This is a genomic window from Rhizobium brockwellii (assembly GCF_000769405.2).
Classification (GTDB): Bacteria; Pseudomonadota; Alphaproteobacteria; order Rhizobiales; family Rhizobiaceae; genus Rhizobium; species Rhizobium brockwellii.
Map to the genome: position 1 here is coordinate 1 of NZ_CP053444.1, position 114,692 is coordinate 114,692.

101 protein-coding genes and 23 pseudogenes (1 of these 124 running past the window's edge) are annotated in these 114,692 nt (G+C 58.1%); 70 read left to right on the top strand and 54 right to left on the bottom strand.

Features of this window, described 5'->3' with window-relative positions:
- From repA to repC, 3 genes are all read left to right on the top strand, one after another.
- Positions 1-1,212, top strand: a complete 1,212-nt coding sequence (gene repA, locus RLCC275e_RS32790) for a plasmid partitioning protein RepA (protein WP_033182428.1) — start codon at positions 1-3, stop codon at positions 1,210-1,212.
- Positions 1,209-2,252 (top strand): plasmid partitioning protein RepB, encoded by a 1,044-nt coding sequence (gene repB, locus RLCC275e_RS32795; protein ID WP_033182427.1) that lies wholly within the window; start codon positions 1,209-1,211, stop codon positions 2,250-2,252. Before repA ends, repB begins: the two co-directional genes overlap by 4 nt.
- 154 nt (positions 2,253-2,406) lie before the next feature.
- Positions 2,407-3,621, top strand: a complete 1,215-nt coding sequence (gene repC, locus RLCC275e_RS32800) for a plasmid replication protein RepC (protein WP_033182426.1) — start codon at positions 2,407-2,409, stop codon at positions 3,619-3,621.
- 683 nt (positions 3,622-4,304) lie between these two features.
- Here repC and RLCC275e_RS32805 read toward each other — a convergent pair.
- On the bottom strand, positions 4,305-4,877 hold the full coding sequence (locus tag RLCC275e_RS32805) for a hypothetical protein (RefSeq protein ID WP_130671784.1): 573 nt from the start codon (positions 4,875-4,877) through the stop codon (positions 4,305-4,307).
- Between the two features lie 439 nt (positions 4,878-5,316).
- Positions 5,317-5,813, bottom strand: a pseudogene (locus RLCC275e_RS32810) (ProQ/FINO family protein).
- A 145-nt stretch (positions 5,814-5,958) separates the two neighbouring features.
- Between RLCC275e_RS32810 and RLCC275e_RS32815 the strand changes: the two are divergent.
- The 13 genes and pseudogenes from RLCC275e_RS32815 to RLCC275e_RS32875 all read left to right on the top strand — a co-directional run bounded on the left by RLCC275e_RS32815 (position 5,959) and on the right by RLCC275e_RS32875 (position 20,679).
- On the top strand, positions 5,959-6,324 hold the full coding sequence (locus tag RLCC275e_RS32815) for a hypothetical protein (protein ID WP_245304490.1): 366 nt from the start codon (positions 5,959-5,961) through the stop codon (positions 6,322-6,324).
- A complete protein-coding gene (locus tag RLCC275e_RS32820; protein ID WP_033182425.1) occupies positions 6,325-6,786 on the top strand; it encodes a hypothetical protein in 462 nt (153 codons plus the stop codon).
- A gap of 528 nt (positions 6,787-7,314) precedes the next feature.
- The gene (locus RLCC275e_RS32825) at positions 7,315-9,441 is read left to right on the top strand and encodes a ParB/RepB/Spo0J family partition protein (RefSeq protein WP_033182424.1); all 2,127 of its coding nucleotides are present in this window, start codon (positions 7,315-7,317) and stop codon (positions 9,439-9,441) included.
- Between the two features lie 96 nt (positions 9,442-9,537).
- Positions 9,538-10,194: pseudogene (locus RLCC275e_RS32830) on the top strand (hypothetical protein).
- Positions 10,195-10,266: 72 nt separating this feature from the next.
- On the top strand, positions 10,267-11,457 hold the full coding sequence (locus RLCC275e_RS32835; RefSeq protein WP_033182423.1) for a hypothetical protein: 1,191 nt from the start codon (positions 10,267-10,269) through the stop codon (positions 11,455-11,457).
- Between the two features lie 105 nt (positions 11,458-11,562).
- A complete protein-coding gene (locus RLCC275e_RS32840) occupies positions 11,563-11,817 on the top strand; it encodes a DUF6117 family protein (RefSeq protein ID WP_033182422.1) in 255 nt (84 codons plus the stop codon).
- Between the two features lie 127 nt (positions 11,818-11,944).
- Positions 11,945-16,375, top strand: a complete 4,431-nt coding sequence (locus RLCC275e_RS32845; protein ID WP_033182421.1) for a strawberry notch family protein — start codon at positions 11,945-11,947, stop codon at positions 16,373-16,375.
- 12 nt (positions 16,376-16,387) lie between these two features.
- Positions 16,388-17,437, top strand: coding sequence for a DUF7146 domain-containing protein (locus RLCC275e_RS32850; protein ID WP_033182420.1), 1,050 nt, complete (start codon positions 16,388-16,390; stop codon positions 17,435-17,437).
- A gap of 379 nt (positions 17,438-17,816) precedes the next feature.
- Positions 17,817-18,758 (top strand): DUF2493 domain-containing protein, encoded by a 942-nt coding sequence (locus RLCC275e_RS32855; RefSeq protein WP_033182419.1) that lies wholly within the window; start codon positions 17,817-17,819, stop codon positions 18,756-18,758.
- Positions 18,759-18,831: 73 nt separating this feature from the next.
- Positions 18,832-19,092 carry a type II toxin-antitoxin system prevent-host-death family antitoxin gene (locus RLCC275e_RS32860; protein WP_033182464.1) on the top strand — a complete coding sequence of 87 codons (261 nt, stop codon included), beginning with the start codon at positions 18,832-18,834 and terminating at the stop codon, positions 19,090-19,092.
- Entirely contained in the window at positions 19,082-19,501 is a 420-nt protein-coding gene (locus tag RLCC275e_RS32865) for a hypothetical protein (protein ID WP_033182418.1), read from the top strand. The genes RLCC275e_RS32860 and RLCC275e_RS32865 overlap by 11 nt, the downstream gene beginning before the upstream one ends.
- A gap of 464 nt (positions 19,502-19,965) precedes the next feature.
- Positions 19,966-20,289: a DUF736 domain-containing protein gene (locus tag RLCC275e_RS32870; protein WP_033182417.1), complete on the top strand. Its 324-nt coding sequence runs from the start codon at positions 19,966-19,968 to the stop codon at positions 20,287-20,289.
- A gap of 57 nt (positions 20,290-20,346) precedes the next feature.
- Positions 20,347-20,679: a hypothetical protein gene (locus RLCC275e_RS32875; RefSeq protein WP_033182416.1), complete on the top strand. Its 333-nt coding sequence runs from the start codon at positions 20,347-20,349 to the stop codon at positions 20,677-20,679.
- A gap of 63 nt (positions 20,680-20,742) precedes the next feature.
- Here RLCC275e_RS32875 and RLCC275e_RS32880 read toward each other — a convergent pair whose 3' ends face one another.
- On the bottom strand, positions 20,743-21,021 hold the full coding sequence (locus tag RLCC275e_RS32880) for an HU family DNA-binding protein (RefSeq protein WP_011654510.1): 279 nt from the start codon (positions 21,019-21,021) through the stop codon (positions 20,743-20,745).
- Between the two features lie 415 nt (positions 21,022-21,436).
- Here RLCC275e_RS32880 and RLCC275e_RS32885 point away from each other — a divergent pair, with 415 nt between their 5' ends.
- On the top strand, positions 21,437-21,604 hold the full coding sequence (locus tag RLCC275e_RS32885; RefSeq protein ID WP_165402123.1) for a hypothetical protein: 168 nt from the start codon (positions 21,437-21,439) through the stop codon (positions 21,602-21,604).
- Between the two features lie 198 nt (positions 21,605-21,802).
- Here RLCC275e_RS32885 and RLCC275e_RS32890 read toward each other — a convergent pair whose 3' ends face one another.
- Entirely contained in the window at positions 21,803-22,078 is a 276-nt protein-coding gene (locus RLCC275e_RS32890; protein ID WP_033182415.1) for a WGR domain-containing protein, read from the bottom strand.
- 506 nt (positions 22,079-22,584) lie between these two features.
- On the opposite strand from RLCC275e_RS32890, the gene RLCC275e_RS32895 reads away from it, so the two are divergent.
- Complete coding sequence (locus tag RLCC275e_RS32895) at positions 22,585-23,070, top strand: hypothetical protein (RefSeq protein ID WP_033182414.1); 486 nt, start codon at positions 22,585-22,587, stop codon at positions 23,068-23,070.
- 1,069 nt (positions 23,071-24,139) lie between these two features.
- On the opposite strand, the pseudogene RLCC275e_RS34495 reads toward RLCC275e_RS32895, so the two are convergent.
- A pseudogene (locus RLCC275e_RS34495) lies at positions 24,140-24,253 on the bottom strand (LysR family transcriptional regulator); the annotation flags it as partial.
- Between the two features lie 949 nt (positions 24,254-25,202).
- Here RLCC275e_RS34495 and RLCC275e_RS34505 point away from each other — a divergent pair.
- The 15 genes from RLCC275e_RS34505 (at position 25,203) to RLCC275e_RS32970 (ending at position 40,982) form a co-directional block, all read left to right on the top strand.
- Positions 25,203-25,697 (top strand): hypothetical protein, encoded by a 495-nt coding sequence (locus RLCC275e_RS34505; RefSeq protein ID WP_245304491.1) that lies wholly within the window; start codon positions 25,203-25,205, stop codon positions 25,695-25,697.
- Between the two features lie 679 nt (positions 25,698-26,376).
- The gene (locus RLCC275e_RS32905) at positions 26,377-27,453 is read left to right on the top strand and encodes a lytic transglycosylase domain-containing protein (protein WP_033182411.1); all 1,077 of its coding nucleotides are present in this window, start codon (positions 26,377-26,379) and stop codon (positions 27,451-27,453) included.
- The gene (locus RLCC275e_RS32910) at positions 27,453-27,812 is read left to right on the top strand and encodes a TrbC/VirB2 family protein (protein ID WP_033182410.1); all 360 of its coding nucleotides are present in this window, start codon (positions 27,453-27,455) and stop codon (positions 27,810-27,812) included. The genes RLCC275e_RS32905 and RLCC275e_RS32910 overlap by 1 nt, the downstream gene beginning before the upstream one ends.
- A gap of 2 nt (positions 27,813-27,814) precedes the next feature.
- The gene (locus RLCC275e_RS32915) at positions 27,815-28,141 is read left to right on the top strand and encodes a VirB3 family type IV secretion system protein (protein ID WP_026154667.1); all 327 of its coding nucleotides are present in this window, start codon (positions 27,815-27,817) and stop codon (positions 28,139-28,141) included.
- Positions 28,142-28,144: 3 nt separating this feature from the next.
- Complete coding sequence (locus tag RLCC275e_RS32920; RefSeq protein WP_033182409.1) at positions 28,145-30,664, top strand: VirB4 family type IV secretion/conjugal transfer ATPase; 2,520 nt, start codon at positions 28,145-28,147, stop codon at positions 30,662-30,664.
- Complete coding sequence (locus RLCC275e_RS32925) at positions 30,642-31,817, top strand: lytic transglycosylase domain-containing protein (protein ID WP_033182408.1); 1,176 nt, start codon at positions 30,642-30,644, stop codon at positions 31,815-31,817. Before RLCC275e_RS32920 ends, RLCC275e_RS32925 begins: the two co-directional genes overlap by 23 nt.
- A gap of 22 nt (positions 31,818-31,839) precedes the next feature.
- Positions 31,840-32,631, top strand: a complete 792-nt coding sequence (locus RLCC275e_RS32930; RefSeq protein WP_033182407.1) for a hypothetical protein — start codon at positions 31,840-31,842, stop codon at positions 32,629-32,631.
- Positions 32,628-32,831 (top strand): hypothetical protein, encoded by a 204-nt coding sequence (locus RLCC275e_RS32935; protein WP_029875116.1) that lies wholly within the window; start codon positions 32,628-32,630, stop codon positions 32,829-32,831. Before RLCC275e_RS32930 ends, RLCC275e_RS32935 begins: the two co-directional genes overlap by 4 nt.
- 8 nt (positions 32,832-32,839) lie before the next feature.
- Complete coding sequence (locus RLCC275e_RS32940; protein WP_033182406.1) at positions 32,840-33,913, top strand: TrbL/VirB6 family protein; 1,074 nt, start codon at positions 32,840-32,842, stop codon at positions 33,911-33,913.
- 28 nt (positions 33,914-33,941) lie between these two features.
- Positions 33,942-34,676 (top strand): VirB8 family type IV secretion system protein, encoded by a 735-nt coding sequence (locus tag RLCC275e_RS32945; RefSeq protein WP_029875118.1) that lies wholly within the window; start codon positions 33,942-33,944, stop codon positions 34,674-34,676.
- 8 nt (positions 34,677-34,684) lie between these two features.
- Complete coding sequence (locus RLCC275e_RS32950; protein ID WP_245304492.1) at positions 34,685-35,503, top strand: TrbG/VirB9 family P-type conjugative transfer protein; 819 nt, start codon at positions 34,685-34,687, stop codon at positions 35,501-35,503.
- 11 nt (positions 35,504-35,514) lie between these two features.
- Positions 35,515-36,852, top strand: coding sequence for a type IV secretion system protein VirB10 (gene virB10, locus RLCC275e_RS32955; protein WP_029875120.1), 1,338 nt, complete (start codon positions 35,515-35,517; stop codon positions 36,850-36,852).
- Positions 36,849-37,898 carry a P-type DNA transfer ATPase VirB11 gene (gene virB11 / locus RLCC275e_RS32960; protein ID WP_029875121.1) on the top strand — a complete coding sequence of 350 codons (1,050 nt, stop codon included), beginning with the start codon at positions 36,849-36,851 and terminating at the stop codon, positions 37,896-37,898. Before virB10 ends, virB11 begins: the two co-directional genes overlap by 4 nt.
- A complete protein-coding gene (locus tag RLCC275e_RS32965; RefSeq protein WP_033182405.1) occupies positions 37,867-40,590 on the top strand; it encodes a type IV secretory system conjugative DNA transfer family protein in 2,724 nt (907 codons plus the stop codon). The genes virB11 and RLCC275e_RS32965 overlap by 32 nt, the downstream gene beginning before the upstream one ends.
- A 59-nt stretch (positions 40,591-40,649) precedes the next feature.
- Positions 40,650-40,982 carry a hypothetical protein gene (locus tag RLCC275e_RS32970; protein WP_029875123.1) on the top strand — a complete coding sequence of 111 codons (333 nt, stop codon included), beginning with the start codon at positions 40,650-40,652 and terminating at the stop codon, positions 40,980-40,982.
- A gap of 44 nt (positions 40,983-41,026) precedes the next feature.
- On the opposite strand, the gene RLCC275e_RS32975 is transcribed toward RLCC275e_RS32970, so the two are convergent.
- Together RLCC275e_RS32975 and RLCC275e_RS32980 are read right to left on the bottom strand one after the other, a co-directional pair.
- Positions 41,027-42,415: a DUF8535 domain-containing protein gene (locus tag RLCC275e_RS32975; RefSeq protein WP_033182404.1), complete on the bottom strand. Its 1,389-nt coding sequence runs from the start codon at positions 42,413-42,415 to the stop codon at positions 41,027-41,029.
- A gap of 9 nt (positions 42,416-42,424) precedes the next feature.
- Positions 42,425-42,718: a hypothetical protein gene (locus RLCC275e_RS32980; protein WP_029875125.1), complete on the bottom strand. Its 294-nt coding sequence runs from the start codon at positions 42,716-42,718 to the stop codon at positions 42,425-42,427.
- Between the two features lie 414 nt (positions 42,719-43,132).
- Between RLCC275e_RS32980 and RLCC275e_RS32985 the strand changes: the two genes are divergently transcribed.
- The gene (locus RLCC275e_RS32985; protein WP_017969115.1) at positions 43,133-43,474 is read left to right on the top strand and encodes a helix-turn-helix domain-containing protein; all 342 of its coding nucleotides are present in this window, start codon (positions 43,133-43,135) and stop codon (positions 43,472-43,474) included.
- A gap of 32 nt (positions 43,475-43,506) precedes the next feature.
- Here RLCC275e_RS32985 and RLCC275e_RS32990 read toward each other — a convergent pair whose 3' ends face one another.
- The 6 genes from RLCC275e_RS32990 to RLCC275e_RS33015 form a co-directional block, all read right to left on the bottom strand.
- Positions 43,507-44,052 (bottom strand): hypothetical protein, encoded by a 546-nt coding sequence (locus RLCC275e_RS32990; protein WP_033182403.1) that lies wholly within the window; start codon positions 44,050-44,052, stop codon positions 43,507-43,509.
- A gap of 19 nt (positions 44,053-44,071) precedes the next feature.
- Positions 44,072-44,443 carry a hypothetical protein gene (locus tag RLCC275e_RS32995; RefSeq protein WP_033182402.1) on the bottom strand — a complete coding sequence of 124 codons (372 nt, stop codon included), beginning with the start codon at positions 44,441-44,443 and terminating at the stop codon, positions 44,072-44,074.
- An 8-nt stretch (positions 44,444-44,451) separates the two neighbouring features.
- Positions 44,452-44,766 carry a hypothetical protein gene (locus tag RLCC275e_RS33000; protein ID WP_029875128.1) on the bottom strand — a complete coding sequence of 105 codons (315 nt, stop codon included), beginning with the start codon at positions 44,764-44,766 and terminating at the stop codon, positions 44,452-44,454.
- Between the two features lie 25 nt (positions 44,767-44,791).
- Positions 44,792-45,352: a thermonuclease family protein gene (locus RLCC275e_RS33005; RefSeq protein ID WP_115156657.1), complete on the bottom strand. Its 561-nt coding sequence runs from the start codon at positions 45,350-45,352 to the stop codon at positions 44,792-44,794.
- Between the two features lie 32 nt (positions 45,353-45,384).
- Positions 45,385-45,960 (bottom strand): thermonuclease family protein, encoded by a 576-nt coding sequence (locus RLCC275e_RS33010; protein WP_245304493.1) that lies wholly within the window; start codon positions 45,958-45,960, stop codon positions 45,385-45,387.
- Positions 45,961-46,034: 74 nt separating this feature from the next.
- Positions 46,035-46,706 (bottom strand): thermonuclease family protein, encoded by a 672-nt coding sequence (locus RLCC275e_RS33015; RefSeq protein ID WP_029875131.1) that lies wholly within the window; start codon positions 46,704-46,706, stop codon positions 46,035-46,037.
- A gap of 128 nt (positions 46,707-46,834) precedes the next feature.
- Here RLCC275e_RS33015 and RLCC275e_RS33020 point away from each other — a divergent pair, with 128 nt between their 5' ends.
- The 5 genes from RLCC275e_RS33020 to RLCC275e_RS33040 all read left to right on the top strand — a co-directional run bounded on the left by RLCC275e_RS33020 (position 46,835) and on the right by RLCC275e_RS33040 (position 50,911).
- Entirely contained in the window at positions 46,835-47,233 is a 399-nt protein-coding gene (locus RLCC275e_RS33020; RefSeq protein WP_017969122.1) for a hypothetical protein, read from the top strand.
- Between the two features lie 139 nt (positions 47,234-47,372).
- On the top strand, positions 47,373-48,122 hold the full coding sequence (locus RLCC275e_RS33025) for a ParA family protein (protein WP_025398135.1): 750 nt from the start codon (positions 47,373-47,375) through the stop codon (positions 48,120-48,122).
- 4 nt (positions 48,123-48,126) lie between these two features.
- Positions 48,127-48,528: a hypothetical protein gene (locus RLCC275e_RS33030; RefSeq protein WP_017969124.1), complete on the top strand. Its 402-nt coding sequence runs from the start codon at positions 48,127-48,129 to the stop codon at positions 48,526-48,528.
- A 3-nt stretch (positions 48,529-48,531) separates the two neighbouring features.
- Entirely contained in the window at positions 48,532-48,924 is a 393-nt protein-coding gene (locus tag RLCC275e_RS33035) for a hypothetical protein (protein WP_033182399.1), read from the top strand.
- On the top strand, positions 48,890-50,911 hold the full coding sequence (locus RLCC275e_RS33040; protein ID WP_033182398.1) for a relaxase/mobilization nuclease domain-containing protein: 2,022 nt from the start codon (positions 48,890-48,892) through the stop codon (positions 50,909-50,911). The genes RLCC275e_RS33035 and RLCC275e_RS33040 overlap by 35 nt, the downstream gene beginning before the upstream one ends.
- Here RLCC275e_RS33040 and RLCC275e_RS33045 read toward each other — a convergent pair.
- Positions 50,908-51,585: a hypothetical protein gene (locus RLCC275e_RS33045; protein WP_033182397.1), complete on the bottom strand. Its 678-nt coding sequence runs from the start codon at positions 51,583-51,585 to the stop codon at positions 50,908-50,910. The two genes, RLCC275e_RS33040 and RLCC275e_RS33045, sit on opposite strands and share 4 nt — an antisense overlap.
- 334 nt (positions 51,586-51,919) lie before the next feature.
- Between RLCC275e_RS33045 and RLCC275e_RS33050 the strand changes: the two genes are divergently transcribed.
- Together RLCC275e_RS33050 and RLCC275e_RS33055 are read left to right on the top strand one after the other, a co-directional pair.
- Positions 51,920-53,530, top strand: a complete 1,611-nt coding sequence (locus tag RLCC275e_RS33050; RefSeq protein WP_033182396.1) for an RcgA family putative transporter — start codon at positions 51,920-51,922, stop codon at positions 53,528-53,530.
- Positions 53,520-54,557, top strand: a complete 1,038-nt coding sequence (locus tag RLCC275e_RS33055; RefSeq protein WP_033182395.1) for an RcgR family putative quorum lactone hydrolase — start codon at positions 53,520-53,522, stop codon at positions 54,555-54,557. The genes RLCC275e_RS33050 and RLCC275e_RS33055 overlap by 11 nt, the downstream gene beginning before the upstream one ends.
- A 241-nt stretch (positions 54,558-54,798) precedes the next feature.
- Here RLCC275e_RS33055 and RLCC275e_RS34835 read toward each other — a convergent pair.
- Positions 54,799-55,394: pseudogene (locus tag RLCC275e_RS34835) on the bottom strand (ISAzo13-like element transposase-related protein); the annotation flags it as partial.
- A gap of 475 nt (positions 55,395-55,869) precedes the next feature.
- On the opposite strand from RLCC275e_RS34835, the gene RLCC275e_RS33065 reads away from it, so the two are divergent.
- Complete coding sequence (locus tag RLCC275e_RS33065; protein WP_033182378.1) at positions 55,870-56,592, top strand: Crp/Fnr family transcriptional regulator; 723 nt, start codon at positions 55,870-55,872, stop codon at positions 56,590-56,592.
- Between the two features lie 35 nt (positions 56,593-56,627).
- On the opposite strand, the pseudogene RLCC275e_RS34510 reads toward RLCC275e_RS33065, so the two are convergent.
- A pseudogene (locus tag RLCC275e_RS34510) lies at positions 56,628-56,758 on the bottom strand (L,D-transpeptidase); the annotation flags it as partial.
- 65 nt (positions 56,759-56,823) lie between these two features.
- On the opposite strand from RLCC275e_RS34510, the gene RLCC275e_RS33070 reads away from it, so the two are divergent.
- Positions 56,824-58,035: an NADP-dependent isocitrate dehydrogenase gene (locus RLCC275e_RS33070; protein WP_064649227.1), complete on the top strand. Its 1,212-nt coding sequence runs from the start codon at positions 56,824-56,826 to the stop codon at positions 58,033-58,035.
- Positions 58,036-58,212: 177 nt separating this feature from the next.
- Here RLCC275e_RS33070 and RLCC275e_RS33075 read toward each other — a convergent pair.
- A pseudogene (locus tag RLCC275e_RS33075) lies at positions 58,213-58,653 on the bottom strand (transposase); the annotation flags it as partial.
- 227 nt (positions 58,654-58,880) lie between these two features.
- Between RLCC275e_RS33075 and RLCC275e_RS33080 the strand changes: the two are divergent.
- Complete coding sequence (locus RLCC275e_RS33080; RefSeq protein WP_033181974.1) at positions 58,881-59,861, top strand: LysR family transcriptional regulator; 981 nt, start codon at positions 58,881-58,883, stop codon at positions 59,859-59,861.
- Between the two features lie 113 nt (positions 59,862-59,974).
- Here the strand turns inward: RLCC275e_RS33080 and RLCC275e_RS34515 are convergent.
- Positions 59,975-60,216, bottom strand: a pseudogene (locus RLCC275e_RS34515) (DDE-type integrase/transposase/recombinase); the annotation flags it as partial.
- Positions 60,217-60,491: 275 nt separating this feature from the next.
- Here RLCC275e_RS34515 and RLCC275e_RS33085 point away from each other — a divergent pair.
- Both RLCC275e_RS33085 and RLCC275e_RS34520 read left to right on the top strand, forming a co-directional pair.
- Complete coding sequence (locus tag RLCC275e_RS33085) at positions 60,492-60,929, top strand: RT0821/Lpp0805 family surface protein (RefSeq protein ID WP_245304494.1); 438 nt, start codon at positions 60,492-60,494, stop codon at positions 60,927-60,929.
- Between the two features lie 158 nt (positions 60,930-61,087).
- Positions 61,088-61,215: pseudogene (locus tag RLCC275e_RS34520) on the top strand (SOS response-associated peptidase); the annotation flags it as partial.
- A 438-nt stretch (positions 61,216-61,653) separates the two neighbouring features.
- Here RLCC275e_RS34520 and RLCC275e_RS33090 read toward each other — a convergent pair.
- The 3 pseudogenes from RLCC275e_RS33090 to RLCC275e_RS33100 all read right to left on the bottom strand — a co-directional run.
- A pseudogene (locus RLCC275e_RS33090) lies at positions 61,654-62,337 on the bottom strand (IS6 family transposase).
- A gap of 47 nt (positions 62,338-62,384) precedes the next feature.
- Positions 62,385-62,986: pseudogene (locus tag RLCC275e_RS33095) on the bottom strand (IS6 family transposase).
- A pseudogene (locus tag RLCC275e_RS33100) lies at positions 62,979-63,564 on the bottom strand (integrase core domain-containing protein); the annotation flags it as partial. The pseudogenes RLCC275e_RS33095 and RLCC275e_RS33100, both read right to left, overlap by 8 nt.
- A 48-nt stretch (positions 63,565-63,612) precedes the next feature.
- Between RLCC275e_RS33100 and RLCC275e_RS34840 the strand changes: the two are divergent.
- The 7 genes and pseudogenes from RLCC275e_RS34840 to RLCC275e_RS34535 all read left to right on the top strand — a co-directional run.
- Entirely contained in the window at positions 63,613-63,825 is a 213-nt protein-coding gene (locus RLCC275e_RS34840) for a reverse transcriptase domain-containing protein (RefSeq protein ID WP_281032337.1), read from the top strand.
- Positions 63,825-64,109: pseudogene (locus tag RLCC275e_RS34630) on the top strand (reverse transcriptase domain-containing protein); the annotation flags it as partial. The gene RLCC275e_RS34840 and the pseudogene RLCC275e_RS34630, both read left to right, overlap by 1 nt.
- Before the next feature lie 176 nt (positions 64,110-64,285).
- Positions 64,286-64,573 (top strand): group II intron maturase-specific domain-containing protein, encoded by a 288-nt coding sequence (locus RLCC275e_RS34530; RefSeq protein WP_245304499.1) that lies wholly within the window; start codon positions 64,286-64,288, stop codon positions 64,571-64,573.
- Positions 64,574-64,667: 94 nt separating this feature from the next.
- Positions 64,668-64,913, top strand: a pseudogene (locus RLCC275e_RS33110) (DDE-type integrase/transposase/recombinase); the annotation flags it as partial.
- 304 nt (positions 64,914-65,217) lie between these two features.
- Entirely contained in the window at positions 65,218-65,535 is a 318-nt protein-coding gene (locus RLCC275e_RS33115) for a BON domain-containing protein (protein ID WP_082229787.1), read from the top strand.
- 44 nt (positions 65,536-65,579) lie between these two features.
- Positions 65,580-65,878, top strand: a pseudogene (locus tag RLCC275e_RS33120) (transposase domain-containing protein); the annotation flags it as partial.
- 550 nt (positions 65,879-66,428) lie between these two features.
- Positions 66,429-66,650: pseudogene (locus tag RLCC275e_RS34535) on the top strand (hypothetical protein); the annotation flags it as partial.
- Between the two features lie 6 nt (positions 66,651-66,656).
- Here the strand turns inward: RLCC275e_RS34535 and RLCC275e_RS33130 are convergent.
- The 6 genes and pseudogenes from RLCC275e_RS33130 to RLCC275e_RS33155 form a co-directional block, all read right to left on the bottom strand.
- On the bottom strand, positions 66,657-68,231 hold the full coding sequence (locus RLCC275e_RS33130) for a glycerophosphodiester phosphodiesterase family protein (protein WP_082229786.1): 1,575 nt from the start codon (positions 68,229-68,231) through the stop codon (positions 66,657-66,659).
- A gap of 208 nt (positions 68,232-68,439) precedes the next feature.
- Positions 68,440-68,694 carry a hypothetical protein gene (locus RLCC275e_RS33135; RefSeq protein WP_156667821.1) on the bottom strand — a complete coding sequence of 85 codons (255 nt, stop codon included), beginning with the start codon at positions 68,692-68,694 and terminating at the stop codon, positions 68,440-68,442.
- A gap of 1,276 nt (positions 68,695-69,970) precedes the next feature.
- Positions 69,971-70,495: a transposase gene (locus RLCC275e_RS33140; protein WP_162804549.1), complete on the bottom strand. Its 525-nt coding sequence runs from the start codon at positions 70,493-70,495 to the stop codon at positions 69,971-69,973.
- Between the two features lie 65 nt (positions 70,496-70,560).
- On the bottom strand, positions 70,561-71,679 hold the full coding sequence (locus RLCC275e_RS33145) for a ferritin-like domain-containing protein (protein ID WP_033181969.1): 1,119 nt from the start codon (positions 71,677-71,679) through the stop codon (positions 70,561-70,563).
- 99 nt (positions 71,680-71,778) lie between these two features.
- Positions 71,779-72,132, bottom strand: a pseudogene (locus RLCC275e_RS33150) (GMC oxidoreductase); the annotation flags it as partial.
- A gap of 185 nt (positions 72,133-72,317) precedes the next feature.
- The gene (locus RLCC275e_RS33155) at positions 72,318-72,686 is read right to left on the bottom strand and encodes a hypothetical protein (protein ID WP_130671807.1); all 369 of its coding nucleotides are present in this window, start codon (positions 72,684-72,686) and stop codon (positions 72,318-72,320) included.
- A 207-nt stretch (positions 72,687-72,893) separates the two neighbouring features.
- Between RLCC275e_RS33155 and RLCC275e_RS34540 the strand changes: the two are divergent.
- A pseudogene (locus RLCC275e_RS34540) lies at positions 72,894-73,204 on the top strand (DDE-type integrase/transposase/recombinase); the annotation flags it as partial.
- A gap of 302 nt (positions 73,205-73,506) precedes the next feature.
- A protein-coding gene (locus tag RLCC275e_RS33160) for an IS3 family transposase (RefSeq protein ID WP_115156625.1) occupies positions 73,507-74,609 on the top strand; the annotation gives its coding sequence in 2 pieces (ribosomal slippage) (positions 73,507-73,768 and positions 73,768-74,609; 1,104 coding nt in all).
- A 153-nt stretch (positions 74,610-74,762) separates the two neighbouring features.
- Here RLCC275e_RS33160 and RLCC275e_RS33165 read toward each other — a convergent pair.
- Positions 74,763-75,041: a hypothetical protein gene (locus RLCC275e_RS33165; protein WP_082229783.1), complete on the bottom strand. Its 279-nt coding sequence runs from the start codon at positions 75,039-75,041 to the stop codon at positions 74,763-74,765.
- Between the two features lie 628 nt (positions 75,042-75,669).
- On the opposite strand from RLCC275e_RS33165, the pseudogene RLCC275e_RS34545 reads away from it, so the two are divergent.
- Positions 75,670-75,876 (top strand): annotated as a pseudogene (locus RLCC275e_RS34545) (IS630 family transposase); the annotation flags it as partial.
- A gap of 106 nt (positions 75,877-75,982) precedes the next feature.
- Here RLCC275e_RS34545 and RLCC275e_RS34140 read toward each other — a convergent pair.
- A pseudogene (locus RLCC275e_RS34140) lies at positions 75,983-76,165 on the bottom strand (nodulation protein NodX); the annotation flags it as partial.
- A gap of 128 nt (positions 76,166-76,293) precedes the next feature.
- Between RLCC275e_RS34140 and RLCC275e_RS33175 the strand changes: the two are divergent.
- Together RLCC275e_RS33175 and RLCC275e_RS33180 are read left to right on the top strand one after the other, a co-directional pair.
- Positions 76,294-76,488, top strand: a pseudogene (locus tag RLCC275e_RS33175) (IS5/IS1182 family transposase); the annotation flags it as partial.
- A gap of 911 nt (positions 76,489-77,399) precedes the next feature.
- Positions 77,400-78,329, top strand: a complete 930-nt coding sequence (locus RLCC275e_RS33180) for a sugar ABC transporter substrate-binding protein (protein WP_064649233.1) — start codon at positions 77,400-77,402, stop codon at positions 78,327-78,329.
- A 458-nt stretch (positions 78,330-78,787) separates the two neighbouring features.
- Here RLCC275e_RS33180 and RLCC275e_RS33185 read toward each other — a convergent pair.
- A pseudogene (locus RLCC275e_RS33185) lies at positions 78,788-79,976 on the bottom strand (IS3 family transposase).
- Between the two features lie 515 nt (positions 79,977-80,491).
- On the opposite strand from RLCC275e_RS33185, the gene fdxB reads away from it, so the two are divergent.
- The 4 genes and pseudogenes from fdxB (at position 80,492) to RLCC275e_RS33205 (ending at position 84,299) form a co-directional block, all read left to right on the top strand.
- Positions 80,492-80,785, top strand: a complete 294-nt coding sequence (gene fdxB, locus RLCC275e_RS33190; RefSeq protein ID WP_082229782.1) for a ferredoxin III, nif-specific — start codon at positions 80,492-80,494, stop codon at positions 80,783-80,785.
- Between the two features lie 20 nt (positions 80,786-80,805).
- Positions 80,806-81,132: pseudogene (locus RLCC275e_RS33195) on the top strand (RNA polymerase factor sigma-54); the annotation flags it as partial.
- 409 nt (positions 81,133-81,541) lie between these two features.
- Positions 81,542-83,098, top strand: a complete 1,557-nt coding sequence (gene rpoN / locus RLCC275e_RS33200) for an RNA polymerase factor sigma-54 (protein ID WP_064649235.1) — start codon at positions 81,542-81,544, stop codon at positions 83,096-83,098.
- Positions 83,099-83,714: 616 nt separating this feature from the next.
- Positions 83,715-84,299, top strand: coding sequence for a P-loop NTPase family protein (locus RLCC275e_RS33205; RefSeq protein WP_245304496.1), 585 nt, complete (start codon positions 83,715-83,717; stop codon positions 84,297-84,299).
- 203 nt (positions 84,300-84,502) lie between these two features.
- Here RLCC275e_RS33205 and RLCC275e_RS33210 read toward each other — a convergent pair whose 3' ends face one another.
- The 10 genes from RLCC275e_RS33210 to RLCC275e_RS33255 form a co-directional block, all read right to left on the bottom strand.
- Positions 84,503-85,063, bottom strand: coding sequence for a hypothetical protein (locus RLCC275e_RS33210; protein ID WP_033181202.1), 561 nt, complete (start codon positions 85,061-85,063; stop codon positions 84,503-84,505).
- A 131-nt stretch (positions 85,064-85,194) separates the two neighbouring features.
- A complete protein-coding gene (locus RLCC275e_RS33215) occupies positions 85,195-85,857 on the bottom strand; it encodes a transcriptional regulator (protein WP_115156627.1) in 663 nt (220 codons plus the stop codon).
- Positions 85,858-85,976: 119 nt separating this feature from the next.
- Complete coding sequence (locus RLCC275e_RS33220) at positions 85,977-86,366, bottom strand: transposase (protein WP_348632235.1); 390 nt, start codon at positions 86,364-86,366, stop codon at positions 85,977-85,979.
- Complete coding sequence (gene nodX, locus RLCC275e_RS33225; protein WP_033181204.1) at positions 86,359-87,462, bottom strand: nodulation protein NodX; 1,104 nt, start codon at positions 87,460-87,462, stop codon at positions 86,359-86,361. The genes RLCC275e_RS33220 and nodX overlap by 8 nt, the downstream gene beginning before the upstream one ends.
- Positions 87,463-87,748: 286 nt before the next feature.
- Positions 87,749-88,240: a MaoC family dehydratase gene (locus tag RLCC275e_RS33230; protein WP_064649239.1), complete on the bottom strand. Its 492-nt coding sequence runs from the start codon at positions 88,238-88,240 to the stop codon at positions 87,749-87,751.
- A gap of 80 nt (positions 88,241-88,320) precedes the next feature.
- Positions 88,321-90,147 carry a glutamine--fructose-6-phosphate transaminase (isomerizing) gene (gene glmS / locus RLCC275e_RS33235; protein ID WP_033181206.1) on the bottom strand — a complete coding sequence of 609 codons (1,827 nt, stop codon included), beginning with the start codon at positions 90,145-90,147 and terminating at the stop codon, positions 88,321-88,323.
- 432 nt (positions 90,148-90,579) lie between these two features.
- A complete protein-coding gene (locus RLCC275e_RS33240; RefSeq protein ID WP_017968972.1) occupies positions 90,580-91,131 on the bottom strand; it encodes a sugar O-acetyltransferase in 552 nt (183 codons plus the stop codon).
- Between the two features lie 478 nt (positions 91,132-91,609).
- Positions 91,610-92,818 carry a beta-ketoacyl-[acyl-carrier-protein] synthase family protein gene (locus RLCC275e_RS33245; RefSeq protein WP_033181208.1) on the bottom strand — a complete coding sequence of 403 codons (1,209 nt, stop codon included), beginning with the start codon at positions 92,816-92,818 and terminating at the stop codon, positions 91,610-91,612.
- Positions 92,818-93,096, bottom strand: a complete 279-nt coding sequence (locus tag RLCC275e_RS33250) for a phosphopantetheine-binding protein (protein ID WP_033181209.1) — start codon at positions 93,094-93,096, stop codon at positions 92,818-92,820. Before RLCC275e_RS33250 ends, RLCC275e_RS33245 begins: the two co-directional genes overlap by 1 nt.
- A gap of 474 nt (positions 93,097-93,570) precedes the next feature.
- Positions 93,571-94,518 (bottom strand): LysR family transcriptional regulator, encoded by a 948-nt coding sequence (locus tag RLCC275e_RS33255; protein ID WP_033181210.1) that lies wholly within the window; start codon positions 94,516-94,518, stop codon positions 93,571-93,573.
- Between the two features lie 230 nt (positions 94,519-94,748).
- On the opposite strand from RLCC275e_RS33255, the gene RLCC275e_RS33260 reads away from it, so the two are divergent.
- From RLCC275e_RS33260 to RLCC275e_RS33280, 5 genes are read left to right on the top strand one after another with little or no spacing between them, the layout of a single operon-like run.
- Positions 94,749-95,339: a NodA family N-acyltransferase gene (locus RLCC275e_RS33260; RefSeq protein ID WP_082229751.1), complete on the top strand. Its 591-nt coding sequence runs from the start codon at positions 94,749-94,751 to the stop codon at positions 95,337-95,339.
- The gene (nodB, locus tag RLCC275e_RS33265) at positions 95,336-95,986 is read left to right on the top strand and encodes a chitooligosaccharide deacetylase NodB (RefSeq protein WP_082229752.1); all 651 of its coding nucleotides are present in this window, start codon (positions 95,336-95,338) and stop codon (positions 95,984-95,986) included. The genes RLCC275e_RS33260 and nodB overlap by 4 nt, the downstream gene beginning before the upstream one ends.
- A 20-nt stretch (positions 95,987-96,006) precedes the next feature.
- Positions 96,007-97,287 (top strand): chitooligosaccharide synthase NodC, encoded by a 1,281-nt coding sequence (gene nodC / locus RLCC275e_RS33270; RefSeq protein ID WP_033181212.1) that lies wholly within the window; start codon positions 96,007-96,009, stop codon positions 97,285-97,287.
- A 38-nt stretch (positions 97,288-97,325) separates the two neighbouring features.
- A complete protein-coding gene (gene nodI, locus RLCC275e_RS33275; RefSeq protein WP_082229773.1) occupies positions 97,326-98,354 on the top strand; it encodes a nodulation factor ABC transporter ATP-binding protein NodI in 1,029 nt (342 codons plus the stop codon).
- On the top strand, positions 98,351-99,139 hold the full coding sequence (locus RLCC275e_RS33280; RefSeq protein WP_033181213.1) for an ABC transporter permease: 789 nt from the start codon (positions 98,351-98,353) through the stop codon (positions 99,137-99,139). The genes nodI and RLCC275e_RS33280 overlap by 4 nt, the downstream gene beginning before the upstream one ends.
- 255 nt (positions 99,140-99,394) lie before the next feature.
- On the opposite strand, the pseudogene RLCC275e_RS33285 reads toward RLCC275e_RS33280, so the two are convergent.
- The 14 genes and pseudogenes from RLCC275e_RS33285 to RLCC275e_RS33350 all read right to left on the bottom strand — a co-directional run.
- Positions 99,395-99,573: pseudogene (locus RLCC275e_RS33285) on the bottom strand (transposase domain-containing protein); the annotation flags it as partial.
- Positions 99,574-99,665: 92 nt separating this feature from the next.
- Positions 99,666-100,019 (bottom strand): hypothetical protein, encoded by a 354-nt coding sequence (locus RLCC275e_RS33290; RefSeq protein WP_017965518.1) that lies wholly within the window; start codon positions 100,017-100,019, stop codon positions 99,666-99,668.
- Between the two features lie 127 nt (positions 100,020-100,146).
- Positions 100,147-101,736, bottom strand: coding sequence for an IS66 family transposase (gene tnpC, locus RLCC275e_RS33295; RefSeq protein ID WP_033181214.1), 1,590 nt, complete (start codon positions 101,734-101,736; stop codon positions 100,147-100,149).
- A 52-nt stretch (positions 101,737-101,788) separates the two neighbouring features.
- The gene (gene tnpB / locus RLCC275e_RS33300) at positions 101,789-102,142 is read right to left on the bottom strand and encodes an IS66 family insertion sequence element accessory protein TnpB (RefSeq protein WP_033181215.1); all 354 of its coding nucleotides are present in this window, start codon (positions 102,140-102,142) and stop codon (positions 101,789-101,791) included.
- On the bottom strand, positions 102,135-102,569 hold the full coding sequence (gene tnpA / locus RLCC275e_RS33305; RefSeq protein WP_082229754.1) for an IS66-like element accessory protein TnpA: 435 nt from the start codon (positions 102,567-102,569) through the stop codon (positions 102,135-102,137). The genes tnpB and tnpA overlap by 8 nt, the downstream gene beginning before the upstream one ends.
- Positions 102,570-102,655: 86 nt before the next feature.
- Positions 102,656-103,189: an Ntn hydrolase family protein gene (locus RLCC275e_RS33310; protein WP_033181216.1), complete on the bottom strand. Its 534-nt coding sequence runs from the start codon at positions 103,187-103,189 to the stop codon at positions 102,656-102,658.
- Positions 103,190-103,508: 319 nt separating this feature from the next.
- Positions 103,509-103,709 carry a putative nitrogen fixation protein NifT gene (gene nifT, locus RLCC275e_RS33315; protein WP_027688422.1) on the bottom strand — a complete coding sequence of 67 codons (201 nt, stop codon included), beginning with the start codon at positions 103,707-103,709 and terminating at the stop codon, positions 103,509-103,511.
- Positions 103,710-103,876: 167 nt separating this feature from the next.
- Positions 103,877-104,071, bottom strand: coding sequence for a 4Fe-4S binding protein (locus RLCC275e_RS33320; RefSeq protein ID WP_003563211.1), 195 nt, complete (start codon positions 104,069-104,071; stop codon positions 103,877-103,879).
- A 33-nt stretch (positions 104,072-104,104) separates the two neighbouring features.
- On the bottom strand, positions 104,105-105,577 hold the full coding sequence (gene nifB, locus RLCC275e_RS33325; RefSeq protein ID WP_082229774.1) for a nitrogenase cofactor biosynthesis protein NifB: 1,473 nt from the start codon (positions 105,575-105,577) through the stop codon (positions 104,105-104,107).
- 242 nt (positions 105,578-105,819) lie between these two features.
- Positions 105,820-106,905, bottom strand: coding sequence for a nif-specific transcriptional activator NifA (gene nifA, locus RLCC275e_RS33330; protein ID WP_033181220.1), 1,086 nt, complete (start codon positions 106,903-106,905; stop codon positions 105,820-105,822).
- Positions 106,906-107,104: 199 nt separating this feature from the next.
- On the bottom strand, positions 107,105-107,401 hold the full coding sequence (locus RLCC275e_RS33335) for a ferredoxin family protein (protein WP_033181221.1): 297 nt from the start codon (positions 107,399-107,401) through the stop codon (positions 107,105-107,107).
- Positions 107,402-107,413: 12 nt separating this feature from the next.
- Positions 107,414-108,721: an NAD(P)-binding protein gene (locus tag RLCC275e_RS33340; RefSeq protein ID WP_033181222.1), complete on the bottom strand. Its 1,308-nt coding sequence runs from the start codon at positions 108,719-108,721 to the stop codon at positions 107,414-107,416.
- A gap of 15 nt (positions 108,722-108,736) precedes the next feature.
- On the bottom strand, positions 108,737-109,843 hold the full coding sequence (locus RLCC275e_RS33345; RefSeq protein WP_033181223.1) for an electron transfer flavoprotein subunit alpha/FixB family protein: 1,107 nt from the start codon (positions 109,841-109,843) through the stop codon (positions 108,737-108,739).
- A gap of 16 nt (positions 109,844-109,859) precedes the next feature.
- Complete coding sequence (locus RLCC275e_RS33350; protein WP_033181224.1) at positions 109,860-110,708, bottom strand: electron transfer flavoprotein subunit beta/FixA family protein; 849 nt, start codon at positions 110,706-110,708, stop codon at positions 109,860-109,862.
- Positions 110,709-111,274: 566 nt separating this feature from the next.
- Between RLCC275e_RS33350 and nifH the strand changes: the two genes are divergently transcribed.
- The 3 genes from nifH to nifK form a co-directional block, all read left to right on the top strand.
- Positions 111,275-112,162 carry a nitrogenase iron protein gene (nifH, locus tag RLCC275e_RS33355; protein ID WP_033181225.1) on the top strand — a complete coding sequence of 296 codons (888 nt, stop codon included), beginning with the start codon at positions 111,275-111,277 and terminating at the stop codon, positions 112,160-112,162.
- 91 nt (positions 112,163-112,253) lie between these two features.
- On the top strand, positions 112,254-113,774 hold the full coding sequence (gene nifD / locus RLCC275e_RS33360; RefSeq protein ID WP_033181226.1) for a nitrogenase molybdenum-iron protein alpha chain: 1,521 nt from the start codon (positions 112,254-112,256) through the stop codon (positions 113,772-113,774).
- Positions 113,775-113,851: 77 nt separating this feature from the next.
- On the top strand, positions 113,852-114,692 hold the 5' portion of the coding sequence (gene nifK / locus RLCC275e_RS33365; RefSeq protein WP_033181227.1) for a nitrogenase molybdenum-iron protein subunit beta. Its footprint extends 692 nt past the window's final position; only the first 841 of its 1,533 coding nucleotides appear in the window; the start codon lies at positions 113,852-113,854; its stop codon lies beyond the right edge, outside the window.

Below are 114,692 nucleotides of genomic sequence, written 5' to 3' on the forward strand. Positions count from 1 at the left end.
ATGCCAAAAATCGCTGCAAAATTACCGCCAAAAGATGAAGACTTGATGGGGTTGATTGAGCGCCATTCTCGTTCCTTGTCGGCGCAACTGCAAGAGCATCAGCTCGCGACTTTTCCCCCTACGGCGGAAAAGGGCATCCGCACGTTTCAGCCAGCCGAGGCGGCCAAACTGGTCGGCGTGAAAGAGGTATATCTTCGTCAACTCGCAAACGAGCTGGAAGGTCTCCAGGTCAGCACCAGTCCGACCGGCCGCCGGTCATATTCTGTCGAGGACATGCACAAGATACGCAAGCATCTCGATCAGGTGGGCCGTGGCAATCGCCGCTATCTTCCACACCGCCGCGACGATGAAGCGTTGCAGGTTATCTCGGTCATGAATTTCAAGGGCGGGTCCGGCAAAACCACGACCGCTGCTCATCTGGCCCAATATCTCGCGCTTCGCGGCTACCGGGTGCTTGCCATCGATCTTGACCCGCAGGCGAGCCTGTCCACACTCTTTGGCAACCAGCCAGAAACCGACGTCGGCGCAAACGAGACGCTTTATGGTGCCATTCGATACGACGACGCCCGCCCAATGGCCGAAATTGTTCGGGCGACCTACATTCCCGATCTTCATCTGATCCCAGGCAATCTCGAACTTATGGAGTTCGAACATGATACGCCCCGGGCGCTGATGAAGCGGAAGATCGGCGATACCATGTTCTTCCACCGGATCAGCGAAGTGCTTGACCAGGTGGCCCCCAATTACGACGTTGTGGTAATCGACTGCCCGCCACAGCTCGGCTACCTGACCCTATCTGCGCTGACCGCAGCAACGTCTGTTTTGATCACCGTGCATCCGCAGATGCTCGACGTCATGTCGATGAACCAGTTTTTGTCGATGACATCGGACCTGCTTCGGGAGATCTCCTCCCACGGCGCGCGCTTCGACTATAACTGGATGCGCTATCTCGTCACTCGTTTCGAGCCGAGTGACGGGCCACAGAACCAGATGGTCGGATATCTCAGGGCGATTTTCGGAGAAAATGTTCTGAACTTCCCAATGCTGAAGACAACGGCCGTTTCCGATGCCGGTCTCACGAACCAGACCCTTTTCGAGGTGGAGAGAGGCCAATTCACGCGGGCCACCTACGATCGCGCGTTGGAGGCGATGAACAACGTCAACAATGAGATCGAGTCACTGATCAAGAAAGCATGGGGAAGAAAATCATGAGCAGAAAGGACATCCTCCGCACCCCCCAGCCGACTGGTGCCGTCGCGGTGGCGGCTGATAGACCGGTCAAGAGCCGAAGTATCCTTCCGCTCCTGGGCTCCCCGCCAGCGGAAGGGGCGACAGCGGCATCTTCGCGTCTCACCAGCCAGGTTGGCGGCGCTTTTGCAGAGGGCAAGGCTAGGTTCGAGCGCGCCGAAGAGATCGAAAAGCGCCTGGCAGAAGGCCAGACCATCATTGAGCTCGATTCGGGTACGATCGATCCATCTTTCGTTCAGGACCGCATGCCCGGTGAAATTGACGGTCTTGTCGAAGCGATCCGCGAACAAGGCCAGCAGATCCCTATTCTGGTGCGCCCTCACCCCGAGGCACCGGGGCGCTATCAAGTCGCATTTGGGCACCGTCGTTTGCGCGCAGTCGCGAAACTTAACCGGCCCGTCAAGGCGGTTGTCAGGGAACTGACCGACGAGCAGCTGGTAATTGCGCAAGGTCAGGAGAACAATGAAAGAAAGGACCTGACATTCATCGAAAAGGCGCGATTTGCCTCCCGGCTGACCGAACAGTTTTCACGAGATGTGGTGATGGCAGCGTTGTCAGTCTACAAAAGCGATCTCTCGAACATGCTGTCGGTGGTGACGCGCATCCCGACCGAAATTGTCGACGCAATCGGCTCGGCGCCCGGAATTGGCTTGAAAAGTTGGGTGGCTCTTGCCGAGCTTCTCACGCGCGACAGCGACCTTGAGCAGGCTTCAACTTTCCTGCGATCGCCCGAGGCGAAAGCCCTGCCCTCGCCCGACCGGTTCAAATCGCTCGTCGCCAGCCTCAAACCTGCACCCACCAAGCGCGGACTACCGGATCTCCTGACAACGGCAACGGGGCTCCGTCTGGCCCAGGTGACCAAAAGCAAAACCAAGTTGGACCTGTCAATCGATCGGCGCGAGATGCCAGAATTCGCAGCCTTCGTCTTGGAGCGCTTGCCAGCGCTCTTCGAGGAGCATCGCTCCAGAAACAGCGCTCAAGACCATTTGAACAACGGAGATTAGCGGAAAAAGAAAAAGGCCCCCAAAACGTCGCCGTCGTGGAAACCTCTTTCAGATCTAAGCAACCTGAGAATCGCACTTCCACGGATATTCGTCAAGAGTCTTTGGCACCGACTTGGTGAGCCGATTTCTTTTGCCTTTTGAAAGGTGAAAGACGATGCAAACAGGAAGTGTGACGACGCCCTTCGGGCGGCGATCGATGACGCTTGCCCTCGTGAAGCGCCAAGTCGCTACAAGAGAGATCAAGGCGGGAAAATCTGTCGAAAAATGGAAGGTCTTTCGGGACGCTTCTGAGGCCAGGGAAGCGCTCGGCCTGCAGTCGAGCAGCCTTGCTGTGCTCGACGCGCTGCTGAGTTTCTACCCGGAGAACGAATTGCGCCAGGAAGCACAGTTGGTGGTGTTTCCGTCGAACGCACAATTGATCCTGCGTGCCCATGGCATGGCTGGAGCAACACTTCGCCGTCACATTGCATTGCTGGTGGAATCCGGGTTGATCGTTCGGAAGGACAGCGCGAACGGCAAACGCTTCGCGCGTAAGAATAATGCTGGAGAAATCGAGAATGCCTTCGGTTTTGATCTCTCGCCAATGCTCGCCCGATCCGAAGAACTGGCTCTCATCGCTCAGAATGTCGTTGCCGCGCGGTCCGCTTTCAGGAAAGCCAAGGAGAACCTGACGATCTGCCGCCGTGACGTTCGCAAGCTAATTTTGGCAGCAATGGAGGAGGGAGCCGAAGGCGATTGGGCAGCCATTGAAGCAATATATGTCGAACTCGTTGCCCGCATCCCCCGTTCCCCGGCCATGATCGACGTAGCGGGGATTCTGGATGAAATGGAGCTTCTTCGCGACGAGATCATCAATCAGTTGGACAACCAGCAGAATTCACAATTTAATAGCACCAATGACGCTCAATTTGAGCAGCACATACAGAATTCAAATCCCGAATCTACCTATGAACTTGAACCAAGCTCTGAAAAAGAGCAGGGCGCAAAGCCGCGCAAACCCGACAAGCGAATGGTCGAGCCGCTGAAGGCTTTCCCTCTTGGTGTGGTGCTGAAGGCCTGCCGGCAGATTGCTGACTATGGGCCGGGCGGGGCGGTTGGAAGCTGGCGCGACCTCATGTCGGCCGCAGTGGTGGTGAGATCGATGCTGGGGATCAGTCCGTCTGCTTTCCAAGATGCGTGCGAGACTATGGGGCCGGAAAATGCCGCAGTGGCGGTCGGTTGCATCCTTGAGCGCGCAAATCTGATCAATTCGCCAGGCGGATATCTGCGGGATCTGACGCGGCGCGCCGAGCGGGGTGAGTTTTCTCTCGGTCCGGTAATCATGGCTCTGCTCCGCAACAGTGTTGGCAGGCTGCCTCAAGCAGTGTAGATCGCGGTTAGTTGCGACTAACCGCGCTAAAGGACTGAAATAGCAGGTATTTCTGGATTGCGTTTCCCTCGGTAGAACGAACTTTGCTGCCCGACCGCGAAATTCGCAGGGTTAGACGCGCAATACACGCATCGCGATATTGGATGCCCGGACGGGGGAAGTTTAGTGCTGGCTGTAGAGTTGCTGGTGTGAATCTTTGGTAATTTCTTTACCTACCATGGTCTGAAACACTCGAACGGGTCTGGCTTTCAGTTCTCAGACAATCGGGTGGAAGAGAGGCGCCTGCGTTCGCTGGAATAGTTCAACAGGCGTTGCTGACGGGAGCGCATTGGCCGGTTAGTCGTGACTAACCGCCTCAAGCGACTGAAATCACATCGGATTCACAGATGTTGACCAACGGTCTTCGTCGCCGCCAGGTTCTTCGAGTTGAGCGGCGCGCCGGCAATGAGCGCGCGGGCTTTTGAAAAGTCGACCCCGCGGTGCTTAAGCGTCCATCGTCGATAACTCGTGCATGAATACCCGCCTGTTCAATCGCGCCGAGCGTCTCTCTCAGGCGAGACACGGGGTTTCGAGCCTCGACAGTCGTGGCAAGCGCGAACCGCAATGCTCGGAACCCAAGGATTTCCGGATGGAAATTATTGGCGGAACCATGATGTGGCAACGTCATGACCGCAATTCGGTCATCAAAGCCTTCGAAAAACGTCCGCCATTGGCTGGCGCCATTTATCATGCCGAAGCGCGGCGTCGCCCGTGCCCAGCCAGCCGATGCCATCATGTGACCAGAAGAAGCGACCGTAGGGCGGTCCTTCGAGCGAGGAGCGCCATTGCCGGGATGGCTCGGTGTGGCTTGAGCTTGCGACGGCGCGTTGAGATAACGGCCCAGAGTAAAGTGACATCGAAATCGCATTGTGTCCTCCGGCAAAATGCCGGGTGTAGATTTCGACCAGCCGCTTGGCACTTTCCATAGAGCGTATGTGCTTAAGCAGCGATTTGGCGAGCTTTGCCTCGTCATTTCCCCGGAAATCAAGCACCTTTTTAATGTCCCTTAGAAACCGCCTTCGGGCGGGATCATTGACCGGATGGACATAGGGCAGGAGAACCCAATCGCCCCTGCGCCACGCGTCACCTGTAAAGGATTGCCACTCAAGCTGGAGATACGAGCCGGATGCAGCCACATAGGCGCCGTTTTGCGTCTCTCGCGCTGTCGGATCCGCAGGAGTGAGCTTTTCAGCGATCGGCCGGTGTGGGGCACGCAAGTAAGACGCCAGTCTGTTTGCCGACGAGCCTTTGGACGGAGCGTCATCAAATTGTATCCGGCGTCCAGCGGACGGGCCGTCGATCGGACCGTCCGGTTCCGCGCCAGAAGATGTGAAACAAAAAGCACGTCCGTCTTTCCGTCGCATGCTGCCGGGTAGAGCGACATTTCACTGTTGAAAGCGTCGCTTCGTTCCGAGCCGCAGTCATAGACATAGGAAAAGCTTGTGACGGGGCGCTCATTGGCAGAGCGCACGCCGTCGGGCGACCCCTCGACAGTCGAGATCAATCCGGAGTGAAAGCCGCCATGGCCGACCGGGTGCTGGGTACGTGTAATTTTTGCGTGTTGCATCTATGTCCGGATTTTTAGGGGTGAAGATCCTCGTTGGCAGTCGAGGGTCTATCGTTTGAGAAGCGATTGGGGTGGTGGTCGACGTCGGCTCAAGAGGAGATGGACGAGGTGTGCTGCATTTTTCTGCGGCCGAGAAGGCTCGCATGTATCTGCTCTGATTTTGTCGCGCCTGGCGTCGAGGAAGGGGAGGATGAAGACGCTCTGTTCGCTCACCGCCGGTTGCCTTTTTGCTTCAAACCTAGAAACGGTTCTGCGCCGTCATGCAATCATCCTCGCTCAGGGCTTCCAGCGGCCTACCGTCCAGACCATGGCGAACGGAATTGGGCCGGGCGCTCGCGAAATAATATCGCTTGGAGTGGACAAAGGCAGCAAGCGCGCGGCGCAACGTCGTGATGCCAACACCGGGTTTCAAAAGCGGGCGAATTTCCTCAAAGAGCCCGATAGCAAAGGGTCGGATAGGATCGCCTTGCCTTCCCGGTAGGATCCCGACCTGGCATACCAGCAAGGCGTTTATGGCGTCTGCTTTCCGGATGTCGATCTGCGAAGCTACGATCGGGCCGCGGCTGACTATCCAAGGTTTTGTCATAGGTTCCAACCCAATCTTTTCTTCCCCTGCGAGGCTGGGATCTACATCGTCTAAGCTGTTCTTGTTGCAGAATTGCATATTGCGGCAGCCGATCTCAAGGCACGACTGCGCTTCATCCGTCTGTTTGGTACAGACCAGTCTGCGCATGAGCTATGAAATGCTCGCCCTCGTCTCTGCGGGAGTGGCGGTCCTTGGCAGAATCCTCTATATTGCAAACATGAGCGACGAACAGACCATATCGAAATCCACCAAGTCGGCCGTTGAGAAAGTCCTCCGTGATCGCCTCGGCCAGGCAGGGTTTTCTGGCGCCGACATTCGGGCCGATCGAGACAGCGATGGCGATCCCATCCTGCTCGTTGACGTGAATTATGCCTATTCGGACAAGCCGATCAGTTCGAAACTCACTTACGGTCTTTCGACTGAGGTGCGAAAGGCTTTGAGCGCCCTTGGAGAGACGCGGTTTCCGCATATTCGGCATCATTTCGACGAACAGCAGAAGATCGCAAGCTAAGTGTCGAATGATTTAATCGCCACCGCTCGGCGGCTTGCCAAGGCCAGCCCCAAGCGTCCACGCCAGTCCGACCTCAAACGTGGTGTCAGTACAGCTTACTATGCGCTGTTTCATGCGCTGGCTCGCGATTGTGCCGATCTACTGGTGGGGACAGGCGATACGCGCAGTGAACCGGCATGGGCGCAAGTCTATCGGACTCTCGAGCACGGTGTCGCGAAAAATTCCTGCAAAGCAGCGGCAGCCCGCGGCTTTCCGGGCAGTATTGTCTCATTCGCCGATACGTTTGTCATCCTGCAGGAAGAACGTCATCGCGCCGATTACGACCCGCTTGCGCGTTATGTGCGGGCAGAAGTCCTCGTTCTAATCGACAACTGTGAGCAGGCAATCAGAGATCTTGCATCGGCGCCACGATCGGATCGCAAGGCATTCGCAGTATGGGTTCTGCTCCAGAGAAAAAGATAGCGCCGTTTTCCTGGAGCTGGTCAGGACGACGAACAGAACAAGAACATCGATGGATTGCGGACATAGGTCCTGTCTGGAAACGGTAACCTGAGTAGGTCTGGGGACGATGTCGCGCGCCCACCCTCGGGTGATAGGGAAGTGGCGAGAGCGGATTTCGCACACTGAGAGGCAGCCCGGGCCGCAAGGCCGTGGTGCTGCCGTTCGGCGTTGCTCCAATGGATGTCACAGACTGCCTAGCGGAGGTCTCGCATTCAGTGCGCTGCATGAGGGGTCAGGTGGAGGCGCGGGCACGGTTGACGGTGCGGCAGTGTTGGCAAAGCTGAAGCCAGGATGCGCCAGTCTTTATCCGAGGGGCTTCGATCCCCGACGCAGCATTACCGGGTCTTGACCGCAAGGGAAGCTTCGCTTGTCGAAGAGACGGTGGGACATGGTGGGGAGGCGATAGAGGGAGAGGAGGGAAGGGGAAAGCTGTGACGGATTGAGAGGGTTGGAGAGAGGCTCCGCCCGGTCCGTCATGGAGAAACCGACATGGCCCAGGCCATTCAGAAAATCACCCTCAGTGCAGCCCGGGATATTCCCTTCAACAAGCTGGTGCTCAGCCAGCAGAACGTCCGCAAGATCAAGGCAGGCGTCTCGATCGAGGACCTGGCGGAGGACATCGCCCATCGCGGGCTGCTCACCAGCCTCAACGTCCGCCCCGAACTCGACGACGATGGCAACGAGACGGGAAGTTATCGGATTCCGGCCGGCGGACGCCGTTATCGCGCCCTCGAGCGCCTTGTCGCGCAGAAGCGATTGGCCAAAACCGCCGGCGTTCCCTGCATCGTCAGCCAAGGCGAAACCCTCGAAGTCGAGGACTCGCTCGCCGAAAACGTCCAACGCGTCAGCCTTCATCCGCTCGATCAGTTCCGCGCCTTCCAGACCTTGCGCGAGCAGGGGCTTGGCGAAGAGGAGATCGCCGCGCGCTTCTTCGTTTCGGTCGCGACGGTCAGGCAGCGGCTTCGGTTGGCATCCGTCTCACCGCGGCTTCTCGATCTTTATGCCGAGGATGAGATGACGCTCGAACAGATCATGGCGTTCTCAATCACCAACGACCACGTTCGCCAGGAGCAAGTCTGGGACACGATCTCGCGTTCGCATAGCCGCGAGCCCTATTACGTCCGTCGGCTGCTGACCGAAACCGCAATCCGTGCCAGCGACCGCCGCGCCGTCTATGTCGGCATCGATGCCTACGAGGCCGCAGGCGGTGTGACCATGCGCGATCTGTTCGAGCAGGACCAGGGCGGCTGGCTGCAGGATCCGGCGCTGCTGGAGCAGCTTGTGATGGAAAAGCTCAAGGCTGACGCCGAGGCAATTCGGATAAGCGGGGGCTGGAAATGGGTCGAAGCCGCCTTCGACTTCCCTTACGGCCACACGTCCGGCCTGCGCCGCGTCTATGGCGAGCAGGCCGAAATGACTGAAGATGAACTGGCCCGCTATGACGCGACCCGCGCCGAATACGACAAGCTCGATGCAGAGTATGCGGAGGCAAACGAATACTCGGAAGCGACCGAACAGGAGCTCGAGGAACTCGGCAGCGAACTCGACCGGCTCAACGACCGGCCATTCGTCTTCGATCCTCAGGATATTGCTCGCGGCGGCGTCTTCGTGTCGCTCGGCGCCAGTGGCGAGATCAAGATCGAACGAGGCTTCGTGCGTCCCGAGGACGAGCCGCAGGCTGAGGTCGATCCGTCGACTGATGGCGGCGACGGTCGTGCCGATCATGGCAGTGCTCTTGCGGTAACCGGCGCGGCCGGCGGCGAGGACACCCAACCGGACGACGAGGACGAAGCGATCAAGCCGCTTCCGGACCGTCTGGTTCTCGATCTGACGGCGGCGCGCACCGTCGCGCTACGCAATGCGTTGGCAAACAATCCTGTCATCGCCTTTATCGGCGTGCTGCATGCCCTCGTCCTGAAGACCTTCTACGTCTATGGTTCCGATTCGTGCCTGGAGGTGACGCTGCAAAGCGCTCGCTTCAGCCAGACGCCCGGCCTCGGCGATACAGTCTGGGCGAAGGAGATCGATCAGCGGCACGATGGCTGGGGCCAGGATCTTCCCAAAGATCCAAACGATCTCTGGGATTTCCTGATCAAGCTCGACGAGGTCAGCCGCCAGGCATTGTTCGCGCATTGCACCTCCTTGTCGGTCAACGCGGTGATCGAACCCTGGAACAAGCGGGCTCGGGCGATTGCCCACGCTGAGCAGCTGGCCCGCTCGATCGGTTTCGACATGGTGGAAGCCGGTTGGACGTCGACCGCCGACAACTATCTCGGCCGCGTCACCAAGGCCCGCATCCTGCAGGCAGTTCGAGAAGCCAAGGGTGACCAGGCGGCGGAGCTGATTGGCCATCTCAAGAAGACCGACATGGCCCGCGAGGCCGAACGGCTGATGACAGGCAGCAGTTGGTTGCCTGAACCCCTTCGCATGATGGTCGAGGGAGGCACCATCGAACACAACGCTGTCGGAGACACCATCGGGTCCGACGAGGGCGAGACAATCTTCGAAGCTCAGGACCTACCGGTCTTCCTGCTCGATGAGCCGGAAACGTCGGACGACGACACCGGCGATACGGAGAGGGAGATCGGCGGCGAGCATCTCGCCGCCGCCGAATAGTGACCCGACTCAGCCTGACCCGATCGTCATTGCGGTCGGGTCCTTTTCCCAATAGCCCGGCCATCGCGCCGGGCTTTTCCGTTTCAGGAGGCACCTATGCCTGACTTCACCATCGAGACCACCTATCACCTGCCGGTCTTCCGGCATCGCACCCATTCCGCTGACACGCTGGACGCGGCCTGCCGTGCCGCTATCGAGGACGACACTTGGGATATCGCCGAGACGGACTTCGATTCCTCGGGCGCAATTCATGTCACCGGCATCTGGGACGGTGCACATGCGGCCTATGCGGGTCCGCCGATCCAGATCCCCCAGCAATTCAACGAACCTGTTCAGCGCCGGGCGCGTCACTTCGAGATCCTGCTCGGATTGCTGAAGATCCTGTTCGATGATGTCGGTGCTGCCCGGCCACGTCGCTCGATTGGCTCGCTCGATCTGCCTGGGCGATTACACGAGGAGAAGCCATTCTCGCCGGAGACCCGGATCCTGAAGAAGCCGGTCAATCCGCCAAAGCCTTCCCACGTCCTGGTCAGGCTGCAGGAGGGTGGTGTGCGCGACGCAATCACCGCGGTGCTCGAAGTCGACCCGAGCTTTAAGGGTTTAACATCCGAGGCGGTGACCGACGACGAGATCCATGCTGCATGCCTCTCTGTCGCCACCACGATGGATTTTTCCGACATGGTCGGGAACGCCGAATTCCAGGCGGCGCTCTTGGCAATCCGGTCGGCGCACCGCCGGCTGGCTTCCGATTGATTCCTCTTCCCAGCATCCTTCTCAACCTCGCCCGGCCATCGCGCCGGGTTTCTGCTTATAAGGAGACAGCTTATGACCACTCTCACCTCCAACAACCTGTCCGCCCGATCCGCCTTCAAGGTCGATATCTCCCGCGGCGAACGGATCGGCCGCGTTTCGTCCGAATGGTTTTCCCGTCCTGACGATGAACGCTTCCTGTCGCTGAGCGATCTCTACGACACCGTCCGGTCCCGCGCCGAACGCGCCCATGCCCGAACGATCGAAAGCGCTGCGATCCGCGTCGAAGCAACGCGCGACAATGCCGAGCGGCTTGAGCTTCTCGTTCCAGGTCAGCGCCAAACGATCGCACCGACCCACTGGAGCTACGGCCAGCTTTGCAGCCTCGTGGGTGCTCCCGCCACCTATATGCGGCAACTGCCGGCGCCGCTTGCGGCGATCAACCTGCAGCATGGCCTGCTCAATCACCGCGCCGAGCTCGTCAAGACGCTTGAGATGGATGACGGCCGGCTGGAACTGCGCGCGGTGACCGGACCGGAATACGGTCGCATCTGGGACCACGAACTGGTCTCAGCGGTGATGAAGATCGCCGGTAACGGGACCGGCGATACGATGTGGAAAGTACCGGGCGTTCTCGACTGGGCGACGATGTCCCACAATCCTTTCGTCGACATCACCAAGGACACGACGACGCTTTATGGCAGCGACCGCGACGTCTTCCTGTTTCTGGTTGACGACACCCATCCGATCGAAGCCGGACGCCTGCCGAACGGCGAGCCCGACCTCTATTTCCGCGGCTTCTACGCCTGGAACTCGGAAGTTGGATCGAAGACGCTCGGCATCGCCTCCTTCTATTTGCGAGCGGTCTGCGCCAACCGCAATCTCTGGGGCACGGAGAATTTCGAGGAAATCACCATCCGGCATTCGAAATTTGCTGCTCAGCGGTTCGCGCATGAAGCAGCACCCGCGCTGACCACCTTCGCCAATTCGTCGCCTGCGCCCTTCATCGCCGGCATCAGGGCGGCGCGCGAGCGGATCGTCGCGCGCGAGGACGACGACCGCGAAAACTTCCTGCGCCGGCGCGGATTTTCGAAAGGCGAGACCGGCAAGGTGATCGAGATGGTGCTGTCGGAGGAGGGACGGCCACCGGAGTCAGTCTTCGATTTCGTGCAGGGCATCACCGCGCTGGCGCGCACCAAGACCAATCAGGACACGCGTCTCGAACTCGAAGGCAAAGCGAAGAAGCTGCTCGAGAGCGCTGCCTGACATGTTCATGCGCCCCTGGCTCAGGCCCGGCCGCGTCTGCAAATCCCATCGTCGTCATCCCAGAGCCCGGTCAAGCGCCGGGCCTCATTTTGTCTGGAGCACCCAATGGCTATCCCCGATCATGCCCGCACAAACTTCGACACGCTGCTGCGCGCCGCAGCCGATGGCAATCTCGCTCTGTTGGAATGCCTCGATGCCGCTACACGCGAGCCGCGTTACGTGCTCTGCGCTGTCGGCCGCACCAATGGCGAATACGTCTTTACGCCATTCGGCCATCTCGCCGACGGCAATCCTTACGACGCCTATCTGCCACCTAATCCTGACGATTCGACGGGCTTCATCGTAAGCGCGACGACCTAATCCTGACGATCGCCAGCAGTTCAAGCTGGCGATCCCAATCCCTCCCTGGCTGCCCGATTTCGTTCCTCCGACCTTCGGCAGGACGCTGGGCTCCGCTGTTCTTTCCTCACTCTTGGAGCATCCTTCGATGAATATCATCTCGCATCCTCAGAACATTTCCACCACTCCACGATCTCACGTCGCAAGCAGCGCTGAAGGCCTCATGGACGCTGCTGCCCAAGTCATGTTTCTTTTGGAACGGGGCAAAACTGTCGCCACCACAGACTTGCGGCAAATCATGAACAAGATTTTCGGCGGCAGCGACGCCGAGGGCGCCTGGCTCTGGAAGGAGGCCTATGAGGCGACTGAAATCGCCCAGGTGCTGTTCCTCCGCAAATTCCGCGCGATCGTATCCGGAACCCAGTCGCCCCAAGCGACGCTAGCAATGCTGACGAAAGTGGCAAACCTCATGCCGACCCATACACGCCGATCCGAGGAGAGCCAGGCACGACAGCAATTCTCGACCCCGATCCCGCTTGCCTACGTCGTATCTCGTGCTGCCGGCGTCATAGCCGCTGACGTGGTGCTCGAGCCGTCGGCTGGGACCGGCATGATGGCGATCTTTGCGGAGCTTGCAGGCGCACGCTTGGCGCTCAACGAATATGCGGTGGTCCGGTACTCGCTGCTACAGCGGCTTTTCCCTGGCGTTCCGGTATCGCAGCACGATGCCGCGCATATCGACGATTACCTCGATCGTTCCATTCGACCGACCGTGGTGCTGATGAACCCGCCTTTCTCAGCCGGCGTTCACGTCGAAGGTCGCGTGGCAGATGCCGCCTGGCGGCATCTGGCCTCCGCATTCGCGCGCCTTGCTCCCGGTGGCCGACTTGTCGCGATCACCGGCGCGAGCCTCTCTCCCGACAATCCCGCATGGCGGGACGTTTTCGTGCGGCTGCAGGAGAAGGGTACGGTCCTGTTCACCGCAGCGATCGACGGGAGCATCTATGCCCGGCATGGAACGACGAAGGAAACGCGCCTGATCGTGATCGACAAGATCCAGGCGGGCGATCCTTCGAAGCTGGTGACGTCGAAGGGTACCGCGCACGATCTCGAAACACTGCTCACCTGGATCACCGGCCTTCCGCCCCGCGCGCCCGCGGCGGCGTCGAACTCCATCGGTGCGCTCTCCAACGGTAGCCTGCGCGCGGACACGATGCGTCCAGCAGCGGTTGCCGCCCCGGCGTATCGCCCCGCGGTCGGAGGACAGGCGCAGCCTGCAGCAACGGTCCGTCCGATACCCGTCGATGACGAGATCATCGAACTCTCCTACGAACTGCGGGACGCTCGGCCGAAGGATGAGGCAAACGCTGCTGACGGTATCTACGAGACCTACCGGCTGCAGTCGATCCACGTTCCCGACGCAAAACCTCATCCTGACACGCTGGTCGAATCGGTTGCGATGGCCTCGGTCGCACCGCCGAAGCCGAGCTATCGCCCGCACCTGCCGAAGCGCATCGTCACCAACGGTGATCTCTCCGACGCCCAGCTCGAAAGCGTCATCTATGCCGGCGAAGCCCATTCCCGTTACCTCGCTGGCCATTGGAGCGCCGATGCCTCCTTCGACAATCTCAAGGCTGTGGCGCCCGACGTTGAGGATGCCGTTCGTTTTCGCCGTGGGTGGTTTCTCGGCGACGGAACCGGGGCCGGCAAGGGCCGCCAGGCTGCCGGCATCATTCTCGACAACTGGCTGAAGGGCCGCCGTCGCCACGTCTGGATTTCCAAGTCAGACAAGCTGATCGAGGACGCGCAGCGCGACTGGAGCGCGTTGGGCCAAGAAAAGCTGCTGGTCACACCTCTGTCCCGTTTCCGGCAGGGCAAGCCGATCAAGCTGGAGGAAGGCATCCTCTTCACCACCTTTGCGACGCTGCGCAGCGATGAGCGCGAGGGCAAGCGATCACGGGTTCAGCAGATCGTCGACTGGTTAGGTCAAGAGGCGGGGAGCGGCAAAGACGGGACTGGAAATGCAAAGAGCTTCGATGGTGTTGTCGTCTTTGACGAAGGCCACGCCATGGCCAATGCCGCCGGCGGCAAGACTGAGCGCGGCGACAAGGCGGCATCGCAACAGGGCAGGGCGGGACTTCGCCTGCAACGTGCCGTTCCGGACGCCCGCGTCGTCTACGTCTCGGCAACCGGCGCAACAGACGTTGAATCCCTTGCTTATGCCGAACGACTCGGTCTCTGGGGCAGCAGCGACTTTCCCTTCCCGAGCCGCTCCGAGTTCATCGCGGCTATCGAGGATGGCGGTGTTGCGGCGATGGAAGTGCTGGCCCGAGACTTGAAGGCAATGGGTCTCTACGCATCGCGGTCGCTCTCCTTCGAGGGCGTCGAATATGAGATCCTCGAGCACGAGCTCACCGAGGAACAGATCCGCATCTACGACGCCTATGCCGAGGTGTTCCAGGTCATCCACAACCATCTCGATGCTGCCATGGAGGCGTCCGGCATAATCGGCAAAACCGGGACGTTGAACAGACAAGCCAAGGCGGCCGCACGTTCGGCCTTCGAGAGCTCGAAGCAGCGCTTCTTCAATCATCTCCTCACCAGCATGAAGACGCCGGCATTGCTCGCGGTGACCGCCGGGGATTTGGAGGACGGCCATGCCGCCATCATCCAGATCGTCTCGACGGGCGCGGCTTTGACCGAGCGCCGGCTGGCACAGATCCCGACCGAGGAATGGGGCGATCTGCAGGTCGACGTGACGCCGCGGGAATATGTCATCGACTACCTCATGCACTCCTTTCCCGTGCAGCTCTTCGAGGAATTCTCCGACGCTGAGGGCAATCTCAGCTCCCGGCCTGTTCATGACGCAAACGGCAACCCAGTGATCTGCCGGGAGGCCGAACGCCGCCGCGACGAACTGGTCGAAACCTTGGGCAGCCTGGCGGCGATCCCGACGGCTCTCGACCAGATCGTCCAGCACTTCGGCACCAGCCAGGTCGCCGAGATCACCGGCCGCTCGCGCCGCATCGTTCGCCGCGAAGACGGCAGCACGATCGCCCGCTATGCCGTGCAGAACCGGCCGGGCAGCGCCAATCTCGACGAGGCCCGCGCCTTCATGGACGACGAGAAAGGCATTCTCGTCTTCAGCGACGCCGGCGGGACCGGCAGATCCTATCACGCCGATCTCACGGCAAAAAATCAGCGCCTGCGTCTCCACAACCTTCTGGAAGCCGGGTGGCGCGCCGACGTGGCGATCCAAGGCCTCGGGCGCAGCCATCGCACCAACCAGAAACAGCCGCCGCGCTTCCGGATGATTGCTACCAACGTCAAGGCGGAGAGGCGGTTCTTGTCGACCATCGCCCGGCGTCTCGACACGCTTGGCGCCATCACCCGTGGCCAGCGTCAGACCGGCGGGCAGGGCATGTTTCGCAGCGAAGACAATCTTGAATCCCAATATGCCCGCGACGCGCTGCGGCAATTCTACGGACTGCTGCATGCTGGCAGGATCGAAGGCTGCTCGCTGGAAACGTTCGAAAGCATCACCGGCCTGTCGCTGACATCAGAGGAGGGCGGATTGAAGGATGAGCTGCCACCCATCCAGACCTTCCTCAATCGCATGCTGGCGCTGACCATCACCATGCAGAACGTGCTGTTCGAGGCCTTCGAGCAGCTGCTCGCCGCCCGCATCGAGGGGGCGATTGCTGCCGGCATTTACGACAAGGGCCTGGAGACGATCACCGCAGACAGCATGACGGTCACCGACCGCCGGCTGATCTACACGCATCCGGTCACCGGCGCGCGGTCGCATCTCTTGACCATCGAGCGCAGGGATCGCAATGCGCCGATGCAGCTCGAGGACGTTCAGACCCTTGTGAGCCAGGATCCGCGCGCGAAGCTGATGATCAACGGCAAGTCGGGCCGGGCAGCCGTGACGGTCCCGACCCGCTCCATCATGCTGGAAGACGGCTCCATTCAGCCGCGCGTCTCGCTAATCCGGCCGACGGATGAGCTCCGCTTCGAAGTCCGGCAGCTCGAAGAGACCAGCTGGCAGGAAATAGACGAGCAGGCTTTCGCAAATGCCTGGGATGCCGAGGTTGCCGCCGTGCCCGAATTCTCGACGTCCACGGTGCACATCGTCAGCGGATTGCTGCTGCCGATCTGGAAACTGCTGCCACAGGATTTCTGCCGGGTGCGGCGTCTGCAGACCGATGACGGCGAGCGGATCGTCGGCCGCGTCATTGCTCCGGATCGGCTCGCTGGCCTTTGCCGCAACTTCGGGATCGATCAGACGCAAGTGCTGAGCGGCGACCAAGCGTGGGCGGCGCTGGTCGACGGATCCTCGATTGTCGGTCTTGCCGGTGACATGACGCTCCGCCGCGTGCGTGTGATGAACGAGTACCGCGTCGAACTGACCGGCTTTACCGACGGCATGCGCGACTGGCTGCGGTCTATCGGCCTGTTCTCCGAGATGATCAATTGGAAGCTGCGCTTCTTCGTGCCGCTGACAGATGAGGGTGCGGAGATACTGTCGAAGCTGATGCAGCGTCATCGCCTCATCGACATTGCGCGCCGGTCGTGACGGAGGTCTGCCATGCTTTCCGCTTCCGATCTGGCGGGCCGTCTCGCGCAAAACGCGGAGGCGGTCTGCCGCCACTATCTTTCCGCGGGCCGCCGGGCCGGTAATTACTGGCTCATCGGCGATGTCGACAACAACAAGGGCCGGTCGCTCTACGTGCATCTGGTCGGTCCGCGCGCCGGCAGGTGGACGGATGCCGCGACCGGTCAGTTCGGTGACCTGCTCGATCTCCTCCGCGAGACCTGTGGCCTCGTGGACTTCCGTGACGTTGCCGAGGAGGCGCGTCATTTTCTCAGTCTGCCCCAACCCGAACCGGTGTCAGACGTCAGGGGCGACGTCGGTGATGCCTCTCCGGTCGAGCGGCCGGCGACGGAGCAGGCACGACGGCTGTTTCGAATGACGCAGCCGTTGGCGGGTACGCTCGCCGATATCTATCTGCGCGAGCGTGGCATCTTGCGGGCGTCGACCCACGCGGCCCTGCGCTTCCACCCGTCATGCTACTATCGCAATTTCATGACTGGCCGGACGACGAGCTATCCGGCCCTGATCGCAGCCGTCACCGACGACGCCGGAGTGATCACCGGCGTGCACCGCACCTATTTGTCCCCGGGGCTCGACCCGAACGGAGTCGGCAAGGCCAAGCTGGACGATCCCCGCCGCGCGCTCGGCGGACTGCTCGGTAATGGCGTCCGTTTCCGCTTTCCGGTCAACGCGTCCGCGCCTGTCCTGGTGGCAGGTGAGGGCCTCGAAACCATGCTGTCCCTCTCACACGTGATGCCCGGCATGCCGATGGTTGCGGCCCTGACTGCTAATCATCTCGCGACTTTCAACGTCCCGCCCGAATGCCGGCGCCTCTACATCGCCGCCGACGCGGATGCGGCCGGCCGGCATGGGATCGAGGGATTGAGCCGCAGGGCGCAGGATCGAGGCATCCTGCCGTTGGTGCTGTCGCCGGAACTCGGCGACTTCAACGAGGATCTGCGCTGGCTGGGTCCGGACCAGATGACCGCAAGTCTGCGGCTTCAACTCACTCCGGAAGATGCGGTGACCTTCCTGCCCCGATGAGCCTTGCCGGAAGGCGCAGGAGAGCGGGACGCAGGCGGCGTGGGCGAGAGGACGGTCCGTGGTGCGGGCTCCTCGTGTGGATTCGCGCCCGCGGGCCTGCCGAGAGGCGACCCTTACCACGCGGGCCTCCGGGCCTTCAGCGGGTCGGTCGGGTTTCTTCCCCTGCCGGGCCATTTCCGCGCATCGGCTCCCCGAAAACCGGTTCCCACTTTTCGGCCGAATGCGATGGCCCGTCATTCCTCGCGGATCAAGAAACCCTTCCTCCGCCGCCCGGCGCTTCGCTGGGCCGCTGCGCTTCGCTCGCGGTTCCGGCCTCGGCCCGCGTGACCGGGTTCGCCGTCAGGCCGCGAGAGGCGCGGCCCACGAAACGGAGACCACTATGGACCTGATCCTTCCCCCCGACGACGGCTTCGAGCCCCATCACGCGTCCTCTCCGACCGACCGCTTCATCTACGAGATGCAGGTCTTCGGCTATCGCCCCTTCCAGGACGAGCCCGACCCACGGCCATTGCCGGAGGAACCGCAGGTCCAGTCATCGATCACCGCGATCTTCGACGCCTTCGCCGAGATGCTCGGCGACACCCGGCTGGAGCCCGATCTCGAAGACCTGTTCTGGTCGGTCCCCAATCTCTTCCATCGCGCCGGCGAGCGCATCCAGCGCGAACTCGACCGCAACGAGGAAGCGCAGCGCACCGGCCAGCGCGAGCAGGACGGCTCGGAGGTGAAAAGTGTCGAGCTCGAACGCCTGGTCGCCGAGGGCATCACGCTCTTGGAACGCAGGAATAGCTTCGAGTTCATGCGCGACTATGCCGCCGACCTGTTCGAGGCGCAGACCGGATCCTCCTGGCGACCGCGCACCGGATCCAAGGTAAATCATGCGAACATGACGGCGGCGATGATCGACAGCCGTGACTTCCTCTCGGCCAGACGCCGCGCCGAGACCGAGGTGCTAATCCCGGCCGGCACCAAGATCGCTTTCGCCGGTGGCATGGACTATAACGATCATGAGCGGATCTGGGCCAAGCTCGATCAGGCGCATGCGAAGTATCCTGACATGGTATTGCTGCACGGTGGCGCGCCGAAGGGTGCAGAACGTATCGCCGCCTGCTGGGCTGAAGCCCGCCGGGTGACGCAGATCACCTTCAAGCCCAACTGGACGAAGCATGCCAAGGCAGCACCCTTCCGCCGCAATGACGATATGCTGTCGGTCATACCCGCCGGATTGATCGTCTTTCCCGGAAACGGCATCACAGGCAATCTCGCCGACAAGACACGCCGGCTCGGTATTCCGGTCTGGCAGGCATCAGGAGACGGCGCGTGAGCGCCGGTTTCCTGAATATATGGAAAACATGGAGAAGATGGATTATATGGAAACTGAAGTGGACACGATAGCGATGAAGCAATTCACGACAGGTGACTTGAATAAACAAATCGGCGATATCACCGACGCGGCGAGCCGCGAGCCGGTGATGCTCACCCGGCACAAGAAGCCGCGTTTCGTGCTGATGAGCTACGAGCACTATGAGCGCATGCGCACCGGCGGCGATCCGCGCCGGGCCTATCATATCTCGGAGATGCCCGCCGAGCATGCAGAACTGTTCGACGAGGCGCTCGATAAGTTGGCGCGCGGCGAAGGCTACGACGATGAGCCGTGAATTCCGCCCCGGCGAGGTCATCTCCTATCCGTACCTACGGGCCTGGCAGCAGCAGCGCGGGGAAACCGAGGGCCGTAAGCAGCGCCCCGTCTGCGTCGTGATCGCCATCCGCAATGCCGCCGACGGAAACACGCACCTTGCCCTTCTCGCCATCACCACCCAACCGCCGCAGACGGGCCGGATCGCTCTGGAGATCCCGGAGATCGAGCGCAAGCGTGCGGGCTTAAGCGATCTGAAGCAGTGCTGGATCATGGTCGACGAATACAACTACGATATCGTCGAGCGCTCCTGGTACATTGAGCCCGATCAGGACATCCTCGGCCGCTTCAGCAAACCCTTCATGGTGAAGATCGCCAGACTGTTTGCCGAGGCGCGCGGCCGAACCGGCCGGGTCAACCGCCTCGACTGAGACTTCCCGCATCCCCGCCGCCCTCCGAAGCGACATCCCTTGAAATCACCTCCGTCAGGCGGTCCGGCTCCGCAGAACTGCAGTTGCGACAGGAGAGGCGGATAATTCGAGTGTCGCGCCGACCGAAGCCGCTCTGATGACGAGGATGGGATCAGAACGGTGCCAATCTCTCGCGATGTGCCCGACTGGTTGACGGCCAGGGTCCATTGATCCGAACACCACGACGCATGTCACGAGCGCGGCACTCCGCGCGGCAGCAAACGGCCGCCACGGCGAGGTCTCCTGACGACGTCGCAATCAAGGACCATTCCCGTTCTTTATGTCGCCTTTCTAAGGGACCGGCCGCGATCAGCGTCAACCCCGCAAGGGGGTTTCCCTTCGCTACGCTGCGGTGACGCCTGCGGCGCGGCCCCTTCTTCGGGCGCCATCGGGAATGGTCCCGATGCAACGAAGGAGACAATCCCATGGCTACCACGATCGCAACCCTCACCGAAAAGACCGACGGCACTCTCGAAGGCGTCTTCGCCACCATCCGGGTCAATGCCCCGATCGCCCTTATCCCGAACGCCAACAAGGCGAGCGAAGAAGCCCCGGACTACCGCATCATCCACCGCAAGACCGGCTTTGAGATCGGCGCGGCCTGGAACCGCATCTCCCGCCAGACCGGCGAGGAATACATCTCTACGAAGCTCGAAGCGCCCGAGATCGGCGTGATCTTCGGCAACGTCGCCCCGGCGCCCGGCGGCGAGCCCGGGAAGAAGGTCATCCTCTGGAACAGCCCTGCCTGAACCGGACCGCCGGCCCCGCAATCGGGGTCGGCTCCCCCCAATTGAAAGGAGGCCGCCATGAGCCGCTACACAATTACCGTCACCAGAACCGCATCCCGCCACTCGGACCCTGATGCCGTTATCGGCTACGACCGCCCGCTTCAGACGTTCTTCCTCCAGGCATTTCCGGACGCAGGTGCCGAGGATCTTGGACTCTGGCTTGGCACTGACCTCAGGGAGTTCGAAACACTGTCGCAACTGCGGTCCGCAGCAATCGCACGCGGTTTCGACTTCATACCCTTGGCATCGGGCATCCTTCACAAGCTGCTGGACGACCGTGCCCGCGAAGCGCATCACGCGGTCAGCGACACGATTATCCAGGATCTTCTCAACGGAACATCCGCTCGCTGACGCAAACGCAAAACGAAAATAGCCCGGCACGGCGCCGGGCTATTTTTTGCTTGGCTGACAAGATTACTTGTTCAGCGCATCCTTCAATGCCTTCGCCGGCGTAAAGGCCAACTTTTTGGCCGCGGCAACCTTGATCGTCGCGCCGGTCGACGGGTTGCGAGCCTCGCGCTCCGGTGTCGCCTTCACCTTGAACTTCCCGAAGCCGGGGAGGGACGTCTCGTTGCCGGCAACGGCTGCCTCGGTGATCGATGCAATCACTGCTTCGACGATCGCCTTTCCCTGGGCCTTCGTGAGGCTGTGTTCGCCGGCGATCTTGTCGGCGATTTCATTGGTCGTAGTCATTTTCCTCTCCGCATCAATGTTAATGCGAGAATCCCTGACAGGGGATCCAAGCGCTGTCATCGACGCACCGCACCAACTTCAGCGATTTGCCCGTTTTTCCACAACTACGAAGGGTCTTTGGGGCATCGCCGTAGGTCTGCATGGTGGATCCGCAAGCGGGCATCGAGCCCGCTCGCGGATCTCTGGTGCCATACGGAGAGGGAATGTCTGCTCAGTCCGGCCGAGTATGCCATGGCGGCATGAAGGCCTCAAGGACGAGCGGTTCCCCCAAATTTCAGGCCCGGTCCTGCGGCCCGAACCAGAAATTCGGCTCCCCCACTCGCCGGCTCCGCCGGTCGCTACCGCGATCCTTGACCCCTCCATCCCGCCATGACCGCGGGCGTCGTCTTTCACAAACGTCAAGGAGACGATGACAATGACAAACGAACTGGATCGGACCATCGTGGAACTGCAGGCCGAGTTGCGGAACGCGCACCCGGACGAACGTCGCCAGATCGAGGCGGAACTCGACCTGGCACTGGCCGAGCGCGAGGTTCTGGTGGCAGAACAGGAAGGGCGCCTCAGTGCCGAGCCACCCTTTTGAGGGTGGCTTTCGCCATGTCACCTGGACCGACGCGCCGGATCGACCGGCGCTTCAGGCGCGCTTCGCTCGCCGCCGGTATGTGTCAGAACCTGCGGAGGTTCTTGCGGGAAGGGCGGAAGCGGTGGGATACCCCCACTCCTGTTTCGCTCCCATGCCATCGACATCAGGATGGCATCTGCCTCCGCGGCACTCCCTTCGCTATCGATCACCCGATGCATCTTCCCGGATATGCGGTTTCGGCCTGTATCCGCGCGACCGCCTCTTTCGCAAAAGCTGAAGGAACAGCCTGACCGCCTCTTCCTCCCGCGCGAAATGATGCTCCCGCCTTTGACCTCTTGCGCCGATACGACCCCATCGACGGATGAGACAGGCCTCGCCGAACAGGTTGGGCTCGATCGACATGGCATAGTAGCGGGCCATGTTTTTCGAAGCGTCGGTGCGTTCGACATAGAGCTGGTAGCGTTGCGCAATCATGGCACGGAGAATCGAGCAAGGCGGTCTCGGCGTCCAACGACATATTTGAATCGGTCGGTATCAATTGATTCATGCTGATGATGGCTTGTCGGCGGATGATCCGGGCGAGCCGCCTGCGGCGGACGGTGCTATTCGCCGTCGCTCACGGAGCCCGCAAAACGGTCTCCGCCCATTCGGGTCACGCCCCTCTCGCGGTTGTCGCATCGGCGGCGGGAATGTTTCACGACTACGGCCGATGATAAGGCTGCATGGCCGGCTGGACGCCGGATACGGACACGGCGCCTGGCGGCGCCGTGGTCTATCTCTCTCTGACGTCCCATTGTGCACCCGCCGCTCCGGCGTCAAGCACTGCGCGGCCCCTCCAATTTTCAGTCGCCGTCCCTTCGGGCCATCACCAGAAAATCGGTTCCTCCGCTTGCCGCCGCTGGCGGTCGCGTCCGCGATCCCTGACCCCTCGCGGCTACGGTGCGGCCTCCTTTCGTCAGAGACGGAAAGGAGACACTACAATGTCCAATGACTGGTACTACGTCCATCAGCTCGCAGTGCTTGCGGGCTTCAGGCTCACCGTCCTCGCAAATCGCTTGGGTTGCGAAGATGAATTCCTATTGGAACTGCATGACAAGCTCAGCGAGGGACTGGCATGTGCAATTGCGCGGGTGCAATCCATCACGGCACTGGAGCGCCAGCTTGCCAACGAGCCGGACGAGGGAGGCCTCGCCGCTTTCCAGCTTCACGGCGAAGAGGAATGGCTTGCCCGTTTCCGGATCACGCTGCTTGATCATCTCGAAATCGACGTCGACACTCACGAGTACCGTGTGAACGGCGGCGACTGGCACTATGCGCTCGCGGCCGATTGCGACGGCATCGAGATCAGTTATCCGAGCCTTGTCGCCCTCACCGACGCCGAGTTGGGCACGCTCGCCCCGATCATGCGCGCCATCCGCAGCGAGGCGGGCATTGCTATCAGCATCGCCCGTGTCATCTACGGTTGATGCGCCGGCGAGGGGCGGCTACGGCCGTCTCTCGCCTTTTCTGCTGGCTTGACCGCTCGCGGGCGTCGAGCCTGCGCGCGGTCTTGAGGGGAGAGACTTGCCGCCTCTCCCCTCAACTCCTCTCTCCCTGTGGTGCGGGTTGAGACCCGCCCGGCCTGTCGGGCCGGTAGGCGGACGCTGCCGCGACTTCCCCAAACAAGACGGAGAGGACGAGTACCTTGCGCTGCGCCCTCCTGCTTCGGGCATCCGCTCCAGGTGCGCGTCCACTCCTGCGGTGCGCTCGCCGTCTCATCGTTCGCATGTCGTCGAGGCCGTTCCCTCCGGTCACGGTCCTCTCGACTGCTTACGACGACGGCTTGCTTCAGCATCTCTCAAGAAATCTGTCCGGCCCACTGTGCTGTTCCTCCGGCGCGGATCACAGGCAATGAGCCCGTGATCGCTGTTGCTTTGTCTGGCGACTCGCAACAGCATCGGCGCCTCGGGCACGGTGGGCCAGACAGATTTCTTGAGAGATGGCAGGATAGGCTAACGGTATACCATTAGCCGTTTTCGCCCGAGGGGGGATTGCCGAGAGGCGTGATCAGTGCCGGAATCTGTCACCGCTTATTCGCAGGCGTAGGGTCTGCCCGGACATGGACTTGGTCCTGGTAGAGTTCGTTCGGCGGCAGAAAGAGGCACCTCCTCACGGCGCCACCTTGAATCGTTAGTCGGTGAATCGGCGGGCGGGCAATTCCCCCGTTTCGCCAATCGGTAGAAGAGAGATCCGGCGTTCTCGCGTTTCGGCGGTTGGGCTGGTCGGTGGAGCAGCGAATAGGTTCGTCCGCGATTGTGCGGCTGGGATAATGGGCGATGGGGTGCTTCGCTAACTCCGCGCATCGGCGAACCGGCGATCGCGTTTATTACTCATCGACGATTTCGGCGAATAGGTGGTTGAGCAAAGCGGCGTTTTGCGGATTGCGCGTATGAGCCGGTAGGTGATTTCGCGAATCCGCGGTTCGGCGATTGCGCTGATGAGCGATCTTGCGAATGATGTCTCGGCTACTTTTAGCGGGGAGGCTCTTACCTGCCATTTGCCAACGTAAGCCGCCAGTTCATCGGGCATTTCGTTGGGAACCGTCTGCTTGAGAAATTGCAGGAAAGCTGCCAGGCGTGCGCTGAGCAGACGTCGCGACGGATAGATCGCCGACAGTGCGAACTCAGATCATCAGCAGGTGCGGGTTCAAGACGTCGTTTGTGCGTGGCTGCGGGTGAGGCAAACGACCTTACGGCGAGCCTCGGTCTTCAACACGAGTCTTTCAGATGGTATGCCGCCCGATCAGAGGAGTCCCTGTCCGAGCGATGGAGGTTGATGATCCGAGCGGCATCTTTGAGGCTTATCCCGTGCTTCTTGGCGGAGTAGTCGACGTCATATGGATCGGAAATCTTCTTGCGTGTCTCCTGCTCGATTTGTTGACGTCGCTGCATAGAATCTCCTGAAATGATTGAGGGAAGGGTTCATGCAACGATGGCTGCTTCGTCGTTGTTTGACGATAGTGAATGCTATTCAGCAATCATCTTGGAGGCAGTTCCTGGCTGGCTGTGGCAGCGAAGACTCTGCCGCGTCAGCGGGAGGGACCGCTTCATCGGGTTTTGGTGCTTCCATTGATGTGGGCGGCGCCCCTTGCTCAATATAAACCTCATGCGTCGGATGTTGCGGCAGGTCGTCTCCGCAGCATTTGAAGCCCTCAGGCGGCCTCATCTGGTTGATAAAATATTACACTGGAGTATAAGTATAGCTCGCTGCGCGAGGGGTAAGGTCGGAGATCAGAACACCACCTGCGCGCCCTCTACGCTGTTAACAACCGGGTCTGCATCTGACACACAATCGATCCCTACTGACGAAGGAATGGTACAAAGTTCCGATATCCATCGATTGCCCGGGCTGCGGCGCACAGACCCGGTCCGCCGGCATTGTCGTCGGACCATCGAGCCTCGTCAACGCTGCCGACAGCTCTGAGAACGATGTTCTGAAGCGGCCATGGACACCGCTTGATGCCTTCGCATTCGTCGAGTCGCTCGGTGGTCGAACGAAGAATGTCGAGCAGTTCATTGTCAACCGCTTTCACAACGCGTTCGAATTCAGGAACGATCACTTGCTGGCGATCTGCCAGCACTGCGGGGAGAGTCTTTCACCTGCCGCTACCCGCTCTGTCGCCATGAACGGCTTTGTCCGCCTTGGGCAGAGACGTCTGCTGGTCAACGAACGGATGCTGCTCTTCGCATCGCACGTTGTGTTGACGGAATTCCATGGCGGCACGTCAATCGAGGAAAGCGGCCTGCTGCATCCAGATTACGCGCTCATGCTGATCTGCGATGCGGAAAGTACAGGCGGCGAAACCGGTACCGTCGAACTGTGGCACAGCATCGCGCGTAATGACTACGCCATCACTGTGAAAGGTCACGAAGGTCGGGAGATTTGCCGTGACACCCTCCATGATGACCTCGCCGTCGTAGTGGCCACTGTTTCCAATCTCGGACTGGTCCTGACGCAGCTCCACCTGGCACAGCCATCATCACCCTACTGCCGGCTTGCCCGTGATCTCTTCCTCGAAACCCTTGCCCATGCCGGATATCGGCAGGAAAATTAGAAAGCAACACGATGCGGATTTCCAAAACGCGATCGGGATCTTTGGCTATATTGATCCTGTTGTCCGGATGTGGCGACCTGACACACCCAACGCGACCGCTGCCCCCAGTCCCATTTGCTTACCTCAGCCTCACCGCTTGCAGAGCCTATGCCAGCAATATCGTCGAGTGCCAGCTTGAGTATGGTACACGGTTTGGACGCCAACGCCTCGGTCCTGTCCAGCAGACGGGTCTTAATATCAGTGGCGGTGACAGCCGCTATCAGGTCGCGTCCTGCTATCCGGTCTCGAGGATCCAGAGGGAATTGCCCAATTTCGTCTGCCGAATCTATGAGCCTCGATCAGGAACGGATGTCAGTCCGGTGTTGATCAAAGGAGGCACTGCGGTGCGCTTAGCGCGTGTTCTGGGCGATCGCGAACAGATCCAATATCGCTGGATGCCAGATAAATGGTCGCGGCTAGACGACTGAATTTGCTCAGGAAAAGAGCGCCCCGCCATCGCTATCGCTGCCGATAATTATACCGGAGTGAAATTTTAAGCTTGATTTCCGTAACGGAATGCAGTTCAAAATCTTATACCGCAGTATAATTATGAACTGGTTCGGCCATGGAACGAATCCCACTTCCGCCTGTGAAAACACCGCAAAAGGCATGGTCGCGAAGCACGCTGTGGGTTGCTGGAATGTCGACAATTCTGCTCACCGGTTTCGCTTCCAACTCCGGCGACAGCGATCTGCCCTTCTATCCAGGAACGCCTGCTCACGCTGTTGGGCCTGGCGGTATCACGACTGAGAAGGTGGGGAGAGTGGCAGCCCGGTTGAACCCAATCGCCGGGTCAAGTCTGGCCGCTGCAGCCAAGCAGCCGCCACAGCCGACAATCGATTGGGTCAGCTTCAGCCAGCGCTTTGACGCGCCGAACGATGAACGTCCGATTGGTGCCAGTGCTCTCCCATTGGAAAAGGTTGAAGAGTTTGATAACCGGCGTGCGGGTTTACCAGGAGAAGCGGCTGATACTGCGAATGCACGGCGCGATCGCACCGTGCATTCGCCAATCGGCGTCTTCTCTTTCGACCAGAGGCCAGCCACACCGGTCATTGATCCGGCGGCCGAACCAAACTTGGATGCCAAACAGTCGTTGGCGCCGCCTCGAGCTGATCTGCTTTCCGGCATTCCCGAAGAATATGCAAAACTGGCAGTGACGATCGCCGCTGCGGAAGAGGTTGACCCGAACTGGGTGCTCTCGATCATGCGCGCCGAAAATGCGAGCTACGATCCACGCCTCGTCAGTCCTGCCGGTGCCGTCGGTTTGATGCAGGTGATGCCGCGGATCGGCGCAGCCTTTGGTGCGAATGATCTCACCGATCCCGAACAGAATATCCGCGCCGGCACTCGATTCCTCCGTGTTCTCATCGACAAGTATCGCAATCCTGTGCTTGTCGCCTCTGCTTATAATGCCGGTGAGCCTCGTGTCGATCTTCGCCACTCCTTGCCGCAGATCCGGGAAACCGCGGACTATGTCACGCGTGTCGTCGGGTTCTACGTTGGCGCGGTGGCGACCGCTACGGGCATGCATGGCGGCCTGTTAGTTCCGTCGGAGTCCGGCTCGAAGCGCCGGGCAGGAACTGCCGACCGCGCGAAGTCGCCGATGCTTGTTTTTTCTGTTGCAGATCCGCTCACAGCGGCGAACCGCTCCCCCCAGGAAGACGGACCGACCCACGTTGGCGGTGCGGTTAAAATCGTCAAGGAAGAGGTGCATTGATGAATGTAATCGCAATGGCAGTCCTTTATGCCGGCGTCGCCTGGCGTTCGAGGGCAAAGCGCAAGTGGCTCGGCAATGCCGCGATGGTGTTGGCGACCACCCTGATCCTGCTTGTCAGCCAGTTCGAACCAGCGGCGGCGCAGAACCTTGATGCGCTGCAAAATGCCGCTGACCGGCTGGTGCAGTTCTTTACCGGCCCCTTCGGCCGCTCGGTCGGAGCGATCGCCTTCATCGGCATGTTTCTGGCCGCAGCCTTCGGATACTGGTCCTGGGGCGCCCTGCTTCGGGTCGGGGGAAGCCTTGCCGGCATGTTTGCTGCCGCCGAACTGGTCGACTTCCTCGCTGGCAGTGGGTCGTAATCATGGCGGCATTCAGCGGCAACACCGACGGCGGGGACGACTACATCGAATGCCATCCGGTCATCCTCGCTCTGACACGGCCGCCGACGGTCATGGGGATCCCTTACACATACTTTCTGGCGGAATGCTTCATCTCGCTGATGGTGTTCATGATCTTAGGCTCGATCCTTTGGTTCCCGGTCTCCTTCGTGATCCTTCACAGCATTCTCTATGTGCTGACGGTGAAGCTCGACCTGTGGTTTTTCGAGATCGTCGGACGCCTCAGCATGTGCGGCGTCAATCCTCTGGGTCGAAGGCTCGGCGGTGGCATCAGGACCTATGGGGCGTGATCGATGGGCACCATGGCGAGATCGTTGAAAGGGAGCTTGTCGAAAGGTTGGGAGATATTCGCCGACCGCAGCATATCGACACACGTCCCGTTCTATGTGCCGATCGAAAACGGCATTATCCGACTGAAGAACGACTGCCTGGTCTCCACAGTGCAATTGACCGGCTTTTCCTTCGAGACCGCCGATATCGAGACGATCAACATGCTGCAGCGGCAGCGGAACGCCGCTTTTCGCGCGATTTCGTCGATCGGCAATTTTGCTCTCTACACCCATGTCATCAGGCGCAAGGTAGCGCCGTCGCTGCCATCGGCGTTCGCCGATCCCTTCATGCGGCGTCTCGATGACGTCTATCAGTCGAGCATCTCCAGGAACGAGATGTTCGTCAACGACACCTATGTGTCCCTTGTTGTACGGCCCTTGTTCAAGAAGGGTTCGGCGCTCTCCCGTGTCATGGGCATCGGCGGCGATGTCGTGCGCAGGGAGCAGTTTCGTGCGATGCGCGACAAGCTTGTCGAAGCAACAAGGGCACTGGAAAAATCGCTTGCCGCCTACGGTCCGAAAGTCTTGCGAGACGTGCGGCGCGCCGAGGTCGATCTTCGCGACGGAAAGACGATCTACCGGACCATCTCCGACGACACGATGCTTGAGGAAGGCACGCGAACAATCTGGTTCTCGGAGCAATGCGAGTTCTTCTACACGCTGCTGAACGGCGGCCGTGTCCGGCCGATCCGTCTCGGCAACATACCGATCGACGAGATGCTGCCGGCGCGGCGCACGTCGATCGGCAACCGGATCATCCATCTCCAAGGCGAAACATCAGGCGATGATCGCTATGCCGCGATGGTATCGCTGAAGGAATATCCGCCCGAGACCGGCGCCGGCATGCTCGACTACATCCTCAAGCTGCCCTTCGAGATGGTGCTGACCCAGTCGATGTCGTTCATCGACGACATGGCTGCGCGCAGCCGCATCGAAAGGCTCGATCGGCAGATGTCGAAGGCCGACGAGGGCGGCTCCAGCGTGCAGGCCAATCTCGACATCGCCCGCGACGAGCTTGCGCGCAAACGCGTTGCCTTCACCGAGCATCACCTCACCATCATGCCGGTCGCAAGGACGACCGCTCAACTCGACGATGCGGTGGCGCTGACCGGAAACGAGCTTGGGGCGCTTGGCGCCTCCTATGTTCGCGAAGATCTGAACGCCGAGCCGGCTTACTGGGCGCAACTGCCTGGCAACCAGGCCTATATTGCGCGGCGCGCGCTCATCTCGACGCTCAATTGCGCGGGCTTGAGTAGTTTTCACGCCTATCCCTATGGCAAGCCGGACGGAAACCACTGGGGACCGGCGATCACCATTTTTGAGACGACCTCCGGCACGCCGTTCTTTTTCAACTTCCACCAGGGAGACGTCGGGCACACGACGGTGTTCGGACCGACGGGTTCAGGCAAGACCGTTATCATGGCTTTCTTGATTCTGCAGGCCTACCGCGTCAGCCCGCGACTGAAGACGATCGTCTTCGACAAGGATCGTGGTCTCGACATCATGGTTCGTGCGGCAGGCGGGCGATACATGACACTCGAACCCGGCGAACCGGCGGGCTGGAATCCCTTGCTTCTCGACGACACCGAGGAGAACCGCGTTTTCCTGTACCGGCTTTTGAGCTTCATGCTGAAGCCATCGAAGGAAGGCGAGAGCCTGACGCCACAGGAAGAAGCGATCATCCGTAGCGCGATCAAATCCGTCCTTAAGACGAAGGACAAGTCGTATCGTCGTCTATCCTCGCTGCGGGCGCTGCTCGCTGGAAGCGAGAGGACCGAAGGCAGTCTGATCGCACGACTCGACAAATGGATCGATCGCGGCCCCTATGCCTGGCTCTTCGACAATGCCGATGACAATTTGGATATTTCGAGGCCGATGATTGGCTTCGACATGACATCGATCCTCGACGATCCGACGGTGCGTACCGCGGCCCTCCTCTACATGTTCCATCGGTTGGACGAGGTTTATGACGGGAAGGCGCCGATCATCAACCTGATGGACGAAGCCTGGAAGCTGCTCGACGACGACGAGTTCAAGCGCACCATGAAGGACTACTTCAAGACCATCCGGAAACGGAACGGTCTGGTGATATTTGGCACGCAGTCGGCCGACGACGTCGTGCAGTCCAGCGTCAGCCGCACGATCATCGAGCAAACGTCGACCAATATCTTCTTTGCCAATCCGAAGGCCGACGAGCACTCCTACATGGAGAATTTCGGACTCTCGAGGGCCGAATTCGAATGGGTCAAGAACGGCGACCCGAGCTCGCGTTTCATGCTGATCAAGCAGGCGAAGAGCAGCGTGATCGCGCGTGTCGACATGTCCCACATGCCGGAATTCATCAAGGTCTTGTCCGGCCGGGAGGAGACCGTTCGCGAGGTCGAGATGCTGCTCGACGAATACGGAGACGATCCGAAGAACTGGCTGTCGAGATTTTGCGACTGGGAGGGAGAAGCGTCCGATGACCAACGCAAGACTTCCTGAGCTGGCGACGGCCGCCGTGCTGGCGCTGGCGACAGTGGTGGCCCCCGCCGCCACCCGCGCCCAGGTTCCGGTCATCGACAATGCCCGCCAGAAGATCCAGCAGGCGACCTTGAACTGGTACCAGGGCTATCAGGCAGATACCCGGAAACTGAAAGGCGCCTCGGGCGGAACGACGGACAGCGTGGCGCCCGGCCAAGGCTCCGGCGCACCCGCCGATTGCTCGGCAGATGACATGAGTGGCGATACCGCACCGGCGGCATCATCGCAGCGGACGCCGAGTCAGCAGGAAGTCGCTCGCATGGTCGAGGACGAGGCGATCCGCCAGGGCGTCGATCCGAATTTCGCGCTCGCTATCGCCGAACAGGAATCGCGTTTCCGACAGTCCGCGCGCTCGGCGGTCGGCGCCACTGGTGTCATGCAGCTGATGCCAGGAACCGCAGCTCAGGTGGGCGTCAATCCCTACGATACGCGCGATAATATCCGCGGGGGCGTCAAATACATCAAGCAACTCCAGGGAATGTTCGGCAGTCGCTACGACCTGATCTCCGCCGGCTACAATGCCGGGCCATATCGCCAGTCGCTGCAGAATGGTCAGATCCCGGACATTCCTGAAACCCAGGATTATGTCAAAAAGGTCTCCGCCTACTACGGCCGCAACAAGGCGCAGAATGGCGACCGAACCCCACCAGCTGGCGACAACACCGAGCCCGAAAGCGCGAGCTACGGGAACGGTTGCGGTGAGCAGCTGAAAAAGGCTGTCGATCGCAACACGCAGGCGCAGGTCGAGCACGGATCGGTCTGGAATGATCTGCTTGGGAAATCGATTGAAGCGAACCAGCAATATCTGCAGCGCCTGCAGGCCGGGCTGCAATCGTCATCGGCGAACTTGCGCGGCTCCGGTGGCGGCAATTCCAAAGATTTCGACGGCTCGCTCGTCATGGCGCAAATCCAATGCCCTTCGACGATCGTCGACACCGGCAGCACCCGCTGCTTTGCCGTGCCGTCGAGTGCCACGACCGAGCAGATCCAGCGCTGGCTCGATGACCTGCAGGAACAGGCACGCGCCGATGGCACCATCGCGACCTTTTCGGCGATGCAGGATCCCGTATTGGGCCTGGTGACGGTCGTCGATGCCAGACCGACAGCAAACTGAACGGACAAGAGAGGTTAGGCACATGAAGACATTTGTCATCGCGGCAGCCCTTGGCATCGTTGCCGTCTCGCATGCTTACGCGCAGGTCCCGGTCAAGGATTCGGAAAACATCTCGCTCAGTGAGGACATCAAGAAACTGTCGTCTGAGATCCAGCAGGACACCTCGGTCGTCAAGGACAACACGACGAAGACCTTGCAGGCGATCACCGGCGATCGCAGTCAAGATGCCAGCCAGTTTGCCAAGCTTGCGACCGGCAATGGCTTCAGCATGGGGCAAGCGCCGGATTTCGGGAGGATCCTGTCGGGAAACCAAGCCGTGTTCGGCGGCATCAGCGGTGAGTTTCAGAATACGGCCGCCAAACTTATCAACGGCCTCAACCTGGTGAAGATGGTGGTCGATACCGTCAAGGGTGGAGAGCTCTCCGGCGCCAACCAGGCCTATTCGCAAGGGGTCAATGCCTTGACGACGATGACGGCGCTGACGGATGCGATGAACAGCGCCACCAAGGATCGGCAGAACTCGTTCATGCAGGCAACCGAGAAGATCGGCACGGCTCAGGATCTGAAGGGTGCGCTCGAACAAAACACCCAGATGGTGCTGCAGGGCAATCAGACCGCCAATGAGGCCGTTGGTTCCCTCAACAACCAGGTCATGCTTTTAAACCAGCAGTACAAGGCGGCGCTCGCCACCTCGTCGCAGAACCTCAAGACCTTCGCACCCCTTCCCGACAGCGTGATGCGTGATGGGGGCGGGGAGCAGCAGGGGGCCTCGGTTCGAGATCAGTTGAAGGCGTTCCAGGAGCAGGAGCAGTGAGGCTGACCCTCATCCTGGCATTTTGTTGCGCGGCCCTCACTGGCTGCGGCGGCAAATACGAACAACTGGCGAAATGCTCGGCCGACGAAAACCCGGTGCCGGCGCTCGGCTACGATAGAGCGCCGCAACCAGCGCGGCCGGAACAGGCGCTGGCGAGAGCCGTCACGGATGATTGCGGCCCGATGCGGCCTGTCAATTAGGATGCGACATGGATCCAGTCAGCTACGCGATCAATTTCTATGGCGATGCGCTCAGATATTTCGACAAGATCAACGAAGCCTCCCTTGAACGGGCCTGGGGCCTGTTTGCTCAACACAGCAATCTTGTCTCAGCCATCCTGGCGATCTTCCTGATCCTCTACTTCCTCTGGGGCGCACTCGGACTGTCTGCTGTCTCCCTCCAGGATATGGCGGTGACAGGTTTCAAGATCGCGCTGGCTTACGCCTTGGTCATGTCCTGGGCTACCTTCTACGACAATATCGGCCAGTTCGTGCTGTCGACGCCACAGGATCTCGGTTCGGCTATTTCCTCGGCAATGGGCGGCCAGTCGGCCGGTTCCGATCTGGCCCAGCAGGTCGCCAGCATGGCACGCAAGGTCTACGACTTCGCCATGCAGCTTTTCAATTCTTACGAGTCGGGATGGCTGCCGAATGTTACTGGCGCCGTGGTCGTGTTCATTGTGCTGGTGTTCGGTCTGCTGCCGATGCTGCTCATCCTCACCGGCGTCACGCTGTTTGCCAAGATGATCACCGCCGTCATGCTGGCGATCGGGCCGATCGCGATCCTCTGCCACTTCTTCGGCACCACGCGATTTGTCTTCGACGCGTGGGTGAGGGGCGTCGCCTACGGCATGTTCATGCTGCTCTTCACCTACATCATGGCCGGCCTGTCCTTCGGTTTTCTAATCGGCATGATGGACACCATCAACGGTGACATGGCGACCAAGGAAAATGCGCTGGCGATCGTGCTCGCCATGGTGCTTTACCTGGCGCTGATCTCCTATTTCATTTTTCAGGTGCCGGATTTCGCCAGAACCTTTTCCTACGGGACGGCAATTTCGGGCGTGCCGGGTGGAGGCGGTTTCGATACCGGTTACAGCGCCGCGCGCAGAACACTCGCATCCAGCAATTCGAGGGCCGGGCAGGCGGGAGCCGTCGCGCTTGGCATGCTGGCTGGACCGAGAGGCGCCGTGACGGCGGCCGCACTTGCCGGCCGCGGTAGTGTGGCAGGTGTCGGTGCGCTTGGCCGGATGCTGACCAATCGCCGCCGCAACAGCGAGTGAACGAGACACCGTTATTCGAGGGCAACACTTGGCATTGTTCAGAAGACAGACAACACCTGCGCCGACCGATCATGTCCCCGGGCCGCAGGAAATCTATGACCGGCACTTGTCCTGGGGCGAAAAGAACCGCTCGCTTCGGACCTTGATCGGTCTGATCCTGCTTGTGTTCGCGGTGGCCGGCTGGGCTATCGCCGGGATACTCTCATTTTCGGTGGCACAACTCTTCCCGCTTGTCCGCACCGAGGTCGTACCCCTGATCGTGGACAAGAACACCGGCTACATGGAGACGGTGACGACGCTCGACAAGGATCGGTCGAGCGTCTCGGAAATCCAGGCCGTTCGAGCCTCCTTCGTCGGCAACTACGTCATCCGCCGCGAGACCTACGACCCCCGCTATCTCTCGGATAACTTCGACATGATCGCGCTCTGGTCGGAACCGAACTCGGACGCCTTCAAGGAGTATGAGGCGTGGATGAACCCAAGCAATCCACGAGGGCCCGTGAAGACGCTTGGTGCCACCGGCGACATCCAGCCGGAAATCCTCTCGGTCAATCCTCTCAATGCCTCGACCATGGCGGTCCGATTTGAGACGCGGGAGCGCCAGCGCGGTGGCGACGTCGTCAATCGTTGGTCTGCCACGGTGCGCTACCGGCAGATCAATCTTCCCGCCAGCAACCGGGTTCGTCTGTACAATCCGCTGGGCTTTGTCGTCACTGAATACGCGAGGGTTCCGGAAACCATGCCGTCGGGGCCCGCCCAATGATGAAATGGATGGCGGCGCTCTCATTCTTACTGCTGCTGGGAACCACGGTCGGTCATGCCGAACTGGTTGCACGTCCGGGAAGGGTCGATCCTCGGGTGCGCTCGCTACCCTATTCGGCTGAACAGGTTTTCCTGGTGACCGGCACCTACGGGATGGTGACGACGATCCTCTTCGGCACGGACGAAGAGATCACCCAGGTCGTTGCCGGCGACACTGTCTCCTGGCAGATCCTCACCTCGGCCGACCGGCGTTCCCTGACCTTGAAGCCAATGGAAAAGGACGCTTCGACCAATCTCTCCGTTGTGACCACCAGGCGGACCTACTCCTTTGATCTGCGGGTCAACGACAGCAAGGCGATCCAGAACCAGACCTTCAAGCTGCAGTTCACCTATCCCGAAGATGCCGGGCTGAAGGGGACTGCCGAGCTTTGGAAACAGGCGCAGGATGCTGCGCGCAATCCGAACCTCAAGAACATCCGTCGCGACAAGGTCAACTACGACTATGGCTTCAAGGGAAGCGATGCGGCAAAGCCGCTCTGGGTGTTTGACGACGGATTGAAGACCTTCATGAAATTCACCGGCGACATTCCGGCGATCTTCATCGTCGACCGGAAACGCCGCGAGAGCCTCGTGAACTACCGCCGCGAGGCCGATTACATCGTCATCGATACCGTCTCGCGGCAGTGGTCGCTGCGCTATGGCACCGAGGACGAGACCTGCCTGTTCAATCTGCGAACTGTTCCCGCCGATATTCCGGCGCCGATCGAAGGTGCGGTTGCGCCGAAGCGGATCGGTGCCGGCGGTCCCCCGCAACAAGCTCAACACTAGGAAAGCGCGCCATGTCGGATCCAAATTATCATTCGCTCGACACCGACAGCGCCATTGGCGGTCCGGTCCGGAGGAGCAGCGTTGGTCTCATGCGGCCGATCGCGGTTATCGCGGCCATCGCCGGCGTCGGCGTCGTCCTTTATTTTCTGCTTGCCGGCGGCGAGCAGCAGCCGGCGATCGACACGACGCCGCGCGAGGAGTTCCGTCCGGTCCAGACACCCAGGAACGAAGGGTTCAGAACGCCGGCCCCGCCTCCTTTGCCGACGGTCGTCGTTCCGGAAGCGCCGCCGCCACCCCCTCCGCCGCCGCCAGCGCCCGTCGTTCCGGCGGCTGCTCCCGTTTTGCCACCGGCCGAGGTCGACTGCACCAGAGGCAAGAACCCGGACAATCCCCGCTGCATCGAGCTCGCACGGCAAGCCAAGCTGCTGGAGCGTGTTCGCTCTTCCGCCATGGTCTTCGATCAATCGGATCAGAGGAACGGCGCGGCACGGGCCTCGACCGACGTCACGGGTGCGGGACTGTTCGGCGCCAGTGATTCGTCCGGGGCGCAAACGGCAGCAGCGTCAAACGGCGGCGGCGCGGTCGACAATGATCGTGCTTTCCTGAAGGCGATGGGCGGGCAGGGTGTGGACGTTTCAGTCGCAACCGAGAACCGCCGCACGGACGCCTGGATCCCGCAGGGCACGATGATCCGCGGCACGCTGGAGACGGCGATCAATTCAGACCTCGCCGGCATGGTGAAGGGGATTGTACGGGAAGACGTCTATTCGTTCGACGGCCGGCGCATCCTCATACCGGCAGGCTCGTCCCTAATCGGCGATTATAAATCCGGGGTCGAGCGGGGGCAGGAGCGGATCCTGATTGTCTGGACACGGATGATCCGCGGAGACGGCGTTTCGGTGCAGCTCGGCTCCTATGGCACCGATCGGCTTGGGCGCTCGGGCATGACGGGTGTCGTCGACCGCAAGTATTGGGAACGGTTCGGGCCGCCGGCGATGATGACGTTGATTGGTGGCGCCACTCAGTACATCGCCCAGCTCGGCCAGAAGCAGGACCGCAATATCACGATCGTCAACACGGATGGAACGGTGACCAGCATTCCTCAGGATAATGGAAGCACGTCACAGGATCGTGCCCGCGAAATTGCTGCCGAGACGATTGCGTCCGGCATCCAGCAGCTGGCGTCAGAAGCTTTCCAGGACAGCCGCAACATCCGGCCGACGATCCACATTCCTCAGGGCTCCGACATCAATGTCTTCGTCACACGCGATCTCGACTTCGCCGGGCTTTATCCGGATCCGGTCCGCGAAGAGTTTGAGAGACTGCGCAGAAGGAAGCTTGGCAAATGAACGCGCGCCCGTCGATTTCTGCTGAGCAGCATTTTCTGTCTGAGGCCATCGAGCCGATCCGACCGTTCCTCGACGATCCCGGCGTGGTTGAGATTTCCTGCCAGCGCAGCAATGAGATCTGGCTCGAGCGTATCGGCCAGCTCAGCATGATGAGGCAGCAAGTCGACGGCCTCGACCAGGAATCAATCCGCCATATGGCATCGCGCGCCGCCTCGTTCACCAAGCAGACGGTCAACGCTGAACATCCGCTCCTATCGGCGACGCTCGTCAATGGCGAGCGCGTGCAGTTCGTGCTGAACCCGACTTCCGCGACGGGCCACGCCTTCTCCATCCGCAAGCAATTCATCCGCCGGTTCGATTTGAACGACTATGAGAAGGCTGGCGCGTTCCGCTTCACCAAGGTGACGGGAGACGACTATATCGACGACGTCGATATCGAGCTGTCGCGGCTGCTGCGGGCCGGCAAGGTTCGCGCCTTCCTGGAGCTCGCGGCAATCAATCACCGCAGCATGCTGATTTCGGGCGGCACCTCCACCGGCAAGACGACGTTTCTGAATACGATGCTCACCGCCATTCCGAACCATGAGCGGTTCATCCTCATGCAGGACACGGCTGAGCTGGAGCCGCTACAGGAAAACGTCGTCTCGCTGCTGGTCTCGAAGGGTGGCCAGGGCGAGGCAAGGGTGACGATGGGCGATCTGCTGGCCACGGCGCTCCGTCTCAGACCGGATCGGATCTTCATGGGCGAGCTGCGCGGCGACGAGGCCTTCGACTTCCTGAATGCGATCAATACCGGGCATCCCGGTTCAATGTCGACGATCCATGCAAACTCGCCGCACCACGCCTTCAACCGGCTGTCGACGCTGGTACTCAACAGCAATGTGCGCATGGAGCGCGACGACATCATTCGATACATCCGCTCGATCATCCCGATCGTGGTCCAGTTGAAGAAGAGTGATGCCGCCGGCGGCCGCGGCGTCAGCGAGATCTACTTTGCCGACGAGGTGGACGAAAATGGCAAGCGTATCCACGCACACCGAGACTGACCGCCCGAAATGGACGGGCCTGCAGCGGGCATCGTTGTTCACCTTGCCGATCGCACTGCTCGGAATCGTTCTCCTGTGGCTCGCCTTCTTCACGCTGATCTACGACGCCTACATCACCTCGTTCGGATCTTCGTCCTACTTCGACTATGTCGCACAAGCGCGCTGGATCGACGCCGTGCGCTATACCTGGTCTATCATCCATGTCCGCAACACGGTCGGAATTTCGCTGCTGGCCTTCGTGGTTGCCTTGCCGTTCCTGTTTTTCTTGGCTTGCCTCTGGATGCTGAAAGGCGGCAGGGCGTTGTCGCGCAAGATCCTCTACCTGCTGCATGTCCGGTCGATGTTCAGCCTGATCGCCCATACGGCTCTCATCTTCGCCGCCGCCTATGCCGGCGTCATCGTCTACGGCGTGGCCTTTTATCTCGTTGCCACAAAGGCCGGTGAGCATGCCGAGATTGCCAGCTACTACGGCAATCATCTGGCCGCGATGTATCAGGCTCCTTTCGGCGCAATCGATGCAGCCGGCGCCTATCAAAAACCCTCCCGGCAGACGGTGCTCGCCGCGCTCGCCGGTCTCGCTGCCGCCGGTGCCATCGTCGGATTTCCGATCGGCGCGGCAATTCAGAAACGCCAGCGGATGATCATGGGAAAGGCACGCCTCGCAACCTTGAAGGACGCAGCCGATTTTCGGCTGCGCGACAAGCACGGCATCGTTCTCGGACTGAAGCAGGGATTGCTGCTGCGCAACGACGGCGATCAGCACGTCATGGTCATCGGTTCGCCGGGACAGGGCAAATCGCGCGGCTTCGTCATCCCGACGATGATGAGTTTTCAGGGATCGCAGGTCGTCCTCGACATGAGCGGCGAGCTCTTCGAGGAGACCTCCGGTTATCTCAAGGACAAGGGGTACGAGGTCTTCCTGCTCGCTCCGGGCTCGAAGTTCACCGACGGCTACAATCCCCTCGACCTGATCAGTGACGAGCCGAACCAGCGGATTACCGACCTGCAGAAGCTTACGCAAATGCTTCTGCCGGAACGTCTGCGATCGGATTCCTCCGACTTCTGGGAGGAAAGCGCCAGGATCCTGTTGACGGCCATGCTCGGCTTCGTGCTCGAATGCCCCGACACCCGCAAGTCGCTCAGCGAGCTCTATCGCATTCTCAATTCGATGTCGGACGAGCGCAAGGCGATCATCCAGCTATTGGAAAACTATGAGCCGGTTCTCTCCGACCAGACCCGGATGCAGCTCACCAAATTCGCCGGGCGCCATGAAAAGCTCGGGGAGGGGATCGCCGCGGAGATCGTCGCCAAGCTCAATTTCCTGCAGAACCCGCTGGTGGAAGCGCTGACCTCGATCACCACAATCCCGATCGGCACCATCAGAAAGCGGAAGATGGTGATCTACATCCAGGCCGACTGGAACGCCATGCAGATCTATGAGCGGCTGATCTCGATGTTCATCCAGCAGATGGCCGACAAGCTCGTGCAGATGGGACCGTTGCGCAACCGTGAGCATGAAGTGCTGATGATGCTCGACGAATTCGGCAATGGCGGCCGGATCGATACGGTGCTGACGCTCGCCCCGCTGATCCGCAAGAATGGCGTGCGGTTCGTCTTCATCCTCCAGGACGGCGCCCAATTGGAGCGGCTGTACCAGCGCTCCGGCCAAAAGATCCTGATGGGCGCTTCGACGATCAAGCTGTTCATGAATTTCCAGAACCAGGAAGATGCGACCGCTGTCTCGATGGCTGCTGGCAAAACGACGGAGTGGGTCGAACAATCGTCTTATTCGCATCGCCACGGCCGAAGACAGCGATCGATCTCGAAGGTGCCGGTCTCGGTCGATCTTCTTCCCGTCAACACGCTGATGATGATGAAGCCGGAAGAGGCGATCCTGCAGGTCACCGGTATGCCGCTGATGCGCATCATGAAGCTCGATTCCGGCGGCGAGCGGATGTTTTCGAAAGTGCGGAAGTTCAAGCCGGCGAAAAGGCCTTGCATTGAGCCGGTTGAATGGACGATCGACGACAGCAAGTCCGCTGCGGCGGCCCCGGCCTCGACAGGCACTGACAACGACGCCGTGCGCTTCGTCGTCAAGGATGGTGTCCGCCACGTCTACATTTCCTCGCTCGACGAGCTGCGTCATCGCCTGGATCTCGACGAGACGCGCGAGGCCGGTGTGGCGGAGGAGGAGGTACAGGCGGAAAAGAAGAAGCAGTCGGGAGACAAGCAAAAGGGGGATTCGGCGAGCGGGCAACGAAAGTGCGGCATACCCAAAACGCCTGGAGCCGCTCGCGAGAGTGACATCGGTCTCGATATCGACGAGGAGAAGCTCAGCCGCAATGTCTATTCGGGCTCACCGGCACATCGGAGCGTTCGAGCCAAACAGGCCAATGGTCCGTCGGATCAAAGCGGCCCTCGGCCTGCTGCAACTGTTCTTCGGCGGCAGGAGGTCAGAGACGTATTCGGGGCAGATCTTACCGCGTTGAACGAGGTGATCTTCCAGCAGGCCGAAGAGAACGCGCTTGAGCCGGTCGAGCTGAACGCGGATGTCGAGCTCTTGATAGAGAGCCTGTCGGATCGGCTCACGGAGGACAGCTCGAGAGCCTACCTGCGCCAGTTCGCTAGCTTAGTGCGGGATCCGCTGGGCGAGGATCGGGAGCAATCTGAGTCCGAGGCGCATGCTGAGTAGATGCGACGTCGCCCGCAACGACGCAACACTGCGTCCCCATCCGCCAGGGAAAACGATACATGGGTGAGATCCGACATTTCTTACACGGCGATATTTCAAATAATGGTCATCTCGAACGAATTGTCGCTGCCGCCAAGGCTGACGCCGGCTTTTGGCTGATGGTGAAGGAGCGCGAGATGGAAAGGCAAACGATCGGAGCCGAAGTTGACCTGGAGGGCGATGGTGAGGATGCGATCGACAAGTCGGCGCCGGCGAGGTTGACGCCCACGATCACAGAGCTGGCTGACGACCTCGTCTCGCGCATGTTCGGAACTTGCCCACCCGAGGTACTGGTGATCATCCAACAGGCGCTCCTCGATGCCGCGAGAGTCGAACTGAGCGCTGTCCGGTGAAGGCCAATCAAACGCTGAGGAAAACGGCGATCATAAATTGATCTTCAGGTCAGGATGTCGTCATCGGATGTCGGGGAAGTGTCGTATCCAGGCCGACGAACCTGATCGATCACCCAGTCTTGTAGCCGCCTGGCGGTGTCTGCGGCCTTCGCCTCAGTGAGATCCTTGGGAGAAATCCCAAAGATCGGCCCGAGATGCTTCATGCGCGGCAAAGTCCTTTCCTTCGCCTCTCGATATTCGTCGGTCTCCATCCCAAAGGCTTCGATAATGAGGGTCACCGAGATGGATCCTCCATATGTTGCCTCTAACATGAAGTCCGGCCTGCACAGACCGGCGGGAGTCTCTGATGCGAACAGCGGCTTGGTGATCTTGATGCGAAGGTCCGGTACCGCGTCGAAAAGAGCTTGCTGCAGCCAGAACAACAGATGCGAAACGTCTCTTTCGAATCCCGATTCCACCGGAAAGAGCGTGTCGCCGTTATAAACCGGCTGCGCATAGGCCTGGATCGCCCGCACGGGTCCCTCGTCATCGTCCTGAAAATCGACGTTCAGCAAGGTCAGGAACGGACCTCTGAGTGTGGGATCGCCACGCAATGGCTGGCGGACTGTACCGAGCACATCGATCTTTCTCAAGGACGATGCCGGCATGATCGCCTGCGCCGACACGGTTTTGACAAACAGCAACATAAAGCCGGTTCGCCGAAGGCTCTCCGGCCAGTCGGGACGAGAGGTCCAGAGCAATCGCTGCCAACGACTATCTGGATCCCAGTAATCCGCGGCCCATGTCGACATCAGCGCGTTGAGCGTCCAGGTCCGCAGCACCCTGAGCTCCCGCGCGGCGGAACGTATCCCTGAGAGCTGACCTCCTAGTGCAAGTTCGAGATTGTCCTGCAGCGCAGGGATAACATTCGTGCCTGCCTTGTCCAGCATCCGCCACAGGATGCTCGCAAGTCTGGAAGGACGGTCGTTTCGTTCCCTCGATCGGGTGGGATCATCCTCCGAGATATCAGCAAGACGGTTGGGAATGGCCGGAAGGGCGTCGATATAGCTGCGCTCGGATTTTGGCAGCGGGCGAATCTGATAGCGACGGTCGAACAGAGGCGGAGCAGCGTCCTTGTCCACATGGAACGGGCATGTCTGCGCATGGTTTGGACGCTCTTCATTTTGTTGGGGGTCCGCCTCCTTCGAGGTCAGTCGTCGCAGCGTAAATGTACGCTCCTGTTGGATCGGTGCGAGCAATGGCTGCAAGCCAGCGGCGAGGCAATCGCATTCAATCCAGCCGTCCATCACTTTGGCGCGTTTGATGACCGAAAGCGCAATAGCCTCATCTTCCTTGGATGCAGCGTTGCCATACCAGGCACGCAACGCGGTTGCCTCTCGGTCGGACAGGTCGGCAACTGGATGCGCTGGACTGTTGCGAACGACGATCCGCATGCCAGACCTTCAATAGCCGAGGAGCCAGAGCCGATAGCCGAGGTATCCCACACCGGCGGCGGCGCTTGCGGCGATGATCGTCTCTCCCCAAGCTCGGATGTTCCAAGCCCTGCCTTTGTCGATGCGCGAACCTTCGAGCACAGCCGAAAGGAAGGCATAGATCGGGATCATCATCGCGTAGCCCACCGTGAGACTGTCTCGGATTACGATGCAGGCGAGGAGGAAAACAAATCCGAAAACCAGGGTCGCCAAACATAGCCGCTGCAAGTCAAATCGGTAGCCACGCTTTTTAAGCGACGTCATCGAGTGCCTCCTTCGAACCCAGTCTCGAAAAATATAACTGCAGTATAAGTGGCGGGCAAGCTACGGCAAGGGGTTCGGATCTATGGAGGGAACTATCCATGAGGATTCGTGCCAATTGAAGACGGTGCCCCAACTACGGGGCTCAGTGACCCGAGGAGGCTCTGCCATCCTCTTGCAGGGCGTGATCGTCGCGGTGTAAGACGTGTAACAAAGTTGTGAATGCTTGGATGCAAGAGATAGGCAACAAAGGGTTTACGCTTGGTCATCATGGTCTCTAGCCGGCGTCAGGCATTGGATGAGCAGTAGAATACCAAACAAATCCCCGGCCAGCAGCTGTGGCAGTACCCTCTGTAGGCGGGATAATACGTTTGCTGGTCCCGTATCGAGCACATCTTCCGCCAGGGAAGGCGTTTCATGTCGCGTGTGAAAGACGATCAGTCCGGCAACGCAGTGGGCGTCTCGATGTTGAAGGCACTATCGTTTCAAGAAAGGCTGGCAATCGGCCTGCGCCGATTGAAGGCCGAGCGCGGCCTAACGAACAAGGATCTGGCCGAACAACTCGGCGTATCAGAGGCCTATATGTCGCAAGTGACCCGCTGCATGCGTGACGTCAAGCTGTCGACGCTCGACAAGATGCAGCGGGAGTGGAATGTCATTATCGAGGATTTGCTCAGAGTCACCGAAGACGATCTCTCTCTGATAGAAGCGTTGAAAGCCCGCCGTGGGAAGAAAAAAGCTCCCGAGACCGCGACCTGATTTTCTCCTTCATAGCGTGGGATCGGCCCGGACTAGTGATCGAGGTTAAACCAGAACCTTTCCTTCATGCCTTGGTCATTCGGGATATCAAAGAAATAGGGATCAGCGCGCCGCGGTCGCGGGGTGGCAACTTGCTGGATGCAGCCATCATGGCCGTTGCCGAAACTGCGCTCTATCGTCATACCTGACTGTCTCGTGTGGGCATTGCGCTCCATCGGTGATCGGCAGACATCGACTGTTTTGATGCACTGGTCGGGCTCGCCGCGCCAGCCACCGTCGCCTTGCGAGCTATAGCCGACCGTCGTTCCGGCCGGGCAATCCTCGTAGTTTTCCCGCCCCGGCTTGCCGGCCTTAGCCTCATGGCAAATCGGCCAGGAAAATCCCGGGTCCTTCATCGCGGCAATGAGCCTTGTCATAGGTGGAACGCAATAGGCAACGCCGTGCCATGACGGATTTTTTGATGCCGAACACAACAGAACCTGGCATCCCCACGAGGCGTCCTCGGCTTTTGCGCCGCCGACCGGGGTTCCAAGGGCTGTACCTATCAATGTTGCGACGAGAATCACCAACGGTCTCATAATTCGCCTCCGTTATCGACTACTGGATTTGCGCCCAGGCACCGTCGATCCTCCCAAAGGAAAGCACGCCCGGTTGCGCCGAGCCGGCAAAGGTGCCTGACGTTGTTGTGATGATGCCGGTACAGGTGACGCCAGGTATTGCCTCGCGCGGCTTGCACTCCGAGATCCTGATTGAAGGGCCTGACTTCGCGATTGCAGCACTTGCCTCTTCGTCACTCGGAGCGTCCACGGGCAACGGTTGCTGGGCCGACTCCTTCAGTCGGACGATCTCTTTTTCCAGGCCTGCGATATGACCGGTTCGCGCCAGCTCACTGATCGCATATCCTCCCGCTGTTCCAGCAAGGAGGGCGATGGCGGCAGCAATCACCCTGGTATCGGGACGCTTGGCCATCGGGAACCTCAATACCCCTCGATGCCCAGTCGCTTGAGGACAGCAACCGGATCGGTCTCGCAGACCTTCTTCCAGTCCGCATGCTTGGCGCAGGCGTAAGCGTATTGGCTAAGGTCTGCCGATGACAGGTCGGCAAGCCTGTTGCCAATTGCTTTCCATTGCTGCACGTCCGTCGGATCGCAGCCGGCGCCGCCCGCGCCGCAAAAGTCCGGATCACGCTGATCGGTCAGATTAGGAGTGGCGCTATCTTGCGCGCCGCTCGCGACCGGAGCGAGGACGAGCAGGATTGCCGCGGCAACGACGGAACAATAGATGCGGTTCATTCAATCTCCTTACACGTTTTTGAGTTTACCGAGCCGCTTGGGTAACAGGCAAAGGCAGGGGCAGGCCCGTCTCGGCTTCTGGTGATTGGCCGTCCGGCTTCTCTGCGGCCACAGTCGATGCGGTGTAAAGCCAAGGGGGAAGCAGGTCCGGTGACGACCAGACTCCAAAGCCCAGCCCCCTGGCTTTCCGCTCAATATCGAAATATGCAGGGACTTGTGGCTCGTTGCGGTAGTTGAATGCGTAACCGATACCCTCCGCAATTGCCGTTGCTGCCAGATTTATTTCGCCGACAAAGCAATGAGCGATCAGGATCTTGTTGGTGTCGCGGCCAATTGGCGCGCAGTTGACGTTCTGCCCAAGTGTCCGGAGGATCATCCAGGCACGCGAAACCTGACCGGCGGGCCACTCCACGCCATCGCTCGTTGCGGTCTGCTCAAGGCGAGGGGCTTCATACCCAGCCAGGCGGACGATCTGTCGGCTCTTGACGAATTCGAACGTGGTCGCGTCAACGACCTGAACCTTGCCGTAGATCTGACGCGGCACATCGGACGGGCGGCTTTGCGCAAGCAACGCCGTCGGGACCATTACGAGCCATAGTATCGAGGCAGCCGCAACTCTCATTGTTGTGCCCCCGCCTGTTGTTGGAGAACGGAAACCGGATGCGGTAGGTCCGAATAGGCCCAGAGTCCGGCGCGCGCCGAACGTGCAGATTCCTCCGCAGCCCGGTAACCTGGAACAATCAGTCGCCCCGCGCTGTCGACGGCGGCAAATCCCCAACCTTGGGCAATCATATAGGTTGCCAGGTCGTACCGATGCCGGCCTGTCGTCGTTTGGCATGCGACGACCGCGTTGTTCTGGTCGAGATTTTTGATGGTCGCGCAGACGGGCCTCGTGTCTCGGATCAACGCCTGCGCCATGACCAGATCGAGCTCTCCGCAATCCCGGACAACGCCGGCAGAGACGGTGACGTTGGTTCCCCGGAGACAGGCCTGCAGACCATAGAGGCGATAGCGTCGGCCGCCGGAGATCCAGGTGTCGCCCGTCTCGAATTGTGCCTCCGTCGGAAACGGAACGAATTCGGGTTGGACGCGACCAGCGTCAACGGCCGAGGGAATGTCGGTTTGCGATGCCTGAACAGGGACGACCGATGGCGAGAAATGCGGTTCGCGCGCGACATTGCCGTCGGCGAGCATCGGCATGATTGTCGTGGCAGCACAGACACCGGAAGCTGTGATCGTCGAAATGAACATAAGAAGCCCGATCCGCATCAATTGGTCGACGGATTGACCGGGTGGTAAGGATGGGTGAACTGGCCGTTTGCCCAGATTCCGGCCTGCTCACCGCGTGCGGTTTCCTCGGCTTGCAGGTATTCCGGGAAGACAGGCCGACCGGCGCGGTCACGGGCAGCGAACGCCAAGCCCTTGCGGATGAGCGCTTCGGAGAGCGATCGAACCGCGCCATTCTCGACGAAAAAACATTCAGCAAAACGCACGGTCGGTCTGCCGGGATTTTGCGCGAAAACGTGGCAAGGAAATGCGTCGCCGGCACCTGCCTTTGCCTCATCGAGCGTCGCAGTCATGCCGGCAAGCGAAATCATCGCACAGGTCGTCGGCATTCCGGCAAACTCCAGTGGCTCGGCCGAGAGGCAACCCTGGACGCCGGCTAGTTTGATCACGTCACCATCGGCGCCGAGAAAGGCGCTGCCGCTCAGCGCGGCCTTTGGGCTAACAGTTTGCAGATCAAGTCGGGACGCGATCGATGAGATGTCCAGCGGTATTTGTGGGCCAGGAATCAAATCCCGGCCCTCTGCGTAGGCGTTCTGATAATAGCCGACAAAATCCGAGACCGTGTCGGCCCGCGCGGCAGAGGGCAGGGCGATCAAGGCATTGAGAAGGGTGCAAAAGAGGAGGCGGTCGAACCGCCGAGCGCCATTGTTCATCCTCGCATCCGTCACCTGTTGACTGTTTCGAGCATGCACGAAATTATACTGCAGTGCAAGTCTGGAAAATGGCCTTGGATTGCAGTATGTGTTGTTGGACACTGGAAACGTGCAGATGGAGAAGGGTAATGTCCGCGGCAAGAAAGGCGCTCAGGGTTGTTGTCTTCCCGTTTCGGGCGGCATGGTTCTTAATATTGATCGCGAACTTTTTGGTCGTCTCGGCCGTCTGCCTTCTTGTCGCGTCCCTTCTTGCATACGGCGTTGCCCTGGCCTTTTCGTATGCCTTTCTGCCGGCAGAATGGACGCAAACGCTGTGGCGATGGGTGGTCGATCTTTATGTTCAGTCTTCCTGGTTCAAAGCTGCCACGATCGCTTTCTTCATATTCTTGCTCTTGCCCGTCCTCCGATTTTGGCTGGCGAGGGATCCGGTTGCGGATGTAGCCCGAGAACGCGAGATCACCAGGCTGAATGATGATCTGATTGCCGCGCGGCGGCAGGAACAGTTGCGAGCCAAATTTCGGGCCTAAAGGAGAGGCAGCTGGCACGTTTGCAGGGCGCCGGAGCCCACAACGTCCTTGTCTCCAAATTCTGAGGCTGTCGGCCGCCACTGCGATGGAAGATAGTTTGCAGCGGCGGTGACTTTTGTTGCAAAGGGCGAGGAATTCAATGGCAGCCAAACCACTTTCGCTTGCTATCTCGACGTTCAAAGGCGGTGCGGGAAAGTCGACGCTGAATGTCAATCTTGCAGCGGAATTCGCGCAACAGGGACACAGAACGCTGCTCATCGATTGCGATGAGCAGGAGTCGTCGACACGCTGGTACAATGTCTCGATGAAGCGCGGCTTGCTTCCGACCGACGGCACGTTGCTGCACCTGCGAGTGGCGCCCGGAGATCAGTTTCGGGACCGGTTGGCCGACGCGCCCGAGGCGGATATTCGGATCTATGACGTTGGCGGCTATGTCCATCAACGCGCGATCGAGGTCTATCACGAGTGCGACGCCGTTCTCATTCCGATTATTCCGGAACCGACCGCCGCGACGTCAGCGATCAAGGTCGCAACCATTTTGAAAGAGATATCCAAAAAACGGCCCCAGGGACCGATCCCTTACGCGGCGATCTGGAATTATGTCGACATGATCGCTCTCAAACATAACAGGTCGCTTCCGGAAGTCCATGCGATCCTGACGAGCGGCAGGATTCCCATGGTGGAGACCGTCATCCGCAAGAGCAATCATTTCAGCGATGTCGGGGCAGGCTTCGGCTCGCTCTATTCCAAGCTGGCCAGCATTGAGAACAACCCATCGTTGACCCCATCGGCCAAGCGCCGGGCAAGCGAGAGCGTGCTCGATGCGATCGATCTCGTCAAGAAGATCAACAACGAATTCATCGGCCTCCTGCAGGCGGAGGCGGCTTAGAGAGATGGCGGGGGAAAGAACACCGGCCGGCAACATTCTAGCCCTTGCCCGATCGAGAGAGGATCAGGCCAAGGAGGTGGAGGAAACTGCAACCTCCTATATGCCGACCAATATCGACCTTGAAATGCTAATGCCCGATGAGGCTCCTGAAGAGCAGGATGAGCGCGTCACGCCGAGCGTCAGTTCACCGGAAATACGCACTCCGGACAAAAAACGACGCCGTGAGCGACTGGCCTCCAAGGGCGCCACAGCGGCAGGCGAAGCCACGAAACGCAAGCGTATCTCGCTATATCTCGATGACGACGTGCTGACGAAGATCTTCCAAGTTTCGTTGGAGCGTCACGAGCAACTGTCCTCCGCGACGCACCGGCTGATTGTCGAGGCTCTGAAGGCGAGGGGGCTGTAGTCGATGCGCGAACCGGCCATCATGTTCCGGCTGCCTGCTCAGGTCTTAATCAACCTCGACGCCCTTGCCCGCAGGCTCGATGTCTCCGTCAACATCGTCGCCAAGCTCATTGTCACCAGGGAGATCATGCACATTCCGGCGATGCTCGAGGAGCACGACCGGCAGCTGGCAAACATGCACCAGTTTTTACGAGATCTCGCCTTCCGGAACGAGGAGTTCCTCTCGGAGGAGAGTGTGCATGCCGAAAGTACCAAAGCGATCGCGCATCAGCTCGAAGAAGTCATGAGCGCTCTTGATGCCATCCGCGACGCTGGCTTCATCCGGCCGTCCACATTTATCGCCGATCTGATCAGGAGCCACGATGAACGACCTGTCCAGAAGTCGCTCCGCATCTAAACCCGGAAGTCGTCGGCTGCCGAGCTATTTCGATCTCATCGAAGACGAGCTGCGGCGCCGCGGGGGCGGTGGCGGTGGATCGGCGAAGCGGTCGACGTTTACGAATTCCGGCTTGCCCTCCGCCAAGCATCCCGGAGCTGCTTCGGCGTTCAGCCGTGCGGCCGGCAACAATGCGGTCGTCGTCAAGGTCTTGTCTTACGGGGCCGGCGCGAGTTCGGCCCGCAACGTCCTCGCCTACCAAAGCAAGGAAGAGAAAGCGCGCGACCAGGACGGTCGCGAGGTCACCGATCTCAGTGCCGCCGTCCGGTCCTGGGAGAGGGAGTTTGGCAACCGGAAAGGCAGCCAGGACATTCTCCGTCTGACCTACGAGCTTGAAAAAGCCAACCGCGAGCACTTAGGGCGCGCTCTCGCTTCGCTGGCGGAGGATGGATTCCGTCAGCCGGGCGACGGCGATCGAACCTATGCCTTCAGCGTCAGCGAGGGTGTGAAGGGGCAGACCCGTCTGCAATTTGCTCTGGTAATTGCACACGAGAAGAAGGACAGGTCGGATCGAAGCAGCGCCAATCGTATTCCTGCAGAAATCGATGATGTCCGCGCGATCGATGAGCGACTCGACAAGGTATTGCGCGGCGCCGGTATTACTCCGGTTTCGCGCTATCCCGCTGAATTCTCCTCCGGGCCCAAAGGCCTGACCGCCACCCTACATGCGATGCAACGGGCAGGGGCGGAGGTAACGCTGTCGACGAAAACACACCTTAGAGACCGCCCTGGCAAGAGCGGCCGTTACGAGCGCGGCGGAGAACGGCGCGAAGTCACGACCAAAGACCACAAGGAATTGACGGCCGAGGGCAAGGTCGTCGGTGCTCTCATGCAGACCCGCCAGCCGCGGGACTTCATGCACCTGTTGCTCTCGGGGCCGGCCAACGTTGATCGCGACCGGTTCATCCTGGCAGGCCGAGATTTCCTGAGGGAGCAGTTTGAGGGCCACCGCTACTCCTATGCCGTCCATAATCGCAATGATCTTGAACAGCATCCGCACCTGCATGTCATCGTTGCGCTGCGCAACGCGAGCGGAAAGATGCTCAACCCCAATATCCGCGACTTCGCCGAATGGCGGGTCCGTTTTGCTGACAAGGCGCGGGAGCGCGGCATCCCGATCGATCGGCAGAAGCGCCTCGAACGTGCTGGCCCGCCGCCCGTCAAACGATGGGAGTGGGAAATGTTTCGCCGGATGGGAGCAACGGCGCCGTCGAACGTCGTCGAAAAGGTAATGTCCAAGCTCCGCGACACGCCGACGGCGCCGAAGCGTGAGGAGGCCAGGACGCGGTTCGACCAGAGCCGGCGTTCGGTCGGGCACGTCATTCGCATGCTGGATGGTATTGCCAAGGACCGCGGTGCACCGAGCACCGCACGAGAACTCAGCCAGGATCTGTCCATCGGGCTTCGGCGCGAATATGGGCGGCTTAAAACAGCGGTCCGCGAAGGCCGTGATCCCACACGAGAGAAAGGCGAGGACCACATGCTGCGATCCACACCCATTAGTGCCGCGCAAGCAAAGGCGGCGAAGGAAACGCTGGCGAACACCGCGCTCACGGTTGCCGCGAAGATTGCCAATCCATCTGATCGGCTAATCTTCGAGCAGGCGACGAAGATCATCGGCAAAGTCGTCGGGCTGCAGCTCGACTCACGCGTTGACAAGAATCGAGACCGAACGGAGTCTGGCAGGGATAAGCGGAGTTCGGACAGCCTCGAAACCAAGTCGGGTGCCGGTCGCGATCATATTGCGGAGCAGGGCGTGGTTAATAGGAGTTCGAACAACCGTTCTCTCGACGCATCGCGCATCGCCCGGTCTAATGCGGAGCATGACGCGCCGGAAACAGATCGTTCGAATCGGGAGCGCCCGAAACCCCGGCAGCAGGATCGCGACATACCAAAATCGATCAAGCTTCGCCCGCCTCAGGAGAAGGACAGGGACCGCACCCGCTAACCCTGCGAACCGCGCTGTTGGACACAGTTAAGCTCTCCAGCGATGGACCAGCCCAACGTCGCCTGGATCTCGGCGCGGAGTCGCTGGACCTCCGTGGCTTCAGGCGAAGACAAATTGGGGGCATGCTTTCGGGCCCAACTCTGAGCGGTTCCCTCGCTTCGGTTGCTGAAGTAGTCGATTACCGAGACACCCGCATCGTTGGCAGCGAGGCTACCAGCGGTCGAGCTGCCGATGAATACGGTTTCCTTCTTGCCGATCCCATACCGCTCCATAACTTGGAAGATCGCTCCGGCGCCAGCCTCCTGTTGCCGATCCGCCTCGCGCTGAAGGCCGGTTCCGCTTGCATGTGGGACATCACTCCATGTCACCCAGAAATCCGGCAGGGCACATCTGATGCTCAGTAATGCGTCAAGCAGTTCGGTCAGGGTTGCGAATTCTGATCCTCCATAGGCATCCGCGTCCATTCCACGCTCGTCCGAAATAAAGCCGAAACGAGCATCGAGGTGTCGCAGATGCCTTAACATTTCAACGAATTCTTCGTTGATATCTCCGAGCATGTAATCCCCGGAGGGACTAGTCTTTCTCAGGAGGGTGCCATCTCTCTCGAAAATGACGAGGCCGTTTGAACCGATACTCCTAAAGATCCTGTCTGCATATTTTGCATGATTATTCATTGGCTAAATTCCAAACCTTGAAGCCAGCTTCGCCATCACACGACTTCGAAATGATGCGCAGCTTCCTCTTGGGACAAGTCGGTCGCGATTGTCGTCATTACCCGGTTATGGGATGGGAAACGGTGAGGTATCTCCGGCGTTCGTACAAGCGAGCGGCAAAATGGCTTCCTCCTCTCACTCGCCGCTCATCTGTTCTGAAATCAACATCCCAACTTCAAAGTTTTGCTCCTGATAGTAGAATCGCTATGGAGTTGCGTGTAGTTGCGATACCCGTTAATCGGGCACAGACGCACGAAATATACCGAAACCAAACGAAACCAGAGCCGGTAAGCCATTGCCAAAGAATGGAAAGTTATTTCTCTCTCCGCCGAAGGACGGAAGTGATTTCAAAGAACTCTTCAAACAATTGACCGCGGCGGGAGCGGGCCGGCCGTTGGGAAGTGATGGCTTTCCCGCAGGCCCATGGACGCCCGAACTTCTCGCTGAGGCGATTTCACAGATCGATTCCAACCGGACTGGGGTCGATCTGCGAACGGTCCAGCTTTGGTTTCAAGAAAATGAGAAGGGTATCAGCACGACCAATATTCGTTGGCTGGCGAGAGTCTTCGGGTGTGATGATCCGGTAGCAACAAGCGAATGGCAAATGGAGCTAAGTGCGGCGCAATCTCGCTTGACGGCGAAGAGGCGAGGTTTGAAGAAAGCGGGAAGCAGCCCTGCGGCAGAGGTTCCAAATCTGGCATTGAATGTCGTCGATGAGGAGATGGAGTCGCCGGGGAAGCTGGAAAGGGATACTGAGGCTAATCAGCCGAGCCGACGTTTTAATTTGGCGAGGAGGTCGGAGGCGCTATTTAGCCGCGGATCTACCTTAGATCTACCTGCGTCGGTGTTTGCGGGTGCCACCGCCCTTGGGTTTCTCTCGTATATTGTGGGGATCCACAACGCGACTTACAATCGGGCGGATGGTCTCGTCAAACAGGTAGGTTTCCTCTGGGCACCCAATTGGACGTTCCTCTTTATGGTGTTCTTGCCACTGTTTTTTGCGTTCGTCATAGAGTTGCTGTTGTTTTGGAAGAATGAAGGGCGCTTACGGATTGTCGCGGCGGGCAATCGTGTGGAAAGCGACGACGCTTGGGCCCGCAACGTAGATGCTTCTTCGTATACATATTGGGCGGTCTTTATAGTCTGCGTGTTGTTCGCCGGTCTGTTTCAGTGGATCGGTGTGTGCTTGATCCCGTTGGTAAAAGGCGGTGGCAACTATGCGATAGATTGGGGCAAGTTAGCGCTCGTGCGGCCCGAAGTCATATCGGTGCCGATGGAGATTGTATTCACGGCGTTCGCTTATCTCTACATGTGCTTGTGCTTCTATCTCTTCTTCGTAGGTCTCATTTTGCTTCATACGATGATTAATGACCTTTGGAAAATCGGAGGAGCATCGAGGAGCCAGCCGCGAATTGATTATCAATACCATGTCCATGAAATCGGCTTACGGGTGATGCGCGGAATTTTTCGGTGCACTGTTTTAGGTCTTCTGATCGCCGTATGCATGAAGGCCCAAAGCTCCTACTTGGCGTCGAATGGAAAGAACATCGTGGCTTGGCTGCTTGCCGATATGTCGTCAGCTTTGTATGAGGGCAAAGACATGGGCAAAGGATTCAGCTACAGGATGCCGACCCACTACAGCAGCCTTCTTATCGCTATCTCGACGATTATCGTTTTTCTTTACGGTTCTATCCGTCTAGGTGCCGGAAGCCGATTTCATTTTCCCATGTGGAAGATGTCAGCGGCAGTAGGGTTACTTTTTACCAGCTACCTGCTGATCGACGCATTTACAGGCTTTTCGATCCTTCTGTGCCTTGCAGTGCTGCTCGCGATGTACGGCCTCATTGATCCAGAGCTTGGGCGATGGAGAGCGAGCGACTGGGGAAGCAATCAGAATGTATCATAGTTGGCTTGATCGTTGGGATGAGCGGCGGGCAAGGCGCGGTGAGGAATCCAAGGAAATAACCGATTTCGTCCTTGATGCCAACCTCGCCTTCCCACGCGCCAAGAACATAGGAAGTATCGGCGAGTTTTGTGTCCTCGCGGACCAGGCCGCGGCTGATCCAGCCTTTTTCGATGAACCGAGCGGGGACGATCAGCATTTTCAACGGCAAGACGGGTGGATCAAATTTCCGTCGGACATGTCCACTGACATCGAAGAGAACAATGTAGTCTGGGCAAAAATCACAGAAAGCGGGTCCTTCGAGCAGGCGTTGATGATTTTTCATCACTGGAATGCAAGTGCACGCAATCGTCAGATCGCCAACTTTTTCTCACAGCGTGGAATCACGGTTGTCGAGATCGCTATGCCTTATCATTTCGAGCGCAGCCGCTCCGGGTCCGTGCACGCCGATTTTATGCTTAGCCCTAATCTCGGTCGAACCATCCAGTCTGTACGGCAGGCGGTATGGGACGGGCGAAAACTCATTCGTTGGTTGAAAAGCGAAGGCTATCGAGAGATTTCTGTTCTTGGTATGAGCTTAGGTTCCTGGGTCGCAGGCTTAATCGCTGCGCACGACTTGGCTGTGTCAAAAGCCTCGTTGTTTCTTACAGCGGGAAGTCTCGCGGATATGGTTTGGACAGGGCGCGCGACACGGTCGATACGTGAAAGCCTTGAACCCGTTATTGAGCTGATCGATCTCAGAAGGGCGTGGGGTCCGCTTAATCTAGAGAATTACGCGCACAATTTGGCAAGACCCGATCTCGAACTTCACGTTGTGTTGGCTAAGAGGGACAAGGTTGTTCTGCCAGAGATATCACAGGGGTTCATGCAGATGCTGAAGGCCGCCGGAGCTCGGCCAAACATTTTGGAATTAAACTGTGGTCACTATTCGCTCGGTATGCCGCCTTACATTTTGTTGGCTGGTTTGAGCCTGAAACGGTTTCTGTCGTTCCGCCAGGCTCAGGGCTCAGTGAACAAACCCAGAAGATGACCGTTGTTGCGATCCAGATTTCCGAGAAGAGGATTTCCACACGATACTGACCTCGCTCGGTTCCATGCGGAAATCAACAATGTTGGGGGGCCGGCGCTCTTTCCTATCAACAAGGGGTACCGGTGGGGACGGTGCGGTGTTCGTTCCGACAGTCGGCTCGCGGGAGAGGCATGACTATGGCGTGATGGTATAACGTATCGCATAGGCATATTTGTGGAACTTTGCTGAGGATCGCAACTCATCAGAGCGGGCACATCGCCACTTTGACATCTCGTGAAAGTTCCGCGGACTTAGGACAGTTCTGATGGTTCCAATCTGGATGGAAAGCGTCATCGGTGATGTGGAGTTTTGCGATCTGGGCATTGGAGACCTTGACCCCTTTGTGGTAGGTGCGGGTGTCAGGCCTATTCGGCCTTGAGGCCGGTCTTTGCCGTGGTGGCACCGATCAGTTCGACCGCGGCCAAGCGATTTCGAGCCGGCGACACCGCCGGTTCTGAGTAATATGGCCGAACAGACGGTGCTCGATCTTGTTTCACTTCGAGGTACGGGCGGATAATGGGTGGACGTGAAGGATCAAGGCGGTCTCGTCTCACACTTTCGGCAATTCCAACTTCGGGAGCCTGACGCGCGCGCGGTTTGAGCCGCCGCAATCGGCCGTGACGGTCTGTTCACGTACCTTGGGATAGAGCGCTCTCGTCCCATGCGATTGAGCCAGCACCGGATCGACTGAACGGCGAACATCTTGACGCGGGTCGGCGTACATTTCGGGCGATAGTCGTTGCCGACATTCTTGTAGTTGCCCACCAGTTCCTTGTTCTTGGTGTCGGCGAACGTCACCGTCCTTGGTCAGATCGCCGAAGCCCAACTGTTGACCCGGCCAAGCTTATGACGAAATCACGATATCCGGCAAGTCCCGACACAACGTCAATTGGGTTCGGACCGCACCAGCTACGCGTACCGAGTTGTCAACGGAAACCAGCTAGAGAATATAAGGCGACCCAGCTGAAGGAACCCGAAATGCCTTTCGACCTCAAACGTTCGCCGTTGCGAGCGACCATCGTGCAATTTGGAAAATGCTCGTGCGCAAAGACGTCCACGGCCTCGCGTCGAGGCAGCCGCTTCCAACAAGCCATGGCAGGGAAACTTTGATCTGGATCAAAGCGCGGTCCCGGCGAAATTGATAATCATCAAGCCGTGCCGGAGAAACAGGATAGCCGAACCCTCAATCGCGGCGTAATCGTCTAGGGTATGGCCAGCATGCCCGGCATGCGCAGCTACGCCCGGCACATGTGGGTTTCGAAGGGATCAGGATATGGACGTCGCACATAGTGGGGTTCTCGAGGTTGGCATCCCCGTCGCCTGCCGTTCCTGCCAGGCGCGGCACGGCGTCGTCTGCGGCGTACTGTCGAGCGGTCAGTTGAAGGACCTTGGCCGCCACTCACTGCGCCGCAAGGTCGATGCTGGCTGCGAGATCATCGCACAAGGGTCGGAAAGCTCTTTCTATTCGAACATCATGCGCGGGGTCGTGAAGCTCTGCAAGGTGATGCCGGACGGGCGCCAGCAGATCGTCGGTCTGCAATTCGCTCCCGATTTCGTCGGCAGGCCTTACGTGCGCGAAAGCACGCTGTCGGCCGAGGCTGCAACCGATGCCGAAATCTGCGTCTTCCCGCGCAACCTGCTCGACCGCATGATATCGGAGACGCCGGAACTGCAGCGCAGCCTGCACGATCAGGCGCTGAAGGAGCTGGATGCCGCGCGCGAATGGATGCTGACGCTCGGCCGGCGCACCGCCGAGGAGAAGGTCGCAAGCCTGCTCGACCTCATCGCCACCCATGCCGAACCGCAAACGGCAACAAGCACCGCCTTCGACCTGCCGCTATCCCGCGCCGAGATCGCCGATTTCCTCGGGCTGACGATCGAAACCGTCAGCCGTCAGATGACCAGACTGCGCAAGAGCCGCATCATCCGCATCGAGAACTTCCGACATATTGTCGTTCCCGACATGGATGAGCTGGAGCGAATGATTGGCGCATAAATGGGATCTGCCAACATCGGGGCGCTGAGCCGAGATCAGCGCGTGATCACGACGCGAGTCTTAGCGAGGCCAGCCCGTGGCGCCAGAGAGAAGAACTGGGTGACATTCTCGAAGTGCAGGCGAACGCACCATGCAAGGCCGGCCGGCCCAAGCGCTTCAGGCTATAGCGCTCCTCATCACATCACCCACTCGGGACGCCGGTCCCCATTGAAGCTCGAACGAGGCAGATACATGAAGAAGATCAAGGTCGCCAATCCCGTCGCCGATCTCGACGGCGATGAAATGACGCGCATTATCTGGCAGCTTATCAAGGACAAGCTGATCCATCCGTATCTCGACCTCGACATCGATTATTTCGACCTCTCCGTCGAAAACCGCGACGCCACCAACGACCAGGTCACCGTCGACGCCGCCAACGCCATCAAGAAATACGGCGTCGGCATCAAGTGCGCGACGATCACGCCAGACGAAGACCGCGTCAAGGAATTCAATCTCAAGCAGATGTGGAAGAGCCCGAACGGCACGATCCGCAACATTCTCGGCGGCGTCATCTTCCGCGAACCGATCATCTGCAAGAATGTGCCGCGCCTGGTTCCCGGCTGGACCAAGCCGATCGTTGTCGGCCGCCATGCCTTCGGCGACCAGTACCGTGCCACCGACTTCCGCTTCCCCGGCAAGGGCAAGCTGACGATCAAGTTCGTCGGCGAAGACGGCACGGTTATCGAGAAGGACGTCTTCGACGCCCCCGGCTCCGGCGTTGCCATGGCGATGTACAATCTCGACGAGTCGATCCGCGAATTCGCCCGCGCTTCGATGATGTACGGCCTGATGCGCAAATGGCCAGTTTACCTGTCGACCAAGAACACCATTCTCAAGGCCTATGACGGTCGCTTCAAGGATATCTTCGAAGAGGTGTACCAGACCGAATTCAAGGATCAGTTCAAGGAAGCCGGCATCACCTACGAACACCGCCTGATCGACGACATGGTCGCATCGGCGCTTAAATGGTCTGGCGGCTACGTCTGGGCATGCAAGAACTATGACGGCGACGTCCAGTCCGATACCGTTGCCCAGGGCTTCGGCTCTCTCGGCCTGATGACCTCGGTACTGCTCACGCCGGACGGTAAGACGGTCGAAGCCGAAGCTGCCCACGGCACGGTGACGCGCCACTATCGCCAGCACCAGAAGGGCCAGGAAACCTCGACGAACTCGATCGCCTCGATCTTCGCCTGGACGCGTGGCCTGGCGCACCGCGCCAAGCTCGACGACAATGCCGAGCTCGCCAAATTCGCTTCGACTCTGGAAAAGGTCTGCGCCGACACCGTCGAATCCGGCTTCATGACCAAGGACTTGGCGCGGCTCATCGGCCACGACCAGCCGTGGCTCTCGACCACCGTCTTCCTCGAGAAGATCGACCAGAACCTGCAGAAGGCCATGGCGTAGGCCGGCTTATCCAATATAACATGGAAGCGGCGGGAGATTCCACACATTCAGAGTGCTGACAAAACCCCTGGCCTTGGCTGGGGGTTTATTATTTCAGTGGGACATGTTTAAGAAACTCCCGCCGCAGCAGACGGCTCTCGAGGCACGTGGCTGAAACGTCACTAGAGCGGGATTGTTTTAGGTCTGTTCATATCCGGCTTCCTTGAAGTAGTTTTGGCACTCTTTCGGCGAGACGGTTTGAAGGGTTTCTGCCAGCGCGTCGTCGATGGCCTGTCGGGTTCGGGCCTGCGCCTTGCGCAACCCATGCTTGATCTTGGAAAAAAGAGCTTTTCGATCGGATTGAGATCAGGGGAATACTGCGGCAGGAGGAACAATCGAGCGTCGACCTTGCGGATGGCGACGCGGATCGTTCTGGCCTTATGCGAGCCGAGATTGTCCATGACGACGATGTCGCCGGGGTTGAGCTCCGGTACCAGCACCTTCTCGACATAGATCAGGAAGCGTTTGCCATTGATCGAGCCGTCAATGATCCACGGTCCAGTGACCGAAGGGCGCATGGCCCAACAGCCGTTCGCCACGCGGCGCCCAGCCCCTGAGCGGCGTCATATTCGTCTTCGTCCCGTTCGGCGGGTACATGACTTCATCGAGGTGTCAGACAGAGAGGCCGCGCAAGCTTGACTTGTGGTTGATGGCATACCATAATACGAGAAGATAAGGTGTACCGGCGGTCAAGTCCGCGGTTATCCAGTGGAGACAGTTCTCATTGAAGGCGTCACATTCGCCTCCACACTCGTTAGGAGGGAGATCGTGCCCCGATATTGATGGGACCATCAAGGTGTGGTGGAATGCGTTTTAAGGGCCTGGACCTAAATCTTCTCGTCGCTCTCAATGCTTTGATGACCGAGCGGAAGCTCACGGCAGCAGCGCGCAGCATCAACCTTAGTCAGCCAGCCATGAGCGCAGCCATCGCTAGGTTGCGCGCCTACTTCAATGACGAGCTGTTTGTGATGCAGCAGCGTAGACTTGTCCCGACCCCGCGAGCCGAGGCGCTCGCCCCTGCAGTTCGCGAAGCTCTACTGCAGATTCAGCTCTCTGTCATTGCGTGGGATCCATTAGTCCCAGCGGAATCTAACCGGCGCTTCAGAATCGTACTGTCCGATTTCATGACGCTCGTATTCTTCGAAAAGGTGATAAAGCGCGTAGCGCGCGAGGCACCCGGCGTCAGTTTTGAATTGCTTCACATCAATGATGATCCGGACGAGCGTCTGCGCAGTGGAGATTTGGATTTTTTGATTTTTCCAGATCAGTTCATGTCAGCCGCTCATCCCAGTGCGAAGCTATTTGAGGAGAAGCTCGTATGCGTCGGCTGCCCTAACAATCAGCAGCTGCGCGGGAAGCTTTCCCTCGAGCGATTCATGTCGCTGGGACACGTCGCGGCCATGTTTGGACGTACTTTGAAGCCATCCATTGAACAATGGCTGTTGCTAGAGCACGGTTTTAAGCGGCGTATCGAAATCGTGGTCCAGGGCTTTAACGCGATCCCGATGCTACTTCAGGGGACGAATCGGATAGCAACCCTTCCCTTGCGGCTCGTCAGACATTTCGAACCCACCATCCGCCTCCAGATCGTCGATCATCCGCTGCCTTCCCTCTGGTTCACGGAGGCTGTGCAGTGGCCCTTGCTTCACAATTCCGACCCCGGAAGCATCTGGATGCGCGAGATAATGTTCCAGGAGGCTTCGCGCATGGAGGCCCCGGCGGAAAGCTCGGCAGACATCGACACGCCTATGTTTGACAGCGTCGCTGCCGAATGGTGTGCGGCTTGAGCCTGAAGATGCGGATACGCAGTTTTGTTAGCGGTGCTCGAAACCCGGGACGTTACTATGTTCCAGCTGGGTGAAGATCTGCTTATCTGCTGATCCGTTCGTGGATGGAAACGAAAACGCTGAAGCTGTCGCGATACTTTGTAGCGCTTCATGATCCTCTCCCGTCGTCGGATGGGTTGATGAGGATTCTCCGCAATATTATTCAGTCGGTTGTGAGAACGATGATTGAGGCCTAGTATGCTCTCTCGTTTCGCCGCACCATAGGACGTAGCTTGTCGGTGATCACTACACGGGGCGGACGGTCTTGTGATTTCAGGAGCTTGCGCATCAAGCGCTTTGCCGCCCGGTTCTTCCGAAGTGGTGGGCCCTTGTCCTAAGAGACAGTATGCTAGCATTCAGAGGTCCGCTACTTCAACCGAAATGCTGGCGAAAACTCGTCGGTCACTCTGCCCCACACCGACCCCGTTTAAGGATCGCCAGGACTCCTCACGGAGTAATGGCGGTAGCCATTGGCGCACCGCCACCGATTACCTGAAGATGGGGCAATTTGCGAGCCAGCCTATTGTGTCTTTGAGAATTTGAAGCACTATTGTTCGAGATTTTCGTCGTTGTCCGCGAAATGAGCAGTCAATGGCGCCCGCATCTGGTCACAATATGATGTCATCTGCAGCCTCCGAAAGGATGGTTTATCACTCAATGCTTTCAAAACTGATCCAGATTGCCATCGTGTTCCCTGCGCTGGTGCTTACCGCTTGCTCAAACACCGAACCGCTCCAGACGTCCACAGGTGCTCCGGTTGCTGCGGCGGCAGTTCCGATCACTGACCAAACGGTGATCGCCGAAACCGTGGGACGGGCGACGATCGGTTCTGATCCGCTAGCGTGGGCCAACCCGTCAACTGGCAGCGCCGGGGTGATCGAGCAGGTCCGGCCGGGTACAAACAATCCAAATGGATGCCGCGACTTCGTCACAAGCAAGCAAAGTCTCGAGGGCGTGACTCGGTTCAATGGTGTCGCTTGTCCATCAGATGGATCTTGGAAGATAAACGGCTCGTCTGGCTTGCATTAGGAACCAAGTTCGGGGATCAGCGATTGCTCTTGAACTTAATCTCCTTCGCGGAACTCAATCAGAATTTGGGCCTGTCGCAAATTTTCTGGTTAACCGCATGTCGCCCATCGGTAGAGATTTTCGGCTGCGAATGTTGGGGAGCACAGACTGCCCTGTGCTCGCTCGAGAAGGCGGCGAATGCGAAAGCCGAGAAACTTGTAACCAAGGGCAAGCCACTCGATCTCGAAGAGCTGATCCGCACCGGGGCCGCGGTAAGACCAACATGCCAGAACTCAATTTTCCGCACAGCCTAATTGAGCGACTGAGCTGAGAGCTTGATCGTCTCGGAACGAGAAAGCCTGCCGCGGGAGGAGGTGCGGCAGGCTTTTCTAATTGAACAGCGGCTGGGGGAGGAGTCCGCTGTTCCGTCAAGCGCCCCTTGGGAGGAGGAATAGGTTCACCTGGGACACGAAGCTTGGCGAGGAAGAGGCGCATCGCTTCAATGGTCAGAAGATAGCAGGACGCCGCCCCAACGCCAGCGCTCAGATCGCAGTGCAGGCATGCGGTTGCTGCAATGCAATATAATCACTTTATAAGTGACCTTGGTGACCTGTTCGGTTTTGGCTGGATCTGCGCCAGCGAGCCCGCCTCTTTGGAAAACTGCTCGGAGACCTTCCGTGCGCGAACGAAGGGTTTTGTCGCAAAATTTTAAAAAGGCCGCAGAAGCGGCCATCGCTGGACACAGTTATGCAGCGAGTGCGGCGAATTGCTGAAATGCCGATCGGCCACTGGTTGAAATTGGCGCTTGCGGATCATGTGAGCCACCTCGATACCATCCAGTGTTGCTGACGCAGACTGAAGGATTTGAAGCCCTTCAGGGGGCGGGTAAGCTTCTTGATAAACCGGTGGTCCTGCTCAATCGTGTTGTTGAGGTTTTTGACCTGCCGGATCTCGATCAGCCAGAACCATCCATACAACAACAGGAGCAGCCTGTTGATGTTTTGCAATCCTGCCAGGTTCGCGCCGCTCTTGTCGATACGACCTTTTCGGGCCAGCCATTGTTCTTAATCGTGCGGGCGAAGAAAGCGCTGGCCGCGGCCTCATCGCAGTACTCGGACAAGCATGAAATCAAGGGTTTTGCAGAATTTGTCGACAGCCCGATAGAAATAGGTCCACTTGCCTTTGACCTGGATATAGGTCTCGTCCATCCGCCAGGAGCTGCTGGTTGCGGATTTGCGCCCGCTGGGCCTGGCAGGCAATCAGGGGCGAATATTTCACGACCCATCTGTTCAGCGTCGCGTGGTCAACGGTAACGCCGCGCTCGGCCATAATCTCTTCCAGATCAGGATAGAAGACCGTATACCTCACGTAGAAATACCGCGCATAAAATCACGTCTTTCGGGTAATGACTGCCTTTGAAATCAACCATGATCGGCAAACTCAATCTGCCTGCTCATCTTCAACCCGGATCTACGCCTACCATACTGGTTGCAAACTCGGTGAAAAGTTTTGCGACAGAGCCGCGGTCACGGCTTTCCACTGCGCCATGGCGCGGATGCGATGAATATGGGTGGCTAGGGCTGAGTGTCGCCGGTGCGGCGCGACGAAAAGATTTCGGACTGCTGAAAAGACCGAGATGAAACGCTGCAAACCTCCGACGGATCGAAAGCCCTGCATCATTCGCTCTCGTTTTCGAAGCGGCACGTGAGAATTCTCTGCGCGATTGTTAAGGCCCTTGTGCGATCGATGTTCGACGGCGGGCATCACGTCCCGTTTTGCCGCTCCGTATGAGCGCAGTTTGTCGGTGATGATGCGCTTCGGTGACAGGCCTGCTTCTTCAGCAGCCTGACCAGCAATCTCTTGGCAGCCTTGGTATCGCGGCGGGTCTGGACGATCTCATCGAGAACGCAAACGTTCTGGTCAACGGCGCGCCACAGCCAATGTTTTTGACCGCCGATGGAAATCACCAAGCGAGTGGCGCGGGGGAGTTTCACCCCACGCTCTCTCAGAACCGGACGTGATACTCTCGCATCATCCGGCTCCCATTGTTCGGCCGTATACGGCTTTGCTCTATCCACGAGGATCTCCCCCTTGTAAACCAGTGTCCGCCCCTGCGCCGGCTGGTCGGGGTTGCAGGGCGCTGGGGCGGACAAGCCGCTTGGTCTTCTTGTCGATGATGCCGAGCGGATGGGCATGGAAGCGTAGCGTCCAGATGCCCGCTTCACTCTCCTCGATCACCACGATCTCGCCGGCCAGCGCTGCTGCGACATAGACGAGGTCGCCGTTCCATTTGATCTCGCCATTGGAGCGCACCCGGCGCACCGCCGCCTCGGCCGGATAGGTCCGGTTCAGGCAGGCGGTCGGGCGGGGGCCGCAGTGACGATCGGTAATGATCAGCAGGCACGTCCATAGCGAGTGCCTCGTGTGGACGCTCGGCGTTGTAATTCTGGCGAAATGCGTCAAAGACCGCCTGCTGCGCGGCATGGTCGACCTCCGGCGCCATGGCCAGCGGCAGCATCGTCGGATGGAAGCGTTCGTGGCGGCCGTTCTGCTGCGGTTTGCCCGGCTGGATGCGCTCCAGGCCGATGCCGAGCTTGATGAACCGCACAGCAAGCGTCGTCAGCCCGGTGACGCCGATCGCCGAAGGGTCAGAACCAACCAAGGAGCGGCTGGTGTTGATGGCCAGACGCATCTGGAACCGACGGTGGAGCCTGAATTCCATCCGGATTCCTATGGGTATCGGCCCGGCAAATCGGCACTCGATGCGATCAGCGTGGCACGGCAGCGATGCTGGCGTTACAACTGGGTTCTTGATCTCGATATCAAGACTTTCTTTGATAGCATCGAACCGGACCTGCTGATGCGGGCTGTGCGCAAGCACACCGATTGCCCGCGGGTGCTTTTATACATCGAATGATGGCTGAAAGCGCCGGTGCAGATGCCGGACGGAGATCTCGTCGCCAGAGAACGAGGAACGCCACAGGGCGGAGTAATCAGCCCCTCTTGGCAAACCTCTTTCTTCACTATGCGTTTGATATGTGGATGTGTCGGAATTTCCCGGACATTCCGTTTGAGCGGTATGCTGACGACGCGATCTGTCATTGTCGGACCGAGGACCAGGCGATGGCTCTTCAGGGAACTCTGGACGCGCGTTTTACTGACTGCGGGCTGACGCTTCCTCCCGACAAGGCTAAAATCGTCTACTGCAGGAATGAAAGTCGGCGAGGTACTCACCCGGTCTATAAGTTCGACTTTCTCGACTACACTTTCCGGCCGAGACTTGTGAGCAAGAAGGCCGGGGGCATGGGTATTTATTCGGTCATGCGGCCAGTCCGACATCGCTCAAGGCGATACGGGGCACGATCCGTAGTTGGTCCTTGCACCTTCGCAATGACAAGGCTCTCGATGATCTGGCAGGGATGTTCAACTCGTACATCCGCGGCTGGATCAATTACTATGGTCGGTTCTGTCCTTCAGCTCTCCAATCTACGCTCTGGAGTGTCGAGCAATACCTGGCTCGATGGGCTTCGGGGAAGTACAAGTCCTTGCGTAGGCATAAACGGCGACCCCGACATTGGCTTTTGCGCATCGCGCAACGCCAACCTCGACCGTTCGCCCATTGGCCCCTGCTTCATGGATACGGCCGAACAATGGGAGCCGGATGATGCGAGAGTATCACGTCCGGTTCTGGGAGAGCGTGGGAGTGAAACTCCCCGCGCCACTCGCCTCGTGGTGCGCATCGACGGTCAGAAATGCTGGTTGCTGACGCGACTTCTGAAGAAGCAGCGCATGCCGCCAAAGCGTATGATCACCGACAAATTGCGCTCCTACGGGGCGGCCACACGCCAGGTCATGCCGAACGTTGAACACCGCTCGCATAAAGGCTTGAACAACCGGGCGGAGAACTCTCACTTGCCGTTGAGAAAACGGGAGCAAACGCGACAGGGTTTCCGGTCGGTTGGCTCATTGCAAGATTTCGTGTCGATCTTCTCCGCCGTCCGAAACTCTATCGACGCCAGGCAATGGCCGCGTGGCAAGCCGAGAGTGCCCGGCCTGCCTGAAAAGCGCAGGCTCGGTCTCACGTGACCACATTCAAACAACGTGACAACGCCGTCCGCACGGGCCTTGACTCGCCTGCCATTCAAAAAATGTGACAGCGCCGGCACCGCACCTCGCGCGCCGCTCAATCATCTTCGACCGTGGGACCGCCGCGGAGATTGGCTTGCGGCGTGGCCGCCAGTTGATCTGCATCAACGCCGCAACGGCAAACCAGACATAGGATCTCGCCGTCGCAACGGAGCAAGAGTCTATGCCCGCAAACACCGTCATTCCTATCGGCGACGACGCCCTTTCCACTGCAGTTAGAATGCGCTTGGAACTGGAACTCGGACTGACGTACGATGTCGTGAAGGTGACGGTTCTCAATGGCGAGGTGACCTTGCGCGGAAGAATGGCGTGTCCGTCGAAAAGGGAAGCAGCGAAGGTCACCGCGGAGAGCGTGCGCGGCGTGCGCAGAGTACTCAGCGACATTTCGACGGCATATTACATGGCCGGAAGCCCAGCTGATCGTTCCAAGGAAGGCTGCGCATGGGCCTGTCGCAAATTTTGGCGCTCAACGGTATGTTGACCATGGGAAGAGAGATGCCGCTCCGAAAGTTGAGGGGCGAGCCTATGATTCTGAATGCTATTGACGAAAAGTTGAAGCGGCAATCGAAGGATGATTTCAATGGCCGGCATTTCGAGGCATGGCCGATGTGCAGGCGGTTGCCTGGTATTTGGGTTATCCACTCAGCTATCGGGATCTTAAGGAGATGTTCCGGGAACGTGGCTTCGAGGTCGATCATAGCAACGTCAACCGTTGGGTTCTGGCCTAGGCGCCGATGATCGAAAAGCGGCTTCGCCAGTTCCGGCGGCCGCATTTCGGCTCTGTCCGGATTGACGAGACCTACGTCAAGATCCGCGGCAACTGGCCGCCGCAGACAACGCTCTGCTTTCCTCCGACGACGGCAATATCGTCGTTTTCGCCGGACTCGGCCTCGCCAACATCAAGGCCCAGGAATTTGTCTATGAAGACAACGCAAGCTCAGCCAGCTGAATTGGGAAAGCAAGGGGATGAGCCTTTTCACTTTGGTGTTGACGCCCAGATTGACAACGACTGGAGCTTGAAGGGTCGGCACCGGCGGCAACGGTCACCTGGTTGACTACGACTGGGATAGTTGCGAGTCATCATGACTGGAGCGACCGCTCAATCCATCCCTTACCGAACTCGATCACTATGTCGCCGGAGTGACCCAGTTGAACCGGATCATCTACGGAAACGAGACCAGCAGTATCGCGGTCGGCGCCCGGTGTCCACTATGCCGACATCAAGTGGACCGCCTATGTCGGGTCCGGCATCTATTCGTCCGCGGGTTGCTTTCGAAACAACCCCTGGAAGGATCCAGAATGGGAAAGAGGCACCAGCTATCAGCGACAGATTCCGATTGACTTCCTCAGCCTGAGGCGACGAACACGTCCTCGGCGATCTTACGATCAGCGGCGGCCTTTCGCAAGGCCAAAACTGCACCGACGCGTTGGGCCGCCGAGCTTCTGGTGAAGAAGCCGTACAATGTCGTCGCTGTTGCTTTGGCGAACAAGATGGCGCGGATCGTCTGTGCATCGGCAAGGCGCCTTCGCTGTCATCGCCGCTGGCCGTCGCATCCCAAGGCGCGGCCAGCAACTCGGCCACATCCAGTTCAGTAGGTGTGGCTATCGATCAGACGCCGGCGTGGACTTTCTCATCCAGCTTGGCTTGCCAATGATATCCTTCGGTGCGTCGATTATGGATGCCGGGTTGTAGTGTGCATCGATCGGAAAAGAGTAGTCCGCATGATTGCCTTCGGTGATAAAGCCAGCGGCATAGAGCGTCTCCAGATAAGGATTGTCGGCCACCAGCACGTCGGCGTAGGGCTCAAGCGCGCCGAAAGTGGCACGGAAATCCATGTCGGGACGTCCGGGCAGGGTGATCGGCACGCCCTGATGGCTGTAGTAAAACTTCTGACCGTTCACGGAGAAGGCTTCGGAGATATAGGACATCGTGAGAGGCGTGTTGGCGAATGTTTCACCCGCTGCCCGGAATGTCTTGGTCACCTGGTTCATCTCGTCGAAGGTAGCGGTTCCCTTGAGGCGGGAGATTTGCACCATGGTCAGGTCGCCCAGCTTGTCGAAGGAGGTCAGCCAATCGCTAGCCTGGGTCACTGAATCGCCTTCGATGTGAGAAGACTGGACCTCTTCGACTGTGCCGAGAACCGGGATCAGGTTGAGCTTGTTGTCCGGTTGGACGGCGACATTGGCCTGCTCCAGCGCATCAAGTACATTGGTGGTCTTCTTGTCCCATTTGGCAATGACGCGATCGGTAGTGGGCACATAGGTCGAATAGATCTTGATGCCGAGGCGGCTCCGTACGTCAGCATTCTCAGGCGCCGAGAGCATCTTGATTGCTGCGATCGTCGACCCTTCGTCCTTGGGGTCAATGAGGACGTTGAACTCGTCGCCGTTTCTTTTTTTCTCACGAATGTAATCGATGATACTCTGCAGGTCCTCCATTTTTTGCGGATTGCCGTTGTGGTCAAGTGCCAGCGTGCGGTTACTAGTGATGGGATTCCATATCGAGAGGTTCATGTTCTTGATTTCCTCGGTAGAGACATCCGAAATCAGGCAATTGTTCGGATCGCCGGTAACCCGCCCGAGTGTTGTGTCGTGCATCATCCAGGCATGGCCGTTCTTATCAGCGCGAAGATCGAGTTCGACACCATGGAAACCGTACTTGAACGCATTGGCGGCGGCTGAAATGGTGTTTTCGAGAATGCCCTCGGAATTATCGAACATGCCGCGGTGGGGTAGTATTTGCTTTCGATGTGGATCGATGCCGCGGGTCTTGGTCTCGAGTCCGGTCAGGAAGAGATCCTTGCCGTAGCCGGCGCTTTCAATTTCGTCTTCTGCGTCGCCGAGAGCGGGGCCGTCCAGACCGAAGTCGGATTTCCAATCGGCCTTGTTGCCGGCCGCCAACCACTCGGTGATGGTCTGGTTGACGGTGCCGTCGACTGGATCATCCGGATCATTGGAGCCAAATTTTGCCGTCGTCTCGCAGCGGGTGGAAATCGATAATGCGACGGGCTCGTCGCCCGGCTGCACCGGGCCGTTTTGGGTTTGCAGGCCAGCCTTCGCCCCTTCCCATGCGATGGCATTGGTGGCACTGTCAACAATGATTGAACTCTCGCTTTGCGCGCCAACCAACGTTGAGGCGAGAACCATGCTCATAATGGACGCTATTAGATCTGTCATGTTGTCTGACTTTCCTTCATTTCATCCGTTGCGTTTCGTGCCACACGAAGCCGGAGGTGCGGTCGGGAAATCCCTGCACCTTATCGTGAGCAATGACATCAGCCGCGCGCCGGCCCCGATGGGGCGCAAAGGGAGATTAAAGCGCTTAGAAGCGTTCGCCGATTGTGTGGAAGGTGCCATCTTGTGTCCTTCGCCGCTCCTTTTTTGCTTAGGCTTTTTGGGCTTCCACTTGGACTTGCCGATATCCTCGATGGCGACCTCCCTCTTGCCGTAATCCGCCTTGGCGAACCCCTTCGTGCCATCCCTGACCCGCTTGACGAAGAAGGCCCTCTTCCGCTTTGTCATCTTGATTGCTCATCGATTGAACCGTTTCGACCTCCTGGGCGATGCGGAATGCCTCCCTGACCGCCGTCGGGCTCATCTGCATTGCTGCTGTGAATTCCTTGGTGGTCGCATGTGTCATAGCTTGTATTCCTTCACGTGTTCGGTGCGGTTATGCCGCACTGTGGATGGCGCCGGTCGCTCCCGCTGCCTTGCAATAGCTCTCAAGATTCATGCCAAGCCGCCGATTGAGCTGACGACAATTATTTGCTGCTATTTCAGCGATGTGGGCGGAAAATACGGGATTGGGGGAGGAAGAATGCATGTCGCGGAGCCGACAAGGTGACGACGATGTCGTAAGTTGATTGTCATCAACAACCGACCCTACCGGAAAACACCGGTGGGCCAGTGCTATGGCGTTAAACTCCTTGGGATAGGATCCTGCTTGCCTCACAGCGCTGTCTCCGGTGGGATCATTTGACGACGGTCAAGCGCCGCGGCGAGCGATCCCATTCACAGGACGAGGTAACCTCGTGCCGCATCTGGTGCCCTGAATAACGTTGCCGTCCTGCTGCGTCATCGGCTAAAAAATGTTTGGGCGGCCTCACCCGTGCAAGGGACCGCGACGTCGCAAATGACGCTTGCCGTTTCATAAATGTATCCGGCCCTGCTCGCGTGGATTGCTGTTGCAGCAGGTCATGATGACAGATCCGCACACGCCGTTCCCAATAGATAGTTCGGGCACGAAGCCGTTTTTTCACAAGATTTACGGAATGTTGATCGACTGTTTTGTCCATCATTATGCCGGTGCGTTGTAGTTGGGCGAAAGCAGGATCTCCGAAGGACGATTGTGCGGCATGCATAAATGTCCCAACATAACGATTCCCTGCTTGCTGATGCCGAGGGCTTGCGCGGGGGAGGCGGACCATCCCGTTGGTGGTGGTGACCTCACGAGGCCCGCGCCTGGCACCTGGATAACCATGACGCTTGCACGAACGAAGGAGACACCCCTGCAGCAAGGTCTTGTTCAGCGATAGCTCGGCGACGTTCTCCTGCTTGACGTACGCCCTTCCAAACTGGCATAGACGCTTCACTTGCGAGAGCATCAGACCGGTATATTTTGCGCGAATTTAGAAGTTCGCGAGTCTGCTGACCCGGCAGCGCCTGGCCCGCAGACGCCGCCCGATGATGGACTTGTATCGCCCGATTGCCGTCACAACCTCTCAACCAGCGAGCGTTTGCCGTAGCCGTTAGAGACCTGCCATTTCATCCGGCCGTCACTGTTGATTGCGGCGATATGCCGGTTCCGTTGGCCGGGAGGTCTATCGTCGCTTGGCTCGACCGCGTTGGCGCGAGGCGGAATGACGATAGCCGCCGCCGCGCTATGATCGATGACCGCGTCGTATGTAGGGTTTCCATCATAGGCACCGTCGGCTGTGAACTGTCCGATCGGACCGCCAATCTGGTCGAGGAGTGGCGCAACTTGAGAGACATCGCCAGCATTCTTGATCCGTCAGGGTATGGGCAACGATCTCGCCGCTATCGGCATCCAGTGCCAGATGCAGCTTTCGCCAACCTCGGCGCGATCTGGCGCCATGCTTCTCGTCCAGCCACTGGCCCGCGCCGTAAACCTGCCGGCCGCTGCTGTCCACCAGAGCATGCAACGGTCCGGCAGGTGGAACCTGATTTCCGGGCCGCTTCCCGGCAGATCGCCGTGCGCGCGGCCGACGGCTCAGCGTGGTGTGCTCGGGACGGCAAGCGCTAAGCCCATCAACCGCAGCACCGATTCCAACAAGCCTTCTGCCTGGCGAAGCCGCAAGCCAAACACCATGGCCCAGCGTCAAGGTGGTCTCGATTGCCAGATCTGAATAACGGTGCTGGCCGCCGCGGGTCTTGCGTCTTGGAGCATACCATTTGGACAGGGCTTCCGGTGTCAGCCACAAGGTCAGGCTGCCACGCCGAGGAAGTCCTGCTTCATATTCCGGCCGTCACCCTGAGCTTCGTCTTCTCATGCGATCATCTCCGCTTGCCCGGTGACAGCTGCCTGTTCGGCACTGTGGGGAATCTCGTAGGTGGGGCTGCTGTACTTACCGGGATGCCCCGGCAGGGGATTGCGGATCAGTTCAACGATTATATTACGGAATTCGAACATGATCGGAACGGTTTCCAGCAGCAAGCTCGGCTGGCCATTATAGGCACGCGTCAAAAGCTCCAGAAACTCGCCATAACATGTATTGAAGTCGGTCGCCGCCTCCCGCAATTCCGAGCCTTCGGATATTTCCGCCACCTTGAGGTTCGGTTTGATGGGATAAGCGCCTTCCCAGTCGACCTGCAAATGCGGACCCGTGGGGTGGTCGGGCTGATCACCTTTCCGGTAATAGCGGCCTTTGACCAGTTCATCGAAACGATAGTAATGGGCCAGTTCGTGCTCGTCATCGTCGTAGATACCGCTACCGTCACCTTCGCCCTGTTCCATGATGAGCTCTATGGCTTCGAGGGCGCTTTTCAGATCGGTCACGGGAAACAACGCACCGCCGCCGGAATAATAATATTCCGAGGTAATCTGGCGAGACGTGTCGCCGATAAAAATCGTTGTGCCCGCCCGGCGCGCTTCGGCTTCTAAGTATTTCACGCCGTCTGCGATTGCCGAATAGAACTCGCCAATACTGTAAAAATGGAGATCTTCATGCCTCGGATCACTGCCAAGCGCTGTGATATGCGGGGAGTTCTTGCGTTGTATCCGGCCCTTGCCAGCGAGATGTTCGGGGCGCCGGGCCGGCCGCTCGATTTTCAAGAATGTCGCCAGGGCTTCACGGCTGAAAGCCTGTATGCTGACCTTAAAGTCGGTCTCGCCGTCAGGGAGCGAGGCGGGATAGTTAACCGCGAAATCTGGCCTAGTAAGATCCGGCGTGCCACCGATGGCATTGAGGATATTGGCCGCAATGGTCAAATGCAGCATTTCTTCCACGACGATCACGCGGAGAACTTGCGCCGCATCCCGGTTCACACCGGGCTTAATCGAGTAAAGTGCCGTCAGATACGGCGGAATCGTCGCATGTTCGAGCTGCATCGCACGGTGGAGAAACTCTTTCAGCTCATCGAGCGTCTTAATGCCATAAGGATCCATCCTCAAGCTCCCTGGAATATAGTTAGGTGCACAGTCCGGCGTCGTGTCGCTTGCGTCGAGTTCCGCAGTTCGTTCCGCGTACCGGATATTGGTCTTTGTTCAGTGCAGACATTTCAGAATGTCGCGACTGCTTCGGAGGCACATGGCGGCCAGCGTCAAGGTGACATTGGCTGTACCGATGATCGGCATACTGCCGCCACCCACGAGGTAGAGGTTTTCTTGGTCCCAGCCGCGCTGGTTCTTGTCCACGACGGAATTGGCCTTCGTCGCTCCCACGATGTGGGTGCCAGCCAAATGATTGCCGCCGCGGATGGCATAGCCTCGCCCCTCATAGGATACGTAGCCGAAATCGCTGAGGTCGTAATGTGTGTGATCCTGCGCATCCAAACGCGCAAATACGGTACCCGCAAACTGGCGGCTATAGTCCGCTCCCTGCATGGTATATTCCGGCATAGCGGTCACGCCGTGTCGGAATTCGCTCGGACCGTTTCCAGTGCTGGACAATGATCCCCTGCCGCTGGCGACATACATGGCAAAGTTTCCTAATCTCATTTCAACGATGGACAACGCATAAAATGCCGTCCTCGCCCGGTAGAGGATGCTTCCGGGCCCATTTAACAATGGCGACACGGACCGGCTCACAGCAGACAACGTCCCAGGGGGCCGATGTATTCCGTCGTGAGGCCGTGACGTCGAACACTTCTCAGAAAATCGTTCGCGGCGATCAGGTTGAGATAAAGCTCGTCCTCGCCAGAGCCCACGTTCATGGATTTCATCCAATATAACGCTTGCTGGGAAATGACCCGAAGCCGCCACTTGCCACCCTCCAGCCGACGTAGTTCGAAATCAACACGCTGATGCACCGATGCTGAGATACGGGCCGCAGTCCGGGCCGAACTTTGGTCGACATGCTTTTCGGGTTCTGAAGACATACCTATCCACCACTCAGACCAGATCAGAATGCGGAAACGGTCGGACGGCGCAAGGCAAGAGCCAATCGTTTCCAATGCGGAGTCCCAGGCCTGAGATAGCCAGAACCGCCAACCCCACGCCAGATGGTGCAAGGTCAACGGTTAACGACGACAACGACGGAGGCAAGAGGGAAGGAATGATCCATGATGTCGCGATAGCAAGCACACCGGGGAAAAGGGCCGTCTGCGTCCACCAACGTTGTTCCCTCATCATAACCTCCATTTGAAGCAACAGCAGGAGGCCAAGGCCGTTCGCCGCGTGTGACGATCACCGACAAGCTGCAGTCCTACGCGGCGCAGCAAAGCGAGAGATCGTGCCGGGCGTCGAGCATCGTTCGCACAAGGGCCTGAACAATCGGGCGGAGAACTCTCATAAACCCGTCCGACGACGAGAGAGGATCATGAAGCGCTTCTGGTCAGCGCGACAGCGTCAGCGTTTCGTTTCCGTACACGCCCCGATCGCCAACCTCTTTACCGTTCCCTGCAACGATATTCCATCCGCCCACCATCGAGAATTGCGAGCAACTGCCATGCAAGCATGGCGCCAAATCGCGCGCCTTCACACCAAACGAACCAAAGCCTCACTCCGAGATCTTGTCTTCGCAGCGTTAAGTTTACGGTGCCTCCATTCGTTTGGACCGCTTCTTGGCCCAGCTCCAACTGAGGCGAGTGTTATTGAAGACACCAATTCAGTTATAATCATTTCTGGGCGAGGTAAATGAGTAGATTTACTGTAAGCGCTCATTTCCATGCACATTGACGCTGATCTGAACCTTGATCTGAACCCTTCAAACTGGACCGTTTTTGGTTAGAGTTTTCCGGTGCATTTTCCAAACTGGGAAAGGAACGGAAGACGATGAAAGCATCGCAGTTTTCGGACGCACAGAAGGCGTTCATTTTGAAGCAGGGTGATGAAGGAGTGTCGGTGGCGGAGATCTGCCGCAAGGCGGGAATTAGCCAGGCGACCTATTTCAACTGGAAGAAAAAATACGCGGGCATGCTGCCGCTGGAGATGAAGAAGCTGAAGCAGCTCGAGGACGAGAATGCGCGGTTGAAGAAGATCGTCGCGGACCTGACGCTGGACCGCGAGATGTTGCAGGACGTCATCCGGCGAAAGCTCTAAGGCCTGCTCGGAAACGCGAGATGGTGAAAGGCATGTGCCGGGATTGGATGATCTCGATCCGGCGTGCCTGTGGGGCACTGAACTTCGATCGGTCGACCCACCATTACACCTCTCGCCGTGCCGATCAGGCCGGTCTGGAACGTCGAATTCGTGAGATCTGCGAGAGCCGTGTGCGCTATGGTTATCGTCGTGTACATGTACTCCTGGAACGCGAGGGTTGGGGGACCAACATCAAGCGAACCTATCGCATTTACAGGGACTTGGGCCTGCAACTGCGCAACAAGACGCCGAAGCGACGGGTCAAAGCCAAGCTGCGGGAAGATCGGCAAATGGCCGTTGGACCGAACGATGTCTGGGCGATGGACTTCGTGCACGACCAACTCGCGACCGGCAAGAAGCTGTGGGTGCTCACGGTGGTCGACACCTTCTCGCGCTATGTGCCGGTGCTTGATCCACGTCACAGCTATCGAGGTGAAGATGTCGTGCAAACCTTGGAACGGGTATGCCGGAAAGTTGGCTATCCGAAGACGATCCGTGTCGATCAGGGGACTGAGTTCGTGTCTCGCGATCTTGACCTTTGGGCCTATGCCAAAGGCGTCACCTTGGACTTCTCACGCCCCGGCAAACCGACCGACAATGCGTTCATTGAAGCGTTCAATGGCCGCTTCCGCGCCGAATGTCTGAACCAGCACTGGTTCCTGACCCTTGCGGATGCCCGCGAAAAGATGGAGGATTGGCGTAGAGAGTATAATGAGTTTCGGCCACATGGTGCGATCGGCAATAAGGTGCCGATCTCGCTGATGAAATCAGGAGGCGCAACCAGCCCGCCTCCCTGAATGAAGCCGGAAAACTCTAGCCTCAGCTGGTCCAGAGTTTGGGGGTGGTTCAAAGCCGCCGAGGCTCTAACCGCCGCTGGATGTAAGTTCAGTGGCAGGTCGGCATTGACTAAACGACAAGAGCTGTTGCGGTTCCCTGCCTAACTCATACCGCTAAACGTTCCGTGTACCAACGCCAATTTCGTCGATCGGCTGCGGTCCGGGATCGGAAGGTAACTTGGCGCCCCTGGCAAGCGCACGCCGCTTGAGTTCGGAAGCTTGTTCTCGCAGGAACCCAAGATACCGTTCCCGAACCTCTTGCATTTCAATTTCGCCGGCAATCCATTGTTCGATCCATACGAGGAAACGCGGATCCTCCTCCGTCGGCAATCCCGCGCGACGGAGACGGTCAAAGGCTTTTTGCGCGGCAAGGCGTCGTTGTTCGCTCTTCATAACCTTTGCTAATATCCGATTCGGCAAAAGAAAACGTGGTCGACATTTCAGGCGAACCGTAAGCGAAAATCCGCCTACGCCGAAGACATTCTGATCTGCATCCGTTGCACCCCCTTCCGTAAAGACCTCGTCTGTTGGTCGAAAAGAGCTGGGATCATTGCGCAGTCAATTCGATCGCCGCCAAAATGAAAACCAGGTATTCCACTTTGGGCAGATCACCAGGCCGCCGGTGTCGTCCGTTTAGTATAGGAGCTTGATCGGACCCGGGCCTGCTACCGTAACCAATATCTCCGATCCAGAACACGATCAGGCTTTTTGGATCATGCTTTCGCTGTGGGCATGTCGCAGACTTCCAGAGCTACCGCAGGTCGCATCGCCGCGTGTCTTCCAAGCAAAAACGCGTCGCGCGTCCGTGAAGACGTCTCATAATATGACCTCTGGATTTGGCGCTTATGCGCCACCAAAACGGCGAAGCATGGGATTGAGCCTATCGTTCTCCCCACGGAACTTCACGAGCATGAGCCGTTTCAGATTGCGATTTTCAGCTTCAAGAGCAGCCAGCTCTGAATTCGACTCACGGGCTTCCCAAAATGCGATGAATTTGAATCTTTGGTGCAAATCGGAGGTGATGGGTTCAGCGGTTTCGTTACGAGAGGATTTCGACGCAGAGCGTTTGCGTCGTCTGGCGCGCCAGACCACGGATGCCGCGCAGGCACGCCGTCTCCTGGCGCTAGCCTCGATCTATGACGGCGGCTCGCGCTCGAATGCGGCGCGGCTGGGCAGTGTCACGCTTCAGATCGTGCGGGATTGGGTCTTGCGGTTCAATGCGCATGGCCGGGCTGATCAACGACAAGGCTCCTGGGCCCAAATCACGGTTGGACGATACTCAGCGGGCGGCGCGCCTCCATTGGAGTTCCGATCTTTTAACGGGAGCTTCCCGTTTAAGCGACGGCAAGCCGTCTGGTGACTAGCGATGAGCGAAGTTTCATGGCCCGCTTTTCGATCAGCGCCCATGATAGAGCGGCTAATTCCACGGTTCCGACCGGCTCGACGATCCAAAGCCACCAGTGGCCGACCCATCCGATGCCGATCAGCGTGTGCATGACGAGCATATGGTAGAGGTAGTTGTAGGGTATATTTCAAAGTATATCGTTTCAAATTTGGCAGATCTTACTTTCTGTTGTGACAAGCCCGTGAGCTATGGAATATATTACTTTATATTTATATATATATCGCACTTCATGTCTTTGGCGGCCGCATGACATGGCAACTCTCTAACGGCTACGGCCAACGCTCGCTGGTCGAAACGCCAATCGGGCGATAAAAGTCCATCATCGGGCGGCGTCTGCGGGCGAGGTCGCGGCCTGGTCAGCAGACCGAAGGCGTCATCAGCTGCGCCGTTCACAATCGCATGCTTGACTGTGCACGCCCGAAATCCGCCGCAAGGCAGCCACGGCATGATCAACCGTTTCAAAGATCCCACACCCGTTCAATTCCAGATCCGTCCACCAGCGCCCGGCACGGCTTGAATCCGGTCGTCGCCGATCGCATTTGCAGAGTTTACTGTCTCAATGCATCACTTCTTCTTGGAGCTTAACGCGGCCGCAGAGAGGCACGCGCGGGATTCGACCGCCGTTCAAGAAGTCCGAAGCTGACGCTGACAGAGTCGCCATGGCAGGTGCACGACGGTCAGCTTTCGGTCGAGAATTCGGACCACGATCGTTTTTACGCCTTGTGTATTTGTACAATTTATCGCCAGCGATTGGACATGGTCATGAAATAAGATTGCATCGACAAGTGCAGATAACATGTCGTCGCCAACGACGTATCCGGAGAGGTCTGCGCCGGAGCCAGGAGCTCTGCGAGGGTGAGTGTAGACTTGCCGCCTCGACCGGTCTGAAAATATCCGGGGACTGATAGGGTTCTCTCATTCACGGCGACGATTCTTTCAAGAATGAGAGGATTTACAAACAAAGATGAATGGACCGCAAAACGAAATAGATAGAAGCTGCCAAAACTGCGCCACGTTGCCTCGCGATCACGCGGCAGCTGGCGAAGAGATTGGACAATATGGCATGTGTCGGCTTTGGATTATTGTGGTGTCTTCGATGAAAGACCCTCGACATTGGCGCTGTTGAAGACTGCGGACTTAAATCATCAAATTGGCACCAAAAAATTTCGGTTCGCGCGAGTCAACGTAGCGGCGAAGGAGGGCTAGTCGTCAGCATCGAGATTGTCTTGATACCTATGATGATGTTCGGCCTTTTTCTGGCAGCCCTGATAATTGTTTTCGGCCAGTGTGCTGGAAACCCGGCGTGAGGAGGGTGCAGCCGGGCACCGCTTTGTGGAGGAAGTAAAATGAAAAAGTTTATCCTGGGCACTGCGATGGCGCTCGTCATGTCGACGGCCGCTCACGCGGAAACTGTCGGCGTCTCGATGGCGAAATTCGACGACAATTTCCTGACGGTTCTGCGCAACGGCATGACCGATTATGCAAAGACCCTCAGCGGTGTGACGCTGCAGGTCGAAGACGCACAGAACGACGTTTCCAAGCAGCAGAGCCAGATCCAGAATTTCATCGCCTCCAAGGTCGATGCAATCATCGTCAACCCTGTCGATACCGATGCGACCACGGCGATGTCGAAGCTCGCGGCCGATGCCGGCATTCCGCTGGTTTACGTCAACCGTCAGCCAGTCAACGTCGACACGCTGCCGGACAATCAGGCCTTCGTCGCTTCCAACGAGCAGGAATCCGGCACGCTGGAAACCAAGGAAATCTGCCGCATTCTCGGCGGCAAGGGCAAGGCCGTCGTCATCATGGGCGAGCTCTCCAACCAGGCTGCGCGCATGCGGACCCAGGACGTTCATGACGTCATCAAGACGGATGAATGCAAGGGTCTGGAGATCGTCGAAGAGCAGACGGCCAACTGGGACCGCACCCAGGGCGCCGACCTGATGACCAACTGGCTCTCCAGCGGCATCGAATTCGACGCCGTGATCTCCAACAACGACGAAATGGCGATCGGCGCCATCCAGGCGCTGAAGGCAGCCGGCAAGGATATGACCAAGGTTGTCGTCGGCGGTGTCGACGCCACCCAGGACGCGCTTGCCGCCATGCAGGCGGGCGATCTCGACGTCACGGTGTTCCAGGATGCCGCCGGCCAGGGCAAGGGTTCGCTCGATGCAGCGCTCAAGCTCGCCAAGGGCGAGAAGATCGACAAGAAGGTCTACATTCCCTTCCAGCTCGTGACGCCTGCCAACGTCAAGGACTTCGTCGCCAAGAACTGAGGGCGAACGCCACACAGGATGCGGGCTTTGCCCGCATCCTGTTTTCGGCGCTCGAAGGTCCACAAATCCTTAAGTGCCAAGATTATGAAAGGACCCTTGAGCTCAGGCTGCTTGAGGATGAGACTGGCATCCACAACCTCGTGGGCTAGTGAAGACCGAGAAACATCGCCCGATCGCGTTCCGCGCTGGTATGTTGGGTGTCTATGTGACCGCTATTTTCTCCGCTTCGGCACGAACGCGGTGTGGAGGTTCACCATGGATCGCCGGCACCCGATCGGTGTGGACTGCCGAGAAGGCACTCGAAGCTGCTCGTCTTCGGTCTAAGTCATTACTTGAGCGCGGCGATCAATGTCGATTGCAGCAAGGCGTCATTCTACTAGCGGGCGCCCATGACGATCGCAGGAAGGATTGGCTTCTCCGGAGGCAAGGGTCGTCCATTCTGACCTTGCCCCCAAGTTTTATCCAGTTTTGAGTTCGCTCCGGCGGTTTTGGGTTGCTGTATTCGGGGCGGTAGCGGCGAGTTGCGGTGCGGAGCCATTCGGCTGCGCAGCACCGCATCACGTCGCGGATTGATGGTCTGAGCGAACTCGGCGGGCGTCAGCCAGCCAAGGCCGGAGTGCGGTCGATGATCGTTGTAATCGCTGCGCCAGTTTGAAAGCGCTGATCGAGCGTGGGTCAATGACGAGACGAGCGTTTCATTCAAGAGCTCGTCGCGCAGCCGACCATTGAAGCTTTCGATGAAGGCGTTCTGGATCGGTTTGCCTGGTGCGATGTAGTGCCAATCGACTTTGGTCCGGGCGGCCCATTGCAGAATCGCGTTGCTGGTGAACTCGCTGCCATTGTCACTGACGATCATCCTGGGTTTGCCACGTTCCTCAATAATCCGATCAAGCTCGCGGGCAACCCGAAGGCCGAAAAGCGAGGTATCCGCGACGAGGCCAAGGCATTCTCTGGTGCAATCGTCGACGACCGTCAAAACCCGGAACCTGCGACCATCGGTGAACTGATCCGACACGAAGTCCAACGACCAACGGTCGTTGGACGCCATCGGAACCAGCATCGGTGCTCGTGTGCCTATCGCTCGCTTTCGGCCGCCACGCTTGCGCACCGTCAGCTTCTCCTCGCGATAGAGCCGCAAGAGCTTCTTGTGGTTCACAAGGTGTCCCTCGCGCCTGAGCAGCACATGAAGGCGTCGATAGCCGAAGCGGCGGCGTTCGTGCGCCAACGCCTTCATGCGCTCGCGGAGGCCCTGATCGTCGCTGCGTTTAGTGTCATAACGGATCGTCATCCGGCAAAAAACGATGGCTTTACATGCCCGCCGTTCGCTCATCCCACGTTGGTTCATGAGATGTGCGACAGCTTTCCGCTGGGCTGCGGGCGTCACCACTTCTTTCCCAAAAGGTCTTTCAAAGCGGCATTGTCGAGCATGGCATCCGCCAGAAGCCGCTTCAGCTTCATGTTCTCGTCCTCCAGCGTCTTCAGCCGCTTGGCCTCGGACACCTCCATGCCGCCAAACTTGGCTTTCCATTTATAGATGCTGGCATCGCTGACACCGTGCTTGCGGCAAAGCTCCGCGACCGGCGTGCCCGCCTCGTGCTCCTTCAGAATGCCGATGATCTGTTCGTCTGTGAAACGGTTGCGCTTCATTCTCTGGTCCTCTCAATGGGCCAGAGCTTACTTCAAAATGGATTATTTCAACGGGGCAAGGTCAAAGCGCATCGAGACACCCGCTCTCGCAAAGCTGACAAAGCTGCCGCACTGTGGAGCCCCTCGCGAAAGCGGACTGGTCCGAAATCCCCAGGTTAATCAGGACGCCATCGGCCTGGCACGACGAGTGCTAGGACCAACCGAAACACAAAAATACATTCGGTTGGAGCCAGGGGACGTCTGGCCGCTGACATGTAAGTCTCCCAACCTGTGAAGGAGGGGCTATGGCCTCGGTGCTTGAAAATACCCTAAGCCGCGTTTTGGAAGCAGCCGAGCTCCTGGCTCTTAATCCTGGTGTACGGCTGAAGAGGATTACCATGGTAGCGATCCGTGAGACCGGTTCACAGGAAAGGCATCCATGTCTCAAACGCCCGTCTCAAAGGCTCTGAGCCGACCTTCAAGAGCAATGCTAGGTCGGCATTACGCAAAAAGACCTCGCTTCACAGGAGAACACTATGCCGGACTCATTCGTAAGCCGCGACGGATCTAGATGGCTCCCGGAATATCTGAGCCAGATAGACGCAAGTTGCATTGGCTGCGGCCGCTGTTTCAAAGTCTGTTCGCGTGACGTCATGCACCTTTGCGGCATTACCGACTCGGGCGAAATTTTAGGTGACGGTGATGGAGAAGACGATGATGAGGTCGATCGATTGCTGATGATTGTCGATCACCCCGGCCGATGTATCGGTTGCGGCGCCTGCGCCCGCGTCTGCCCGAAGAATTGTCAGACTCACATCATGTCCCACTAACGGACCGAGGAGATTTCCCCATGACCTCTGCCAATCTTTTCCTCCGTCAGACGCACTCTTTGGTGCTGACACCGCGACTGATGCAAGCCATCCAGTTGCTGCAGATGACGCGTTTCGAACTCAAGCAGTTCATCACCCTGAAAGTTGAGAAGAACCCGCCGCTCGAATTTCAATCGAACGACGGGGAGACAGGCGACGATGAGAAGTTCGGCCGCTTGCCGGAGGACGCCGGCGCAGACGATCGTTACGACAACCGGACCGGCGCGCTCTCCAGCGAATGGTCTGACAATGCCAGCACCAGTCGGCTGAGTGAGGAAGTCGACGCCGATTACACCATTTTTCCCAACCGACAAGGTCTGCCGAGTGGCCCTGTCGCGTCTCCGACGAAAACCTGCAGCAAAGATGTCTAGAGCGGACAACCAACAGCATGCCCAGTTGGAAAGGTGAGGATTCTCAAACTGGCATCGCTCTTGCTCGCGGAACTGAGCTTTCAAGCGTTATTGGAGTTCGGAATGTCCCGAGGGATAAGTTGTAATCGTATAGCCACCAACACCGCGCCTGAGAGTAAGCGCTTGCCTACCCGCAGACACGCCATGCCGATGATCCAGTGTTCACCGAAAATGGGGGATCCTTCGATGAAAGTAATCGCTCTTGTGGGCACACTGCTCTTCTCCGTCTCCCTTGCCGCCTGTGGCGAGGCATTCGGTAGTCCGAACCTTGACCTGACAACATTTTCCTAACGACCAGGAGGTTCCCATGGCCTTGTCGGCAAACCTTTTCCTGCGTCAGACCCAGTCCCTGGTAATGACACCGCAATTGATGCAGTCCATCCAGTTGCTGCAGATGACGCATTTCGAACTCAACCAGTTCATCGCCCTGGAAGTGGAGAAGAACCCGCTGCTCGAATTTGCGAACGACGGCGAGACGGGCGACGAGTACACGGCAGGCGATGACGAGCGGTTCAGCCACTCAACGGAAGATGCCGGCGCGGATGATGGCACCGACAATCGTGAGGATGCGCTTTCCAGCGACTGGTATGACTATGGCGGCAGCGCCGGCACCAGCCGGCTGAACGACGAACTCGACGCCAATTACAGCAATGTCTTTCCTGATGACGGTGCCCCGCAGCGCCTCGATGCGCCGGAACTCGTCAGCCAGTGGAAATCGATGCCGGGCAGCGGCGAGGGCGCCGATTACGATCTCGACGATTTCGTCGCCGGCCAGGTGTCGCTGCGCGATCATCTCGCCCAGCAGATCCCCTTCGTTCTGCCTGACATGGCCGACCGGCTCATCGCGCAGAATTTCGTCGACCAGCTCGACGACTGCGGTTATCTGCAGGCCGATATCGTCGAAGCGGGCGAGATGCTGGGCACGAGCCTCGCACAGGCCGAGCGCGTGCTCGCCACCCTCCAGAGCCTCGATCCGCCGGGTGTTTTCGCCCGCAGCCCTGCCGAATGCCTGGCGATCCAGCTCAGGCAGAAGGACCGATACGACCCGGCCATGCAGGCTATGGTCGAAAACCTCGAACTCCTGGCGAGCCGCGATTTCGCCACGCTGAAGCGGCTTTGCGGCGTCGACGAGGAAGATCTTCTCGACATGCTCGGCGAGATCCGCCAGCTCAATCCGAAGCCCGGCAGCGGTTTCGGGGCGGGCGTTTCCGAAGCGATCATGCCCGATGTGGTCGTCAGAGCCTCCTCGGATGGCGGCTGGCGGGTCGAACTCAATCCGGATGCGCTGCCGCGCGTGCTGGTCAACCAGTCTTATTTTTCCCGGGTGACAAAGAACGGCGAGGATCACGCCTTCCTCTCCGATTGCCTGCAGACCGCCAACTGGCTGACCCGCAGCCTCGATCAGCGGGCTAAAACCATCATGAAGGTGGCAAGCGAAATCGTCCGCCAGCAGGACGCCTTCTTGCTGCACGGCGTCGGCTATCTGCGCCCGCTGAACCTGAAGACGGTCGCCGAAGCGATCAAGATGCATGAATCCACCGTCAGCCGCGTCACGTCGAACAAATATATGCTGACGCCGCGCGGCCTCTTCGAACTCAAATATTTCTTCACCGTCTCGATCAGCGCCGTCGCCGGCGGCGACAGCCATTCGGCCGAAGCCGTGCGTCACAAGATCCGGGCGCTGATCCTGGAGGAGAGCCCGGAGGCGGTGCTTTCCGACGGCGATATCGTCGACATGCTGAAGAAGGGCGGCGTCGATCTCGCCCGCCGCACGGTTGCGAAATACCGGAAGGCGATGAACATCGCCTCTTCGGTTCAGCGCCGCCGCGAAAAGCGGGCGCTTGCCAAGGTCGCTGGTTCGTGAAGAGACGCCAAGGGTGCCTTCTTCGAAGGCACCAATCAGACGGTAGTTGTAGAAGGAGAAAACACAGTGAAGAGCTATACCATCCCAGATCACGTTCCCTCCGTGAAGGACTTCATGGTGCCAACGGCAAACGGAGAACCACACGCAGCCGGTGCTCGCATCGATGGAGAGCCCGAGATTTTATCCTATCTGCAAAATGGCACCGGTTGGCGTCTTGGCTGTTCGCCCGGCGTGCGCCCGGCGCAAGGTGCTAGAGAATGTGGAATCCTTTTCGGCCATGAACATCTTCTCCTCCGCACTCGGCGAAGATTGCCCAATGATCCAGCTCGAACTCCCGTCACCTGGCGTTCTCTTTTTAATGCCAGGCCGGACCGCAGTGTCCTTCTACCGGTAAGCAAAGTTGCCAACTGCGGCTATGATCGAGCTGCGTCCAGTAACCCATTTCCCACGTCGATGGCCGGTTTGAACCGATTGCGAACAATGCCGCCGATCTATTTCACGTACTCGCCGCCCCCTCCTCAGCCAGCTCAGGATCATGCACCGTACCCGGACCCTTCGCAATAATGCCCGCCGCTCCTCCGAGATCCGAGGAGCGAAGTCGACAGGAACGAAGTCAATGTCCCCACGACCTAACGATCCCTATTTCTCGAACGGTGTTCATATACTGCCTTTGCATTCGCTTGGTGAGCGCATCGCGATTCTTGGCCCCTCAAACGCAGGCAAGTCGACGTTGGCGGTCGCCCTGAGTAAGAAGCGCGGTATTCCAGCCGTGCATCTCGACCAACTTCATTATCTGCCCGGTACGGATTGGCAACCGCGCCCGGAAGCAGAGTTTGCCGCGCTTCATGATTTGGCGATTCAGGAAGAGCGGTGGATTATCGAAGGCAGCTACTCGCGCCTGATGCCGCGGCGATTAGTCCGTTCCACTGGTGTTATTGTCATCACGTCAAATCCCTGGTTACGTTTTTTCCGTTATCTCAAGCGCACTCTTGCCGATCAACCGGATCGCGCAGGATATCTCCAAGGGGCCAAAGACAGAATAAAATGGCGGATGGTATATTGGATTCTGTTCAAGTCCCGTAATAGCAATCTGGAATATGCGAAAGTTCTTCAGGAGTTCGGCTTGCCGACAGTCGAATGCCAAACTGCGGCTGCCCTTAATAACCTCTATCGAACATGGGGTCTGCCGGTCCCGCGTTAGCGAACGATGGACCCAACTCAGGGGCGATTCGCGTGACCAATTTTTCGTGCGGCCACGCTAGGCTTTAATATGGCCTATCTCGCACGACAGCTCGAAGATTAGGTATCGCTGCGGAGAAAGCCAGATTGGAGTTGAAGATATGTTTAATGCCAATCAGATTATCCGTGTGGCCACGAAAGTCTCGGCTGGATCTATGGACGCGTTCAGCGCTCAAAGCGCTGCAGCATCCTCTTTAATTGTGTATTCTGTATTTGGAGCTTGCGCGCTAGCTTATCCCGGAGCAGCCTGATCTCTTCATTAAGATTGATTGCATCTTCAGAAGCGGCGGAAACAGTTTGAGACGGTGGAAGAACAACCGCAATCGCTTCCACTTTGGTGCGCCGCATGCTGCGCTTTCGCGTTTGACCACCGCCAACTCGAGAGATCTTCTGTGCGGCACGCGCGGCTGTATTGGCCAAATCGGGCAAAGCCGGATCAGCCGCTTCCGCCGACTTTGCGTCTTCGATATCTGCGCGATCATCAACAGCGCTTGCCGTTTCTTCGGATTGATCCGGATCGACTGACACCGCGGCGGAAGGATTGTCAAGAACTGGCTTTTCGTCGGCCGAACGGTCTGTGGCGCCCAACTCGTTTTTGGTTGCCGTTTCAGTCGGCTCGGCGATGGCTGATACGTCCGGCTTCACATCATCGGTCGAGCCGTGTTCTTGCTTCTGCTGGCGTCGCCGTGACACTAGCCCGGCAAGAAGTTTCCATGGAGACGCCATTTTATTCGACCTCGAATTCTACTGCGTATGCAAACTGCGAGCAAAAACGTTGGCGGCAGAACGAACCGCCGCCAAAATCTAAACTTCAATAAGCATGAGAATGCGGCCAGCGCTTGACCGTCTGCTGCCGATCAACCGAGGTTGAGGCGCTTTCGCAGATCGGCATTTTCAGCGCGGAGCTTCTCCGCCAGCAGCTTGCGCAGTTTCTGGTTTTCCTCTTCGAGCTGCAGAAGATCCGAAATCTCATCAACTGCCGCCACCGACGGTGCAGCCGCTATCGACAAAGCCTTCGGAGCACGTTTGACAGGCGCACGCTTGGCACTCGTCGTCCCTTCGTCAGGCTTTGCTTTGCGTCCTCTCGTCTGCTTTCCAGCTTTGGCATCCGAAGCCGCTGCCGGTTGCAAAGAAACGGCTGCTGGTGCCGTTTCAGGCACTGCCTTCTTGGCGCGAGGTTTGCGCACCTTCTTCGGCACATCGGGCGCCGCGGCGGCCGGCGTGTCAGCACTGATCATCGTAGCGTTTTCGTCGGCCATTATGGTCTCCTGTAAAGCCGATGCATTTGTCTCCCGCCCAATCGGCAGTGTCAATAACGGCCCGGCCCGTTCTTCTCCGGATACAAGCATCTCGCTGCTTCTTGCCTGCGGAGTTAAAGCCATAAATGGCGCTGCCTCATCCTGCAGATCTTGAGCAACGGACTTCAGATCGGTCTCTCCCCAAATCGAGTTCGCTTTGGAATTGAGTTTTCGCCGACCTGATTTGTACTCGACGGCAAAGCTGCGCTGGACTTTTTTCACTTTAAGGAAACCTTGTATCTGCGATGATGTCTCGTGGCGCTCCAATGAAGAACCTGGCCCATAGCGCATCCTTTGATTCGGAAGACAAGGATGCTCCATCAAAGCCTGGGATCAAACATCTAGAGCGGTCTTGTTTTAGATCCGTTCATATCCGGCTTCCTTGAAGTAAATCCTGCCTGAAGACGATCCAGCTTGGCACGCCCATACATTTGCCTTTTAACGAGCTTCAGCTTGTTGATCTGGCCTTCGACCTGGCCGTTCGACCAAGGTTCTGCGATGGCGGCGGACACCGCTGCCTTGTCTTTTAGTATCCCGTTGGTGAAGGGGGCGAACAGACTGTCGCGCGCATCAGCGATCCATGGGTCAAGTTCTGTTGGAACAGTCGAATGACAGTCAAAATTGCTATCGACCCAAAAGTGGACGAACGACGATTTTCCCGATCTGGGCGCGTCCAATGTGGCAGCTTCGATTGCGTTCCGATCTTTTACAGGAGCTTTCCGTTTAAGCAACCGAAAGCCTTCTGGCGACTAACGATGTGCGAAGGTTCATGGCCGGCTTTTCAATCAGCGCCCATGATAGAGCGGCTAATGCCACGGTCCCGACCGGCTCGACGATCCAAAGCCACCAGTGGCCGACCCATCCGATGCCGATCAGCGTGTGCATGACGAGCATATGGTAGAGGTAGATCCCGTAAGAGAGATCCTGCCCGCGCAAAAGGTTAGGGCGCGGAAATGAGTACGCTGCCGACAGGACTAGACCGGCAAGAATAGCGATTCGGAATGCATCGACAGGCGCCGCATTGTTGATAGAGATGAATGCAGCGGACGTCCCTGCTACCCACCACGTTATCGTGAGATGAATTGCCAGCCACCACAAGAGCTTCCCCTCAAAGATCCTGCTTACGCGATGCCAGTAAAGCCGTGCAAGAACTCCCATCGAAAAAATCCAGAAAGTCGGGCCCACTGTCACCGACAGGAACGGATTGTACCTATCAGTTATGTTGAAGTGCTGCGCCATGACCCAAGACCCGAGAGCGGCGACGGCAACGACTAGCGCCCCTGCTCGTTTCCATCGCCGCCAAAATTCCAACAGCGTTGGCAGGGTGAGGTAGAATGTCAGCTCCACCGTCAGCGTCCACAGCACTCCACTTGGGTCCGAGACGCCGTAAAAGCCGCTCATCGTGTAGGGCTCGTAGGTGAAGTAGACGGCCCAGATTCGTGCAGCGGTCAGGATGTAGACCGTGAAGTAAGACAGATACTGCAAGATGCCAGTGACATTTAATCCCCCCGTCACAAACAGGGCAAGTTCCATCACGGCGATGTTGACGAACAGTGCAGGAAAGATTCGGAGCGACCGCTTGACGAAAAAAGAGGCCGCCGACGATGAGCGGATGTAAGAATCTGTTACTAGAAAGCCGCTGATTACAAAGAAGATCGCAACACCCGGCGTCGAAAACAACAGATTGAAGGCCGTTGTGCCGTTCAAAGAATCGCCCAGGTGAAGCCAATTCCACGCGTGGCTGAACATCACTTGGCAGGCGGCAAAGAGCCTTAACAGGTCGAAGTTGTTCCGGTGGCCGGATGAGTGTTCATTGGATGGTCCCATGAATGTCCATTAGCCGGCAGATGCCGCGCAACCTTTCGGCGGTGTATTGAGAACAGAAGTCAGGTGTGGTGGTGGACGGGTTAGTTGTCTGCAGCCAAGACGGTGTAATTGCCGCTTCTCAAGGCTCAGACAGCCTGTCGTCGAGGTAAAGAGCCGTTTGCGCCTTGGCGACTGTTTTCGCCCCGGTGCCGCCTGCGGATGCAAACCCGAGCGGCATTGGCATCCCCCGTCAGATCGTTTGCCTTCGTTGGTTAACAACATCGATGGATAATACCTATAACTAGGATCAACTATGAGACGTCTTTGGCCGATCTTTTGGATCAAACTGAACAATCGTGATCCAATTGGCAGTGAGTGCGGGCCGGTTCTCGTTTTCGATCTCGACCGTCACCTCGTAGGTCGTCACCAGCATGCTTGAGCCCCGAAAACGGCAGTCGGACAATACGAAGCGGCCGCGTACGCGACTCCCAGTCTTAACGGGCGACATGAAGCGCACGTTGTCGAAGCCGTAGTTGAGGCCCATTGTCTGCTCGCGAATTTTTGGCATCCCGCTGAAATTCATCACCGACAAAAGTGAAAGAGTCAGGAAACCATGAGCGATCGTGCCGCCAAATGGGCTTTCCACCGCAGCGCGTTCCGGATTCACGTGAATGAACTGATGGTCATGCGTTGCATCCGCGAATAGATCGACTGTTGATTGATCGATCATGATCCATTCGGATCTTCCAACTTCCTGGCCAACTCGCCCAAAGACATCCACGAGCGAAATTTCATTCATACGACCTCACTTATTCTAAATTCCAATGAGAAGGTTTCGGTATTTGTCCGAAATCGTGCTAGCTACGGGAGCTATGCAATTTATTCGACGGTGACCGATTTCGCGAGATTGCGCGGCTGGTCGACATCGGTTCCTTTGGTGACCGCCACGTAGTAGGCAAGCAACTGTAGAGGTAGAGAGAAGATGATGGGCGCGATTATTTCCTCGACATCCGGCAGCACGACCGTGTGAATGGTATCGAGTTTGGAACGCGCAGCTCCGCTCTCATCGGTGAGAAGAATGACGCGGCCGCCGCGTGCGGCCACCTCCTGCATGTTGGAGACGGTCTTGTCGAAGAATCGATCATGTGGCGCGATAATGATGACGGGCATGTTTTTATCGACGAGCGCGATCGGGCCGTGTTTCAGTTCACCGGCGGCATAGCCTTCAGCGTGGATATAGGAAATTTCCTTGAGCTTCAGCGCGCCTTCCATCGCCAAAGGGAAACTGGTGCCGCGGCCAAGAAAGAGCGCATGAGAGTATCCCGAAAGTTCCTTCGACAGGAGTTCGATCTTTGGCCGAATGTTCCGCAGCACCCGCCTCATGATGCGCGGCATTTCAATCAAGCTCATGACCAGTTGTCGCTCCTCGTCCTCGGTTATAGTACCTCGCGCCTTGCCTGCACCGATGGCGAGAGCAGCGAGAACTGCGAGCTGGCAAGTGAATGCCTTGGTCGAGGCGACCCCGATTTCAGGACCTGCGAGGATCGGGAAGATGACATCGGCTTCTCGGGCAATGGTCGATTCGCTTGTATTGACGACGGCGCCGACCTTCAGCCCTTGTGCCTTGCAATATCGCATTGATGCTAGCGTGTCGGCGGTTTCACCGGACTGCGAGATAAAAAGCGCCGCCGCATGTGGCGACAGGGGGATATCGCGATAGCGGAACTCTGAAGCGACATCGATTTCCACTGAAAGGCGTGCGTAGCGTTCGAACCAGTACTTGCCGATCAGGCCTGCCAAATAGGCAGTGCCGCATGCGGAGATCACGAGGCTACTGACGTTTGCAAAATTCAGTTCCGTTGATACTTGAACTGCCCGATTGCTGGCTATATCGATGTGGCGGGCGAGAGCACCGGCTATGACCTCGGGCTGTTCGTAGATTTCCTTCTGCATGAAGTGGTCATAGTCGCCCTTGGTCACTCGGTCGACAGAGGCCATCGAGGTGTGTCGAGGCCGTGCGACGACATTGCCCTCACTATCGAAGATCCTGAAGTCTGTTTTCTCGATCACGGCCCAGTCGCCGTCAACCAGGTAGGTAACTTCGTTGGTTAAGGGAGCAAGCGTGATAGGGTCGGAGCCTAGAAACATTTCCCCGTCGCCATGACCAATCACCAGCGGAGGTCCATTGCGCGCCGCCATAATGGTGGCTGGCTCATCCTGGAAAAGAATTGCAAGGCTGAAGGCTCCCTTCAGCCGCTTTAGCATCGCGTGCATGGCCTCTCGGCCGCTCATACCGCCGCGACGGGATTTTGCGAGGAGATGCGCGACGACCTCGCTATCGGTGCTCGTCTCGAAATCCGCACCAGTCGCTTCCAGTTCGGCCTTCAGCTCCGCGAAATTTTCGATGATACCGTTATGAACGACGGCAATACCGTCGACGATATGTGGATGAGCGTTGCGTTCAGTCGGAGCCCCATGAGTAGCCCAGCGGGTGTGGCCAATGCCGATCATTCCGTTCAGTGGCTGTTGCTCCAGCCTCATTTCAAGATTGACGAGCTTACCCTGCGCGCGGCAGCGCTCCAACCTGCCTCCGGAGATCGTCGCAATTCCAGCGGAGTCGTATCCGCGGTACTCCAGACGCTTTAGCGCTTCGAGCAGTCGCTGCGACACCGAGTGCCGCCCTACGATCCCGACAATCCCACACATTTATCTGTCTCCGTTGTAGTGTGCCAAAGGACGCAGGTGCCACGAGGTTTTGTACCGCGACCCATTTGCGGAACCTTCTAATCGCATCCGGTAAGATGTTTAAAATCGATTGTTGTGATTGCGCACATCCAAATCATGGATGCAGCTTGCCCCATTGTACCGAGACCCGCTCAATGCAGGTGGAGATGTCGCATCAACCCTTCATTGAATTGATCGCGAAACACCTCGCCTTCTCAACTGAGTTCAGTTTCCACTGGTTCGACGAGACGTGCAAAGCCCACATATGTGCATCCGTCAGAAAGCCGTCGTGGTTGCCGTTGGCCGGTCTGATATCCAAGATTTAAGCATCAACCACCCCGCATCGGCTTGGTGGCAAGTGGGAGTTTTGGTTCACAAGCACCGCCTTGACTATGGCGTTCTCAGCGGCTTGCCTCAGCGCTTCAACCGAGCCGGATTTCCCATGGCCTTTTCCCCCGCGGGTATATCGCGGGTGACTACGCTTCCGGCGCCGATGACGGCGTTGTCGCCGATCGTCACCCCTGGGAGAATAATTGCTCCACCACCAATCCAGACATCTTTACCAATCCGGACAGGCCGACCTAGCTGCAGACCAGCCTGCCGCTGCTCGGGATCATGCGGGTGGTCGGCGGTGTAAATCTGCACAGCCGGCCCGACTGCCGTCCCAGCACCGATCGTCACTTCTGCTACGTCAAGGATCACGCAGTTGAAATTGATGTAAACGTAGGCACCAAGCCTGATGTTAAAGCCGTAGTCGCAATGAAATGGCGGACGAATGACGGCTCCAGTTCCGACCTCTCCTAGTCGCTCCAGAAGAAGTGCGTTCCAATGCTCGGCCGTACTTCCCAGAGTATCATTATATCTCTTCAGCCAAGCTCCCGTGGCCAACAGGTCCGTCTGAATCTCCTCGTCCGCCGGGTTGTACATCTCGCCCGCCAGCATCTTTTCTTTTTGAGTGCGTGTCATTGTCTGTTCTCAGATCGCGTTCATCGATGAAGTTGTTAGTCCTCTGACGCCCGGCTTGAACGAGGTTCAGATAAGCTCCTCTTCTCGACGCTCAACATCGCATGGCGCAGAAGAGAAGTCCCGGCAGGAATCGGTCGACAACGCGGCGTTTGCGTGGTCCAGAGGGTCGTCCGACAGCAGTGGATTGAAAGTGGCAGTGACCAGCCCGGCCGGCAAGCGGAATCGACAGCAGGTGTAGTTGAAGAGCCGCTCCGAGACCCGGAGCGGGCGCTCTTTCCAGCCGGTTTTTTGGATGATCATAACTCCGGAACGCAACCATATTTTCCTCGCCCCGCCTTGTGAGCAATCCCCGGCGAGCCGTTGTGGGCTAACCATTGGTGCGAATTGACCTGCATTAGTAACAGCACCCCAGTTAGCTTCTCTCCAGCGGCCCTCGCGGTTGCGGCTGGAACCATTCACGGCCACATCGTCCGCCCCTTCACACCTGTCTGAATGCCAGGACGGCGTTGGTGCCTCCCATAGCGAACGCATTGCTCATCGCTACGCGCACCTTGCGCTCACGCGGGACATTGGGCGTGACATCGAGATCGCACTGCGGGTCAGGCTCACGATAGTTGGCGGTGGGCGGTATGACACCTTCTTGGATCGCCATTATACAGGCAATCATTTCAAGTGCACTGGCGGCACCCAGGCAATGGGCGTGCATGGACTTGGTGGAGGAGACGGACATCTGAAAAGCGTGGTCTCCGAAGACGCGCTTGATCGCTGCCGTCTCCATCTCGTCATTCGCAACGGTGCCGGTGCCGTGTGCGTTCAGGTAGTCTACATCGTCCGGGTTTAGCTCGGCATCGGCGAGGCAGCTGCGCATTGCGGCCTCCGGTCCCTCGATGGAGGGCATGACAATGTCGTAGGCATCGCCGGAGAGTCCGATTCCGGCAACCTCGGCAAGCATAGTCGCACCGCGGGCAGTGGCGTGCTCGTAGCTTTCCAGGACAGCCATTCCGGCACCCTCGCCAAGGACAACACCTTTTCTGTCGGCGGAGAACGGGCGACAGGTATCAGGGGCAAGCACGCGCAGTGCCTCCCATGATTTCAGGACGCCCCATGTGAGCGGCGCATCGCTTCCCCCGGCAAGCATGACGTCTGCACGGCCCAGCCTGATCTGATCTACCGCGGAAGCGATGGCATGATTGCCCGCCGCGCAAGCGGAGGTGACGCCGAAGACGGGGCCGCGCAGGCCGAGATAAATGCTGACCTGGCCGGCAGCCGCGCTTGGCATTCCCTTGGGTGCTGTGAAAATGCGCGCGCGGGTCACTCCGTCTAGAAGGATACTGCGGTATGTTTCTTCAATCGTTCCCCAGCCGGGCCCGCCGACGCCCATCGCGGCGCCGTAGCGGTGGGCATTTTGTTCATTGGTGGAAAGCCCGGCCTGTCGCATGGCTTCGGTTGCAGCAATCACTGCAAGCAGGCTGAAGCGGTCCATAGAGACAAGCTGTTTGCGAGGGATGTCGTGTCCCGGTATCGCCCTGATTTCGGCACCAACGGTGCCTTCCATATCATAGAGATCTGTGGTGATGATCGGGCTGATTGCGGAGCGGCCTTCGCGCATTTCTTTCCAAATAGATGAAGCGTTTGTTCCTAATCCGCATAGTCCGCCAATCCCCGTGATTACGACGCGCCTATCCATCACGCCTCCTTCGCGATCAAGCCGCGAACAGCTTCGACGACATCGCCGATATTTTTCAGATTAGACCAGGCATCGGTCGTGTTCATCTCGATCCTGATGCCGTAGGCCTGCTCCAGGTCCCAGAGCACATCGGCCAAAGCCAGGGAATCGATGCCAAGGGAAGTCAATTCGCTATCAGCGGTGATTTCTCCGATTGCTACAGGAATCCTCCCACCGTTTTCAGATTGGGCGAGATTTTTGATTGCGGCAATAATTTCTACTGTGAGCTGATCGGCCATCTTAGTCCTTTCAATCATTTCAAACTGGCGCGGCTGATTATCCCGGCCTAGCAACCCTTGAGCACGCTCGATGCTCTCACGGAGGGACCGGCCCTACGTCTGGCTCTGTGCTATGGGGCACGCAGAAGAATTGGTAAAATTGATTGATTGGATCGAATTCATCCAGAATATGGATGATGTGAGCCCTTTTTTGTAGAATTTCCGGCCTCTCGGACGGCCAGAACTGCGTGCGAGATATCTGGGGGTCGGATGTCAAGCGCCAGATATCAGATGTTGAGAGGCAGGCGGGATCAGGACTGGCCTGCCGACCTAGGTCTATGACAATCGCCCGGGATAGCACGAGTAGAAACGCAGCAATGGACCAATGGCCACTTTGATTACGTCACGGGTTGACCACCCAGAGGAACCAAGACTGCGAAATTGGCAGAGTCGCCAGAGCGTGGGACGACAAATTTGACTGAAGCTCGACCGGGACTACATCGCTCTGGCCTTTTGAAAGTCACCTTCGACGGATGCCTCAATGCGCGAAGCCTCCTCCAATATTATGTTGCGCATCCAGATGTTCCCAGGGTCGGAATTGTGAAGCAAGGGCCACTGTATAGCCTCCGTGAATGAGAGAGGAGGCAGCGGATGATCTACGATCTGAAGGGGAATCGTCGGTTCGAAATGTCTGACAAGCCGCAAGGGAAGGGTTGATATCCGATTCGTCCCCTGAAGTAGTATCGGGATCGCGTTAAAGCCCTGGACCACGATTTCGATACGCCGCTTAAAACCGTGCTCCAGCAACAGCCATTGTTCAACGGATGGCTTCAAAGTACGCCCAAACATGGTCGCGACGTGTCCCAGCGACATGAATCGCTCAAGGGAAAGCTTCCCGTGCAGCTGCTGATTGTTAGGGCAGCCGACACATACGAGTTTCTCCCCAAACAGCTTCGCACTGGGATGAGGGGCTGACATGAACTGTTTTGGAAGGATCAAAAAATCCACATCTCCGCCATGGAGACGTTCGTCCGGATAATCAATCATGTGGAGTAATTCAAAACTGACGCCGGGCGCCTCTCGCGCTACGCGCTTTATGACCTTTTCGAAGAATACCAGCGTCATGAAATCGGACAGTACGATTCTGAAGCGCCGGTCAGATTCCGCCGGGACCAATGGATCCCACGCAATGACAGAGAGCTGAATCTGAAGCAGAGCTTCGCGAACTGCAGGGGCGAGCGCCTCGGCTCGCGGTGTCGGGACAAGTCTGCGCTGCTGCATCACAAACAGCTCGTCATTGAAGTAGGCGCGCAACCTGCCGATGGCTGCGCTCATGGCTGGTTGACTGAGGTTGATGCTGCGCGCTGCCGCGGTGAGCTTTCGCTCGGTCATCAAAGCATCGAGCGCCACGAGAAGGTTTAGATCCAGGCCCTTAAACCGCATATTCGATCCATGATGTAGATGATTGTGATCCAAACAATCAATTTTACCAATCTTTCGGAGTGCTTATTAGAAAGGCCGGAACTTATCAAGGCGCCAAAGCAAACTAGCGGAGGCGGATCGTATCTGTCGCAAATTGACGACGAGCGGTCCCATCTGTCCCATCAGCGTGTGCGCCTGCACCAAATCTTTGCTGCTTGGACTTGCGGCTGAGAAACGAATTGGAGCTTTGAATGTCTGCTGGAGTGCGGTGGAAAATAACATGGGAAAATGATCTCGAACCGTCGGATCATGCGGAACTGTCTGAATTTTTCCGAGCAACCTATGGTCCGACTGGCGAATTCAATGCCAAACCTTTTGAGACTGGCAGAAGCTGGGCAGGTGCGAGGCCGGAACGCCGGGCAATTGCTTACGATTCAAAAGGCGTAGCCAGCCACATGGGTTTGCTGCGTCGTTTCATAAAAGTCGGCGACACCGATTTGCTGGTCGCCGAACTTGGCTTGTATGGAGTGCGCCCGGATCTGGAGGGGCTTGGCATCGCTCACTCGATCCGCGCTTTGGCTCCGGCGTTGCAGGAACTGGCGGTGCCGTTCGCGTTCGGCACTGTCCGACATGCTATGCGGAACCACGTAGAGAGATTTTGCCGAGACGGTATTTCCAATATCGTCACGGGGGTTCGTGTACGCTCGACGCTTCCAGATGTGCTGCCCGATATGCCCTCCACGCGCACCGAAGACGTGCTCGTCCTGGTATTTCCGATAGGACGACCGATGAGCGAGTGGCCCTCCGGATCATTGATCGAACGAAACGGGTGCGAGCTATGAAGCGGCGCTCTTATATAAGCGAAGTACCGTTTGATGAGGCCGGGAGCGACGATCGTAGCATCTACTTGACGTTCGACGACGGTCCCAATCCGGAATGCACTGGCCAGATTCTGGATGTGCTCGCCGAACACCGCGTACCAGCCACCTTTTTCGTCCTCGGTGCCTATGTCAAAGACCATCCCGATCTCGTCCGCCGTGTTGCGGCAGAAGGTCACTTGGTCGGCAATCACACGATGACCCACCCCGATCTTACGGCCTGTGACTCGGAGGCAATCGAACGAGAGATAAAGGATACAAACGAAGCCATTGTTTCGGCGTGTCCCCAAGTTGCGGTTCAACATATACGAGCGCCATACGGCGCTTGGAACGCGGATGTCCTTTCAAGATCCATGAACGCCGGACTTCGACCTGTTCACTGGTCGATAGACCCGAGAGACTGGTCCTGTCCCGGAGTCGATTCTATCGTTGACGCGGTACTCGCTGCTGCTCGGCCAGGTGCAATCGTGCTTTTGCACGACGGTTGCCCACCTGATGAGGTCGGGAACTGCAAGCTCACCGGGCTGCGTGATCAAACACTTTCGGCGCTCTTGGCAATTATCCCGGCACTGCATAGCCGTGGATTTTCCCTTCGTTCACTTCCCCAGTAAAACTAAATCGACGAGAAACCATGACCTTGCTTGAAACAACCAGCATCGCCGCCGTCTCGCTTTATGGACTGCTTTCCTCCGCCTATAGGAGTGTACAGGTCCTTCATGCTCGGCAAACTCTCAAGTCGGAAACAGCGGAAAACACCGTCGAAGAGAGCTCGTTGCCAAGTGTGGACATCATTGTGCCTTCATTTAACGAGAGCCCGCGCGTCCTGTCCGATTGCCTGGCATCCCTCGCCAACCAGGACTATCCGGGGGTATTGCGCGTTGTTGTGGTTGACGACGGTTCCAGAAACCGTGACGCGGTGGTGGCCGAGCAGATCGTCTATGCGGGTGACGCGAGATTTGAATTCATCATGCTGCCCAGGAATGTCGGAAAGCGCAAAGCGCAAATCGCCGCCATTTCCCGATCATCCGGGGACCTCATCCTGAATGTGGATTCAGACACCACTCTCGCCAGCGATGTTGTTTCCAAACTCAGTCAGAAAATGCGCGATCCGGCGGTCGGTGCGGTGATGGGGCAGCTTGTCGCAAGCAATCAGAACGACTCGTGGCTGACCCGATTGATCGACATGGAGTACTGGCTGGCCTGCAATGAGGAGCGCGCCGCGCAGGGACGCTTCGGTGCCGTGATGTGTTGCTGTGGACCCTGTGCCATGTACCGCCGGTCCGCCTTCGTCTTGCTTCTTGATCAATACGAGACGCAGCTTTATCGGGGAAAGCCGAGTGACTTTGGCGAGGACCGTCATCTGACCATTCTAATGCTAAGCGCCGGCTTCCGTACCGAATATGTCCCAAGCGCCATCGCCGCAACCGTCGTTCCTGACGGTTTGGCTGCCTATCTGCGCCAGCAACTGCGTTGGGCACGGAGTACATTCCGAGATACCCTGCTCGGACTTCACCTCCTCCGTGGCATGAACTGGTATCTGACTTTGGACGTCGTCGGGCAGAATGCCGGCCCTCTTCTGCTCGCTTTGTCCGTACTGGCGGGTCTTGCACAGTTTGCCTTGGCGGGTTCAGTGCCCTGGTGGACGATAGGAACGATTGGATCATTGACACTGATACGATGCGGCGTAGCTGCTTATCGTGCCAGGCAGCTTAGATTTGTTGGCTTCTCGCTGCACACGCTTGTGAACGTCTTTCTATTACTTCCTGTGAAAGCTTATGCGCTCTGTACGTTGTCCAACAGTGATTGGCTGTCGCGCGGCTCCGGAGTCAACGCTTCAGGTGCCGTTCTAAAGCAGAAGGCCTCCGAAACTCCAATGCTTGCGGCCCCTGAAGCTACTTTCAGCGGCGAATGATCGCTGTGTCGCCGCATCTTGCAAACCTCAGGAATCACATGAACGGTCAATCGGATCTACAGGCAGCTGTGGCTGAGACGCTCCGCCGACAAGGCAACCTACCATGCATTTCGATTTCAGAAGCAATCGCTCCCCAAGTAGGAGCGATATCTTCTATTGCGATCGAACTCGTCGGCGTTACCAAATCATATCGTGGGAAGGCCGTGGTTGACGGATTGTCTTTCAACATTGGGTCAGGAGAATGCTTTGGCCTATTAGGCCCAAACGGCGCCGGAAAAAGCACAATCAGCCGTATGATTCTCGGGATGACGTCGCCCGATGCGGGCAATATTTCGGTGCTCGGAGTGCAGGTACCCCGGCAGGCTCGCTCGGCGCGCGCCCGTATCGGTGTCGTTTCTCAGTTCGACAATCTCGACATGGAGTTCACCGTTAGAGAAAACCTGTTTGTCTACGGCCGGTACTTCCGCATGAAACGGCGGGAGATCGAAGCGATCGTGCCCTCGCTGCTGGAATTTGCGCGGCTTGAAAACAAGGCAGATACAAGGGTGGCCGATCTTTCTGGAGGCATGAAGCGGCGCCTATCATTGGCGCGCGCGCTGATCAATGACCCGCAGATCCTCATACTAGATGAACCGACCACCGGCCTCGACCCGCACGCACGCCACCTGATCTGGGAGCGTTTGCGATCGCTGTTGGCGCAAGGCAAGACGATCCTTTTGACGACCCACATCATGGAAGAGGCAGAACGCTTATGTGACCGGCTGTGCGTGCTCGAAGGTGGAGTTAAGATAGCCGAAGGTCGCCCCTTTGACCTGATAAAGGAGCAGATCGGCTGCCCCGTCATCGAGATCTATGGCGGAGACCCGCAGGAGATTAGCCTTTTGATCAAGCCGAACGCACGGCGCATCGAAATCAGTGGCGAGACCCTGTTCTGCTACACCCCCGACCCAGAACAAGTTCGGGCGCGACTGCGCGGACACTGGGGTCTGCGCCTCCTGGAGCGGCCGCCAAACTTGGAGGACGTCTTCTTGCGGTTAACCGGACGCGAGATGGGGAAGTACCAATGAGTGGAGATTCCGTAACGGCATTGCCGGGCGGCAGCTTGAACTGGATTGCTGTCTGGCGTCGAAATTACCTTGCATGGAAAAAGGCGGCGCTGGCGTCGCTTCTGGGTCATTTGGCCGAACCTTTGATCTACCTTTTTGGCCTTGGCGCTGGCTTGGGCGTGATGGTGGGCCGCGTTGGGGGCGTTTCCTATACTGCTTTCCTGGCAGCTGGAATGGTCGCGACAAGTGCGATGACGGCTGCAACGTTTGAGACGATTTACGCAGCTTTCGGCCGGATGGAGGGTCAGCGCACTTGGGAAGCGATGCTCTACACACAGCTGAGGCTAGGCGATATTGTTCTCGGTGAGATGGCTTGGGCGGCGACGAAGGCCGCTTTGGCGGGTGCCGGCATAGGCGTGGTCGCCGCCGCTCTAGGATACACGCAGTGGCTGTCGCTGCTATATGCGCTTCCGGTCATCGCGCTGACGGGTTTGGCCTTTGCAAGCCTTGGGATGGTCGTCACAGCCCTTGCTCCGAGCTATGATTATTTCATCTTTTATCAGACGCTTGTTATCACACCTATATTGTTCCTCTCGGGTGCCGTCTTTCCAGTCGATCAACTGCCAATTGTCTTCCAGACGGCTGCGCGATTTCTTCCTCTGTCGCATTCGATCGACCTCATACGTCCGATAATGCTCGGTCACCCCGTGGTGGATGTCTGCCTGCACGTCGGCGCACTTTGCATCTACATCGTCATCCCATTCTTTTTATCGACAGCCTTGCTGCGGCGCCGACTATTGCGCTGAAGATCATTAATGCGCGCAGGCCGACTGGGATCCGTCGTTTTGGCTTTTCTGCCAGGCAAGCCCCTTGCTTCTGATCCGGGAGGTGCTCACTAGGCTCAGGACCTATCAAATCGCTTGCATCGGCCTCCCTTCCTTTACTGATCAGAATGAAAAGGAGACGCTGCGAGCCTATTGTAAGCGCGATTTTCCATGCGCATTGACGGCTGCGGCACCGCTGAAGCGCACTCGTACCGGGAGAGATACGCGGCTCTGTCGGGCCGCAGAGGTTTTGGAGAAGTTGAACGGTAGCAAGTCGCCGACGTCGGCCTCTTCGCCTCGCTGTGGCAACCCGGTGAGCACATCGCGCAGCCAAGTGAGTGGATCGACGCCACAGGCGCGGCAAGTCGGCATCAAACTATAGATCACTGGCTCGCCTTGGCTCCGTCAGCGGTGTCGGGCACACATATTACTGACCGGCGAATATCTCTGGCTGAAGGGAGCAAAGGCTTAGAGTGTCATTTCCGCCCCCAGCCGGAACCAACCCCTTTTATCGGATCGACATGCGGTAGCAGTGCTCTATCATCCGTCCCCTAAGGTTAAGATCGGTCATGCCAAATCTATCGACGTAGCCCAGCCCCAGGGCGAGTATTCCCTGCCCGGCGACGTTGCCCGGGTTATGGCTGTAGTGAGCTACGGCCATTTCCTCTTCCTTCGTATAAGTGGCAGGGCCTTGCAGCAGAGAGACAATCGACTGGCCTCGGGCATTCAGCAATCCGGCTTCGCTTGCCAATCCGAGTTCAACCAATTTGGCTTTTGTCTCTTTGAAGGTTGACGGCGTCGTCTTTTGAAAATGTTCAAGCACGGCCTTAACTTCTTCGTCGGTGAAATTGGCATGCTCCATGGAATGATCCTCTCAAAACAGGAAATCCGTAAAACCCTGTATAGAACCAGGGATATACCCGTGTCTCCTCCGAAAGCCAGACCCTGGCTGCCCAGCTCGAGGCACTCCAACAACGTGACCTGTTGGCTTAGGCCGCAGAGGTTTTGGAGAGGTTGAACGGCAGCAGGTCGCCGATGTCGGCCGCTTCTTCGCGCTGCGGCAACTCAGTGAGCACGTGGCGCAGCCAGGTGAGCGGGTCGACGCCACAGGCGCGGCAGGTCAGCATCAAACTGTAGATCACGGCGCTGGCCTTGGCTCCGTCAGCGGTGTCGCTGAACAGCCACGATTTCCTGCCGGTGGCAAAAACTCTGATCTCGCGTTCCAGAATGTTGTTATCGATCGGCATCCTGCCGTCGCTGGTATAGCGCGTTAGATAATCCCATTGGTTCAGGGTGTAGGACACTGCATCACCGAGCTTGGTATCCGGCACGACCTTCGGCGCGATATTGTCGAGCCAAGTCTTCAGAGCGTTCAGGACAGGCAAGCTGTGTTGTTGCCGGAAGCGGCGAATGCAGTCTGCTTTCGTCTCGCCGGCATCTGGGGTTTTGTCTCTTGCCTGCTTTTCGATCCGGTAGAGCTGCTCGAAGAACCGGAGTGCCTGTTCCGGCGGTCCGCCTCCGTTCTTCCTGGTTTTGAGAGCCTCGACGAAGCGCCGCCGTGAATGGGCGATGCATCCGACATGGGTTGCGCCATGTAATGTGCGCCAGGCGGTGTAGCCATCGGTCACCAATATGCCGCGGTAGTCACCGAGAAAGGCCTGCGGGTGGACCTGGCCGCGGCCCGGTTGATAATCGAGAAGCACGATTGGCTCCTCACTATTCTCGCCGCTGCGATATGCCCACATGTACGACGTGCTGGTGGCTTCCTTGTCCTTTTCCTTCAGCACTTGAACTGTCGTCTCGTCACCATGAATGAGAGGCTGCGACTGAAGCCGCAATCTCAGCGCATCGTAGATGCGATGCAGGTGCCTCTCGCTCGAGCCGATCACCCAGTGCGCGAGAGCGCCCCGGCTGATCGGAACACCGGCCCGTTCGAATGTTTGCGCCACGCGGTAGAGCGGCGTGCCGTCGACGTATTTGTGGACGAGTGTGAAGGCCAGTGTCGAGGCAGTGGCAATGCTGCCCGGCAAGGGCTGCGGCGGCATCGGTGCGATCACCACAGGCGTGTTGATCCCGGTGCGGTCGCAATGGCGGCAGGCGTATTTGAACCGCACATTCTGCAGAACCTTTGCCTTGACCTCGATATGGAGCTGTTCGCTAACGGCCTCGCCCATGCGATGCATTTGACTGTCGCAGCAAGGGCAAGTTTTTTGATCGTCGGGTAGATCGTATTCGACACGCTCGCCCGGCAGGTCTTCCGGCAGAGGTCTGCGGCCCCGCTTTTTACGCGCGGCGCTATCGACTGCTGGCAGGCCTGTATCCGTAAGATCGGCGACGTCGTCGCCATAATCACGATCATCCTCGTCTGCGGCCTCTTCGGCCTCGTTGAAGATGCGATCGATGTGCTTTTCGCTGCGGGGGGCAAAACGATGGAGCTTTGCGAGTACCAGCTCTTCTTCCAGCTTGGCGACCCGCTGCGAGAGCGCTTCCTTCTCGGCTTTGAGCGCGGCGATTTCGGCGGCACTTGCCGCCAACTGCGCCATCAGCTCTGCAACATCAGGTTCGCCGGTTTGGGTCATCCCAGTTTTGAATCTGAACCGCGTCGCCGCGTCAACAGATCAACACGCCACCTCAGCCGGCAATCTGATATTGCCGCACAGGATGACGGATCATCGCATCGATATCGATCCCGTCGAGAATCCAGTGCAGCTGCTCGGTCGTCAGTGTGACCACCGGCACCTCTCGGCGCGGCCATCGGAACTTGTCTTCGGTTAACCGCTTCAGGACCAGCACGAACCCGGACCGATCAAAGAACAGCAGCTTCACCCGGTCACGCCGACGGTTGCAGAAGGCAAACACTGCAGGAGCAAACGGGTCCAGCGCCATCGTCTCCTGGACCAGGACCGCAAGGCTGTTGATGCCCGCCCGGAAGTCGATCGGTTCGCGGTGCAGGTAGACTTGAAGATCAGCGCCAAGCTTAAACATGACCCAGAGCTCCGATTATTGCCGTCAATGCGTTGAGATCGCTGCACTCCAGCGTCAATCTCACACCATTCGGCAGTGACGCACTCACCTTTGCTGGAGAGGTCAGGGGGCCGCTTCTCTCCGTCGTCGGCAATCGCTCTTCGCGATCCGTGGCAGGCATCTCAATGTCGAACTCGCTGCTCGGGGCGGCGATCTGAACGGGAATAAACGCAGATGACGAAGACGGCGATAATGGATGGGCCTGGGTGTGTTTCCTGATCCATTTCCAAACGAGGTTCGCGTTGACCCCGTGTACTCGCGCAAGTTTCGATACTGATGCGCCGGGTTCAAGGCATGCCGCAACTAGGCGATCTTTCGAACCTGGATCGAAGCGGCGCCTTCCATTCCGACCAACCAGCCGCACGGCGAGTTTTTGACCTTCATCCATAACTTGGTGTCCACCTCTTTTAGGTGGACACCTCATGCCAAAGCTCACTCAACTACAGAAGGTGCGGTGAAATTCGCGGTTACAGCCTATTGCGTAGCCGTGCCCCGATATTTCCGGAAAAGTCGAACGACGCGCCCGATCTTTGACGGTTGGTTGGCGTCGGACGTATCGAGCTGCAAGGTCACAATAGGAGGTTCGGAGAAGGGATCGCACTCGATAGCCACGTTAACGGCGCCTAACATGTCAGCGCCGGCCCTGAAGGCGCCCAGCGCGTACGCACAACCCGAGCCTATCGCGATGAAGTCGGCCTCGATCGGGCCGGAAGGATAAATGCTGTTGTTGAAGAAAAATCTCGAGCCATCGACCTTTACCAGGAGCGCCTCAAAATCGGGCTCGTTCGTGCCAAACGCTTCCTTGCTCATGCCCCCCGTCACCCACTGCGTGACGAATTCATTCATACCGGGAACGGTGGACGAGACGCCGAGCAGCGAGCCTTTGTATTTCCCTGCCTCGATCCGGTGAATCTTCCTCTTGGCGCCGATCGGATGGCTGCTGCCGGAGAAGGCGCGGCTGTCAGAGGCCATTCTCCGAATCTTGGCGTCGTAGACGATGGTGGTCATACACCGAGCCCTCACTTGATGCGCTTCGGGCGCCTGATGGTGTTCGTAACCGACTGAAACCGGACCTGTGCCGAGTCAGGCACTTGCTTTATGCAAGCCGCGATATTCATGTGTTCCCGGGCTGCAAGCGAATGCTGTCTTGGTGTCTCGGGTTGTTCATGCGCGAAATGAAAAACGTAATCGTAAGATTGGGCATGTTTATCCTCCACGTGAACCAATGCCGTTATTTCACAAGATGGCTGCGCCAGCCGTTCCCTTCGCACATCGGCAGCCGCCGCTGTCGAAAGTCCGATGTTCGGTCCGCCCGTGTCAGTCCTGATCATTGCTTCCTCGCCTCGACTGTGATGGGTAAGCGGGTGCTCTGCGCTAGGTCGGGGAGGGCGAGGAGCCATCCGTTCCTTAGCAATACAAAGCCGCCCCACAAGTCATGACTCTCCACCGCAACAACCGGCTCCTCGACATCCTTTTTGGACATATAGATCGACAAGCCGGCCCCATTTCTCCGGATCATTGCTTTCATTTACTGTACCTCGTTTTACACGTGCTCCATTTCGCACCCGTTGGAACCGACGATGCTGCCACGCTCAACCACCTCATTGTTCCATGGGTTGCTGTCGAGGAGGATGCCCGCCTGCGCCAAAATGCTTTCGCAGGCGGGCCCCTTTTGCTTTCGTTTAGTACGGCTGCTCAGGCAGGAACGCAGGTGTTCGGCATGGGGCAAATGGCTCTGCATTTGGGCGCGTCAAACTCAATCCTGCACTCGGTGCATATTTTAGGATCGACCACGAATCTGTCAGTTTTGAAACTGATTGCGCCTGAGGGGCACTCAAATTCGCATGCGCCGCATTGGGTGCATTGTGAGGCGATGATTTTGAAGGCCATGATTCAGCTCCTCTGGTTTAGTCAAAGCGTGTGTCAAGTCGCGGCTGCTAAAGCGTCGTCGTGAAGCACCGCGCTATAATGAGCGTCGATTGCCTGCTCGATGTAGGAGCCGCCATAAGCGCCCGTTGCTCGAACACCTCGGCGTGCGAGTTTATTCGTAGGGCCCTTGCCGATCTGAGAACAAATCAGCAAATCTAAGCCTTCGAGCGCATTGATGATACTGTTGAGAGTAGCCTCCTCCCCCCATCCACCAAGGCAGTACGGGTCGATCTTCAGGTGACCAATCAATCCGATGCCTTTTTGACAGACTGAGAAAATTTGTAGTTCCTGCGCGTGACCGAAATGTTCATTGACCCGGCCTCCACCTTTGGTGGTTACAGCAATAAGGAGAAGTTCGTCAGATGGACCTGAGACCGATGTGGCCGCGCCCCTTGCTTCCAATGTTTGGGCGCGTCGCTCGCGCTCGATCAACTTGCGATAGGCATTGCGCTTGCCACTGTCGTTGGTCGCTTCAGCTGGGAGTTGGGAAATCTTGAATTCGTTTGCGCGATCATCACTGAGCAGACCGACTGCATCGGCGCGGCACTGGCGGCAATGGCGCATCACCTTCGTGTCGCCTTCAAGCCGATCCCGGAGCGCGATTAGTTCGGAAGGTGTAGGGCAACGCTGATCGTTCATGCCATAGAAAGTGCCATGTGTAGGCTCTGAAATCAGGGGCATTACGTTGTGCATGAACGCACCCCTGTCCTTGACCCACTTGTTAACATCGATGAGATGCTCGTCGTTGACGCCTGGGATCATCACGGAATTGACCTTGATGAGGATGCCGCGTTCTGCCAGCATTTCGAGCCCCAACATTTGCCTCTCATGAAGGATCCTGGACGCGTCGATACCGTTGTAGCGGCGGCCGTCATAGAATATCCAGGGGTAGATCTTGGTCCCGATCTTCGGATCTACCATGTTGATGGTGATCGTCACGTGCCCGACATTCATGTCGACAAGCTCGTCGACATGTTCAGGAAGTGCGAGACCATTGGTCGAGATGCAAAGCTTGACGTCAGGGATTTCCCGGGCGATCGGTATGAGCGTCGCCTTTGTTTTCCTCCAATCGTAGCAGGCATCGCCTGGCCCGGCGATGCCCACCACCGAAAGCTGCGGCACTTCGTTGGCGACCGCCATGGCCCTGCGCAGCGCCTGGTCGGGAGTGAGCCTATGGGATGCTACTCCTGGCCTGCTTTCGTTGGCGCAGTCGTATTTTCGATTGCAGTAATTGCATTGGATATTGCAGGCTGGTGCGACCGCGAGATGCATCCGCGCGAAATAGAGATGCGCCTCCCGCGAGAAGCACGGGTGGTCTTTGATCTTTTCAATGATTGCTGGAGCCATACCATTCGGCTCTGAACTACCACGGGATGAAGACGCATGGTCACCGAACGTTGTTGCCCCCGGCTCGCGTGCGGCAGGTGCTGTGTTGGTGATCCTACACTTACTCATCCCTCTGGACATTACGAACTCCAATGACGCTTGAAAGCTCAGTTCCGCGAGCAAGAGCGATGCCAGTCTGAGAAACGTCACCCTGCCAGCTGGGTATGCTCTTCGTTGTCCGGTTTAGACCTCTTTGCTACAGGGTTTCGTCGGAGACACGACAGGGCCGCTTGGTAGACCTTGTCGGGTGGGGGAAACTAGAATTGCCGGGCGTCAGTTGGGCGCGACCTGCCGCAGCAGGTCTGCACCAATGACCTCCTTGACTAGAAGAGTTTTCGTTCGATCCCGTGCCGGCGCAGAGAGTAACCGACCTGTCGCGGCGTACGACCAAGGAGCCGCGCAGCTTTAGCCTGATTCCCTCCGGCCGTCGCCATCGCCTGTACCAACCGTTCTCTGCCGATCAGACCTGAGTGTCCCATTACGGCTTCGGCCGCGAAGACGGCGGCATCACGCGGCTGTCCCGTTGACACGGTTTCACCTCGAGCGAGCCCATGAACTGCGCCCTTGCCCTCTCGCTCGGCAACCGCCTTTTTGAGGAGCGGGGAATAGCATCGACCCTGTTCACAGGCGAGATCTTGAGGAATGATGACGTCCGAACGGGCGAGCGTTGCGGTCCTCTGTATGCAGTTTTGCAGCTCACGAATATTGCCTGGGAACTCGCATTTCGAAAGGATATCAAGTGTGGAGGGTGCAAAGCTTAACGAACGGCCGTTCTCCTTGTTGAAACGCCGAAGGAATAATTGGGCCAAACGCGGGATGTCACCGTCGCGTTGCCTCAGTGGTGGCAAAGTGATCGGTACGACATTGATCCGGTAATACAGGTCGGCTCTGAATTCTCCCGCCGCCACGGCCGTTTCAAGATCCTTATTGGTCGCGCAAATCAACCTGACATTGACTTTCAATGTTCTGGTCCCACCGACGCGCTCAAGTTCGCCTTCCTGCAAGACGCGCAGCAACTTGGCCTGGAACTCCGCCGAGATTTCTCCTATTTCGTCGAGCAGCAAAGTTCCACCGTGCGCCAGTTCGAACCGACCTTCTTTCGGAGAGGTAGCGCCGGTGAAGGCGCCTTTCTCGTGCCCGAAAAGTTCCGATTCCAGAACGCCTGCCGACAGCGCAGCGCAATTCAACTTTACGAAGGGCTTTTCACGGCGCGACGAAGAATCGTGTATCAGCTTTGCAAAGAATTCTTTGCCCGTGCCGCTCTCACCTCTCAACAGAACAGGCGAGTTGCTCCTTGCGACAATCTGGGCAATTTCAAAAACCTCCTTGAGTGCGGCACTCTCGCCGACAATTTCAGCACCCGGCCGCACTGCAGATTTGGGCGTCGTCTCATCATCTGATCCAGCCACGGGGCTACTCCATTCAGCACGTGGTTCAGAGTGCTTTGGGCACTCAGGACAGTCCTGGAACGTCCTCCGCGCTACATATTGGACTTTGAAGGTCAATAAAAATTACAAATTGGTAGGGGCGCCCCATCAGCCGGTTCGTCATTGTTTGCTTACCCTGCGTTTGCAACCGAGTGGCTGTATCGACTACAGAAGAAGCTGTTCATCCAAACTTGAAGAGAACGCCGAACCCACCCCGTGGATACGTCCACTCAATGTCGCCGTCGGGTCCGCATAACACGTTGCACGTCCCGCATTCCAGGCAGCCATCGGAAACGATGATTACCTGACGTCTGTCGTTCAGCTGGTAGCATTTCGCCGGACACACTTGCGTCAAGGCGATCAGGTTTTGGGTTGGAAACAGGTGTTTCCTGACCGATATGTGTGGGCGGCCCGGGTCAACCAGATATCGGTTCTGGTAAAGCTTGTCCTCAACTCGCCGTTTAACGATGGCCTTCATCTGGATCTCCTTTTAGCGCCACGCGCGGGCGAGCCGGACTGCGTCTGAAATCAATCCCCACCGGGATCGTGCTTTCAAGAAGGCGGCGGACGTGGCCTTTTCCTTGTCGAGTTTTGAATTTCCGTCGACACGGACGAAACTTTGCGCAGCCTTAGATATCAACTTTGGATATGAAACAAACAAGTTCTGGCTGTTGGCATGGAGAAACCTTGGCATCTCTTTATGCTTCATCAGATCTTTGATGACGAAGGATGAGTCGAGCATGCTCTTGTACAAAGCCAAGTTGCTTTTCACCATCGAGCCGCCGCGATCCTTTACGTCTGCAATCGCTTTTCCCGCCAGATACCCTGATGTCATTGCGAGGTTCGAGCCCTCCCGATGTGCGGTATTGTTCAACTGGGCCGCGTCTCCAACCACGACCCACCCATTGCCGAAGAGCTGTGGGATAGCCGTAAAACCGCCTTCGGGAATGAGATGCGCGGCATATTCCTTCACCTCAGACCCGGCGATCAATGGCCGGATCGAAGGATGGTGCTTGAAAGCTTCAAGCAGATCGTATGGCCTTTCCATGGCCGCGGCCAAACCGGAAACGAGGCATCCTATTCCAATAGAGATGGACTCCTTGTTCGTATATAGAAAGCCAAGCCCTGGGACTCCCCGTGAAATTGTACCGCCTGCCTCGATCACACAGCCTTCGTCTGCAGTCAGGCCGAAGCGTTCTGCGATAACGTCCTCCGGTAGGAAATGCATCTCTTTCACGGCAAGTGCCACGCTGTCCGGCTTGGGAGTTTCGCGCAAACGCCCTCGTGTTCCAAGGAAGCCGTTCACCCCCTCAGCAAGCACCACGACGTCGGCAGAGATGGCCTCGCCGGGTCGGTCGGTGTATACGCCTGTCACGTTGCCCCTCGAATCCTGCTTAAGCCTTGTGGCCAATGTTTCGCAGAGGACGGTGCATCCGGCCTCGCGCACCTTGGCCGAGAACCATCTATCGAATTGGGCACGGATGATCGTGTATCGGTTTGGCCGCCGTTCGTTGAAGTCATCCGACCGATAGTGAATTCCGGTGTGCGACGCGCCGTCCATGATCCAGAAGCGCTGCTCGACGAGATGCCGTTCAAGCGGCGCGTCATCGCGGAAGTCTGGAATGATCTTTTCCAGCGCGTCGGCGTACAGTATCGCTCCTTGAACGTTCTTCGAACCCGGGTACTCGCCGCGCTCCAACTGCAGCACTTTCAGACCACGCATGGCCATCGCATAAGCAGCCGCGTTACCCGACATACCTGCCCCGACGACAATCGCGTGAAATTTCTCGCCCTTCATTAGCCACACCTCAGTTTACTTGCATCGATTGGTATGAGGCGCTAGTCGCCTGGTGAACGCCGCGGTCAGTGCCGGCAGAAGAGCGACTGCATCAGCCACAACGGCGACATGGGCGAAATCGAATATCGGGGCGTTGCTGTCGGTGTTGATGGCAACGATCAAATCAGCCCCTTCGACGCCAACCCGATGTTGGACCGCCCCTGATATTCCAGCCGCAAGATAGAGCTTGGGCCGGATCGTCTGGCCCGTTTGGCCAATCTGTCGATCAACCTCCATCCAACCTTTTTGAACCAAAGGTCGGGAGCAGCCGAATTCACCGCCAATCGTCCTCGCTAGAACCATCACACGTTCCAGATTCTCGGCGGTGCCAATACCAAGCCCGCCAGCGACCACGATATCTGCATAGGCGAGGTTGATTTTTTCCGATCGTTCATCCGGAAGGAAGCCGAGAACCTTTGTGACAATCTCTTCCTCAATCATCATCAAGTCATGCCGAATGATAGGTCCAATCGCATGGGTCACGCGTTTGGGGGTCGCCATGACCCGGGGTCGCACTGTCGCCATTTGCGGGCGAGAGTTGAGAGTGTAGATCGTGCACAGCAGCGAACCGCCAAATGTGGGCCGGGTCGCTGCGAGCGAGCCGTCTGCATCGACATCCAATTCGGTGCAGTCAGCCGTAAGCCCTGTTTCCAAAGTAGTTGCCACAGAACCGGCAAGATCTCGCCCAAGCGAAGTGGCGCCAAGAAGCAGAATTTCCGGCTTATGAAGGATGACCAGGTCTGAGAGAGCTTTGGTGAAGGGCTCGTTTCGGTAGTCCGATAGCAGCGGCGACTCGACGAGATAGGCGAGATCGGCCCCGTACGCGAACGCCTCCGCAATGGCAGACCGAACTCCCAGGTCTTCCGCGGTTCCAATAACCACTCCCGCCAGTTGAACGCCAAGCTTATCGGCAAGCTTGCGTCCTTCACCGAGCAGTTCAATAGACACGGGATGCACTTGGCCTCGTTCCAGCTCGATGAAAACCCAGACGTGCCGATTGTCGCGGAAGTGTCTGGGCAATTCCTTCTTCGCGCTGGCGCGACTGACGATTGGAGACTGACTTTCAGCTTGGTGGGCTTCCATTTATGCTCCTTGTTTCTCACGTGAGCCCATTCGGTTGAAAGCTCGCTTCCAATGCGGGCTGGTGCTCGAAGATCGATGCGATTATTTCGTCAACCAGCGGACCGCACTGGTCATCGTTTAATTTGATTTGGATTGCTTTTTCGGCCCTTGGGGTGGGGGCGAATACGCGCTTGACGACGGTCGGTGATCCTCTCAAGCCGCAATTAGCTATCTCCACAATACCGGCGTCGGCTGCACGCCAGGTCGGTATTTGCGCGCGTGCGGCACGCAACGCGTCAGCGACGGAGCCGCGACGGAGGGCGTTGACGCCTTCAAGGACACTGATCAAGCACGGCAGTTGGCTCTTCAGCATTTGTGTGCCGCCTTCCGAACGGCGCTCCACCGTGATCTCTCGGGCATGAAGATCGACTGAGACAATTTTCGTTACGTAGGTCAGTTGTTGCAGTTCGAGACGCCTGGCAATCCCCGGCCCCACCTGCGCAGTATCGCCGTCGATCGTCTGCTTGCCAGTAAACACGATTTCAGGCGCATGGCGGAGTCCAAGGTTCGTGATAGCTCGCGAGATAGCAAATGAAGTTGCCAAGGTGTCTGACCCGGCGAAGTGACGGTCGCTCAGGAGTACCGCTTCATCTGCGCCGTATGCCAGAGCTTTCTCCAGCGCTTGTTTTGCCATAGGCGGGCCCATGGTAAGCACAGTGACTTTACCCCCATACCGGTCACGCAGTTTGAGAGCTTCTTCCAAGGCGAAAAGATCATAAGGATTGATGATGGTCGGCACGCCCTGGCGCATGATGGTATTCGTAACCGGATGAACCCGGATCTGTGCAGAGTCAGGCACTTGCTTTATGCAGACCACGATATTCATGCTGTCTTTGGCTCCGCCCGAAATGTAGTAGTTTGTGTCTCGGTCGGTCCTAGCACTCGTCGTGCCAGGCCGATTGCGCGGTGATTAACTCGCGAGTTTCGGGCGGGTCGAGTTTGCTATTGGTCCAACGGTGCGACAGCTTTGCCAGGTTTGCGACACGGGTGGCTGCATGCGCTCGGCAGCGGTGCAACACTGCTTGCGCGATTTTTTGACCGCAAACGATTTCGCTAGAGCTCCGCGCCGCTTTCCAATTGCCAGCATTTGCGTCAAGTGCGGCTCATTCGACGGAGACGTGCTTGCGCAGAGTTACCGTGGCTCTCCGAGAGCCTCACGACATATGTGCGACATTGTCGTCAATTTTGTCGGCTTCGTGACACGACTCAGGATTCTTCGGTCCGGAATTTCATCCCCCCTAAGTGTTTGCGGGAGCACCAGTTTCCGTTCTGCCCTATCAATCAACTCAATTGGCACGACGCTTGAAAATTGTTCTCGGGCTGCGACGGAAGCAGCCGCGTCCGATGTCGCGGCATCACCTCGGTCGGTTCGAACACGAAAGGGAAGTAATAATGGCTGCTCTGCGTCAGATCGCGTTTTACGGAAAGGGAGGTATTGGCAAATCCACTACATCCCAGAATACGCTCGCCGCCCTTGTCGAACTTGGGCAGAAAATCCTCATCGTCGGCTGCGACCCCAAAGCTGACTCGACGCGATTGATCCTGAACTCTAAAGCACAGGGCACGGTTCTGGATCTAGCCGCAACGAAGGGTTCAGTCGAAGATCTGGAACTTGGCGACGTGCTAAAAACAGGCTACGGCGGCATCAAATGTGTGGAGTCGGGCGGCCCGGAACCTGGCGTCGGCTGCGCCGGACGAGGCGTCATCACATCGATCAACTTCCTGGAAGAAAACGGCGCCTATGACGATGTCGACTACGTCTCCTATGACGTGCTCGGAGACGTGGTGTGCGGGGGCTTCGCTATGCCCATCCGCGAGAACAAGGCTCAGGAAATTTACATCGTCATGTCCGGTGAGATGATGGCCCTGTATGCTGCAAACAACATCGCGAGAGGCATCCTCAAATATGCCAGCGCCGGAAGCGTGCGGCTGGGCGGCCTGATCTGTAATGAGCGGCAGACCGACCGCGAATTAGACCTCGCCGAAGCCCTGGCCGCCAAGCTCAATTCGAAGCTCATTCACTTCGTGCCGCGCGACAACATTGTGCAGCACGCGGAGCTTAGAAAGATGACCGTGATCCAATACGCGCCACGCTCCAAACAGGCGGCGGAATATCGATGGTTGGCTGAGAAGATCCACTCCAATTCGGGAAAGGGCACGATCCCGACTCCTATCACCATGGAGGAACTGGAGGACATGCTGCTCGACTTCGGGATCATGAAGTCGGACGAGCAGATGCTCGAAGAACTTCTCGCGAATGAGGGGCAGGCGACGTCCTAAAGATGGGCGGAGCGGATGACGCACCGTGTTAATCGACAAACATGCCTCCTTGTCGAGGCTCAATGCGAACCTTCGAGAGAGGAAAGGCCCTATGAGCCTCGACTACGAGAACGACGGTGATTTCAACGCAAGGCTTATAGATGCGGTACTCTTGCAGTATCCGGATAAGACGGCTAAGCGCCGCAAAAAACACCTTGGCGTGGCGAAGGCCAGAGAGGCACTCGAGCGGGGCTCCGATGCGCTTTGCGAGACCGGGGTGAAATCCAACATCAAGTCTATTCCGGGCGTGATGACCGTCCGCGGCTGCGCTTACGCCGGCTCGAAGGGTGTCGTGTGGGGGCCGATCAAGGATATGGTCCATATATCGCATGGGCCTGTCGGTTGTGGCCACTATTCCTGGTCGCAACGCCGCAACTATTACGTCGGTCTGACGGGTGTCGACGCCTTTGTCACCATGCAATTCACGTCTGATTTTCAAGAGAAGGATATTGTTTTTGGTGGCGACAAAAAGCTCGAGAAGCTCATCGATGAAGTTGAGGAACTGTTTCCACTGAACAATGGTGTGAGCTTGCAGTCCGAGTGTCCAATCGGATTGATCGGAGACGACATAGAGGCTGTGGCGCGCAAGAAGGCCAAGGAGCACGACAAAACGATCGTGCCGGTGCGATGCGAAGGGTTTCGTGGCGTGTCGCAATCGCTTGGCCATCATATCGCCAACGACGCGATACGGGACTGGGTTTTCGATAAAAGAGAGGCCGACTTCGAACCCAGCCTTTTCGACGTTAACGTCATAGGTGACTACAATATCGGCGGCGATGCATGGGCCTCACGCATTCTGCTGGAGGATATGGGGTTGCGGGTAATCGGCAACTGGTCGGGAGATGCCACACTCGCGGAGGTGGAGCGTGCACCAAAGGCTACGCTCAACCTTATTCACTGCTACCGGTCCATGAATTACATCGCTCGGCATATGGAGGAAAAGTACGGCATTCCCTGGATGGAGTACAACTTTTTTGGTCCTTCCCAGATCGAAGCTTCTTTGCGCAATATCGCCGCGTTTTTCGGGCCGGAGACCCAAGATAAGGCCGAAGCACTCATCACCAGATACCAACCTCTCGTCCAGGCGGTGACGGAGAAGTACCGTCCGCGCCTTATTGGCAAAACTGTGATGCTCTACGTCGGCGGATTGCGTCCCCGCCATGTCATCACCGCCTACGAGGATCTTGGAATGGAGATCGTTGGTACGGGCTACGAATTTGGCCACGGCGACGATTACGAGCGCACGGGCCATTATGTCAAAAAAGGTACGCTTATCTACGATGATGTGACTGGCTACGAGCTCGAGAGCTTCATCGAGGCCATTCGCCCGGACCTCGTAGGCTCGGGCATCAAGGAAAAATACCCGGTTCAAAAAATGGGCATACCGTTCCGTCAGATGCATTCTTGGGATTATTCTGGTCCGTATCACGGCTATGACGGCTTCGCCATTTTTGCCCGAGACATGGATCTTGCCATCAACAATCCGGTCTGGGGCCTCTACGACCCGCCATGGAAAGTAACGCACAGCTCCGATGCAGGCGGTGCCTGCAGTTGTTGCCGGGATGATGAATAATTTTTGCTGAGCGACAACATTTTAGACATCTCGCAAAGTCTACGCAGCCGCACTCGCGGCGAAAAAGGATGAAAACTATGCCGCAATCGGCCGAGAAAGTTCTCGATCATGTTCCTCTGTTCTGCGAGCCGGAATACGAGAAAATGTTCGCCCGCAAGAAGTTGAAGTTCGAATGTCCGCATCCGGATAAGGTCGTCGAAGCGCAATATGAATTCACCTGGACATGGGAATATCGAGAAAAGAATCTGGCGCGCGAAGCGCTGGTCGTAAACCCCGCGAAGGCTTGTCAGCCGCTCGGCGCGGTTTTCGCAGCGGCTGGCTTCGAGCGGACCATGTCGTTTGTTCACGGCAGTCAGGGCTGTGTGGCGTACTACCGCTCGCACCTGTCACGCCATTTCAAGGAACCGTCGTCTGCAGTTTCGTCTTCGATGACAGAGGACGCGGCTGTGTTTGGCGGCTTGAAAAATATGATCGACGGGCTCGCCAATACCTATCAGCTCTACGACCCCAAGATGATTGCGGTCTCGACGACTTGCATGGCCGAGGTCATTGGGGATGATCTTCACGGCTTCATTGAAAACGCCAAAAATGAAGGCTCCGTTCCAGCCGATTTCGACGTGCCCTTCGCCCACACCCCAGCCTTCGTCGGCAGCCATGTCGATGGTTACGACAGCATGGTTAAAGGCATTCTGGAAAATTTCTGGAAAAGCACCGAACGCGTGCCGACGCCAGCACTCATCAACATTATTCCAGGCTTCGACGGTTTCTGTGTTGGCAACAATCGAGAAATCAAGCGCCTGCTCGACACGATGGGAGTGACCTACGTTTTCATCCAAGACGCCTCTGACCAGTTCGACACACCTTCCGACGGCGAGTACCGCATGTATGACGGAGGGACCAAGATCGAGGACGTGAAGG

Coding starts and splice junctions, on each gene's coding strand:
- repA (WP_033182428.1), top strand. CDS start 1: ATGCCAAAAATCGCTGCAAAATTACCGCCAAAAGATGAAGACTTGATG.
- repB (WP_033182427.1), top strand. CDS start 1,209: ATGAGCAGAAAGGACATCCTCCGCACCCCCCAGCCGACTGGTGCCGTC.
- repC (WP_033182426.1), top strand. CDS start 2,407: ATGCAAACAGGAAGTGTGACGACGCCCTTCGGGCGGCGATCGATGACG.
- RLCC275e_RS32815 (WP_245304490.1), top strand. CDS start 5,959: ATGAGCTATGAAATGCTCGCCCTCGTCTCTGCGGGAGTGGCGGTCCTT.
- RLCC275e_RS32825 (WP_033182424.1), top strand. CDS start 7,315: ATGGCCCAGGCCATTCAGAAAATCACCCTCAGTGCAGCCCGGGATATT.
- RLCC275e_RS32835 (WP_033182423.1), top strand. CDS start 10,267: ATGACCACTCTCACCTCCAACAACCTGTCCGCCCGATCCGCCTTCAAG.
- RLCC275e_RS32840 (WP_033182422.1), top strand. CDS start 11,563: ATGGCTATCCCCGATCATGCCCGCACAAACTTCGACACGCTGCTGCGC.
- RLCC275e_RS32845 (WP_033182421.1), top strand. CDS start 11,945: ATGAATATCATCTCGCATCCTCAGAACATTTCCACCACTCCACGATCT.
- RLCC275e_RS32850 (WP_033182420.1), top strand. CDS start 16,388: ATGCTTTCCGCTTCCGATCTGGCGGGCCGTCTCGCGCAAAACGCGGAG.
- RLCC275e_RS32855 (WP_033182419.1), top strand. CDS start 17,817: ATGGACCTGATCCTTCCCCCCGACGACGGCTTCGAGCCCCATCACGCG.
- RLCC275e_RS32860 (WP_033182464.1), top strand. CDS start 18,832: ATGAAGCAATTCACGACAGGTGACTTGAATAAACAAATCGGCGATATC.
- RLCC275e_RS32865 (WP_033182418.1), top strand. CDS start 19,082: ATGAGCCGTGAATTCCGCCCCGGCGAGGTCATCTCCTATCCGTACCTA.
- RLCC275e_RS32870 (WP_033182417.1), top strand. CDS start 19,966: ATGGCTACCACGATCGCAACCCTCACCGAAAAGACCGACGGCACTCTC.
- RLCC275e_RS32875 (WP_033182416.1), top strand. CDS start 20,347: ATGAGCCGCTACACAATTACCGTCACCAGAACCGCATCCCGCCACTCG.
- RLCC275e_RS32880 (WP_011654510.1), bottom strand. CDS start 21,021: ATGACTACGACCAATGAAATCGCCGACAAGATCGCCGGCGAACACAGC.
- RLCC275e_RS32885 (WP_165402123.1), top strand. CDS start 21,437: ATGACAAACGAACTGGATCGGACCATCGTGGAACTGCAGGCCGAGTTG.
- RLCC275e_RS32890 (WP_033182415.1), bottom strand. CDS start 22,078: ATGATTGCGCAACGCTACCAGCTCTATGTCGAACGCACCGACGCTTCG.
- RLCC275e_RS32895 (WP_033182414.1), top strand. CDS start 22,585: ATGTCCAATGACTGGTACTACGTCCATCAGCTCGCAGTGCTTGCGGGC.
- RLCC275e_RS32905 (WP_033182411.1), top strand. CDS start 26,377: ATGTCGACAATTCTGCTCACCGGTTTCGCTTCCAACTCCGGCGACAGC.
- RLCC275e_RS32910 (WP_033182410.1), top strand. CDS start 27,453: ATGAATGTAATCGCAATGGCAGTCCTTTATGCCGGCGTCGCCTGGCGT.
- RLCC275e_RS32915 (WP_026154667.1), top strand. CDS start 27,815: ATGGCGGCATTCAGCGGCAACACCGACGGCGGGGACGACTACATCGAA.
- RLCC275e_RS32920 (WP_033182409.1), top strand. CDS start 28,145: ATGGGCACCATGGCGAGATCGTTGAAAGGGAGCTTGTCGAAAGGTTGG.
- RLCC275e_RS32925 (WP_033182408.1), top strand. CDS start 30,642: ATGACCAACGCAAGACTTCCTGAGCTGGCGACGGCCGCCGTGCTGGCG.
- RLCC275e_RS32930 (WP_033182407.1), top strand. CDS start 31,840: ATGAAGACATTTGTCATCGCGGCAGCCCTTGGCATCGTTGCCGTCTCG.
- RLCC275e_RS32940 (WP_033182406.1), top strand. CDS start 32,840: ATGGATCCAGTCAGCTACGCGATCAATTTCTATGGCGATGCGCTCAGA.
- RLCC275e_RS32950 (WP_245304492.1), top strand. CDS start 34,685: ATGGCGGCGCTCTCATTCTTACTGCTGCTGGGAACCACGGTCGGTCAT.
- virB10 (WP_029875120.1), top strand. CDS start 35,515: ATGTCGGATCCAAATTATCATTCGCTCGACACCGACAGCGCCATTGGC.
- virB11 (WP_029875121.1), top strand. CDS start 36,849: ATGAACGCGCGCCCGTCGATTTCTGCTGAGCAGCATTTTCTGTCTGAG.
- RLCC275e_RS32965 (WP_033182405.1), top strand. CDS start 37,867: ATGGCAAGCGTATCCACGCACACCGAGACTGACCGCCCGAAATGGACG.
- RLCC275e_RS32970 (WP_029875123.1), top strand. CDS start 40,650: ATGGGTGAGATCCGACATTTCTTACACGGCGATATTTCAAATAATGGT.
- RLCC275e_RS32975 (WP_033182404.1), bottom strand. CDS start 42,415: ATGCGGATCGTCGTTCGCAACAGTCCAGCGCATCCAGTTGCCGACCTG.
- RLCC275e_RS32980 (WP_029875125.1), bottom strand. CDS start 42,718: ATGACGTCGCTTAAAAAGCGTGGCTACCGATTTGACTTGCAGCGGCTA.
- RLCC275e_RS32985 (WP_017969115.1), top strand. CDS start 43,133: ATGTCGCGTGTGAAAGACGATCAGTCCGGCAACGCAGTGGGCGTCTCG.
- RLCC275e_RS32990 (WP_033182403.1), bottom strand. CDS start 44,052: ATGAGACCGTTGGTGATTCTCGTCGCAACATTGATAGGTACAGCCCTT.
- RLCC275e_RS32995 (WP_033182402.1), bottom strand. CDS start 44,443: ATGGCCAAGCGTCCCGATACCAGGGTGATTGCTGCCGCCATCGCCCTC.
- RLCC275e_RS33000 (WP_029875128.1), bottom strand. CDS start 44,766: ATGAACCGCATCTATTGTTCCGTCGTTGCCGCGGCAATCCTGCTCGTC.
- RLCC275e_RS33005 (WP_115156657.1), bottom strand. CDS start 45,352: ATGGTCCCGACGGCGTTGCTTGCGCAAAGCCGCCCGTCCGATGTGCCG.
- RLCC275e_RS33010 (WP_245304493.1), bottom strand. CDS start 45,960: ATGCTCGCCGACGGCAATGTCGCGCGCGAACCGCATTTCTCGCCATCG.
- RLCC275e_RS33015 (WP_029875131.1), bottom strand. CDS start 46,706: ATGAACAATGGCGCTCGGCGGTTCGACCGCCTCCTCTTTTGCACCCTT.
- RLCC275e_RS33020 (WP_017969122.1), top strand. CDS start 46,835: ATGTCCGCGGCAAGAAAGGCGCTCAGGGTTGTTGTCTTCCCGTTTCGG.
- RLCC275e_RS33025 (WP_025398135.1), top strand. CDS start 47,373: ATGGCAGCCAAACCACTTTCGCTTGCTATCTCGACGTTCAAAGGCGGT.
- RLCC275e_RS33030 (WP_017969124.1), top strand. CDS start 48,127: ATGGCGGGGGAAAGAACACCGGCCGGCAACATTCTAGCCCTTGCCCGA.
- RLCC275e_RS33035 (WP_033182399.1), top strand. CDS start 48,532: ATGCGCGAACCGGCCATCATGTTCCGGCTGCCTGCTCAGGTCTTAATC.
- RLCC275e_RS33040 (WP_033182398.1), top strand. CDS start 48,890: ATGAACGACCTGTCCAGAAGTCGCTCCGCATCTAAACCCGGAAGTCGT.
- RLCC275e_RS33045 (WP_033182397.1), bottom strand. CDS start 51,585: ATGAATAATCATGCAAAATATGCAGACAGGATCTTTAGGAGTATCGGT.
- RLCC275e_RS33055 (WP_033182395.1), top strand. CDS start 53,520: ATGTATCATAGTTGGCTTGATCGTTGGGATGAGCGGCGGGCAAGGCGC.
- RLCC275e_RS33065 (WP_033182378.1), top strand. CDS start 55,870: ATGGACGTCGCACATAGTGGGGTTCTCGAGGTTGGCATCCCCGTCGCC.
- RLCC275e_RS33070 (WP_064649227.1), top strand. CDS start 56,824: ATGAAGAAGATCAAGGTCGCCAATCCCGTCGCCGATCTCGACGGCGAT.
- RLCC275e_RS33080 (WP_033181974.1), top strand. CDS start 58,881: ATGCGTTTTAAGGGCCTGGACCTAAATCTTCTCGTCGCTCTCAATGCT.
- RLCC275e_RS33085 (WP_245304494.1), top strand. CDS start 60,492: ATGGCGCCCGCATCTGGTCACAATATGATGTCATCTGCAGCCTCCGAA.
- RLCC275e_RS33115 (WP_082229787.1), top strand. CDS start 65,218: ATGCCCGCAAACACCGTCATTCCTATCGGCGACGACGCCCTTTCCACT.
- RLCC275e_RS33130 (WP_082229786.1), bottom strand. CDS start 68,231: ATGACAGATCTAATAGCGTCCATTATGAGCATGGTTCTCGCCTCAACG.
- RLCC275e_RS33135 (WP_156667821.1), bottom strand. CDS start 68,694: ATGACACATGCGACCACCAAGGAATTCACAGCAGCAATGCAGATGAGC.
- RLCC275e_RS33145 (WP_033181969.1), bottom strand. CDS start 71,679: ATGGATCCTTATGGCATTAAGACGCTCGATGAGCTGAAAGAGTTTCTC.
- RLCC275e_RS33165 (WP_082229783.1), bottom strand. CDS start 75,041: ATGAAGAGCGAACAACGACGCCTTGCCGCGCAAAAAGCCTTTGACCGT.
- RLCC275e_RS33180 (WP_064649233.1), top strand. CDS start 77,400: ATGAAAAAGTTTATCCTGGGCACTGCGATGGCGCTCGTCATGTCGACG.
- fdxB (WP_082229782.1), top strand. CDS start 80,492: ATGCCGGACTCATTCGTAAGCCGCGACGGATCTAGATGGCTCCCGGAA.
- rpoN (WP_064649235.1), top strand. CDS start 81,542: ATGGCCTTGTCGGCAAACCTTTTCCTGCGTCAGACCCAGTCCCTGGTA.
- RLCC275e_RS33205 (WP_245304496.1), top strand. CDS start 83,715: ATGTCCCCACGACCTAACGATCCCTATTTCTCGAACGGTGTTCATATA.
- RLCC275e_RS33210 (WP_033181202.1), bottom strand. CDS start 85,063: ATGGCGTCTCCATGGAAACTTCTTGCCGGGCTAGTGTCACGGCGACGC.
- nodX (WP_033181204.1), bottom strand. CDS start 87,462: ATGGGACCATCCAATGAACACTCATCCGGCCACCGGAACAACTTCGAC.
- RLCC275e_RS33230 (WP_064649239.1), bottom strand. CDS start 88,240: ATGAATGAAATTTCGCTCGTGGATGTCTTTGGGCGAGTTGGCCAGGAA.
- glmS (WP_033181206.1), bottom strand. CDS start 90,147: ATGTGTGGGATTGTCGGGATCGTAGGGCGGCACTCGGTGTCGCAGCGA.
- RLCC275e_RS33240 (WP_017968972.1), bottom strand. CDS start 91,131: ATGACACGCACTCAAAAAGAAAAGATGCTGGCGGGCGAGATGTACAAC.
- RLCC275e_RS33245 (WP_033181208.1), bottom strand. CDS start 92,818: ATGGATAGGCGCGTCGTAATCACGGGGATTGGCGGACTATGCGGATTA.
- RLCC275e_RS33250 (WP_033181209.1), bottom strand. CDS start 93,096: ATGGCCGATCAGCTCACAGTAGAAATTATTGCCGCAATCAAAAATCTC.
- RLCC275e_RS33255 (WP_033181210.1), bottom strand. CDS start 94,518: ATGCGGTTTAAGGGCCTGGATCTAAACCTTCTCGTGGCGCTCGATGCT.
- RLCC275e_RS33260 (WP_082229751.1), top strand. CDS start 94,749: ATGTCTGCTGGAGTGCGGTGGAAAATAACATGGGAAAATGATCTCGAA.
- nodB (WP_082229752.1), top strand. CDS start 95,336: ATGAAGCGGCGCTCTTATATAAGCGAAGTACCGTTTGATGAGGCCGGG.
- nodC (WP_033181212.1), top strand. CDS start 96,007: ATGACCTTGCTTGAAACAACCAGCATCGCCGCCGTCTCGCTTTATGGA.
- nodI (WP_082229773.1), top strand. CDS start 97,326: ATGAACGGTCAATCGGATCTACAGGCAGCTGTGGCTGAGACGCTCCGC.
- RLCC275e_RS33280 (WP_033181213.1), top strand. CDS start 98,351: ATGAGTGGAGATTCCGTAACGGCATTGCCGGGCGGCAGCTTGAACTGG.
- RLCC275e_RS33290 (WP_017965518.1), bottom strand. CDS start 100,019: ATGGAGCATGCCAATTTCACCGACGAAGAAGTTAAGGCCGTGCTTGAA.
- tnpC (WP_033181214.1), bottom strand. CDS start 101,736: ATGACCCAAACCGGCGAACCTGATGTTGCAGAGCTGATGGCGCAGTTG.
- tnpB (WP_033181215.1), bottom strand. CDS start 102,142: ATGTTTAAGCTTGGCGCTGATCTTCAAGTCTACCTGCACCGCGAACCG.
- tnpA (WP_082229754.1), bottom strand. CDS start 102,569: ATGGATGAAGGTCAAAAACTCGCCGTGCGGCTGGTTGGTCGGAATGGA.
- RLCC275e_RS33310 (WP_033181216.1), bottom strand. CDS start 103,189: ATGACCACCATCGTCTACGACGCCAAGATTCGGAGAATGGCCTCTGAC.
- nifT (WP_027688422.1), bottom strand. CDS start 103,709: ATGAAAGCAATGATCCGGAGAAATGGGGCCGGCTTGTCGATCTATATG.
- RLCC275e_RS33320 (WP_003563211.1), bottom strand. CDS start 104,071: ATGGCCTTCAAAATCATCGCCTCACAATGCACCCAATGCGGCGCATGC.
- nifB (WP_082229774.1), bottom strand. CDS start 105,577: ATGTCCAGAGGGATGAGTAAGTGTAGGATCACCAACACAGCACCTGCC.
- RLCC275e_RS33335 (WP_033181221.1), bottom strand. CDS start 107,401: ATGAAGGCCATCGTTAAACGGCGAGTTGAGGACAAGCTTTACCAGAAC.
- RLCC275e_RS33340 (WP_033181222.1), bottom strand. CDS start 108,721: ATGAAGGGCGAGAAATTTCACGCGATTGTCGTCGGGGCAGGTATGTCG.
- RLCC275e_RS33345 (WP_033181223.1), bottom strand. CDS start 109,843: ATGGAAGCCCACCAAGCTGAAAGTCAGTCTCCAATCGTCAGTCGCGCC.
- RLCC275e_RS33350 (WP_033181224.1), bottom strand. CDS start 110,708: ATGAATATCGTGGTCTGCATAAAGCAAGTGCCTGACTCTGCACAGATC.
- nifH (WP_033181225.1), top strand. CDS start 111,275: ATGGCTGCTCTGCGTCAGATCGCGTTTTACGGAAAGGGAGGTATTGGC.
- nifD (WP_033181226.1), top strand. CDS start 112,254: ATGAGCCTCGACTACGAGAACGACGGTGATTTCAACGCAAGGCTTATA.